This window comes from Streptomyces lydicamycinicus (genome assembly GCF_000829715.2).
Lineage (GTDB): Bacteria > Actinomycetota > Actinomycetes > Streptomycetales > Streptomycetaceae > Streptomyces > Streptomyces lydicamycinicus.
In genome coordinates, this window is record NZ_BBNO01000005.1 from 426,378 (window position 1) to 541,720 (window position 115,343).

Annotated in this window: 96 protein-coding genes, 2 tRNA genes and 1 riboswitch (1 of these 99 only partly in view); of the genes, 49 read left to right on the forward strand and 49 right to left on the reverse strand. The window is 71.5% G+C overall.

The features are described from left to right. Positions 1-99 precede the first annotated feature (99 nt). The 4 genes from TU31_RS19600 (at position 100) to TU31_RS19605 (ending at position 2,097) form a co-directional block, all read left to right on the forward strand. Positions 100-315, forward strand: a complete 216-nt coding sequence (locus tag TU31_RS19600; RefSeq protein WP_042156311.1) for a hypothetical protein — start codon at positions 100-102, stop codon at positions 313-315. Positions 316-431: 116 nt separating this feature from the next. Continuing rightward, the gene (locus TU31_RS38695; protein WP_158894551.1) at positions 432-665 is read left to right on the forward strand and encodes a hypothetical protein; all 234 of its coding nucleotides are present in this window, start codon (positions 432-434) and stop codon (positions 663-665) included. A gap of 96 nt (positions 666-761) precedes the next feature. Further along, on the forward strand, positions 762-911 hold the full coding sequence (locus TU31_RS38700; protein WP_158894554.1) for a hypothetical protein: 150 nt from the start codon (positions 762-764) through the stop codon (positions 909-911). 58 nt (positions 912-969) lie between these two features. Next, entirely contained in the window at positions 970-2,097 is a 1,128-nt protein-coding gene (locus TU31_RS19605) for a methyltransferase domain-containing protein (RefSeq protein ID WP_042156313.1), read from the forward strand. Positions 2,098-2,384: 287 nt separating this feature from the next. On the opposite strand, the gene TU31_RS38705 is transcribed toward TU31_RS19605, so the two are convergent. After that, on the reverse strand, positions 2,385-2,582 hold the full coding sequence (locus TU31_RS38705; RefSeq protein ID WP_158894557.1) for a hypothetical protein: 198 nt from the start codon (positions 2,580-2,582) through the stop codon (positions 2,385-2,387). Positions 2,583-3,278: 696 nt separating this feature from the next. Between TU31_RS38705 and TU31_RS19610 the strand changes: the two genes are divergently transcribed. From TU31_RS19610 to TU31_RS19625, 4 genes are read left to right on the forward strand one after another with little or no spacing between them, the layout of a single operon-like run. Continuing rightward, positions 3,279-7,688: a non-ribosomal peptide synthetase gene (locus tag TU31_RS19610; RefSeq protein WP_042156314.1), complete on the forward strand. Its 4,410-nt coding sequence runs from the start codon at positions 3,279-3,281 to the stop codon at positions 7,686-7,688. Between the two features lie 20 nt (positions 7,689-7,708). After that, entirely contained in the window at positions 7,709-7,975 is a 267-nt protein-coding gene (locus TU31_RS19615) for an acyl carrier protein (protein WP_042156316.1), read from the forward strand. A gap of 7 nt (positions 7,976-7,982) precedes the next feature. Then, complete coding sequence (locus TU31_RS19620; protein ID WP_042156318.1) at positions 7,983-8,753, forward strand: thioesterase II family protein; 771 nt, start codon at positions 7,983-7,985, stop codon at positions 8,751-8,753. Continuing rightward, entirely contained in the window at positions 8,747-9,364 is a 618-nt protein-coding gene (locus TU31_RS19625) for a LysE family translocator (RefSeq protein WP_107070720.1), read from the forward strand. The genes TU31_RS19620 and TU31_RS19625 overlap by 7 nt, the downstream gene beginning before the upstream one ends. A 79-nt stretch (positions 9,365-9,443) precedes the next feature. Here the strand turns inward: TU31_RS19625 and TU31_RS19630 are convergent, their stop codons facing one another. From TU31_RS19630 to TU31_RS19640, 3 genes are read right to left on the reverse strand one after another with little or no spacing between them, the layout of a single operon-like run. Further along, a complete protein-coding gene (locus TU31_RS19630) occupies positions 9,444-9,644 on the reverse strand; it encodes a hypothetical protein (protein ID WP_042156320.1) in 201 nt (66 codons plus the stop codon). 3 nt (positions 9,645-9,647) lie between these two features. Next, on the reverse strand, positions 9,648-10,394 hold the full coding sequence (locus TU31_RS19635) for an alpha/beta hydrolase (RefSeq protein ID WP_052718991.1): 747 nt from the start codon (positions 10,392-10,394) through the stop codon (positions 9,648-9,650). A 31-nt stretch (positions 10,395-10,425) separates the two neighbouring features. Next, on the reverse strand, positions 10,426-10,791 hold the full coding sequence (locus TU31_RS19640) for a hypothetical protein (protein WP_042156322.1): 366 nt from the start codon (positions 10,789-10,791) through the stop codon (positions 10,426-10,428). Positions 10,792-10,978: 187 nt separating this feature from the next. Between TU31_RS19640 and TU31_RS19645 the strand changes: the two genes are divergently transcribed. Further along, on the forward strand, positions 10,979-12,778 hold the full coding sequence (locus TU31_RS19645) for an ABC-F family ATP-binding cassette domain-containing protein (RefSeq protein WP_042156324.1): 1,800 nt from the start codon (positions 10,979-10,981) through the stop codon (positions 12,776-12,778). A gap of 261 nt (positions 12,779-13,039) precedes the next feature. Here the strand turns inward: TU31_RS19645 and TU31_RS40625 are convergent, their stop codons facing one another. Next, positions 13,040-13,360 carry a contact-dependent growth inhibition system immunity protein gene (locus tag TU31_RS40625; protein ID WP_158894560.1) on the reverse strand — a complete coding sequence of 107 codons (321 nt, stop codon included), beginning with the start codon at positions 13,358-13,360 and terminating at the stop codon, positions 13,040-13,042. A 235-nt stretch (positions 13,361-13,595) separates the two neighbouring features. Next, positions 13,596-14,147: a hypothetical protein gene (locus TU31_RS19650; RefSeq protein WP_158894563.1), complete on the reverse strand. Its 552-nt coding sequence runs from the start codon at positions 14,145-14,147 to the stop codon at positions 13,596-13,598. On the opposite strand from TU31_RS19650, the gene TU31_RS38715 reads away from it, so the two are divergent. Continuing rightward, entirely contained in the window at positions 14,146-14,295 is a 150-nt protein-coding gene (locus TU31_RS38715) for a hypothetical protein (RefSeq protein ID WP_158894566.1), read from the forward strand. The two genes, TU31_RS19650 and TU31_RS38715, sit on opposite strands and share 2 nt — an antisense overlap. 326 nt (positions 14,296-14,621) lie before the next feature. Here TU31_RS38715 and TU31_RS38720 read toward each other — a convergent pair whose 3' ends face one another. Together TU31_RS38720 and TU31_RS19655 are read right to left on the reverse strand one after the other, a co-directional pair. Then, on the reverse strand, positions 14,622-15,158 hold the full coding sequence (locus TU31_RS38720; protein WP_158894569.1) for a hypothetical protein: 537 nt from the start codon (positions 15,156-15,158) through the stop codon (positions 14,622-14,624). A gap of 79 nt (positions 15,159-15,237) precedes the next feature. Then, positions 15,238-15,567, reverse strand: a complete 330-nt coding sequence (locus TU31_RS19655; protein WP_306304260.1) for an SseB family protein — start codon at positions 15,565-15,567, stop codon at positions 15,238-15,240. A 642-nt stretch (positions 15,568-16,209) separates the two neighbouring features. On the opposite strand from TU31_RS19655, the gene TU31_RS19660 reads away from it, so the two are divergent. Then, positions 16,210-16,983 (forward strand): response regulator transcription factor, encoded by a 774-nt coding sequence (locus TU31_RS19660; protein WP_245698607.1) that lies wholly within the window; start codon positions 16,210-16,212, stop codon positions 16,981-16,983. Between the two features lie 213 nt (positions 16,984-17,196). Here the strand turns inward: TU31_RS19660 and TU31_RS19665 are convergent, their stop codons facing one another. After that, the gene (locus TU31_RS19665; RefSeq protein WP_042156329.1) at positions 17,197-17,514 is read right to left on the reverse strand and encodes a hypothetical protein; all 318 of its coding nucleotides are present in this window, start codon (positions 17,512-17,514) and stop codon (positions 17,197-17,199) included. Positions 17,515-17,544: 30 nt separating this feature from the next. Continuing rightward, entirely contained in the window at positions 17,545-19,215 is a 1,671-nt protein-coding gene (locus tag TU31_RS19670) for a sodium:solute symporter family protein (protein WP_042156331.1), read from the reverse strand. 233 nt (positions 19,216-19,448) lie between these two features. On the opposite strand from TU31_RS19670, the gene galT reads away from it, so the two are divergent. The 4 genes from galT (at position 19,449) to TU31_RS19690 (ending at position 23,748) form a co-directional block, all read left to right on the forward strand. Then, entirely contained in the window at positions 19,449-20,543 is a 1,095-nt protein-coding gene (gene galT / locus TU31_RS19675; RefSeq protein WP_042156333.1) for a galactose-1-phosphate uridylyltransferase, read from the forward strand. Then, positions 20,540-21,514, forward strand: coding sequence for a UDP-glucose 4-epimerase GalE (galE, locus tag TU31_RS19680; protein ID WP_042156335.1), 975 nt, complete (start codon positions 20,540-20,542; stop codon positions 21,512-21,514). Before galT ends, galE begins: the two co-directional genes overlap by 4 nt. Beyond that, complete coding sequence (gene galK / locus TU31_RS19685; protein WP_042156337.1) at positions 21,514-22,710, forward strand: galactokinase; 1,197 nt, start codon at positions 21,514-21,516, stop codon at positions 22,708-22,710. Before galE ends, galK begins: the two co-directional genes overlap by 1 nt. Positions 22,711-22,950: 240 nt before the next feature. Further along, positions 22,951-23,748 carry a LuxR C-terminal-related transcriptional regulator gene (locus tag TU31_RS19690; protein WP_219819207.1) on the forward strand — a complete coding sequence of 266 codons (798 nt, stop codon included), beginning with the start codon at positions 22,951-22,953 and terminating at the stop codon, positions 23,746-23,748. A 98-nt stretch (positions 23,749-23,846) separates the two neighbouring features. On the opposite strand, the gene pdxR is transcribed toward TU31_RS19690, so the two are convergent. Then, positions 23,847-25,301, reverse strand: a complete 1,455-nt coding sequence (gene pdxR, locus TU31_RS19695; protein ID WP_042156342.1) for a MocR-like pyridoxine biosynthesis transcription factor PdxR — start codon at positions 25,299-25,301, stop codon at positions 23,847-23,849. Between the two features lie 46 nt (positions 25,302-25,347). Here pdxR and TU31_RS19700 point away from each other — a divergent pair, with 46 nt between their 5' ends. After that, positions 25,348-26,535 carry an MFS transporter gene (locus tag TU31_RS19700; RefSeq protein ID WP_042156343.1) on the forward strand — a complete coding sequence of 396 codons (1,188 nt, stop codon included), beginning with the start codon at positions 25,348-25,350 and terminating at the stop codon, positions 26,533-26,535. Positions 26,536-26,652: 117 nt separating this feature from the next. Here TU31_RS19700 and TU31_RS19705 read toward each other — a convergent pair whose 3' ends face one another. The 3 genes from TU31_RS19705 to TU31_RS19715 form a co-directional block, all read right to left on the reverse strand. Then, complete coding sequence (locus tag TU31_RS19705; protein ID WP_042156345.1) at positions 26,653-28,650, reverse strand: beta-galactosidase; 1,998 nt, start codon at positions 28,648-28,650, stop codon at positions 26,653-26,655. Between the two features lie 70 nt (positions 28,651-28,720). Beyond that, positions 28,721-29,515 (reverse strand): SDR family NAD(P)-dependent oxidoreductase, encoded by a 795-nt coding sequence (locus tag TU31_RS19710; RefSeq protein ID WP_042156347.1) that lies wholly within the window; start codon positions 29,513-29,515, stop codon positions 28,721-28,723. A 183-nt stretch (positions 29,516-29,698) separates the two neighbouring features. Next, positions 29,699-30,196 (reverse strand): MarR family winged helix-turn-helix transcriptional regulator, encoded by a 498-nt coding sequence (locus TU31_RS19715; RefSeq protein WP_042156349.1) that lies wholly within the window; start codon positions 30,194-30,196, stop codon positions 29,699-29,701. A gap of 165 nt (positions 30,197-30,361) precedes the next feature. Here TU31_RS19715 and TU31_RS19720 point away from each other — a divergent pair, with 165 nt between their 5' ends. Next, a complete protein-coding gene (locus TU31_RS19720) occupies positions 30,362-31,186 on the forward strand; it encodes a trans-aconitate 2-methyltransferase (RefSeq protein WP_042156351.1) in 825 nt (274 codons plus the stop codon). 160 nt (positions 31,187-31,346) lie between these two features. On the opposite strand, the gene TU31_RS19725 is transcribed toward TU31_RS19720, so the two are convergent. Further along, positions 31,347-32,030: a TetR/AcrR family transcriptional regulator gene (locus TU31_RS19725; protein WP_042156353.1), complete on the reverse strand. Its 684-nt coding sequence runs from the start codon at positions 32,028-32,030 to the stop codon at positions 31,347-31,349. Between the two features lie 21 nt (positions 32,031-32,051). Next, on the reverse strand, positions 32,052-33,047 hold the full coding sequence (locus tag TU31_RS19730) for an acyl-CoA desaturase (RefSeq protein ID WP_042156355.1): 996 nt from the start codon (positions 33,045-33,047) through the stop codon (positions 32,052-32,054). A 305-nt stretch (positions 33,048-33,352) separates the two neighbouring features. Here TU31_RS19730 and ppc point away from each other — a divergent pair, with 305 nt between their 5' ends. After that, positions 33,353-36,115 carry a phosphoenolpyruvate carboxylase gene (gene ppc / locus TU31_RS19735; protein ID WP_370682746.1) on the forward strand — a complete coding sequence of 921 codons (2,763 nt, stop codon included), beginning with the start codon at positions 33,353-33,355 and terminating at the stop codon, positions 36,113-36,115. Positions 36,116-36,223: 108 nt separating this feature from the next. On the opposite strand, the gene TU31_RS19740 is transcribed toward ppc, so the two are convergent. The 6 genes from TU31_RS19740 to TU31_RS19765 all read right to left on the reverse strand — a co-directional run bounded on the left by TU31_RS19740 (position 36,224) and on the right by TU31_RS19765 (position 41,067). Beyond that, positions 36,224-36,745 (reverse strand): hypothetical protein, encoded by a 522-nt coding sequence (locus TU31_RS19740; protein ID WP_042156358.1) that lies wholly within the window; start codon positions 36,743-36,745, stop codon positions 36,224-36,226. An 80-nt stretch (positions 36,746-36,825) separates the two neighbouring features. Continuing rightward, on the reverse strand, positions 36,826-37,413 hold the full coding sequence (pth, locus tag TU31_RS19745; protein WP_042156360.1) for an aminoacyl-tRNA hydrolase: 588 nt from the start codon (positions 37,411-37,413) through the stop codon (positions 36,826-36,828). A 142-nt stretch (positions 37,414-37,555) separates the two neighbouring features. Then, the gene (locus TU31_RS19750; RefSeq protein ID WP_042156363.1) at positions 37,556-38,152 is read right to left on the reverse strand and encodes a 50S ribosomal protein L25/general stress protein Ctc; all 597 of its coding nucleotides are present in this window, start codon (positions 38,150-38,152) and stop codon (positions 37,556-37,558) included. Between the two features lie 206 nt (positions 38,153-38,358). Beyond that, positions 38,359-39,333 carry a ribose-phosphate diphosphokinase gene (locus TU31_RS19755; RefSeq protein WP_042156365.1) on the reverse strand — a complete coding sequence of 325 codons (975 nt, stop codon included), beginning with the start codon at positions 39,331-39,333 and terminating at the stop codon, positions 38,359-38,361. A 72-nt stretch (positions 39,334-39,405) separates the two neighbouring features. Beyond that, on the reverse strand, positions 39,406-40,863 hold the full coding sequence (glmU, locus tag TU31_RS19760; protein ID WP_078885870.1) for a bifunctional UDP-N-acetylglucosamine diphosphorylase/glucosamine-1-phosphate N-acetyltransferase GlmU: 1,458 nt from the start codon (positions 40,861-40,863) through the stop codon (positions 39,406-39,408). 132 nt (positions 40,864-40,995) lie between these two features. Then, a tRNA-Gln gene (locus tag TU31_RS19765) sits at positions 40,996-41,067 on the reverse strand. 211 nt (positions 41,068-41,278) lie between these two features. Here TU31_RS19765 and TU31_RS19770 point away from each other — a divergent pair. Next, a complete protein-coding gene (locus TU31_RS19770) occupies positions 41,279-42,739 on the forward strand; it encodes a sensor histidine kinase (RefSeq protein WP_181018634.1) in 1,461 nt (486 codons plus the stop codon). Positions 42,740-42,764: 25 nt separating this feature from the next. Here TU31_RS19770 and TU31_RS19775 read toward each other — a convergent pair whose 3' ends face one another. Both TU31_RS19775 and TU31_RS19780 read right to left on the reverse strand, forming a co-directional pair. After that, on the reverse strand, positions 42,765-43,328 hold the full coding sequence (locus TU31_RS19775) for an SUKH-3 domain-containing protein (RefSeq protein ID WP_042156371.1): 564 nt from the start codon (positions 43,326-43,328) through the stop codon (positions 42,765-42,767). Between the two features lie 8 nt (positions 43,329-43,336). Next, positions 43,337-43,849 (reverse strand): YwqJ-related putative deaminase, encoded by a 513-nt coding sequence (locus TU31_RS19780; RefSeq protein ID WP_042156373.1) that lies wholly within the window; start codon positions 43,847-43,849, stop codon positions 43,337-43,339. A 321-nt stretch (positions 43,850-44,170) separates the two neighbouring features. On the opposite strand from TU31_RS19780, the gene TU31_RS19785 reads away from it, so the two are divergent. The 4 genes from TU31_RS19785 to TU31_RS19800 all read left to right on the forward strand — a co-directional run bounded on the left by TU31_RS19785 (position 44,171) and on the right by TU31_RS19800 (position 50,310). After that, positions 44,171-45,178, forward strand: coding sequence for an SMI1/KNR4 family protein (locus TU31_RS19785; protein WP_042156374.1), 1,008 nt, complete (start codon positions 44,171-44,173; stop codon positions 45,176-45,178). 5 nt (positions 45,179-45,183) lie between these two features. Beyond that, on the forward strand, positions 45,184-47,961 hold the full coding sequence (locus TU31_RS19790; RefSeq protein ID WP_042156377.1) for an SUKH-4 family immunity protein: 2,778 nt from the start codon (positions 45,184-45,186) through the stop codon (positions 47,959-47,961). Positions 47,962-48,207: 246 nt separating this feature from the next. Further along, positions 48,208-49,143, forward strand: a complete 936-nt coding sequence (locus TU31_RS19795) for an LCP family protein (protein ID WP_042156379.1) — start codon at positions 48,208-48,210, stop codon at positions 49,141-49,143. A 162-nt stretch (positions 49,144-49,305) separates the two neighbouring features. Next, positions 49,306-50,310 (forward strand): coiled-coil domain-containing protein, encoded by a 1,005-nt coding sequence (locus TU31_RS19800; RefSeq protein WP_042156381.1) that lies wholly within the window; start codon positions 49,306-49,308, stop codon positions 50,308-50,310. A gap of 38 nt (positions 50,311-50,348) precedes the next feature. On the opposite strand, the gene TU31_RS19805 is transcribed toward TU31_RS19800, so the two are convergent. Then, entirely contained in the window at positions 50,349-51,986 is a 1,638-nt protein-coding gene (locus TU31_RS19805) for an MFS transporter (RefSeq protein ID WP_042156383.1), read from the reverse strand. A gap of 208 nt (positions 51,987-52,194) precedes the next feature. On the opposite strand from TU31_RS19805, the gene mfd reads away from it, so the two are divergent. Next, on the forward strand, positions 52,195-55,770 hold the full coding sequence (gene mfd / locus TU31_RS19810) for a transcription-repair coupling factor (protein ID WP_042156385.1): 3,576 nt from the start codon (positions 52,195-52,197) through the stop codon (positions 55,768-55,770). 482 nt (positions 55,771-56,252) lie between these two features. On the opposite strand, the gene TU31_RS19815 is transcribed toward mfd, so the two are convergent. Then, positions 56,253-57,791 (reverse strand): DUF2079 domain-containing protein, encoded by a 1,539-nt coding sequence (locus TU31_RS19815; protein ID WP_042156386.1) that lies wholly within the window; start codon positions 57,789-57,791, stop codon positions 56,253-56,255. 207 nt (positions 57,792-57,998) lie between these two features. Then, positions 57,999-58,790, reverse strand: a complete 792-nt coding sequence (locus tag TU31_RS19820; RefSeq protein WP_042156388.1) for a DUF4190 domain-containing protein — start codon at positions 58,788-58,790, stop codon at positions 57,999-58,001. Between the two features lie 238 nt (positions 58,791-59,028). On the opposite strand from TU31_RS19820, the gene TU31_RS19825 reads away from it, so the two are divergent. The 4 genes from TU31_RS19825 (at position 59,029) to TU31_RS19840 (ending at position 64,676) form a co-directional block, all read left to right on the forward strand. Further along, the gene (locus TU31_RS19825) at positions 59,029-61,263 is read left to right on the forward strand and encodes an N-6 DNA methylase (RefSeq protein WP_042156692.1); all 2,235 of its coding nucleotides are present in this window, start codon (positions 59,029-59,031) and stop codon (positions 61,261-61,263) included. A 555-nt stretch (positions 61,264-61,818) separates the two neighbouring features. After that, on the forward strand, positions 61,819-62,511 hold the full coding sequence (locus TU31_RS40285; protein ID WP_042156390.1) for a hypothetical protein: 693 nt from the start codon (positions 61,819-61,821) through the stop codon (positions 62,509-62,511). Further along, positions 62,508-64,286: a serine/threonine-protein kinase gene (locus TU31_RS19835; protein WP_042156391.1), complete on the forward strand. Its 1,779-nt coding sequence runs from the start codon at positions 62,508-62,510 to the stop codon at positions 64,284-64,286. The genes TU31_RS40285 and TU31_RS19835 overlap by 4 nt, the downstream gene beginning before the upstream one ends. A 105-nt stretch (positions 64,287-64,391) precedes the next feature. Continuing rightward, positions 64,392-64,676, forward strand: coding sequence for a hypothetical protein (locus TU31_RS19840; RefSeq protein ID WP_158894572.1), 285 nt, complete (start codon positions 64,392-64,394; stop codon positions 64,674-64,676). A 50-nt stretch (positions 64,677-64,726) separates the two neighbouring features. Here the strand turns inward: TU31_RS19840 and TU31_RS19845 are convergent, their stop codons facing one another. Further along, complete coding sequence (locus tag TU31_RS19845) at positions 64,727-65,272, reverse strand: GNAT family N-acetyltransferase (protein WP_042156395.1); 546 nt, start codon at positions 65,270-65,272, stop codon at positions 64,727-64,729. Next, positions 65,269-66,534, reverse strand: coding sequence for an NsdA family TPR-like regulatory protein (locus tag TU31_RS19850; RefSeq protein ID WP_063770808.1), 1,266 nt, complete (start codon positions 66,532-66,534; stop codon positions 65,269-65,271). The genes TU31_RS19845 and TU31_RS19850 overlap by 4 nt, the downstream gene beginning before the upstream one ends. 255 nt (positions 66,535-66,789) lie before the next feature. Here TU31_RS19850 and TU31_RS19855 point away from each other — a divergent pair, with 255 nt between their 5' ends. From TU31_RS19855 to TU31_RS19870, 3 genes are all read left to right on the forward strand, one after another. Then, positions 66,790-67,038, forward strand: a complete 249-nt coding sequence (locus TU31_RS19855) for a hypothetical protein (protein WP_042156398.1) — start codon at positions 66,790-66,792, stop codon at positions 67,036-67,038. Positions 67,039-67,363: 325 nt separating this feature from the next. Next, the gene (locus TU31_RS19865) at positions 67,364-68,002 is read left to right on the forward strand and encodes a SurA N-terminal domain-containing protein (protein ID WP_042156402.1); all 639 of its coding nucleotides are present in this window, start codon (positions 67,364-67,366) and stop codon (positions 68,000-68,002) included. Between the two features lie 126 nt (positions 68,003-68,128). Further along, complete coding sequence (locus TU31_RS19870; RefSeq protein ID WP_042156404.1) at positions 68,129-69,148, forward strand: nucleoside triphosphate pyrophosphohydrolase; 1,020 nt, start codon at positions 68,129-68,131, stop codon at positions 69,146-69,148. 10 nt (positions 69,149-69,158) lie between these two features. Here the strand turns inward: TU31_RS19870 and TU31_RS19875 are convergent, their stop codons facing one another. Next, on the reverse strand, positions 69,159-70,457 hold the full coding sequence (locus TU31_RS19875; protein ID WP_063770809.1) for an MFS transporter: 1,299 nt from the start codon (positions 70,455-70,457) through the stop codon (positions 69,159-69,161). 140 nt (positions 70,458-70,597) lie between these two features. Here TU31_RS19875 and TU31_RS19880 point away from each other — a divergent pair, with 140 nt between their 5' ends. The 10 genes from TU31_RS19880 to TU31_RS19925 all read left to right on the forward strand — a co-directional run bounded on the left by TU31_RS19880 (position 70,598) and on the right by TU31_RS19925 (position 82,520). After that, the gene (locus TU31_RS19880; protein ID WP_042156406.1) at positions 70,598-71,473 is read left to right on the forward strand and encodes a LysR family transcriptional regulator; all 876 of its coding nucleotides are present in this window, start codon (positions 70,598-70,600) and stop codon (positions 71,471-71,473) included. Positions 71,474-71,594: 121 nt separating this feature from the next. Beyond that, entirely contained in the window at positions 71,595-72,914 is a 1,320-nt protein-coding gene (locus TU31_RS19885) for a cytochrome P450 family protein (RefSeq protein WP_042156408.1), read from the forward strand. A 255-nt stretch (positions 72,915-73,169) separates the two neighbouring features. After that, entirely contained in the window at positions 73,170-74,234 is a 1,065-nt protein-coding gene (locus TU31_RS19890; protein WP_042156696.1) for a transglycosylase family protein, read from the forward strand. A 251-nt stretch (positions 74,235-74,485) separates the two neighbouring features. After that, a riboswitch (cyclic di-AMP (ydaO/yuaA leader) is annotated at positions 74,486-74,656 on the forward strand. A gap of 7 nt (positions 74,657-74,663) precedes the next feature. Further along, on the forward strand, positions 74,664-75,317 hold the full coding sequence (locus tag TU31_RS19895) for a transglycosylase family protein (protein ID WP_042156409.1): 654 nt from the start codon (positions 74,664-74,666) through the stop codon (positions 75,315-75,317). A 302-nt stretch (positions 75,318-75,619) separates the two neighbouring features. Then, a complete protein-coding gene (eno, locus tag TU31_RS19900) occupies positions 75,620-76,942 on the forward strand; it encodes a phosphopyruvate hydratase (RefSeq protein ID WP_042156412.1) in 1,323 nt (440 codons plus the stop codon). A gap of 156 nt (positions 76,943-77,098) precedes the next feature. Then, positions 77,099-77,551 (forward strand): FtsB family cell division protein, encoded by a 453-nt coding sequence (locus tag TU31_RS19905; RefSeq protein WP_042156415.1) that lies wholly within the window; start codon positions 77,099-77,101, stop codon positions 77,549-77,551. A gap of 104 nt (positions 77,552-77,655) precedes the next feature. Beyond that, entirely contained in the window at positions 77,656-78,216 is a 561-nt protein-coding gene (locus TU31_RS19910; RefSeq protein ID WP_042156418.1) for a DUF501 domain-containing protein, read from the forward strand. Continuing rightward, on the forward strand, positions 78,213-79,157 hold the full coding sequence (locus TU31_RS19915; protein WP_042156421.1) for a Ppx/GppA phosphatase family protein: 945 nt from the start codon (positions 78,213-78,215) through the stop codon (positions 79,155-79,157). Before TU31_RS19910 ends, TU31_RS19915 begins: the two co-directional genes overlap by 4 nt. Positions 79,158-79,621: 464 nt before the next feature. After that, positions 79,622-81,013, forward strand: coding sequence for an NAD(P)/FAD-dependent oxidoreductase (locus TU31_RS19920; protein ID WP_042156423.1), 1,392 nt, complete (start codon positions 79,622-79,624; stop codon positions 81,011-81,013). A 199-nt stretch (positions 81,014-81,212) separates the two neighbouring features. Next, the gene (locus TU31_RS19925; protein ID WP_042156424.1) at positions 81,213-82,520 is read left to right on the forward strand and encodes an SAM-dependent methyltransferase; all 1,308 of its coding nucleotides are present in this window, start codon (positions 81,213-81,215) and stop codon (positions 82,518-82,520) included. A gap of 47 nt (positions 82,521-82,567) precedes the next feature. Here TU31_RS19925 and TU31_RS19930 read toward each other — a convergent pair whose 3' ends face one another. After that, complete coding sequence (locus TU31_RS19930; protein ID WP_042156425.1) at positions 82,568-85,084, reverse strand: ABC transporter permease; 2,517 nt, start codon at positions 85,082-85,084, stop codon at positions 82,568-82,570. 48 nt (positions 85,085-85,132) lie between these two features. Further along, positions 85,133-85,915 (reverse strand): ABC transporter ATP-binding protein, encoded by a 783-nt coding sequence (locus tag TU31_RS19935; RefSeq protein WP_042156427.1) that lies wholly within the window; start codon positions 85,913-85,915, stop codon positions 85,133-85,135. A gap of 475 nt (positions 85,916-86,390) precedes the next feature. Between TU31_RS19935 and TU31_RS19940 the strand changes: the two genes are divergently transcribed. Continuing rightward, positions 86,391-86,471: transfer RNA gene (locus TU31_RS19940), tRNA-Leu, on the forward strand. Positions 86,472-86,562: 91 nt separating this feature from the next. On the opposite strand, the gene TU31_RS19945 is transcribed toward TU31_RS19940, so the two are convergent. Together TU31_RS19945 and TU31_RS19950 are read right to left on the reverse strand one after the other, a co-directional pair. Further along, entirely contained in the window at positions 86,563-87,732 is a 1,170-nt protein-coding gene (locus tag TU31_RS19945; protein ID WP_042156429.1) for a glycosyltransferase, read from the reverse strand. Beyond that, on the reverse strand, positions 87,732-90,578 hold the full coding sequence (locus tag TU31_RS19950) for a bifunctional glycosyltransferase/CDP-glycerol:glycerophosphate glycerophosphotransferase (RefSeq protein WP_042156431.1): 2,847 nt from the start codon (positions 90,576-90,578) through the stop codon (positions 87,732-87,734). Before TU31_RS19950 ends, TU31_RS19945 begins: the two co-directional genes overlap by 1 nt. A 653-nt stretch (positions 90,579-91,231) precedes the next feature. Here TU31_RS19950 and TU31_RS19955 point away from each other — a divergent pair. Further along, the gene (locus TU31_RS19955) at positions 91,232-92,110 is read left to right on the forward strand and encodes a Bax inhibitor-1/YccA family protein (RefSeq protein WP_042156434.1); all 879 of its coding nucleotides are present in this window, start codon (positions 91,232-91,234) and stop codon (positions 92,108-92,110) included. 142 nt (positions 92,111-92,252) lie between these two features. Here the strand turns inward: TU31_RS19955 and TU31_RS19960 are convergent, their stop codons facing one another. Next, entirely contained in the window at positions 92,253-92,480 is a 228-nt protein-coding gene (locus tag TU31_RS19960; protein WP_042156435.1) for a DUF4287 domain-containing protein, read from the reverse strand. Between the two features lie 98 nt (positions 92,481-92,578). On the opposite strand from TU31_RS19960, the gene TU31_RS19965 reads away from it, so the two are divergent. Beyond that, positions 92,579-92,938 (forward strand): hypothetical protein, encoded by a 360-nt coding sequence (locus TU31_RS19965; protein ID WP_042156437.1) that lies wholly within the window; start codon positions 92,579-92,581, stop codon positions 92,936-92,938. A 29-nt stretch (positions 92,939-92,967) separates the two neighbouring features. Here TU31_RS19965 and TU31_RS19970 read toward each other — a convergent pair whose 3' ends face one another. From TU31_RS19970 to TU31_RS19980, 3 genes are all read right to left on the reverse strand, one after another. After that, on the reverse strand, positions 92,968-93,930 hold the full coding sequence (locus TU31_RS19970) for a hypothetical protein (protein ID WP_042156439.1): 963 nt from the start codon (positions 93,928-93,930) through the stop codon (positions 92,968-92,970). Positions 93,931-94,651: 721 nt separating this feature from the next. Next, positions 94,652-95,872, reverse strand: a complete 1,221-nt coding sequence (locus TU31_RS19975) for an acetyl-CoA C-acetyltransferase (RefSeq protein WP_042156441.1) — start codon at positions 95,870-95,872, stop codon at positions 94,652-94,654. A gap of 205 nt (positions 95,873-96,077) precedes the next feature. Continuing rightward, entirely contained in the window at positions 96,078-97,091 is a 1,014-nt protein-coding gene (locus TU31_RS19980) for an SGNH/GDSL hydrolase family protein (RefSeq protein WP_078885872.1), read from the reverse strand. Positions 97,092-97,286: 195 nt separating this feature from the next. Between TU31_RS19980 and TU31_RS19985 the strand changes: the two genes are divergently transcribed. Beyond that, on the forward strand, positions 97,287-98,675 hold the full coding sequence (locus TU31_RS19985) for a cystathionine beta-synthase (RefSeq protein WP_042156698.1): 1,389 nt from the start codon (positions 97,287-97,289) through the stop codon (positions 98,673-98,675). 383 nt (positions 98,676-99,058) lie between these two features. Here the strand turns inward: TU31_RS19985 and TU31_RS19990 are convergent, their stop codons facing one another. The 4 genes from TU31_RS19990 to TU31_RS20005 all read right to left on the reverse strand — a co-directional run bounded on the left by TU31_RS19990 (position 99,059) and on the right by TU31_RS20005 (position 102,515). Further along, positions 99,059-99,469, reverse strand: coding sequence for a hypothetical protein (locus TU31_RS19990; protein ID WP_042156444.1), 411 nt, complete (start codon positions 99,467-99,469; stop codon positions 99,059-99,061). Between the two features lie 41 nt (positions 99,470-99,510). Then, entirely contained in the window at positions 99,511-100,923 is a 1,413-nt protein-coding gene (locus TU31_RS19995) for a purine-cytosine permease family protein (RefSeq protein WP_042156446.1), read from the reverse strand. 123 nt (positions 100,924-101,046) lie between these two features. Further along, on the reverse strand, positions 101,047-101,601 hold the full coding sequence (locus TU31_RS20000) for a cysteine dioxygenase (RefSeq protein WP_042156448.1): 555 nt from the start codon (positions 101,599-101,601) through the stop codon (positions 101,047-101,049). Continuing rightward, positions 101,598-102,515, reverse strand: a complete 918-nt coding sequence (locus TU31_RS20005; RefSeq protein WP_042156450.1) for an amidohydrolase family protein — start codon at positions 102,513-102,515, stop codon at positions 101,598-101,600. Before TU31_RS20005 ends, TU31_RS20000 begins: the two co-directional genes overlap by 4 nt. Before the next feature lie 239 nt (positions 102,516-102,754). Between TU31_RS20005 and TU31_RS20010 the strand changes: the two genes are divergently transcribed. Both TU31_RS20010 and TU31_RS20015 read left to right on the forward strand, forming a co-directional pair. After that, positions 102,755-103,798, forward strand: coding sequence for a LacI family DNA-binding transcriptional regulator (locus TU31_RS20010; protein WP_042156451.1), 1,044 nt, complete (start codon positions 102,755-102,757; stop codon positions 103,796-103,798). Between the two features lie 255 nt (positions 103,799-104,053). Further along, positions 104,054-105,094, forward strand: a complete 1,041-nt coding sequence (locus tag TU31_RS20015) for a sigma-70 family RNA polymerase sigma factor (RefSeq protein WP_078885873.1) — start codon at positions 104,054-104,056, stop codon at positions 105,092-105,094. Here TU31_RS20015 and TU31_RS20020 read toward each other — a convergent pair. The 4 genes from TU31_RS20020 to TU31_RS20035 are packed head-to-tail and all read right to left on the reverse strand — an operon-like array spanning position 105,072 to position 108,595. After that, positions 105,072-105,998 (reverse strand): ABC transporter substrate-binding protein, encoded by a 927-nt coding sequence (locus TU31_RS20020; RefSeq protein WP_042156453.1) that lies wholly within the window; start codon positions 105,996-105,998, stop codon positions 105,072-105,074. The genes TU31_RS20015 and TU31_RS20020 overlap by 23 nt on opposite strands. Positions 105,999-106,045: 47 nt before the next feature. Beyond that, positions 106,046-106,717, reverse strand: coding sequence for an ABC transporter permease (locus TU31_RS20025; protein WP_042156455.1), 672 nt, complete (start codon positions 106,715-106,717; stop codon positions 106,046-106,048). Positions 106,718-106,724: 7 nt separating this feature from the next. Further along, the gene (locus tag TU31_RS20030; protein WP_042156458.1) at positions 106,725-107,402 is read right to left on the reverse strand and encodes an ABC transporter permease; all 678 of its coding nucleotides are present in this window, start codon (positions 107,400-107,402) and stop codon (positions 106,725-106,727) included. Beyond that, positions 107,399-108,595, reverse strand: coding sequence for an ABC transporter ATP-binding protein (locus TU31_RS20035; RefSeq protein WP_042156460.1), 1,197 nt, complete (start codon positions 108,593-108,595; stop codon positions 107,399-107,401). Before TU31_RS20035 ends, TU31_RS20030 begins: the two co-directional genes overlap by 4 nt. Before the next feature lie 185 nt (positions 108,596-108,780). Between TU31_RS20035 and TU31_RS20040 the strand changes: the two genes are divergently transcribed. Together TU31_RS20040 and TU31_RS20045 are read left to right on the forward strand one after the other, a co-directional pair. After that, complete coding sequence (locus tag TU31_RS20040) at positions 108,781-110,253, forward strand: aromatic amino acid ammonia-lyase (RefSeq protein WP_042156462.1); 1,473 nt, start codon at positions 108,781-108,783, stop codon at positions 110,251-110,253. 160 nt (positions 110,254-110,413) lie between these two features. Continuing rightward, positions 110,414-111,559, forward strand: a complete 1,146-nt coding sequence (locus tag TU31_RS20045) for a MurR/RpiR family transcriptional regulator (protein ID WP_042156464.1) — start codon at positions 110,414-110,416, stop codon at positions 111,557-111,559. Between the two features lie 174 nt (positions 111,560-111,733). Here the strand turns inward: TU31_RS20045 and TU31_RS20050 are convergent, their stop codons facing one another. The 3 genes from TU31_RS20050 to TU31_RS20060 all read right to left on the reverse strand — a co-directional run. Beyond that, entirely contained in the window at positions 111,734-113,068 is a 1,335-nt protein-coding gene (locus tag TU31_RS20050; protein WP_042156466.1) for a type III PLP-dependent enzyme domain-containing protein, read from the reverse strand. 303 nt (positions 113,069-113,371) lie between these two features. Continuing rightward, the gene (locus TU31_RS20055; RefSeq protein ID WP_245698611.1) at positions 113,372-114,364 is read right to left on the reverse strand and encodes an ABC transporter permease; all 993 of its coding nucleotides are present in this window, start codon (positions 114,362-114,364) and stop codon (positions 113,372-113,374) included. Between the two features lie 11 nt (positions 114,365-114,375). Beyond that, positions 114,376-115,343, reverse strand: the 3' portion of a protein-coding gene (locus TU31_RS20060; RefSeq protein ID WP_078885874.1) for an ABC transporter ATP-binding protein. It continues 22 nt past the right edge of the window; the window shows 968 of its 990 coding nt (coding positions 23-990); its start codon lies off the right edge, out of view; it ends in the stop codon at positions 114,376-114,378.

Genomic DNA, 115,343 nt, shown 5'->3' on the forward strand with positions numbered 1-115,343 from the left:
TCCCCGGACCGCCGCCGGGAGCCCAACCCCCTTTCACGCTACGCCGCGTAACGTCACTCTGTAAGCGGTTCGTTGCTATGCGTACAGAAAGGCTGGCCCATGCCCCTCGACCGCTCCCTCCCCGACGACGTACACCAAAGTGCCGAAGAGCTGCGCACCGCGCTGAAGGACCACGGCATCACGCTCCCGTCGCTCGGCGTCGACCTGCCCGGCTTTGCGGGCGTCTACGGCGTCTCGCTGGTCGCGCTCGGTAACTGCAACGCGGCCACCGCCCGCCGCCTCGCCGAGGTCCTGCGTAAAGCGGCCACCCGTTGAACGGAGTGCACCGCCTCGTCCGAACGGCCCTCGGAAGGCTGCTGAGTTGGTTACTCCCAGGCCGTGGCGACCACCGGGCGTCCCGTAGTGCCGGGGCCCTCTCGCCCACGGCCTGGTTGCCGAAGGCTCCGGCACGGCGCCGCCTCGTACGCGTCCGGCGGCTGCCGCCCGAACTGCTGTCGTTGTGCGGTGAGGACGGCCTTCATCTCGTCCGGCCGTATGTCCGGGCCAGCGGCCGTCCGTCGGAGGAGGCGCGGCATCCCGGCGATCAGGAGGCCCGGCGCCGGGAGTTGGGGGAGGCCGTACGCCGGCTCAACACCTGGTCGTCCGGTGGGGGCGGCCGCCGCTGACCGACACGCACAAAGGCACCGCTCACAAAGGCGCCATCCACGAGGGCACCACTCCCGAAGGCACCACTCACAAAGACATCAGGAGGAAGAGAAGGGATGCACATGCTTCTTCAGAACGACGGCAACGACGGCAACGGCGGCAACGTTGGCGGCGACAAGCTGCCCGGCCGGCCCTACCCCGGTCCGCACCCGGCGCCGACGCCGGACGGTGGTCCCGGTGTCCCGAACCCGCCCAAGGCCGTCTGACCGTGGCCGGCGCGACAGGTAACGAGCGCCCCGTCTCGACGGGCTGGGGCATGCCCTCATGGCGGCGGGCGTCCTCTCCCCGGACTGGGTCTCCGCCTATACGGCCGTACCCCGGTCCGCCGTGCTGCCCGACCTCATCTGGCCGTTCGACATGGCGGCCGGGCGCAGCGTTCCGGTGTCCCGGACGGAGAGCCCGGACGCGTGGCAGGAGTACGCGGACGCGGACGTTCCCGTCGTCACCCAATGGGACGAAGGGCAGCACCCCGGCACCGAACCGGGCGAGGTGCCGACCAGCTCCGCGTCGATGCCCTCGGTCGTCTTCCGGATGCTCCAGGACATGGACCTCCACCCCGGACACAAGGTCCTGGAGATCGGCACCGCGACGCTGTGGAACGCACTCCTCATGGCGCACCGTGCCGGGCCGGGGAACGTCACCACCATGGAGGTCGACGGGGCGCTGGCCGCCGCCGCCCGCGCCACGGCCGCGCGGTTCGGGAACTCCGTCCGCGTCGTCCACGGCGACGGGAGCGGGGGCCACCGGGAAGGGGCGCCGTACGACCGCATCATGGCGACGTGTGGCGTCCGGTCCGTTCCGTTCGCGTGGGTGGAGCAGTGCCGCCCCGGCGGGCTCATCGTGGCCCCGTGGGGGACGCACTACAGCCACGGCGACGCGGTGGCCCGCCTGGTGGTCGCACCGGACGGGAAGAGCGCCGCCGGACGCTTCACCGGGCCCGTGGAGTTCATGAAGCTCCGCGCCCAGCGCCCGGCCGCCGTGGAGCACGCCGCGTATGTGACGGGGAGCGTCGCGGATGGCGAGGAGTCGTCCACGGCGCTCACCGAGGCGGAGTTCGCCGGGGAGCGGTTCGGCCCCGAGCGGTTCGCCCTGGGCCTGCGCGTGCCCCGGTGCCTGCACGTTGTGGCGGACAAACGCGACGGCGCGCGCCCGGTGTGGTTCTACGGGCTGAGCGACGCGTCCTGGGCATGCGTGCCGTTCCGGGACCGGGACACCGCCCGCGTCTGGCAGTCCGGCCCCCGCAGGCTCTGGGACGAGGTGGAGGCCGCCTTCCACTGGTGGGCGGGCCGGGGGAGGCCCGGCCACACCCGGTTCGGTCTGACCGTGACGGCCGAGGGCGAACGGGTGTGGCTGGACGACCCGGCCGACTCCTGGGCGCTGACGGGCCCATGACGGCCTCATGACGGTCAGGACGGCCCATGACGGGAACTCAGGAGCGCTCTCGTATGGGCCCAAGAGCAACTGTGGTGGGACCGCAGGACGGGCATGGGTTCCCCTCGCATCGAGAGTTCCGGCCGGAAACAAGCGCTGAACCGATGCGCAGGAATCTCCGGGCAGACTTGCCGCCCAGGCAAAACCGGACTCCGAGTACGTACCCGCCACCCCAGTGCATGGTGTCCATGTTGTTTTGACAGAGGTTTTCGAGCCGTCCTGGGGCGCGTTCCCCACGGGCTACTCCTTCACTTGGCGCCGGCACGGAGAACGAGCGGAACGACACGACTATCGGCCTTGCGGTCACCAAGGGGCAGCAGCAGCCGGTTGCCGTTTTCTATGACATGCCACGGGGGGATGCGCGAAACGTCACCTGCCGCGTATTCGCTCACCGGGCTGCACGAGTTGCTCTTCCCCGTGAAGGGATCCTGGGTCGCCAACTTCACCCTGTTTTCCTCGACCGTGCAGGACATAACCGGTGCTGCGGTGGGATGTCGGGAAGTCGGTTGCGGCGACAATGCAGACGCCACCGTCGTGCGACTGCGCAAGCGTCAGCGATGTGAGTGTGGACAGGGATACCGACATTACCGGGACGTTTCCACCAAGACCCTGTCGATGGGGCTTCTTGTCCTGGGGTATGGCCCTTGCTGCTCCCGGCTTTGAGCTGGGGCAGCAGGGGCCCGTGGCCGGTCATCGTGCTCGACGGGCACGTGGTCGCCGCCGTGGCGCCGGGCGACCGCACCTCGCTAGGAATCGGTCACCCCTTCCCGTGGTTCCCGTCCCATTCGGGTGTCCCTTTGTGGGCCCCGGGAAGCGCCAGGCCTGCTCATACGCCCAGTTCACACGTATTGCCGGGGCGCCTGCGCGGCACCCGTTCCGGCAAGGGTGCGGAGCAACCGTGCGTAATGATCAAGCCAAAGGTTTTCGGCTTCTTCGGAGCGCAGTCCCTCCCAGGTACGCTCTGTTTGCAATGGCAAGATATCGGCCCAATGTTGATTGGTTAATTATATCCGGACTGCCGTCACGCACGCGCTTAACTCGGTGATTTGTGCATCACCTTTTGCTCCGAAGTCTGCCCGCAGCAAAACCGGTTCCAGGCGCATACGCAGCCGTCGGCAACCGTGTAACCAAGAGGGAGATCTATGAATACCGCCCCTTCGGACGCGAATGTCCCCGAAGAGAGGTTTCAAGAGTTTCCGCTGACCGAGATCCAGTACGCCTACTGGGTCGGCCGGGGCCCCAACTTCGTTCTGGGCAACGTGGCTCCGCACGCCTACTTCGAACTGGAAGGGCGCCGACTGGACCTCGACCGGCTCTCCAGCGCCTGGTGCCGGCTCATAGCGCGCCACGACATGCTGCGGGCCGTCGTGGCGGAAGACGGTCACCAACGCGTCCTGGAACGAGTCCCCGACTTCCGGATTCGATGTACCGATGTGCGCTCGCTGCCCGCGGACGAAGCGGAGCGCACCCTCGACGGCATCCGGGAAGAGATGTCACATCACGTCTACACCGCGGCGGACTGGCCGCTGTTCGACATCCGGCTCACCCGTCTCGCCGATTACGACCGCATCCACATCAGCCTCGACCTGCTGATGGTCGACCTTGCCAGCATCACTCTGCTCTTCAGTGAGTGGAGTGCGCTGTACGTGGATCCCGACCACCACCTCGAACCGGTGGACGTGACCTTCCGCGACTACGCGCTGGCGCTGGAACGGGGAAGCCAGGCACCCCGCCACCAGAAGGCACTGGAGTACTGGACCGGCCGGGCACGGACACTGGCCCCTCCGCCGGACCTCCCGCTCGCCAAGTCCCCGGTGAGTGTGCACAAGCCCCGCTTCTCGCACCGTGAGTTCCATCTCCCCGAAGAGGAGTGGCGGCGCCTCCAGGAACGCTGCGAGGACCGCGGCCTGACACCGACCGCGGTGCTGGCCACGGTCTTCTCCGAAGTGCTGGCGGCCTGGAGCGGGACCCGGCGCTTCACCCTCAACCTCACGTTGTTCAACCGGCTGCCCCTGCTGCTGACCGAGAACGACGCCGGTCACCGCAGCCTGCATCCCCATCTGCGGCGGGTCGTCGGCGATTTCACCTCCATCTGTCTGCTGGAGATGGACGCCAGCGGTGGCAGACCCCTCGAAGAGCGCGTCAACACCACCCAGCTTCAGCTCCAGCGCGATCTGCGCCACCGCCACGTCAGCGCCCTGCAGACCTTGCGCGAGCGCCGCCGGCTCGGACTGCAGGACGGGTTCGAGACGATGCCCGTGGTGTTCACCAGCGGGCTGGGCACCGCCGCCGACGTCTCGCAGGCCATGGACAGCTTCGGTGACATCTCCTACCGGATCAGCCAGACGCCGCAGGTATGGCTCGACCACCAAGTGGTCGACATCACCGGGTCGCTCAACCTGACGTGGGACTGCGTGGAGGAACTCTTCCCCGCAGGGCTCCTGGACGACATGTTCGCCACGTACTGCGGCATGGTCGAGCAGTTGGCCTCCGACGACTCGCTGTGGGAAAAGGAGCTGCGCGTCACTCTGCCGTCCCGGCAGCTGACCGGCCGCGAGCAGGCCAACGACACCGCCGGCCAGGCCCCCGCCGGACTGCTCCACGAACCGCTGCTCGACATGGCCGCCCGCCACCCGGACCGCCCCGCCGTACTCAGCGGCGCCGGCACCCTGACCTACGGCGAACTGGCCGGACAGGCACACGCCATCGCCGGGCGCCTCACCGAGCAGGCCGGCGACTCCGGCCTGCAAGACCGGCTGGTGGGCATCACCCTGCACAAAGGGCCCGCCCAGGTCGCCGCCGCCTATGGCGCGATGATGGCCGGCGGCGCCTACCTCCCCGTCAGCGCCACACTCCCGCTGCAGCGCCGCGCACGCATCCTGGAGGACGGCAAGGCCCTGGCGGTCATCACGGACAAGGCCCTGGAGAGCGGACTGGAGTGGCCGCAGGGCGTGCCGCGCATCTCCGCCGACCAGGATCAGGGCGGGTCCCAGGCCCGCGGCTCCTTACGGCACCCGTCGGGGCCGGCCCGGCCGGAAGACCTGGCGTACGTCATCTACACCTCCGGGTCGACCGGGGCGCCCAAGGGCGTGATGATCGAGCACCACGCCGCGCTCAACACCGTCATCGACATCAACGAGCGCTTCGGCGTCGGCCCCGGGGACTTCGTCTTCGGCCTGGCCGACCTCAGTTTCGATCTGTCCGTCTACGACCTGTTCGGCACCTTCGCTGCGGGCGCCACGCTGGTGCTGCCCGACCAGGACCTGCGGTCGGATCCCGCGCACTGGGCGAAGGTCATGGCCACCTATGGCACGACCGTCTGGAACTCGGTACCCGCTCAGATGCAGATGCTGGTCGAGCACCTCGAAATGGGGGGTGACATCCCCGAGGGGCTGCGGCTGGTGATGCTGAGCGGCGACTGGGTCCCGGTCGATCTGCCGGACCGCATCCGCGCGTTGTGGCCCGACGCCGAGGTCATCAGCCTGGGCGGCGCCACCGAGGCGTCGATCTGGTCGATCCACCACCGGATCGGCGACACCGAACCGGGCGCCAAGAGCGTGCCGTACGGGGTACCGCTGCGCAACCAGACCTTCCACGTCCTGGACGCCCACCTCGACCCGTGCCCGGTGTGGACGGCGGGTGAGCTGCACATCGGGGGCGTGGGCCTGGCCCGCGGGTACTGGGCGGACGAGGAGCGGACGGCAGCGAGTTTCATCCGGCACCCGCTCACCGGCGAACGGCTCTACCGGACCGGCGACTTCGGCCGCTATCTGCCGGACGGCACGATCGAGTTCCTGGGGCGCCAGGACGGCCAGGTCAAGATCAACGGGCACCGGGTCGAGCTGGGCGAGATCGAAACGACCCTCGCCCGCCACCCCGGCGTCGACAGCGCCGTGGTCGTGAAGGCGTCCGACGACGGTGGTGCGTCCCGGCTGCTCGGGTATGTCGTGCCGTCGGATGACGACAGCTCGCTGTTCGTGACCGAGCACGCGGACCAGGAGGTCAGCCAGGGCCAGTGGCAGGCGCTGCGCGACACCGTCGGGACGCCTGCCCCCGGGCCGGGCCCCGAGGAGCTGCGGACCGCCTGGGACGTGCTCAACGACGTCCACGCCGTCGCGTCCGCGGCCGCCTTCCGCTCCTTCGGGCTGCCGCACTCTCCCGGTGAGCCGTTCGACCCGGCGGCACTGCGCGGGGCCGGTATCGCGCCGCGCTACGAGCGCTGGCTCGCGCGCGCGGTCGGTTCCCTGGAGCAGGCCGGCTTTCTGCGGCGGGGCCCGGGCGGACACGAGGTGGCGCGGGAGCTGCCCACCGCTGTCCCCCCGGAGCTGGCGCAGCGGGCACGGACCGTGCTCAAGGACGTCCTGGAGATCCCCGAGGACGTCAGCGACTGGATGCTCTCCCTCGCCGGTGACCTGGCCGGCGTACTGACCCAGAGCATCCACTCCGCCGAGCTGTACGCCTCCGACCGGACCCCGGGCATCTACGAGAAGCTGTTCGGCCCGACCTACGCGACCGCGACCGAGGCCGTACGGAACATGGTGGCGGCCTGGCCCGCCGACCGGCCGCTGAATGTGCTGGAGGTCGGGTCCGGTTACGGTTCGCTGACGCAGCATCTGCTGCCGCTGCTGCCGCCCGACCGCACCGAGTACGTCTTCACGGACATCTCGCGCTACTTCACCGACCGGGCGCAGTGCGCCTTCGAGGACTTCCCGTTCGTGCGGTACGAGCTGTTCGACCTCGACCAGCCGGCCGAGACCCAGGGCTTCGAGAACCAGTCCGCCGACCTGGTCATCGCCGCGAGCGTGCTGCACGACATGCGCCACATCCGGCGCACGCTGAACAGTCTGCGCTCCGTGATGGCGCCGGGAGGCGTGCTCCTGCTGGTCGAGCAGACCACCTTCCATCCGTGGTTCGACCTGGTCATGGGCCTTCAGCAGGGCTTCGACAACTTCGAGGACACGGATCTGCGTACCGGGCACTGTCTGCTGGACCGCGGTCAGTGGCAGCGGGAGCTGGCGGCCGCCGGGTTCGCCGACACGGAGGTGATCACCACCTCCGGCGGTCCGGGCTCGGTCGGTTTCGACGTGATCGTCGCCCAGGGCCCCGGCACACGACGCCGGTTCGCCCCGGAGGAGCTGCGCTCCTTCGCCGCCGAGCATTTGGCCAAGTACATGGTGCCGGCGCAGCTTCTCGCACTGAGCGAGCTTCCGCTCAGCAGCACCGGGAAGGTGGACCGCAAGGCCCTGGTGAAGGCGGGAGCGCGCAGTTCGATGCGCAACCGCCCGGCCAAACCACCGCGTACCGACCGGCAGTTCAAGCTGGTCGAGATCTGGCGGGAGGTCTTGGGGCTGAAGAGTGTCGACATGGCCGACGACTTCCTGGAAGCGGGCGGCGACTCGCTGCTCGCGGCGCGCCTGGCGGCCAACCTGCAGTTGGCGTTCGATGTCACCGTGCCGGTCGGAACGATTCTGCAGCACACGACGGTGGAGGCACTCGATACGTATCTGGAGCAACTGCTCGGCCCGTCCGAGCTGATGCCGGAGGAGAAGTGATGACCGCCGCAGGAGAAGTGATGACCGAGAACCCCCCGTTGACCCACGAGCGGATCGTGCGCTGGTTCCTCGACTTCCTGGCGGAGATCCTCGACACCTCCCCTGAGGCGATCGACCCGAAGGCCCCGCTGGACCAGCTGGGCGCCGACTCGGCGACCGTCCTGGTGATCTGCGCCAGACTCCGTGAGGACCTGGGCGCCCGGGTGCGCCCCAAGGACGTCCTCCAGCACTTCACGGCCGAGGGTGTGGCCCGCTATCTGGCCGGACCCGTCCCGGCGAAGGGGTGAGGCGATCATGCACACAGTCGCGATGCCCCGCTGGCTGGTGAGCGGGGCACCGCGGCCGGCCGCCCCCAAGCTCTACTGCTTCCCGCACGGGGGCGGCTCGGCCGCGGAGTACCTCCGGTGGGCCCGGGGCCTGCCGGGAGCCGAATTCCACGCCGTACAGCTGCCGGGCCGTGGATCGCGCCTCAGCGAACCGGTGTTCACCTCGATGGACACCCTCGTCGACGGCGTGCTGGCCAATGTGCCGCTCGGCCGTGCGCCCTACGCCTTCTTCGGGCACAGCCTCGGTTCGCTCATCGCGTACGAGGTGACCCGGGCGCTGCGCAGGGAGGACCGTCCGCTGCCCGAGCGGCTCGTGGTCTCCGGCTATCCGGCGCCCCATTTGCCGCGCGCCTCACAGGAATTGCACACGCTGCCGGACGCCGAGCTGATCGAGGAGGTGTCACGGATCCACGGCGGCATCCCGGAGGAGGTGCTGGCCTCTGTGGAGCTGCGGGAGCTGGCGGCCGTCGCGCTGCGCGCGGACTACCAGGTCCTGGAGACCTACTCCTGGCGTGCCGGGGAGCCGCTGTCGCTGCCGATCACGGTGCTCGGCGGCAGCGCGGACCATGTGACCGCCGAACAGCTCCAGGCGTGGCAGGAGCTCACGACGGGCGAGGTCACCGTGCAGCAGTTCCCCGGCGGCCATTTCTATCTGCTTGAGCAGCCCGCCGCCGTCCTGCGGTCGCTCGCGGGTGCGCTCCGGACGGTCCGTACGAAGGAGAGGAGCGCACCGTGCTGACCTTCGCCGCCGCGTCGCTGGTCCTGGTCATGATCCCCGGCCCGGACCAGGCCCTGATCACCCGCAACGCCCTCGCCGGCGGCAGGGCGGCCGGGCTGCTCACGATGGTGGGCGGAGCGCTCGGGCTGAGCGTTCATGTGGCAGCGGCGGTGCTGGGCATCTCCACCCTGCTGGTCGCCTCGGCGACGGCGTTCACCGTCCTGAAGGTCGTGGGCGCCGGGTATCTGGTGTGGATGGGCATCGCGACGTTCCTGAGCGCGCGGCGCACCATGGCCCAGAAGGCGGAGGACGGTGGCCAGGAGGCCGCGAAGCTGGACACGAAGTATCTGCGGCACGGCTTCCTGTCCAACTCGCTCAACCCCAAGGTCGCCCTGTTCTTCGTGACCTTCCTGCCGCAGTTCCTGCCTGCCGGTCACAACGTGTTCCCCAGAGCGCTGTTGCTGTCGTTGGCGTTCGCGGTGATCTACCTGCTGTGGTTCAGCCTGTACGTGATCACGGTCGACCAGTTCGGCAAGGTGCTGCGGCGTCCGCGGGTGAGAGCCCGGATCGAGCAGGTGACCGGAATCCTGCTCATCGGCTTCGCGGCGCGGCTCGCCTTCCAGTCGCCGTGAACCGGCAGGGCCGGGTGCCCGGCGTGCGGTGACGCCGCAGTGGTGATCGCCGCCGGGCACAGGAGGGGTCTCCCGGAGCTCAGCTCCGGGAGACCCCTCCGCCGTTTCCCGCCGGCCGGCCGCGGTCGGGAGCCGTCAGCGGGCCGTCCGACGCCGGCGCACGGGCGTCGCCCAGGCGGCGGGCAGGTGCGCACACGAAGGACGCGGCCTGCGCACCGTCGGCGAGATCAGCGACATCGGTCGACAGGTACACCACATGGTCGGCCTGCCGGGCCACCACCCGCTACGCCCCGGCCGCCGCCAGCACCCCGCCCACCAGCCGTCCCGCCCGTACCGCGTGTTCGGCCGTCGTCGGGACGCAGCGGTCCGCCGCGGGGTCGTACGCGGTCATGATGACGCCCGCGTGGTCGGTCTGCGGCTCCTGGAGGGTCACCGCACGGCCCGCGGTCCGCAGTGTCGCGGCGAGGTCGCGGGAGTAGTGGGCGTCCACGACGGTGTCGCGGGTGCCGTGCAGCAGATGGACCGGTACGCCGGGGTCGTGGCCCGCGGCGAGATCGTCCAGCGGCGCGGTCCCGGTGGTGCGCGCCGGCAGGTCGTAGCGGCCCGCCACGGCCACCACCGCCCGCGGCCGCCACTCCGCCACGGCATCGGGCCGCAGGGCGACCCCGAGCGCGGCCCCGGCCCCCGCCGACCACCCGGCCAGTACGTACGACGCCCCGTCGCCGCCCAGACCGTCCGCCTCCTTGCGGCCGAAGGCCAGCGACTCCAGCAGCTGCGACCGGCCGCCGTCCGCGGCGTCCGAGCGCCAGTCGGGGACGAGCACCAGCACCCCGAGGGCGGCCGTCGTCCGCGCCAGCGGCTCCAGGACGTCGCGCTCGTCGGGGCCGATGCCGTGCCACAGCAGCACGGTCGGCAGCGCGCCGGACGCCCCGGCCGGACGGTGGACATCCAGCTGCTTGCCGCCCGGGCCGTAGACCAGCCCGCGTACCGTCTCCACTGTCCTGTCCGTCATGCCCATGTCCGGTGCCATGACGGCACGTTACAACGGCGAGCCGGGGGCCTCAGCTGCCCGCGAGGCCCAGCGCCACCACCCAGGACACGACCAGCAGAAACGGCGCCGCCACGAGGCAGCCCCAGCCTGCCGCGCTCCTGTTGGCCATGCCCACCACCGCCAGGAGGGCGGCCACGAAGGCGGCGCCGACCGGCAGGCCGCCGACGATCTGCTGGGCGCTCGCGGAGCAGATCGTGCGGGCGTCCTCCTCGGAGCAGCTGTCGCTCGCCATCACCAGCAGCGGCGCGAACAGCCCGGTCACCCCGGCGAACGCCAGCACCAGCAGGCCGGCGAAGATCCGGCCCACGGCGGAACCCGTCACCGACGGTGCCTCGTCGCGCACGGGAGGGACGCTCTGCGCCCGGTCGTTGATCATGCGGCCACGCTAGGTCCGGTCGCCGACCCTGCCATCAGTACGGATACTCATCTCCCGCTACTCATCTCCCCGCACTTATCCACAGGTATTTATCTCCCGGCGGCCCTCCTCCGCATGCCGACTAGGCTGGGTAGGTCGATCGATCTGACGTGCAGGTCGGAAGCGCAGGTCTGAGTGCAGGAGTGAGATGGCCGTCAACCTCGTCAATCTGGAAGCCGTCGGCAAGGTGTACGGGACCCGTGCCCTGCTCGACGGTGTCTCGCTCGGCGTCAACGAGGGGGACCGGATCGGCGTCGTCGGGCGCAACGGGGACGGCAAGACCACCCTGATCCGGATCCTCGCCAAGCTGGAGGGTGCGGACGACGGACGGGTCACCCACAACGGCGGCCTGCGCCTCGGCGTCCTCACCCAGCACGACTCCCTTGACCCGGCCGCCACCATCCGGCACGAGGTCATCGGCGACCTCGCCGACCACGAGTGGGCCGGCAACGCCAAGATTCGCGACGTGCTCACCGGCCTCTTCGGCGATCTGCACCTGCCGGGCTTCACCCAGGGCCTGGACACGGTCATCGGCCCGCTCTCCGGTGGCGAGCGCCGCCGTATCGCGCTGGCCAAGCTGCTGATCGCCGAGCAGGACCTGATCGTCCTCGACGAGCCCACCAACCACCTCGACGTGGAGGGCATCTCCTGGCTGGCCCGCCACCTCCGCGCCCGCCGCTCCGCCCTCGTGGTCGTCACCCACGACCGCTGGTTCCTCGACCAGGTCTGTACGCGCATGTGGGACGTCCAGCGCGGTGACGTCCACGAGTACGAGGGCGGCTACAGCGACTACGTCTTCGCACGGGCCGAACGGGAGCGGATCGCCGCCACCGAAGAGGCCAAGCGGCAGAACCTGATGCGCAAGGAGCTGGCGTGGCTGCGGCGCGGCGCCCCGGCCCGTACGAGCAAGCCCCGCTTCCGCATCGAGGCCGCCAACGAGCTGATCGCCGACGTCCCGCCGCCCCGCGACAACGCCGAGCTGATGAAGTTCGCCAGCTCGCGGCTCGGCAAGACCGTCTTCGAGCTGGAAGACGTCAGCGTCCAGGCCGGGCCGAAGATCCTCCTCAAGCATCTGACCTGGCAGCTGGGGCCCGGCGACCGGATCGGCCTGGTGGGCGTCAACGGCGCCGGCAAGACCTCGCTGCTGCGGGCTCTGGCCGAGGCCGCCCGCACCCAGGGCGAGACGCAGCCGGTGGCCGGCCGGATCGTGGTCGGCAAGACCGTCAAGCTGGCGTACCTCTCCCAGGAGGTCGGCGAACTCCCCCCGACGCTGCGGGTGCTGGAGGCCGTCCAGCAGGTGCGCGAGCGGGTCGACCTGGGCAAGGGCCGGGAGATGACCGCCGGCCAGCTCTGCGAGAAGTTCGGCTTCACCAAGGAGAAGCAGTGGACCCCGGTCGGCGACCTCTCCGGCGGTGAACGCCGCCGCCTCCAGATCCTGCGCCTCCTGATGGACGAGCCCAACGTCCTCTTCCTCGACGAGCCCACCAACGACCTCGACATCGAGACCCTGACCCAGCTAGAGGACCTCCTCGACGGCTGGCCCGGTTCCCTCATCGTCATCAGCCACGACCGCTACTTCATCGAGCGCACCACCGACCGCGTCCACGCCCTCCTCGGCGACGCCACGCTTCGGATGCTCCCCCGCGGCCTCGACGAGTACCTGGAACGCCGCCAACAGGTCATCGACGCCGCCACCCCGGCCCCCGCACAGCAGACCGCGGCCCCCAAGAAGGCCGCCGCGGTCAACCGCGCCGCCCAGAAGGAACTCCAGAAGATCGAACGCCAGCTGGACAAAATCGGCGACAAGGAGACCAAGCTCCACGCCCAGATCGCCGAGAACGCGACCGACTTCGAGAAGGTCGCCGGCCTCGACGCCCAGCTCCGCGAACTGAGCGCGGAGAAGGAGGAGTTGGAGATGCGGTGGTTGGAGTTGGCGGAGGAGGCGTAGGGGGCGTACGGCGCGGCTGCCCACAGAGGCGCGCCGCTGGAGCGACGTCGGCCACCGGGCAACGGCCTTCCGACTGCGCGGTGACCGGCGGTGCCTCAGAGCACCCGGCTTCCGGGACCTCCCCAGCTTTTTCCTGCACCTCACCACGAATTGAGCCCGTCTTGCCGGCAAGGCATGAAGGCTGCCCGAGCACTGCTGGTTCCGGGCCGGGTGTGCGGAGGCGCTTGCAGGAGGCTTGGCCGGCTGGCGGGACTTCCTGAGTCAGTCGCCCCTCGGAAGCGCAGCTCGGAATCGCTTGATGTCTCGCTGCATATCAGGCGAGAGGTCGGTGAGGACGCTCAAGATCCCATCGACCTCATGCGCGAGCTCGGGGAACGTTGCCCAGTCCTCTGCCTTGCGGGTGAGTACGGCGGACAGCAAGTCGTCGTCGTACCATCCCCCGGCAGCTTGATGTGGTGCTGTGTCCCGCAGGAATGCAATAGCAAGGGGCAGGCTCCAGGGCAGGCCGACATTCTGCCCAATGAGGCGCGCCAATTCTTCTGGTGTGAGGTCTCCGACGGGTCGCCGACGGAGGGCGTGCATGCCCTGACATGGCCGGTGGAGTCATCGGGGGGATCCGGCCAGGTATGGCCTTCGAGCTCCTCGACAGAAGATCGACGGCTAAAGGGGCGCTTTTTCATCGCGTCTCGCAAAGGTTAAATGGGGGCATTTTGTGGCGCCATGAGTGCCGTCACTAGGTCATCGAGGGAGGGCGCGGGCTCGCGCACGGACCCGGGCAAATGGGCCCGCGCACGGGTGCGGACGCGAGCGCGGGCGGTCACCCCAACGGTTTCCTGACCTCACCGCGGATCTTGTCCACCTTGTCCGCGAATTTCTGAAGGTCGACGGACTGCGGATCCTTCGCCAGCTCCGAGGCGTCGGTCTCCGCGACATTCCCGCTCGTACTCGAATCCGCCCAGACACAGAACGGCAGCGTGACCTTCTGCCCCATCTCCGTCCGCACATCCACACCACAGGTCAGCGAATCCCCACCCCCACGGGGCCTGAACTCCTTGTCCGCGACGGCGACTTCCGTCTTACCGTCACGCGTCATGCCGCGGATGGTGTGCTCGATGGTCGTATCGGGATCATCAATGACGCCGTAGAGCCCCAGCATCACCAGCGACTTGGTCCCCGACGAGTACTGCCCGCCCACTGCCTTGATGTTGTGCTCATTGGCCCCGTCAGACGGCACCGCACTGCCGGCCTGCTGGGATATGTCCTTGGCGAGCTTGTACTCCCCACCCGCCAGCGTCTGCGGAACCGTGATCCGATACCTCGGTCCACCGTCGGACCCACCCGACGAACTCCCTCCACCACGGATCCCCATGGCCGACACCACCGTCCCGACCACCACCATTCCGGCCACGGCGCCAAGGATTCCCCAGGCCTTCCCGGCCTTCCGCTTCGGCGGTATGGGCGGCATCCCCGGCCCGCCGCCGTACCCGAACTGGGGCGCTTGCTGCGGGATTCCGTAGGGGCCGGGCTGGCCGTAGGGCACCGGCCCGATCGGCTGCGGTGGCTGGCCGTACGGCCCCGGCCCACCGGGAGCCGCACCCCCCGGATACCCACCCGGTACCCCGGCCTGCGGCATCCCCTGCGGTGCACCATAACCCGGCACCTGCCCGAAACCACCCTGCGACTGTTGCGGTGTAGTCATCTACTTCTTACTTTCTTGAGGTGTGAATGGGAACGCTCGTAAGTCCAGTTGCATCCCGCGTTCGAGTGGGTGTATCACAAGTTGCCTCAAAAAAGGCCATCGGGTTGCGGAGCGGTGTCGCCAACGGACTTGTTTCCAGTGTCTTCAGAGTCTCGTGTAATCGCGCAGCCGGGAGATGATGAGCGCCAAGTCGTGGTTGGCTCGCTCGCAGAATTCCGGATCTGACAAGGTAATTCGCACGGCTTCTTTTCGAAACGTGAGGCTATCAGTGGCGCACTCATGCAGAACACGCGACGGCGCAAGAAGCCAGTTTCTGGAAGAGTGATCAAGGGTCCACTCTTCCTGAGTGCTGGTGTCGCTCACCAGCGTTGCGATGAGCTGTGCCATTTCTGCGTCGCTGCCACCCCGGAAGCGCCAAGCGACATGCGGGGATTGTATATACCCTTCCACAGGGTTGCGCCCGGATGATGTTCTGATCCACTCGACTGACCCATAGAGCGACAGTGTCGTAAAAATTTGCTGACCAGTTGGAATCATGTCAGTTGGCATTTTCATGTCGACGCATTGCCGGGGAGGTCCGTCCTGCCCGCCACGACCTGAGGCGATTTTCAAGCCTGGATTAAGGTGCCTTATGTCAGCGGTAATTCCGAGCTTCTTGGGGAATTCGTTGGCGTCCTGCATCAACCGCCTTGATTCCCTTGGTGAGCCGCTCAAAAGCCTCGGGTTCAAGTAGGTAACCTTTTCCGTCGAGCAGGCTCATTTATTCTTCCCCCTTGTGTGCTACGTCCGAAATTTCGCCCGTTGATATGTCCACTGCTGCGCTGTCCGGAACGATTCCGGCCACCGGCGGGAAGAGCGCACCCTGCTCGCTGCCCGCGTCCAGGGCCACCCCCACAGGGCCCTCGCAGGCAGGAATCAGCACGTCAAGGACCCGGGCGCCGGATGCGGTCACATACCGCCACTCCGTCCCGGGCTCGCTGCCGCGGGAGAGGGCGAAGCGGGACAGGGTGTCTTCGTCGGTGAACGCGTACAGCCAGCGGATACCGTCCAACTCCGCCGACATGAGGGTGTCGTTGACCGTTGGGATCAAGACATGTGTGCGGCGGAATTCCCCTTCCCCCACCAAAGCGGCTGGATCTGGCCGCCCTGCATGAACTACTGCTACCTCGTCGGCCAATGACATGACGGGCCGGACGCCTCCCCCGATGCTCTGTTCAGCTACCGAACCCACTTTCGCATACGGCACTGACAACGCTGTGGCGACACTCGCAGTGAAAACCGACTGGCGGTTCTTTTTGAATTCAACGAAGTTGGTGGCGTGCGTAGTTCGGTTCGGCCCAGGGGAGGGGTGTTTCTATATGTGCCCGTCTTTGCGTGCCGCCGAAACAGCGAGGTATACGTGACGTCGTTCAACTCTCAGGTTGAGCAGTCCCGTTATCCCGAAGGCGCATCGGGGGCCGGCAGGCCGAGCCTGCGGCGGCGTCCGCGCACCCCTCAACGGCGCGCCCTGAAGGCGCACTTCCCCTGGATACGGCTATGCCGCAGTCTCCTACTCCCGGCCCCACCCCACCGAAAGCACGCCAATCGGCCCCGAATGGCCGGGATTCCAGCATTCCGGGGGGCTTCTTCCGGGTAGGGGGCGCGCTCTTGCAGCCGAGCGTGTAGCTTCCCGGGGACAAGCGGCCCGGTCGGGGGCTGCGCCGGGGCCCGCCGGAGCGGGGGAGGTTGCTCGATGGGCGTGCGGCTCATGGTGGTCGACGATCATCGTCTGCTCGCGGAGGCGCTCGCCTCGGCGCTGAAACTGCGCGGGCACCGGGTGCTGGCGGCGGCCGCGCCGAGTGCGGGGGCCGCGGACTTGGTGGTGAGCCGGGCGCCCGAGGTGTGCCTGTTGGGGACCGCCGCGCCGGCCCGGCCGGGTGCCTTCGACCCGGTCGTACGGATCAAGAAGGAGCGGCCGCAGGTCGCGGTGGTGGTGCTGGGGCCGGTGCCCAGCCCGCGGGGGATCGCTGCTGCCTTTGCCGCCGGGGCCTCCGGTTACGTCCGTAACGACGAGCGGATCGAGGGTGTGGAGCGCGCCATGATGAAGGCGCGGGCGGGGGAGTCGGCGGTGTCGCCGCAGTTGTTGCAGCAGGCCTTCGAGGAGTTGCTGCACCCCGCGGCGCAGCCGGACGACGAGGGGGCGCGGCTGCTGGAGCTGCTCACCCCGCGGGAGGTCGAGGTGCTGATGCGGGTCGCGGACGGCGAGGACACCCGGCTGATCGCGGCGGGGATGGATATCGCGCCCAGTACGGCGCGGACGCATGTGCAGCGGGTGTTGATGAAGCTGGAGGTGGGCTCCCGGCTGGAGGCCGCCGCGCTGGCGGCGCGTACGGGGCTGCTGGACCGGGCGGGCGGGCAGACCGCGCGCGCCACGGCGGTGGGACCGGACGCACCGGCGGCACCGGACGCACCGGCGGGACCGGACGCCTCGGCGGGACCCGACGCCCCGGTACCGCCGCCGGGGTAGCGCCTCTCAGCCCCGCGAGGGGCCGCCGCCCGGTAGCGGCCCTCAGCCGTTCGCGTCCTTCTCAGGCCCGCCGCCCGGTAGCGGCCCTCAGCCGTTCGCGTCCCTCTCAGGCCCGCCACCCGGTAACGCCCCTCAGCCCTTCACGTCCGTCTCGGCCCGCCACCGGGGTAGCGTCCCTCAGCCCCGCGAAGGCCCGCCACCCGGTAGCGCCCCTCAGCCCCCCGCCTCCCTCTCCGGCCCGCCGTCCCCCTCGTCCGCCAGCTCCCCCGCCGTCGGCGGAACCGCCGGCCGCAGCGTCTGCCAGATGAGGAAGAACAGGCCGAGGGCGAGCATGCCCAGGCCCGTCCAGAGGTTGATGTTGATGTCCTGGGCCTTTTTCAGGTCCGCGTCGGTCGCCATCAGGCCGGCGATGGTGACGATCACGCCGTAGACGGTGAACAGGCCGCCGATGATGCGCCGTACGTCGAAGAGCCGCGCGGCGGTCGCCGATTCGCGTTCCAGTTCTTCGACCTCGTGCTGGTAGTCACTCATGGATGCGTCAACTCCGCTGGTTCAGGCAGGTCAGAGGGAGAACGGGAGGTAGCAGAGGGCGGCGAGGACGACGGCGCCCCAGCCCAGCAGGGCGGGCCTGCGGTACCAGGCGTCGTCGCCCTCGGCGGGCAGCTCCGCCATGCCGGGGGACCTCGTGCCGTAGACCAGTCCGGCCAGCGACTCGGCGGACTTGGGCTCGGTGAACAGGGTGACCACGAACATCACGAGCGCGCCGACGACGAAGGCGACGATGGAGGAGACGAAGTTGGCGCCCTGGTCGGAGGGGATCGCGATGATGCCCTGCTTGTAGAGCCAGAAGTAGTTGACCATCGCGGCCGCGGTGCCGGAGAGCAGGCCCCAGAAGCCGGCCGCGGCGCTGGTCCGCTTCCAGAACATGCCGATGATGAAGACGACGAACAGCGGCACGTTGAAGAAGGAGAACAGCGTCTGGAGGTAGTTCATGATGTTGCTGAAGGACGAGGCGATGAAGGCCGTGCCCATGCCGATCAGCACACCGACCGCGGTGACCACCCGGCCCGTCTTCAGGTAGTGCGCGTCATCGCGGCCCTTCTTCAGGTACGCCGCCCATATGTCGTTGGTGAAGACCGTGTTGAACGACGAGACGTTGGCGGCCATGCCGGCCATGAAGGCGGCGAGCAGGCCGGTGACGGCGATGCCCAGGACGCCGTTGGGGAGCAGGTCCCGCATCAGCACCGGGATCGCGTCGTTGTACTGGAGCCCGTCCTTGGACTTGCCCAGCGTCGGCTCCATGACCAGCGCGATCAGGCCGGGGACGACCACCACCAGCGGGATGAAGATCTTGGGGAAGGCGGCGATCAGCGGGGTCCGCTTGGCGGCGGAGAGGTTCTTCGCGGACAGCGCGCGCTGCACCTCGGCGAAGTTGGTGGTCCAGTAGCCGAAGCTCATCACGAAGCCGAGGCCGAGCACGATGGTCAGCCAGTTCGCGCCGAGCGGGTTGGCCTCGCCGATGCCGGTGCCCTTCCAGGCGGTGAGGAAGGCGTCCCCGTGTGAAGAGGAGAGTGAGTCGGTCAGGCCGTCCCAGCCGCCGACGCGCTTGAGGCCGACGACGGTCAGCGGGATCAGCGCGGCCAGGATGACGAAGAACTGGAGTACCTCGTTGTAGATCGCCGAGGACAGGCCGCCGATGGTGATGTACGCGAGGACGAAGAAGCCGGCGACGACGATCGCGACCCACTGCGGCCAGCCGAGCAGCGCCTGGAGCACGATCGCCATGGCGTAGAGGTTCACGCCCGCGATCAGTACGGAGGAGACGGCGAAGATGACCGATGAGAGCAGGTGCGAGGAGGGGCCGAAGCGGTGCAGCAGGAACTCCGGCACCGAGCGGACCTTCGAGCCGTAGTAGAACGGCATCATCACCAGGCCGAGGAAGACCATCGCCGGGATGGCGCCGATCCAGTACCAGTGGACGGTGTAGGCCCCGTACTGCGCGCCGTTGGCGGCCATACCGAGGATCTCGGTGGCGCCGAGGTTGGCGGCGACGAACGCGAGACCGGTGACCCAGGCGGGCAGTGACCGCCCGGAGAGGAAGAAGTCCAGGCTCGTCTTCACGCTGCGTTTCGCCGCGAATCCGATGCCGAGGACGACGACGAAGTAGAGGGCCAGGATCGTGTAATCGAGCCCGTTGGTGGGGAGCCGTAGCCCCTCGGCCAAGGTGATCATGGTGGGAACTCGCTTCTCTGCGCGATCGGAATCCACAGAAAGCTACGCCCGGGCCTTCAGAAACTGAATACTTTTGTTTGGTTGAGTTGTTGATTCGTGATTGAGCTTGTCGTTATGTCGCGAATGTCTCCCGGGGATCCGTGCTGTGCCCGGTGCTGCGCCTGACATTGACGCCGCTGTTTAGTTGTGCTTCATTGTGTTTGTTTGTGTTTGGTCGCCGCGTGAGGAGCTCCGTGAAGAAGACGACGACCCGGCTGGCGGACGGCCGGGAGCTCATCTACTACGACCTGCGCGACGACGCGGTCCGCGGCGAGCGCGACCCCCGCCCCCTCGACCCCGTCGCCACCGCCGCCGAGATCCGCCACGACCGGCTCCTCGGCGACTCGGTCGCCATCGCCTCCCACCGCCAGGCCCGCACCTACCACCCGCCGGCCGACGAGTGCCCGCTGTGCCCCTCCCGGGACGGCCGGCTCTCCGAGATCCCCGCACCCGACTACGACGTCGCCGTCTTCGAGAACCGCTTCCCCTCCCTCGCCGGTGACAGCGGCCGCTGCGAGGTCGTCTGCTTCACCCCCGACCACGACGCCTCCTTCGCCGACCTCACCGAGGAGCAGGCCGCCCTGGTCCTGGAGGCCTGGACCGACCGCACCGCGGAGCTCTCCCAACTCCCGGGCGTGGAACAGGTCTTCTGCTTCGAGAACCGCGGCGCGGAGATCGGCGTCACCCTCGGCCACCCGCACGGCCAGATCTACGCGTACCCCTTCGTCACCCCGCGCACCGCGCGCATGCTCACCTCGGTCGCCGCCCACCGCGAGGCCACCGGCGGCAACCTCTTCGACGAGACGGTCGCCGACGAGCTGGCCGACGGCCGCCGGATCGTCCTGGAGGGCGAGCACTGGGTGGTCTTCGTCCCGTACGCCGCCCACTGGCCCTACGAGGTGCACCTCTATCCCAAGCGCCGGGTCCCCGACCTGCTCGCCCTCGACGACGCCGCGCGCACAGAATTCCCACAGATCTACCTGGAAGTCTTGCGGCGCTTCGACCGGATCTTCGCCGGGCGGGGTGGTGGGAGCGGGGCCGTGCCCGGCGGCGGGAGCGGGGAGCGGGCGGACACCGCCCGCACGCCGTACATCGCCGCCTGGCACCAGGCGCCGCTGCGCGCCGAGCACCGCGGTGATTTCGCGCTTCACCTCGAGCTTTTCACCATCCGCCGTACTTCCGGCAAGCTGAAGTTTCTCGCGGGTTCCGAATCCGGCATGAACGTGTTCATCAATGACGTGCCGCCGGAGGCCGCGGCCGACCGACTGCGAGAGGTAGCGAGCGAGTGAGCAAGAAGTACCTGGTCACCGGTGGTGCGGGATACGTCGGCAGCGTCGTCGCAGCACATCTGCTCCAGGCCGGTCACGAGGTGACCGTGCTGGACGACCTGTCCACCGGCCACCGCGAGGGCATCCCCGCCGGTGCGCATTTCATCGAGGGCCGCATCCAGGACGCGGCGAAGTGGCTCGACCCCTCCTACGACGCGGTGCTGCACTTCGCCGCCTTCTCCCAGGTGGGCGAGTCCGTCGTGCACCCCGAGAAGTACTGGCGCAACAACGTCGGCGGCACCATGGACCTGCTCGCCGCGATGCGCGACGCCGGCATCCGCACCCTCGTCTTCTCCTCCACCGCCGCCACCTACGGCGAGCCGAGGTCCACCCCGATCACCGAGTCCGCCGAGACCGCGCCCACCAGCCCGTACGGCGCCAGCAAGCTCGCCGTCGACCACATGATCAGCGGTGAGGCCGCCGCCCACGGTCTGGCCGCCGTCTCGCTGCGCTACTTCAATGTCGCCGGCGCCTACGGCAGCTGCGGTGAGCGCCACGACCCCGAGTCGCATCTGATCCCGCTGGTCCTCCAGGTCGCCCAGGGCAAGCGCGAGGCGATCTCCGTCTTCGGCGAGGACTACCCCACCCCCGACGGCACCTGCGTCCGCGACTACATCCACGTCGCCGACCTCGCCGAGGCCCACCTCCTCGCCCTCGACGCCGCCACCGCCGGTGAGCACCTGATCTGCAACCTCGGCAACGGCAACGGCTTCTCCGTCCGCGAGGTCATCGAGACCGTCCGCAAGGTCACCGGGCACCCCATCCCGGAGGTGGTCGCCCCGCGCCGCGGCGGCGACCCCGCCGTGCTGGTGGCCTCCGCGCAGACCGCCGTCGACCGTCTCGGCTGGCGGCCCGCCCGCGCCGACCTCGCTGGCATCGTCGCCGACGCCTGGGAGTTCGCGCAGCACCTCGACCGGACCAAGGAGTCCTGATGACCGCACACGGAGCCGCCGTCCCGGCCACCGAGCGCCCGCACCGCGCTCAGCACACCGCCGCGCAGTTCGCCGCGGTGTACGACGCCGCCCCCACGGGCACCTGGGCGGCGCCCGGCCGGGTCAACCTGATCGGTGAACACACCGATTACAACGACGGTTTCGTGATGCCGCTCGCCCTCCCGCACACCACGCTCGCCGCCGCCTCGGCCCGCACCGACGGGGTGCTGCGGCTGCACTCCGGCGGCGCCGACGGCGGCATCGTCGAACTGCGCCTGGACGAGCTGCGCCCGGCACCCCAGGGAGGCTGGGCGGCCTACCCGGCGGGCGTCGTCTGGGCGATGCGGGAAGCAGGACTGCCCGTCGGCGGCGCGGATCTGCACTACGACAGCACGGTGCCCACCGGAGCCGGACTCTCCTCCTCCGCCGCCCTGGAGGTCGTCACCGCGCTCGCCCTCAACGACCTGTACGGGCTCGGCCAGGAGCCGCAGCGGCTGGCGCAGCTCGCCCAGCGGGCCGAGAACGCCTTCGTCGGGGTGCCCTGCGGAATCATGGACCAGACCGCCGCGGCCTGCTGCACCGAGGGCCACGCCCTGTTCCTGGACACCCGCGACCTCACCCGGCGCCAGGTCCCGTTCGACCTGGCGGGGGAGGGGCTGCGGCTCCTCGTGGTCGACACCCGCGTGAAGCACGAGCTGGGGGACGGCGCATACGCCGAGCGGCGCGCCGGCTGCGAGCGTGGTGCGCGGGCGCTCGGGGTGCGTGCCCTGCGCGAGGTGCCCTACGCGCATCTGTCCGAGGCACTGGCCGGGCTGGCCGGCGAACCCGCCGTCCAGGCCCTCGTCCGGCACATCGTCACCGAGAACCACCGCGTCGAAGAGGTCATCGCCTGCCTCGACGCGGGTCGCACCCGCGCCATCGGCCCCCTGCTGACGGCCGGTCACGCCTCGCTCCGCGACGACTTCAAGATCTCCTGCCGGGAGCTCGATCTCGCCGTCGACACCGCGCTGACGGCGGGCGCCCTCGGGGCCCGGATGACCGGCGGCGGCTTCGGCGGCTCGGCCATCGTGCTCGTCGAGGAGGCGGCTGCCACGGCCGTCGGCACGGCGGTCGGCGAGGCGTTCGCGGCGGCCGGCCATGCCGCCCCGCGGATCTTCGAGGCCGTCGCCAGTGCGGGGGCGCACCGCGTCGCGTAGGGCGCGCCGGACGGCGTGAAGCCACCGGACAGGCACCGAATGGCCCGGCCGGCGGAGCAGTTTCGCCAATCACCTTCCCTCGTCGCACCCCGTCCGTACGCTGGGAACCTGCACCGGTGGGGGCCGGTGCCGATCAGGGGGCGAGACCGTTCGGGTACGGCGCCCGGGGTGGGGTAGTCATGTCGGCACGGCGGCGGCCGTGCGGTTGCGGCGATCTTCAATCCGGGCGTCGTGCCCGCTATGGTCCGTTCACCGAGACAGGGGGTCTCTGTGCAACGCATCCGGGTTCTGGTGGTCGACGACCACCGCATCTTCGCCGAATCCCTGGCGGCCGCGCTCGCCGCGGAACAGGACGTGGACGTGGCAGCCGCGGGCAGCGCCCCCGCTGCCCTGCGCAATCTGGACCGCGCGGCCACCGACGGCCGCCGCTTCGACGTGCTGCTCGCCGACGCCGACCTCGCCGCGCCACTGCTGGCGGTGCCCGCCCAGGGAGCGGCCCGCGACGCGGTGCCGCGCGCCGTGCCGCGGGACGGCATCGCGCTGGTCTCCGGCCTGCGCACCAGCCATCCGTATCTGCGCACCGTCGTCCTCGCCGACCGCGACGACCCGCGCCGCGCGGCCGCCGCCCTACAGGCCGGTGCCTCCGGCTGGGTCGCCAAGGACTGCTCGCTGTCCCGGCTGCTCGCCGTCATCCGCGGGGTGCTGCGCGACGAGACGCATCTGCCGCCCGCGCTGCTGACCGGTGTCCTGCGGGAGTTGACGGCCGCCCGCAAGCACCGCTCCGAGAGCGAACGGCTGGTGGAGTCGCTGACTCCGCGCGAGCGTGAGGTGCTCCGCTGCATGGTGGCCGGCCTGGGCCGCAAGGCGGTCGCCGAGCGGCTGTTCCTCTCCCCGCACACGGTCCGTACCCATATGCAGAATGTGCTCGGCAAGCTCGGGGTGCACTCCACCCTCGCGGCGGTGGCCCTGGCCCGCCGGGCCGGGGTCGGCCCGGTCGAGCTGGAGGCGGCGGCCGCCGCGTCGGTGCCGGTGCCGTGAGGGGGCGGGGCCCGTGTACGGGCCGGCCGCCCCGGGGGTGACCTCGCGCACCCCGGTCGACGCGCTCGGGGCAGCGGTCCTCGCGCCCGACGACGAGGTCATGGCGGCCCGGGACGGGAGCGCGGACCCGGCCGGGCCGGGCCGGGCCGCTCGCCTCTGAGCAGGTCGCCGACCGCCGCGATACCTGCGGTGAGGGCGCGTTCGCCGACATTGCCGAACCCCAGGACCAGCTGTGTCTCCTGTGCCGCCGGCGCGGTGCGGCAGGCGCGCATGCCGTAGAGGCCGACGGAGCGGGCGCGGGCGGCGGCGATGACGGTCTGCTCGTCGGTCGATCCGCCGAGGTGCACGACGGCGTGGAAGCCGGCCGCCAGGCCGGTCACCCGGGCCTCGGGGGCGTGCGCGGCGAGCGCTGCCACCAGGGCGGTGCGCCGGGCCGCGTAGGCCGTCCGCATCCGGCGCAGATGCCGGTCGAAGCGCCCGGACTCGATCATCCTCGCCAGGGCGAGCTGGTCGAGCGTGGGCGACCCGCGGTCGTTCAACTGCTTGTGCATGGTGATGTGTTCGGCGAGGGCGGGCGGACAGAGCATCCAGCCGAGGCGCAGCGCGGGCGCGAGGGACTTGCTGACGGTCCCCATGGAGATCACGCGGTCGGGGGCGAGCCCTTGCAGGGCACCCACCGGCTCCCGGTCGTAGCGGAATTCGGCGTCGTAGTCGTCCTCGATGATCACGGCGTCCCGATGCCTGGCCCACTCGATCAGTGCGAGCCGCCGCTCCGGTGACATGACGACACCGGTGGGCCACTGGTGCGCGGGGGTCACCACGACCGCACGGGCGCCGGTGGCGGCGAGGGCCCGTACGTCGATGCCGTGCGCGTCGACCGGCACGGGGACCGCCGACAGGCCGGCCCAGGACATGGTCGAGGAGAGCCTGGCCGGTGAGCCGGGATCCTCGTACGCCGCCGTGTGGACACCGGTCCGGGCCAGGGCCCGCAGGGCCAGACCGAGGCCCTGCGCGTAGCCGGAGCAGATGACGATCCGTTCGGGATCCGCCGCGGCGGCCCGTACGCGCCGCAGATATCCGGCGAGGACCTCGCGCAACGCCGCGCTGCCGCGCGGGTCGCCGTAGTCGAGTGCCGCGGTCGGCAGGGTGCGTGCCGCATCGCGGGTGGCCCACATCCAGTCGGACAGCGGGAAGGCGCTCAGATCCGGGACGCCCCATCGGAAGTCGGCCAGCAGCTGTGGCGGCGCCGCGGGGGGTGGCGTGGGCGCGGCCGGTACGCCTGCGCCCGCCGCCACTTGAGTGGCGGCGCCCGGGCGGGCCACGAGGTAGCCCTCGGCCTGGAGCTGGGCGTAGCAGTCCTGCACCAGGCCTCGTGACAGCCCGAGTGTCCGGGCGAGTGCACGGGTGGACGGCAGCCGTTCGCCGACCCGCAGCCGCTGGGTACGGATCGCGTCCCGTATCTGGCGTTCCAGCTGTGACCGCAGTGGCCCGCCGCCGTCCCGGTCGATGTCCAACAACAGGTCGGGGGACAGACCGGACCACTCAAGAGGCATGGAATTGGAGCTTACTGGTGATCCGCTCGGACCCTAGCTTCGAGGCATGACGAAGACGACCAACTCCCCGTCGCGGGACGCCGGTTCGCGCCCAGCGCTCGTGACGCGGCCGCTACTGCTGCGGTTCGTGTCGATCATCGGTGCCTCGACGAGCTTCTTCCTCCTGTTGTCGGTCGTGCCGCTCTACGCCGAGACGTCCGGTGGGGGCGGTAGCGCGGCGGGCCCGGCCACGGGCGCCCTGATGGTGGCCACGGTCGTGGGTGAGCCGGCCACTCCCCGGTTGGTGGCCCGCTTCGGCTACCGCCTGGTGCTGGCGACGGGGCTGGTCCTGCTGGGGGCGCCCGCACTGGTGTTGACCGCCTCCGCGGACATGGTGTGGATCGTGGCGGTCTGTCTGGTGCGCGGTCTGGGCTTCGCCTTCACGGTCGTCGCGGGTGGCGCGTTGACGGCGTCGCTGATCCCGCCGGAGCGCCGGGGTGAGGGGCTGGCGCTGGTCGGCATCGTGTCCGGGGTGCCGTCGCTGGTGGCGCTGCCACTGGGGGTGTGGCTGGTCGGGCACGTGGGGTACGCACCGGTCTGCCTCGCCGGTGGCCTGGCCGCGCTGGCCGCGATCGTCTCGGTGCCGGGCCTGCCCGACCGGGAGCCGGCCTCGAAACGGTCGGTCACCATGCTGTCCGGGCTCCGCACCGCGGCGCTGCTGCGGCCCGCTGCCGTCTTCGCGGCCACCGCGCTCGCCGCCGGCATCCTCGTCACCTTTCTCCCTCTGGCCGTGCCGTCGGTCTCGCTGGGACTCGTCTCCGTGGCGCTGTTCGCGCAGTCCGCGGCAGCGACCGTGGCCCGCTGGGTCGCGGGCCGGCACAGCGACCGGCGCGGGCCGGCCGGACTCGTGCTGCCCGGCCTGGCCGCGGCGGCCGCGGGAACGCTGCTCACCGCGATGACCCACCGCCCCGTCGCTGTCATGGCCGGCGCGGCGCTGTTCGGGATCGGCTTCGGGGTCATCCAGAACGCCACCCTGACCCTCATGTACACGCGGGTTTCTGCCGCCGGCTACGGCACGGTCAGCGCCCTGTGGAACGTCGCCTACGACGCGGGTATGGGCGTCGGCGCCCTCGGGTTCGGCGTGCTCGCCGACGGGGTCGGCTACCCCGTGGCCTTCGCCCTCACCGCCGCGCTGATGCTCACCGCCGTCGCCCCGGCCCGGCGCGACCGTCGGCATGGCGAACGCCTCGGGTGACGGGACGGATCACACGCCAACCGGGTCCGCCTGACGCGTGATCACCACCGCACCCGTCCCGGCCAGGACACACCCCTAGGGGTGGCTCCGAGCCAGGCGGGACTTCGCGGACGCCCCCTAGGGCTCCGTCAGCACGGCCACCCCCCGTGCCCCCAGCGTGATCCGGTCGGTGGCGCCGGCCCCGGCCGTCCCGCGCGCCGCGAGCGCGTCCCGCATCGGCGACGGCAGTCCGACATCGACGGCCTCCGCCCCGTGGTTGAGCAGGAAGAGATAGCGTCCGCCGACGCCCTCGCGGACGGTGGCCTGGACGCCTGGCGGCAGGCCCGGCAGTACGGGGCCCACCCCGGCCGCCGCGCGGACATCGTCCAGCAGCGCCCGCATCAGCGCCGGATCGGGCCGGGTGGCGACGTACCAGACCGTGCCGCGCCCGTAGGAGTGCCGGGTCAGCGCGGGCCGGCCGGACAGCTCCCCGTCCGTGAAGTGGGCGAGCGCCTCGGCCCCTTCGAGGTCGAGGGCCTCCGACCACAGGTCCGCCCGCCCCGTGTACTCCCCGTCGCCGACCGCCACCGAACGGCCCGCGTCCAGCGGCCAGAACTCCGCCACCCGCAGTCCCAGCAGCGCCCGCAGCGGCGCCGGGTAGCCGCCGGGGTGCACCCGGTCGTGCTCGTCGACGATGCCGGAGAAGAACGACACCAGCAGCTGCCCGCCGTCGCGTACGTAGGCGGCCAGCCGCTCGGCGTCCGGGGTGGTCAGCAGATACAGGTTGGGGGCCACGACCAGCCGGTAGCCGGACAGGTCGCGCCGCGGCGGCAGCACATCGCAGGCCACTCCCGCCTCGAACAGCGGCCGGTAGTGGTCCAGCGCGATCCGGGAGTGGTCCAGCGCGGTCGACGGCTTGGAGTCCAGCTCCAGGGCCCACCAGCTGTGCCAGTCCGCCAGCAGCGCCACCTCGGCCCGCGACCGGGTCCCCTCGATCCCCGGCAGCGACGCCAACTCCCGGCCCAGTTCCGTCACTTCGCGGAAGATGCGGGTGTCGGTCCCGCCGTGCGGCAGCATCGCCGAGTGGAACTTCTCCGCGCCGCCCAGCGACTGCCGCCACTGGAAGAACAGCACCGCGTCCGCGCCCTGGGCGACGGCCTGCCAGCTCCACAGCCGCATCGCGCCGGGCGGCTTGGGGCCGTTGCGGGGCCGCCAGTTGACCGCGCCCGGCGCCTGTTCCAGGAGCATCCACGGCTGCCCGGAGCGCGCCGAGCGCATCAGGTCGAAGACATAGCCGGCCCGGAGGTGGTCGTCGGGCACATAGGGGTCCTGGTAGAAGTCCAGTGCCATCGCGTCCATATGGGCCGACCAGGCGAAGGCATCGACCGGCTTGTGCTGCGGCATCAGATTGGTGGTGGCCGGAATTGCTGGGGTGACGCGTTCCAGCACCTGCTTTTCGGCCAGATAGCAGGCGCGCAGCGCCTCGTCACCGAAGCGCAGATAGTCCAGCTGCTGTGCGGGGTTGGGGAAGGTGGGCGCGGTGCGGGGCGGCAGCACCTCGTCGAAGTCGCCGTACGCCTGCGACCAGAAGGCCGTCGACCAGGCGGCGTTGAGCGCGTCGACGGTCCCGTACCGCACGCGCAGCCAGCGCCGGAAGTCCTCGGCCGACACCTCGCAGTAGCAGTGGCGGGTGTGGCAGCCGTACTCGTTGCCGATGTGCCACATGGTGAGCGCGGGGTGGTCGGCGTAGCGGGTGGCGAGCTGTTCGACGAGGCGTACGGCGTGGGTGCGGTAGACGGGGCTGGAGGGGCAGTAGTGCTGCCGGCCGCCGGGCCAGCGGCGCCGGCCGTCGGCGTCCTCGGGCAGGATCTCGGGGTGCGCGCGCGAGAGCCACGGTGGTGGTGAGGCGGTCATGGTCGCCAGACAGACGGCGATGCCGGCACCCGCCAGGCCGTCCATGACGCGGTCGAACCAGCCGAAGTCCCAGGCCCCGGGCCGGGGTTCGACCTTGGCCCAGGAGAAGATGCCGACGGTGACCATGGTGACATGGGCCGCCTTCATCAGCTTCAGATCCTCGGCCCACACCTCCTCGGGCCACTGCTCGGGGTTGTAGTCGCCGCCGAAATGGATGCCCATGGATGCCCCTACGGATCGATGGATTCCCTACGGACCGAAGCCCGCGCCGTCAGCAGGCACGGCGCACGCCTCACGAGGAGTTCTTGAACACGCTCCAGCCGCCGTCGACGACGAGGCTCGCGCCGGTGACGAAGGACGCCTCGGGGGAGAGCAGAAAGGCGATGACCGCGGCGACCTCCTCGGGCCGCCCCAGCCGCCGCGCCGCCGTCTCCGCGGCGCTGGCCTGCCGCTCCTCCTCGCCGATACCGTCCCAGGCCGCGGTCAGCACGGGACCCGGCAGCACGCTGTTCACCCGCACCTCCGGCCCGTATTCGACGGCCAGTTGACGGCCCAGACCGGTCAGTCCCGCCTTCGCCGCGGCGTAGGCGGGCCGCCCCGGCAGCCCGGCCAGGGCATGCACGGACGAGGTCAGCACCACCGCACCGCCGCGCGCCCGCAGATCCGGCAGGGCGGCGCGTACGCCGAGGAACGAACCGGTGAGATTGACCGCCAGCTGCCGGTCCCAGTCGGCGAGCGAGGTGTGCCCGGCGGCCGCCACATGCGCCAGGAAGGCGTTGCTGACCAGCCCGTCCACCGGTCCGTAGCGCCGCCGCGCCGCCTCGACGGCGCGCCGCCAGTCGTCCTCGCCCGCCACATCGCAGTGCTCGTACGAGGCGTGGCCGCCGGCCGCCCGGATGCGCCGCGCGGTGCGTTCACCGCGCGCGTCGTCGATGTCCAGCAGCAGCACCCCGGCGCCCTCGGCCGCCAGCCGGTCGGCGGTGGCCGCCCCGATCCCGGCGGCGGCCCCGGTCACCAGGACCGTACGGCCCTCGAACCGCCTGCCGTACGGGCCGTTCGGCGGATGCGATGCGCGCTGCTGGCTCATGGCGCGATCCAAGCCCACGGGGCGAGCGACGGGCAAGGGCACAGAGGGGGAGAGGGGCGCACGAGGATTCAGGGGGCGCACGCCACTTTCTTTCGCGCCGCCAAATACGGTGCGCCAACCGGTCGTACGCCGGGGCGGGAAGCCTCTCCGGCCGCGCCCGGGGCGGGCCGCGCCGCTGTGGCCCTAGCCGGGAGTGTTGTCGAAGGGACCGGTCAACTTCCGCAGCAGACAGGCCAGTTCGCCACGCTGCTGCCGGGAGAGCTCGGCGAGAATCGCGCGCTCCTGGATCAGCAGTCCGGCCAGCGACCGGTCGGCCTTGTCGCGGCCCTCTGCGGTCAGCCTGACCAGCACGCCGCGCCGGTCGCTGGGGTCGGGCAGCCGCTCGACGAGGTTCTTCTTGGCCAGCCGGTCGATGCGGTTGGTCATCGTCCCCGAGGTGACCAGCGTCTGTGTCAGCAGCGCCCCGGGGGAGAGCTGGTAGGGCGCCCCGGCGCGCCGCAGCGCGGTGAGCACATCGAACTCCCAGGGCTCCAGGCCCACCTCGGAAAAGGCGATACGGCGGGCCCGGTCAAGGTGTCTGGCCAGCCGGGAGACGCGGCTGAGGACCTCAAGCGGCTCCACGTCGAGGTCCGGGCGCTCGCGGCGCCATGCTGCGACCAGTCGGTCGACCTCGTCCTCCATGACGATCAGTGTAGAGGGTCTGTCGACATGAAGTCTCTTGACGTCGAGATATATTTCGCTGGACTATGGGGCATCGTCGGCGGGGGCTCGGTTTCCAGCCGAGACGGCCCGAACCAGACCGTGCCGGCCTTGTGTCATCCCTGCATCGGCAAAGGGGTTTCGAACATGCACGACGCACCAACCTGGGATCCGCAGCAATACCTCCGCCACTCCGGGCACCGTACCCGTCCGTTCCACGACCTGCTCAACCGGATACCCGACCTGCCCCGGCAGGACCGCACCGCCCGCATCGCCGACCTCGGCTGCGGCCCCGGCAACGTCACCGCCCAGCTCACCACCCGCTGGCCCGACGCGCACATCACCGGCTACGACAACTCCCCGGAGATGCTCAAAGAGGCCGAGACCCACGCCGGCCCCACCCCGGGCGGCGGCCACCTCGACTTCGCCCCCGCCGACGCCGCCGACTGGACGCCCGAGGAGACCTACGACCTGATCGTCTCCAACGCGGCCCTCCAATGGGTCCCCAACCACCCGGACTCCTTCGCCCGCTGGATCGAGGCCCTCGCCCCCGGCGGCACCTTCGCCTTCCAGGTCCCCGGCAACTTCACCTCACCGAGCCACGCCCTCCTCGGCGAACTGTGTGACGCCCCCCAGTGGCGCGAGCGGCTCACCACCCACGGCCGCCGCTTCGTCCATGTCCTCGAACCGGCTGACTATCTGGAGCGCCTCGCCGACCTCGGCTGCGCCACCGACGTCTGGGAAACCACCTACGTCCAGCTCCTGGAGGGCGACGATCCGGTCCTCGACTGGGTCAAGGGCACCGCCCTGCGCCCCGTCCTCACCGCCCTGGAGCACGACCCGGCCGCCCGCGAAGCCTTCCTCGCCGAATACCGCGACGCCCTCCGCAAGGCCTACCCCACCGGCCGCCACGGCACGGTCTTCCCGTTCCGCCGCATCTTCGCCGTCGCCCGGAAGCCGGCCGCCGACTGACGCCCGCTGCCCACGGCCACCCCGCGACGCTCGCCCTCCGAGGTGACCCACGCCGTGCTCACCGGCCTCGACCCCATCCAGCGCGCCGCCCATGAGGGGGGCACCTCCCGCTCAAGCGCATTCGTGAGTGGGGACGCCGGTCCGAGGCCGGTACGGGCCCTCAGTTCTTCCGATGCCCTATCAACCGCGGCTTCGCCTCCAGGTTGCCCAGGCCGTGCCAGGCCAGGTTGACGAGGTGGGCCGCCACCTCGGCCTTCTTCGGTTTGCGGGTGTCGACCCACCACTGGCCGGTGAGGGCGACCATGCCGACCAGGGCCTGGGCATAGAGGGGGGCGAGTTTCGGGTCGAAGCCGCGGGCCTTGAATTCCAGGCCCAGGATGTCCTCGACCTGGGTGGCGATATCGCTGATGAGAGAGGCGAAGGTGCCCGTCGACTGGGCGACGGGGGAATCGCGGACCAGGATGCGGAAACCGTCGGTGAAGGTCTCGATGTAGTCGAGCAGCGCGAAGGCCGCCTGTTCGAGGAGTTCGCGGGGATGGCCGGCGGTCAGTGCGCCCGTCACCATGTCCAGCAGCTGCCGCATCTCGCGGTCCACCACCACCGCGTACAGGCCCTCCTTGCCGCCGAAGTGCTCGTAGACCACCGGCTTGGACACCCCGGCCTTCGCCGCGATCTCCTCCACCGAGGTGCCCTCGTAGCCCCGCTCGGCAAAGAGCGTGCGACCGATGTCCAGCAGCTGCTCCCGGCGCTCCGCACCGGTCATCCGGACCCTGCGGGCCCGCCGCGTGCCCGCGGAGGAAGACTTGCCCTTGTTGCCGCTGGTACTGCTGTCGTCGATCGCCACCCGTCAATCATGCCTTCCCCGCTACCGCCGGGCGGCACCCCCGGCGGCCTTCTCCGCGCGTCGGGCATCGAGACGGGACGCGTCCGGCCACCGGACGTCATACGCCCAGCCCGCCTTCTCGAACCAGCGGATCAAGCGGGCGCTGGAGTCCAGCTGCCCCTTCATCACCCCGTGCCGGGCGCTGGTCGGGTCCGCGTGGTGCAGGTTGTGCCAGGACTCGCCGCACGACAGGACGGCCAGCCACCAGACGTTCCCGGAGCGGTCGCGGGACTTGAAGGGGCGCTTGCCGACCGCGTGACAGATGGAGTTGATCGACCAGGTGACGTGGTGCAGCAGGGCCACCCGGACCAGGGAACCCCAGAAGAACGCACTCAGCGCACCCTGCCAGGACCAGGTCACCAGGCCGCCCACCAGCGGCGGGATCAGCAGCGACACCGTCGTCCACAGTACGAACTGGCGGGAGATCGTCCGGATCGCCGGGTCCTTGATCAGGTCCGGTGCGTACTTCTGCTGCGGCGTCTGCTCCTCGTCGAACATCCAGCCGATGTGCGCCCACCACAGGCCCTTCATCAGGGCGGGGACCGTCTCGCCGAAGCGCCACGGCGAATGCGGGTCGCCCTCGGCGTCGGAGAACTTGTGGTGCTTGCGGTGGTCGGCCACCCAGCGCACCAGCGGCCCCTCCACGGCCAGCGACCCCATGATCGCGAGCGCGATCCGCAGCGGCCGCTTCGCCTTGAACGAACCATGCGTGAAGTAGCGGTGGAAGCCGATCGTGATGCCGTGGCAGCCGATGTAGTACATCGCCACCATCAGCGCCAGGTCGAGCCAGCTCACCCCCCAGCCCCAGGCCAGTGGCACCGCGGCCACCAGGGCCACGAACGGGACGGTGATGAACAGCAGGAGCGTGATCTGTTCGACCGACCTGCGCTGCTCACCGCCGAGCGTCGCGGACGGTGCCGCGACGGCGGAATCGGCGGGAATCGGGGGATCTTCTACGGCTTCAGGACCAGCGGTCATGGTGTCCCTCGTCGGGGGCTCGGGGGCACGGCTACGGCTACGGAACCGTAACCTACGGTCTCGTAAGTATGGCAGTGCCGCCGCCACGGGCAAGGCCGTGACAGGCGCCACACCCGCCCGGCTGTGACGCAGTGCCCACCCTGCGGACGGTGTGATCTGCCGAGGCTGGGACAGACCTATCCTGGGGACGTCGGACAGCGCGGTCCGCAACCCGCCCGCATCAGAACCTGCCCAACCCGTCGCCCGTACCGGCCCCACCCATGGGTCACGTGCGACGTCCCTGATCGCCGCAAGGAGCCGCACCAGTGAGCAGTGCCGACAACACTCCAGCCGAGATCGTGTCCATCGAAGGCCCCGAAGCCGGCCCGAGCGACAACGTCGCCTTGCGTGCCGACATCCGCCGCCTCGGTGATCTCCTCGGCGAGACCCTCGTCCGACAGGAGGGTCAGGAACTGCTCGATCTGGTCGAGCGGGTACGCGCCCTGACCCGTTCCGACGGCGAAGCCGCTGCCGGGCTCCTGGGCGACACCGACCTGGCCACCGCCGCCAAGCTGGTGCGCGCCTTCTCCACGTACTTCCACCTCGCGAACGTCACCGAGCAGGTCCACCGCGGCCGCGAGCTGGGCGCCCGGCGCGCCGCCGAGGGCAGCATCCTCGCCCGCACCGCCGACATGCTGAAGGACGCCGACCCCGAGCACCTGCGCGCGACCGCCGGCAACCTCGGCGTACGCCCCGTCTTCACCGCGCACCCCACCGAGGCCGCCCGGCGCTCCGTCCTCACCAAGCTCCGCAAGGTCGCCGAGCTGCTGGACAGCCCCGAGGGCGAGCGCCGCCGCGCCGACCTCCGCCTCGCCGAGAACATCGACCTCATCTGGCAGACGGACGAGCTGCGGGTCGCCCGCCCCGAGCCCACCGACGAGGCCCGGAACGCCATCTACTACCTCGACGAGCTGGGCCGCGGCGCGGTCGGCGACGTCCTTGAGGACCTCGCCGCCGAGCTGGAGCGGGCCGGCACCGAGCTGCCCGCCGGCACCCGCCCGCTCACCTTCGGCACCTGGATCGGCGGCGACCGCGACGGCAACCCCAACGTCACCCCCCAGGTCACCTGGGACGTCCTGCTGCTCCAGCACGAGCACGGGATCACCGACGCCCTGGAGCACGTCGACGAGCTGCGCGGCGCGCTGTCCAACTCCATCCGCAACTGCGGCGCCACCGATGAGCTGCTGGCCTCCCTCCAGCGCGACCTCGACCTCCTCCCGGAGATCAGCCCGCGCTACAAGCGGCTGAACAGCGAGGAGCCCTACCGCCTCAAGGCGACCTGCATCCGGCAGAAGCTCCTCAACACCCGCGAGCGCCTGGCCGGCGACACCCCGCACGTCCCCGGCCGGGACTACCTCGGCACCACCGAGCTCCTCGACGACCTCGCGCTCATCCAGAGCTCGCTGCGCGAACACCGCGGCGGCCTGGTCGCCGACGGCCGTCTGGAGCGCACCCTGCGCACCATCGCCGCCTTCGGCCTCCAGCTCGCCACCATGGACATCCGCGAGCACGCCGACGCGCACCACCACGCCCTCGGGCAGCTCTTCGACCGCCTCGGCGAGGAGTCCTGGCGTTACGTGGACATGCCGCGCGACTACCGCCGCAAGCTCCTCGCCAAGGAGCTGCGCTCGCGCCGTCCGCTGGCTCCCACCCCGGCGCCCCTCGACGAGGCCGGCGCCAAGACGCTCGGCGTCTTCCGCACCATCCTCAAGGCCAAGGAGACCTTCGGCCCCGAGGTCATCGAGTCCTACATCATCTCGATGTGCCAGGGCTCCGACGACGTCTTCGCCGCCACCGTCCTCGCCCGCGAGGCCGGCCTGATCGATCTGCACGCCGGCTGGGCCAAGGTCGGCATCGTGCCGCTGCTGGAGACCACCGACGAGCTCAAGATCGCCGACCAGCTGCTCGACGAGATGCTCGCCGACCCCTCCTACCGGCGCCTGGTCGCCCTGCGCGGCGACGTCCAGGAGGTCATGCTCGGCTACTCCGACTCCTCCAAGTTCGGCGGCATCACCACCTCCCAGTGGGAGATCCACCGCGCCCAGCGCCTGCTGCGCGACGTCGCCCACCGGCACGGCGTACGGCTGCGCCTCTTCCACGGCCGCGGCGGCACCGTCGGCCGCGGCGGCGGCCCCTCGCACGACGCGATCCTCGCCCAGCCCTACGGCACCCTCGAAGGCGAGATCAAGGTCACCGAGCAGGGCGAGGTCATCTCCGACAAGTACCTGGTGCCCTCGCTGGCGCGGGAAAACCTGGAGCTGACGGTCGCCGCCACCCTCCAGGCCTCCGCCCTGCACACCGCCCCCCGGCAGTCCGACGAGGCGCTGGCCCGCTGGGACGCGGCCATGGAGACGGTCTCCGACGCGGCCCACGGCGCCTACCGCCGCCTCGTCGAGGACCCGGACCTGCCCGCGTACTTCTTCGCCTCCACCCCCGTCGACCAGCTCGCCGAGCTCCACCTGGGATCGCGCCCCTCCCGCCGCCCCGACTCCGGCGCCGGCCTCGACGGACTCCGCGCCATCCCGTGGGTCTTCGGCTGGACCCAGTCCCGCCAGATCGTCCCCGGCTGGTTCGGCGTCGGCACCGGCCTCAAGGCCGCCCGCGAAGCCGGACTCGACAGCGTGCTGGACGAGATGCACGAGTACTGGCACTTCTTCCGCAACTTCCTGTCCAACGTCACCATGACGCTGGCCAAGACCGACCTGCGGATCGCCCAGCACTACGTCGACACCCTGGTCCCCGACAAGCTCAAGCACGTCTTCGACGTCATCAAGGCCGAGCACGAGCTCACCGTCGCCGAGGTCCTGCGCGTCACCGGCGAAAAGGAACTCCTCGACTCCAACCCGGTCCTCAAGCAGACCTTCCACATCCGCGACGCCTACCTGGACCCGATCTCCTACCTCCAGGTCTCGCTGCTGGACCGCCAGCGCAGCGCCGCCGAACGCGGTGAGGAGGCCGACCCGGTCCTCGCCCGCGCCCTGCTGCTGACCGTCAACGGCGTCGCCGCCGGACTGCGCAACACCGGCTGACCCGGCCCCGGCACCACACACGGCGGCGGCCCGCCCTCCCACCGAGGAGGACGGGCCGCCGCCGTATCGGTCCCGGGAAGCCCTGGGGGCCTCAATCCCGGGGAAGCCCTAGAGCGCCGTGAACGCGGCGCCCAGCAACACCGCGCCCAGCAACCCCATCACCCACGCCGTACGCCGCAGCCGCATCCCCCCGGCCACCACCAGCGCCGCCAGCAGCAACGACCCCGCGAACGGCACCCACGCATGCAGAATCCCGGCCGCCCCGGTCCGCACCGCGTGCGTCGTCCCCGGCTTGACCGTCACCTCGACCTGCGTGCCCTTGTCCGCGGCCCCCTCCGCGATCGACACCTTCGCCAGCTTCCGCGTCTGACCCGACGACGGCACATACGGGCCCGTGCACCGCTCACCCGCACACGCCGACACCTTCATCACACCGCGCCCCTGCGCCTTGACGAGCATCGCGTACTGCGCCGTCTGCCACGACGTCCACACCCCCGCCACCAGCAGGAGCAACGCCAGCAGACCCATCAACCCCACCCGGACGACAAGCAGCGCCCCAACGGCGCCCTCACCGATCCGCCGGGTACGACTACGTCTGACCGAACGGGTGCGCGTGCTGCTTCTGGGCATGGCCGCGATCCTTGGCCATGCACCAGCACCCGGTCAACCTCCGACAACGGTTCGTCAGAGCCTGACCACACCTGTCCCATTCAGGAGTTGTACGTGGTCTGCGCCCGCTCCAGACCGTCGACGATCAGCGTCTCCACCGCATCCGCCGCACGGTCCACGAAATAGTCCAACTCACGCCGCTCCGCCGCGGAAAAGTCCTTCAGCACAAAATCCGCCACCTGCATACGGCCCGGCGGACGCCCGATCCCGAAACGCACCCGGTGATACTCCGACCCCAGCGACTTTGTGATCGACTTCAGACCGTTGTGACCGTTGTCACCGCCGCCCAGCTTCAGTCGCAGCGCACCGTAATCAATATCCAACTCATCGTGAATCGCCACGATATTGGCCACCGGCACCTTGTAGAAATCCCGCAGCGCGGTCGTCGGCCCACCCGACAGATTCATGAACGACAACGGCTTCGCCACCACCACACGACGGCTCGACGGACCGGGCGCACCACAACGCCCCTCCACCACCTGCGCCCGTGACTTGTGTGCCTTGAAACGGCCCCCCATCCGCTCCGCCAGCAAATCCGCCACCATGAACCCCACATTGTGGCGATTACGCGCATACTCCGGGCCCGGATTACCCAGCCCCACCACCAGCCACGGATCAGCGTCCGCCATCTCAGCCACTCCCACATCCGCCGGCCACACCCGCCGGCCCCGACCGCAACTGCCCATGAAACAGCCCAACCGCCACCCCGCACCCAAAGGCGCGCGGCAGCGGCTGGACAAAGCTGAGAGAACCGTCTCAGCGAAAAACGACTCAGGCCTCGGCGCCCTCGGCGCCCTCACCCTCGGCGGCCTCCTCGGCCGGCGCCTCCGCCTGCGCCGCGACGACCTGGAGCACCACGGCGTCGTCCTCCACGCCCAGCGACACACCGGCCGGCAGCGCGATGTCCTTGGCGTGCACCGAGTGACCGGCGTCCAGACCCGCGATGGAGACGGTGACCGACTCCGGGATGTGGGTGGCCTCGGCCTCGACCGGCAGGGTGTTCAGCACGTACTCGAGGAGGTTGCCGCCCGGGGCCAGCTCGCCCTCGGTGTGGATCGGCAGCTCGACGTTGACCTTCTCGCCCTTCTTCACGGCCAGGAAGTCGACGTGCACCAGGAACTGGCGGATCGCCTCACGCTGCACGGCCTTGGGGATGACCAGCTCGCTCTTGCCGTCGAACTCCAGACGGATCAGCGCGTTCGGCGTCTTCAGCGCCATCATCAGCGCGTGGTTGTTGATCGCCACGTGCTGCGGCTCCGCGCCGTGACCGTAAATGACCGCGGGAACCAGGTCCGCACGGCGCGCACGACGGGCGGCACCCTTACCGAAGTCGGTACGGACCTGGGCGTCGAGCTTGACCTCAGCCATGACTGCACTCCTCGTATCTCAGAAACATCTGGTGGGCGTTACCCGGCCCACGACAGACCTGCTACGAAGAGCGCGTCGATAACGGACAGCCACCACAAAAGGGCGGCCTCCCTCGCCGAGCAACTCGATGAGTCTACCCGGCCGGAAGGCCGCCCCAAAGTCGATCAGACCCGGACTACCTCACAGGCCCGCCCGGCGTCCCTGCCTCACTGCTCCTCGAAGAGGCTCGTCACCGAACCGTCCTCGAACACCTCACGGATCGCCCGGGCAATGGTCGGCGCCATCGACAGCACCGTGATCTTGTCCAGTTCCAGCTCCGAAGGCGTCGGCAGCGTATTCGTGAAGACGAACTCGCTCACCTTCGAATTCTTCAGCCGGTCCGCCGCCGGACCCGACAGCACACCGTGCGTCGCCGTCACGATCACATCCGAGGCGCCATTCGCGAACAGCGCATCCGCCGCCGCGCAGATCGTGCCACCGGTGTCGATCATGTCGTCGACCAGGACACACACCCGGTCCTTCACGTCACCGACGACCTCATGCACCGTGACCTGGTTCGCCACGTCCTTGTCACGCCGCTTGTGCACGATCGCCAGCGGCGCGCCCAGACGGTCACACCAGCGGTCCGCCACCCGCACCCGGCCCGCGTCCGGCGACACGACGGTCAGCTTCGAGCGGTCCACCTTCGCGCCCACGTAGTCCGCGAGGACCGGCAGCGCGAAAAGGTGATCCACCGGGCCGTCGAAGAAGCCCATGATCTGGTCGGTGTGCAGATCCACCGTCACCACACGGTCCGCACCCGCCGTCTTCATCAGATCGGCGATCAGCCGCGCCGAAATCGGCTCACGGCCACGGTGCTTCTTGTCCTGACGCGCATAACCGTAGAACGGCACGACCACGGTGATGCTCCGGGCCGAGGCCCGCTTCAGTGCATCAATCATGATCAGCTGTTCCATGATCCACTTATTGATCGGAGCCGTGTGGCTCTGAATCAAAAAGCAGTCCGCGCCACGCGCCGACTCCTGATAGCGGACATAGATCTCGCCATTGGCGAAGTCGAATGCCTTCGTCGGGACCAGGCCCACACCCAGCTGGTGCGCGACCTCCTCGGCAAGCTCGGGGTGGGCGCGGCCGGAGAAGAGCATCAGCTTCTTCTCGCCGGTCGTCTTGATCCCGGTCACAGCAAATCTCCTCGAATCACAGTTTGCGTGCGTTCATCACGGTACGCCCCGCACGGCGCACCCCTTGCACGATCACCGCTCGCCCTCGGACTCCTGGCGAGCAGCCGAAGCCGCCTGCGCGGCGGCGCTTCCAGGCCGCTTCCGCGCGACCCAACCCTCGATATTCCGCTGCTGGCCACGCGCGACCGCCAGCGAACCCGGGGGCACATCTTTGGTGATAACAGAGCCGGCCGCCGTATAAGCGCCGTCCCCGACCGTGACAGGAGCCACAAACATGTTGTCCGACCCCGTCCTGCAATGTGAACCGACCGTGGTGTGGTGCTTCGCCTCACCGTCGTAGTTCACAAAGACACTCGCCGCACCGATATTGGTGAACTCGCCAATCGTCGCATCTCCCACATACGAAAGATGCGGCACCTTCGTGCCCTCACCGATCGACGCGTTCTTCATCTCCACGTACGCACCGGCCTTCGACTTCGGACCAAGATCCGTCCCCGGACGCAGATAGGCGTAAGGCCCGACATTCGCCCCGTCGCCAATACGCGCACCCTCGGCCACCGTGAACGACGCCACCGCGCCCGCACCCACCGACGTATCCGTCAACCGGGAATGCGGGCCCACCTCGGCACCCGACGCGATATGCGTGGCACCCAGCAGCTGCGTCCCCGGATGGACCGTCGCATCAGGCTCGAACGTCACCGACACATCCACCCACGTCGACGCCGGATCCACCACCGTCACACCGGCCAGCATCGCCTGCTCCAGCAGCCGGTCGTTCAGCAGCCGCCGCGCCTGCGCCAGCTGCACCCGGTTGTTGATCCCCAGGATCTCCCGGTGGTCAGCGGCCACCGCCGCACCGACCCGGTGCCCGGCCTCCCGCACGATCCCCAGCACATCGGTCAGGTACTCCTCGCCCTGACTGTTGTCCGTACGCACCTTGCCGAGCGCATCGACCAGCAGTCGCCCGTCGAAGGCGAACACCCCGGAATTGATCTCCCGGATCGCCCGCTGCGCCACGCTCGCGTCCTTGTGCTCGACGATCGCGGTCACCGCGCCGGAGCTCTCCTCGCGCACGATGCGCCCATAACCCGTGGCGTCCGGCACCTCGGCCGACAGCACCGTGACGGCGTTGCCGTCCGCGGCGTGCGTGTCACCGAGCAGCCGCAGCGTCTCACCGGTCAGCAGCGGAGTGTCACCACAGACGACGATCACCGTGCCGTCGACGGCCACGCCGCTCTGGCTCAGCTCCTCCAGAGCCGTGCGCACCGCGTGACCGGTGCCGTTCTGCTCGTGCTGCACCGCGGTGCGCACATCGGGGTCGACCTCGGAGAGATGTGCCTGCACCTGCTCACGGGCGTGGCCGACGACCACGACGAGATGCTCGGGGTCCAGCTCACGGGAGGCGGCGACGACATGGCCGACGAGGGAGCGGCCACTGACGGTGTGCAGGACCTTCGGTGTGGCCGACTTCATGCGGGTGCCCTCACCCGCTGCGAGAACGACGACGGCTGCCGGGCGGTTGGCGCTCACGGGGATGCCCTTCGGCTTCTTGGCTACTTCGGGTGGTGGTCATCCGAAGGATACCGGTGCGTATAGCAGCCGAAACGCGGGCGGGTCCTGACGTGGTGGTCAGGACCCGGAAATTCGCCCGTTGTGCATGTGCTCCCCTGCCAGGACTCGAACCCGGACATAAGGCACCAAAAGCCTCAGTGCTGCCAATTACACCACAGGGGATAGTAGAGCGACTCAAACTGGACATCTCGTCGGTCTGGCCGCTTGGCACCCAACACTATGCCGTACCACCAGCCTTCGATGCGACGGTATAGCTCTGCACGTTGTCGCCCCCGGATCAGCAGCCCGGCTCGATCGCGATGCCGGTAACGGCCTGGCTGTGGCCGATAACGGGCCGGGGGAATCGCGGACGGGCGCCCGTAGGCTGGTCGGTATGACCGCGACGGGGGCAAGTGAAGGTGTGGGCGCGCGGGGTGCGCCGGTGAGCGGGCCGTGGTGGTGGGCCCGGCGGCGGAGTGCCGTGCTGGATGTGGTGCTGGCGGCGGCTTCCGCGGTGGAGTGTGCGTTCGAGGGCGCACGGTTCGCCTCGGGGGCGCAGCTGCCCGAGCTGGTCGGGGTGCTGCTCGGCCTGCTGGCGGGTCCGGTGCTGTTGGTGCGCCGGCGCTGGCCGGTGGTGGTGGTGCTGGTCTCGATAGCGGTGATCCCGGCGGAGATGGGCGGGCTGCTGAGCACGGTGGGGCTGTACACGCTCGCCGCGTCGGATGTGCCGCGCCGGATCACGGGGTTGCTGGCGGGGATGACCGTGGCGGGGACGTTGGTGACGACGTTCCTCAGCCTGCGGCAGGACGTGCTGGCGCAGGAGGACTTCCAGCCGCCGATGTGGCTGCTGCCGGCGATGTCGCTGGCGCTGGGGCTGGTGCTGACGGCGCCGCCGGTGCTGTGGGGGCTGTATGTCGGGGCCCGGCGGCGGCTCGTGGAGAGCCTGCGGGAGCGGGCGGACGGCCTGGAGCGCGAGCTGTCGCTGCTGGCGGACCGGGCCGAGGAGCGGGCGGAGTGGGCCCGTAACGAGGAGCGGACGCGGATCGCGCGGGAGATGCACGATGTGGTCGCGCACCGGGTGAGCCTGATGGTGGTGCATGCGGCGGCGTTGCAGGCGGTGGCGCTGAAGGACCCGGAGAAGGCGTCGAAGAACGCGGGCCTGGTCGGCGACATGGGGCGGCAGGCGCTGACGGAGCTGCGGGAGATGCTGGGGGTGCTGCGGACGGCCGACGGGGCGGCGGTGCGGGGCGCCGCGGCGTCGGGTGCGCCCGAGCGGCTGGCGGCGGTGGCTTCCCGGGCGGGCGCGCAGGCGACGGTGCAGACGCGGTCGCCGGAGGCGTCCGTGGTCGCGGAGTCCGCGGGGGACGGGGGCCCTGAGCGCGGGGCGCCGGTGGCCGCGCCGGCGGCCGCGGAGGCGGATTCCGAGGGGCCGTATCTGGCGGAGCTCGGGGATCTGGTGGGCCAGTCCCGGGCGGCCGGGATGGTCGTCGAGCTGACGGTGGACGGGGCGGCCGAGGGGGAGCTGGCGGCTGCCGCCGGGCAGCGGTATGCGCCGCCGGTGGAGCGGACCGTCTACCGGGTGGTGCAGGAGGCGCTCACGAATGTGCACAAGCATGCGCCGGGGGCGCGGGCACGGGTGCGGCTGGCGCACCGGGAGGGGGAGCTCGCGGTGCAGGTGGAGAACGGCCCCTGCGAGGGCGGCGCGGCCGATGCGGGGCTGCCGAGCGGCGGCAATGGCCTGGTGGGGATGCGGGAGCGGGTGACGGCGCTGGGCGGTGTGTTCGTCTCGGGCCCGACGGAGGCCGGTGGCTTCCGGGTGTCGGCGGTGCTGCCGGCGGCCTCCGCGGTGAGCTGACGCGCGTACGCCCGGCCGCGGCCGCTCAGTCGCCGGTGTGGCCCGCGACGCCCAGCCGTACGGGCCGTGACCCCAGCACCAGGACCCCCAGCGCACTGTCGATGTCCGGTCCCAGGTACCAGTCGCCGGTGTGGTCGAGGCTGTAGACGCGGCCTTCGGCGTCGATGGCGAGGGTGGCCTGGCCGTAGGTGGCGCCGTCGTGGGTGGTGAGTTCTTCGCGGCCCAGGGGGGCCACGTCGGTCTCCAGGGCACGGCCGAGGTCGCCGAGGGTGCGGGCGAGGTGGAGGCCGTGCAGCGGGTCGACGGCGAAGGGGGTGGGGGCGATGTGCCGGCCGGGGCCGGGCCCGGCGATGTGCAGTCCGCCGAATTCGGCCCAGGCCTCGACGGCGGCGGGGAAGACGGTGTGGCGGTGGCCCGCGGGGGAGGTGTGGGCGCGGAGGGTGTCGGCCCAGTGTTCCGCCTGCTTTATGTCCCAGCGGCCGGGGTGCCAGCCGGCTTCGTGGAGGGCGACGTCGACGGCCGCCGGGAAGCGGGTCGAGTCGGTCCGGTCGTGGGCGGGGGTGCGGGGGCCGGGGGTGGTGGGCGGCATGGTGGCGGTCAGCTTCCTGTGGGCGTGGTGCCGCTGATGGGCATGACGCCGAAGTGGGCGAGGAGGGCGTCGCAGGAGCGGCAGGGCGGGGCGTAGCTGCCGTGCTGGGGGTCGCCGTCCTCGCGGATGTGGCGTGCGGTGAGTTTGGAGTGTTTGAGGGAGCGGCGGGCTTCGCCGTTGGTGAGAGGTTTGCGGGAGGCGCGTTTGCCGCGGTTGCCTTCGACGGCGGTGAGGTGCCGGGAGAGCAGGACGGCTTCGGGGCAGCGTCCGGTGAAACGTTCGCGTTGTGCGGTGGCGAGGGTGTCGAGGAAGTCCTGGACGAGGGGGTGCAGGGCGGGGGGCTGTTCGGCCTTGCCGGCGGTACAGGTGAGGGTTTGTCCGCGTACTGACAGGGCGGCGCCGATGGTGGGGAGGATGCCGTCGCGGCGGTGGTGGAGGGCGGGTGCGCCGTCGGCGGTGCCGCTCCAGCCGATGCGGGGGTCGCCGGCGGCTGAGTTGTGGTGGCGTGCAGTGGTGCTCATGGTGGTGCTTTCCCTCCCCGAATCCCCGTGTAGCTGGGGGTCCCCCCGGCCCTAGGTGGGGGAGGGTCAGCCTGCCAAATGTGCTGGGTGTTGCGGTAGTCGGGCGGGCTGTCGATGATCTCACGGCGGGCTGACGGGGCGTCGGTCGTGGGGTAACGGGGCTGGTGGGCGGGGTGGTGCGCGGGGGGCTCGGGGGTGGTGGGGCGGTGGGTGACGTCGGTGTGTCGCGGGGCTGACGGACAGGGACGGGGGAGGGGGGAGGGCGTAGCGGTACGGCTTAGGCTGTGCTCCAAAGCCAGCTTCAGCCAGGGGGCAAGCGCGATGACGACAGGTCGGCAAGGGCTGGGGGCACTCCCCGGCCCCCGGGCGGCGGGACATGCCGCGCCACCGAATTCGGCCTATGCCGGGCAGGTCGTGCATTTTCCGGATCCGGTCCGTGCCGCACGGTACCCCGCCGGTGTGCGGATGGACGAACGGGGTTTCCCGGAGTTCTCACCGTATGCGCGCGCGGCCGCGGAGATCGCCGAGCCGCCGGAGGGTTTCGGCGTCGATGAACTGCGGCTGACGGACTATGTCTCGGCGAACGCGGCCCTGCACGCGCAGGGGCACGAGCTGTGGATAGATGTGCCGGCCGTGGCGACGCCGCACGGCTGGACCTGGCATCACGTGGCCGGTACCCGGCGGATGGAGCTGATCCCGGTCGAGGTGAAGGCGCTGCTGCGGCATCACGGCGGGCTGGCGACGGCCGCCGTGGCGCACGACAAGCGCGGTACCCGCCCGTTGCAGGAGACGCGGCCGGCGCACTTCGGGCTGCCGCACCGTGATCTGTCCGTGGGCGAGGAGCAGTTGGCGCAGGCCGAGGAGGCGCTGGGCTACCGGCTGCCGGGCGCCTACCGGTCGTTTCTGAAGGCGGCGGGCGGGTGTGCGCCCGTGGGAGCGGCGCTGGACGCGGAGTTGGGGCTGCTGGTCGACCAGCCGTTCTTCACGGTGCGCGATGACGCGGCGGTCAACGACCTGCTCTATGTGAACAAGTGCCTGCGGGACCACTTCACCAAGGATTACCTGGGCGTGGCGTTCGTGCAGGGCGGTGTGGTCGCGGTAAAGGTGCGCGGCGAGGCGCTCGGCTCGGTGTGGTTCTGCCCGTACGACGATGCGCGGGACCAGGACGGGTGGACGGTGCAGGAGCGGGTCGAGCGGCTGTTGTTGCCGTGCGGCGCGGATTTCGATGACTTTCTCCAGCGGCTGGCGGGCAATCCGCCGGAGCTGGAGACGGTGGCGGATCTGATGGTCGACGGCGGTTTCGCGTACGCGGTCGCGGTGGGGGGTTGAGCGCGGTGGTGACGTTCGCGCAGGCGCAGGAGCGCGCCGAGCGGTGGGTGAACGGCGACGTGCCGGCGGCGCTCCACCGTGAGGTACGGGTGCGGGAGTTCGATCTGGGCTTCGTGGCCTGGGCAGAGGACCGGGAGGGCGGTCCGGCGACGGATGGCGGCCGGGCCCGGCTGGTGATCGCGCGGGACAGCGGGGAGACGACGCTGTGGCCGGGGCTGCCGGTGGGTGAGGTGATCCGGCGTTACGAGGAGGAGTACGGCGCCGCTGTGGACGGCGGCGCGGCCGAGGCGCCGCCGCAGCGGATCGACCTGGAGGCCACCTCGTTCCTGCTGACGCCGCCGGAGTGGTTGCAGGAGGCGGCGGACGCGCGGGGAGTTCCGGAGCAGCGGACCGCGGGCGGTGAGCAGACCCCGGCGGCCCCGCCGTCCGTTCCCGCTCCCGCGCCCGGGCCCGCGGCGTCGGCGTCGGACGCCTGGGCCGAGGTGAGCGTCAACGGCACGGACGGCGCGGCCGCGCAGAGCGGTGCGCAGACGGCGGAGACGGGCCCGGGGGCCGGTGCCGCCGGGGTGCCGACGCCGTGGGCCGACGCGGACACCACCTCCGGCGCGGGGGGCGAGGACCGTTCGGTGGGGCTGCCCGCGACGGTGTTCGCACCGCCGCTGGCCGGTTTCGACGAGGAGGACGACGCCCCGTCGGCGCCGCGGGCCCGGCCGGACGCCAAGACCGAACTTCTGCACGGCGGCAGTCAGTTGCCGCGTACGCAGGTCTCGCCCGCGCTGGATCTGCCGGAGGACGGGGCCCGGGCCGGCAGCGGTCCGCTGCCTCCGCCGATGCCGCCCGCGCCGCCGGCCGCCGGTCCGCTGCCGGATCTGCCGCCGCCGTCGGGCGCGCCGGTCACCGATGTGCCGCCCCCGCCGGGTGCCGGTACGCCCGCCGCGGCCGGGCCGGGTGTGCCGCCGCCTGCCGCGCCGCCCGCGCCGCCCGCGGGCGGTGGGGTGCATGCCGCGGCGACGATGCTGGCCGACGGCTCGTCGCTGCCCGGTAACGCCGCCGCGGGTCCGCCCCCGCCGCCCGCCGCGCCCGGTTCGCCCGGTGCGGGCCGGGACGGTGCGCCGCAGCCCGCCGACGGAGGCGACGCCGGGCTGCGCCCGTCCGGCGGCCCCGCGGCGTCCGGCCCCGGTGCGCCGGGAGTCCCGGCCGGTGGTTATGTGCCGACGCAGTTGGTCTCGCAGCTGGACGCGGCGGACGTGGATCTCAGCGCGGTGGACGGGCCGGGCGGGGCGGACGCGTCCGCCGGGTCCGACGGGTCCGGCTCCGGTGGCGCCGGTTCCCCCGCGGCCGGCGGTTCCGGGTCCGGTGGGGTGCATGCCGCGGCGACGATGCTCGCCGACGGCGCGTCCCTCCAGGCGTCCCTCGGGGGTGCGGGCGGTGCCGCTGGTGGCCCCGGGGTGCCGCCGCCGCCCGCGCCGCCCGGTGTGCCGGGCGTGCCCAAGCCTCCCGGCCCGCCCGGTAAGCCCGGGGTGCCCGCGGACGGCCGGAGCTCCGGCGGCCAGGGCGGTCCGCCCCCGCCGCCCCCGCCGCCCGCCGCGGGCGGTACCGGCGGCGGCGTGCATGCGGCGGCCACGATGCTGGCCGGCGGCGCGGCGCTGCCCGACGGCGGTCCCGGCGGGCCGGGTGTCCCCCCGTCGGCCGGGCCCACGCCCCCGCCCGCGGCGCCGCCCGGTCCTCCGCAGGGGCCGCCCGGCGCGCCGGGCCCCGGCGGCGGTGGGTACGGCTATCCGCAGGCGCCGAGCGGTCAGCCGACGGTCGGTCCGGGCTATATGGCCGTGCTGAGCTATCGCGCGCCGGACGGGTCCGAGCAGAAGATCGTGCGCCGTTCCGCGCCCGGTACACCGCACCCGGAGTGGCAGCTGCTGCATGAGCTGCGCGCGATGAACGTCCCGCCGCAGCAGGTGCTGGAGCTGCACACCGAGCTGGAGTGCTGTGACCTGCCGGGTGGCTACTGCGCCCGGATGATCCGGGACAACTGGCCGCAGGTGCGGATCAGCCACACCGCCGCGTACGGCCGTGACCATGCCTCGCGCCAGCAGGGCGTACGGCATCTCGTCGAGCATCAGGGCGAGTTGCACCAGGTCGCGGACGGCCCGGCGCGGCCGGCGCCGGTGCGGGTGCCGTTGCCGCATCCCTCGCAGGTGCCACCGGTGCCGCCGGTGCCCCCGCAGGTGATCGGACAGGAGCTGGAGCAGGCGTTCGGCCCGCAGGCCCTGTTCCGCTTCGACCAGCGGGCGGTCTCCCGGCAGGGGGTACCCGACGTGGTGGCGCAGATGCTGGTGTGGGCCGGGCTGCCGGTCGACTTCGGGCCGTTCTTCTGGGCGCAGGCGCAGCCGCACCGCCCGGTGCCGACGCTGGCGGAGCTGGCGGCGGAGCGGATGGTGCAGCCGGCCGCGGATGCCGGTTCGTATCTGGTGATGGGCAATGACTTCGGCCGTCAGCTGTGTGTGCAGTACGGGACCGCGCACATCGTGGCGGTGCCCATGGAGGCCGGGCCGGGCGGGCAGCCGGCGACACCGCAGTTCGTGAACTCGGGGCTGCCGGAGTTCGTGCGCTGTCTGGCGATGCTGGGGCGGATGTGGCGGCTGCGGTACGGGCTGACGCCCGAGCAGGCGGGCCGTTGGACCGTCGACTTCCAGGCACAGCTGGTCGCCCTGGACCCGCCCGCGCTGGGGTCGCCGGAGACCTGGTGGTCGGTCCTGCTGGAGCAGATGTGGGACGGGCTGTTGTAGCGCTGCGTCACCGGTCCGGCGGCGGGTGCCGGCGCCGGTCCGGGGCCGGGCGCTCGACCTGCGGGATGGGCCGGGCGCCCTGACCATGCGTATATGGGCCGTCCGATACCCCCGCTGTCGCAGGCGTCGTCGACGACGCTGTACCGGGCAGGGCGCCCGCGGTGGTGGCACCGCGGGCCGACGGGCCGGCCGCCGCGCAGGCCGGGGCCGCGCCGCCGCCGGCGGGCGTGGCTCACCTGGACCCTGGTGACACTGCTGGTGCTGGTCGCCCTGGTGGTCGCGGGCGGGGCCTGGCTGTACGTCTCGGCGGGGCGGCAGCTCCAGCACGTCGATGCGCTGGGCGAGTACGCCGGGCGTCCGGCCGCGGGCAAGGGCACGAACTGGCTGCTGGTCGGCACGGACAGCCGTACCGCGCTGACCCCCGAGCAGCGCGATGAGCTGCACGTCGGCAACAACGAGGTGCAGAACACCGACACGATCATGGTGCTGCACTCCGGTGAGCACGGCCCCACGCTGGTCAGCCTGCCGCGCGACAGCTACGTCCCGATACCCGGCCATGGCAGCCGGAAGATCAACGAGGCATATGCGGACGGCGGCCCGCAGCTGCTCACCCGAACGGTGGAGCAGGCGACCGGACTGCGGATCGACCGCTACGCCGAGGTGAACTTCCTCGGGTTCGTCCAGGTCGTGGACGCGCTGGACGGGGTGCGGCTGTGTCTGGACGCCCCGCTGAAGGACGAGAAGTCGGGCGCGGACTTCCCGGCCGGCTGCCGGCGGATGAACGGCGCCGAGGCGCTGGCGTTCGTACGGGCCCGGTATGCCGACCCGGAGGGTGACCTCGGACGGGTGAAGCGTCAGCGGCAGTTGCTCGGTGCGGTGGCGGAGGAGATGGCCGCCCCGTCGGTGCTCCTCGACCCGGACCGGTTCCAGCGTGTCCTGGACACCTCGCTGGCGGCGCTGGTCGTGGACGACGGCGCGGACATGGCGCGGGTGCTGGATATGGGCTGGTCGATGAAGCAGATCGCCGGGGGCGGCGGTACGGCGACGACGGTTCCGGTGAACCGGCCCGGGGTGATGGTCAGTGGTGTCGGGTCGGTGCTGGCGTGGAACGAGAGCGGTGCGCGGGAGTTGTTCGGGGCGCTGCGCCACGACGACCGGATTCCGACTTCTGGCACCAAATAACGCATCCTGGTGGGGTGGATGGGGTGAAGTGTCGCGAGGGTGCGATCTCGCACCGATCCCAAGGGAAGTGCGCATAACGGCACAGTCCTGCACACAATCATGCGAAAGAGCGCGGAAGGCCGCGGATCGCACGACGGCCGCGCGGCGGAGAGGGGCTTGAGGATGAGTGCATCGGTTTCGCCTCACGGGTTCGAGACCGTACGAGGGCGTGGCTACCGGCCGGAGGACGTGGACCGGCGCGTCGAGGGGCTCTCGGTCGACCGGGACTCCTGCTGGGAGCGCGCCGCGCGGCTCACGGTCCTGTCCAACGAGATGGCGGCCGAACTCACCGAACTGCAAGAGCGGGTGGCGCAGTTGCCGCCGCAGACGTATGCCTCGCTCGGCAGCGACGCCCGGCTGATCCTGACGACCGCGGAGTCCGAGGCGGCGCGGCTGCGGGCCGGGGCACAGCAGGCGGACGAGGAGATCCGGGAAGCGGCCGCGGTGTATGCGGACGAGGTCCGGGAGGCGGCCGGCAAGGCGGCGGACGCGCGGCGCGACGAGGCGGAGACCCGGGCCCGGCGTACGGGGGAGGCGGCGCGGGGGGAGGCCGCGGAGCTGGTGACCGTGGCGACCGAGGAGGCCGGGAAGCTCCGGGAGGAGGCGGCCGCGGAGCTGGCGGAGGTGCACCGGCGGACCGCGCAGCTGCTGCGCGACCAGGAGAAGCGGCAGGCCGACGAGTGGGATGCGGCCGGGCGGGAGATCGCGGAGCGGGAGGCGGAGACCGACCGGCTCGTCGCGGAGCTGGACGCCCGCGGTAAGGCCGCCCGCGCCGACAGCGAGCGGCTCTACGCGGAGGCCGAGGAGGCCGCCCGGCACCGTCAGGAGGACGCCGAGGACCGCGGTGCCGGTCTGCTGGCCCAGGCCGAGGCCGAGGTGGAGCGCATCGAGCGCACCACGGCACGGATCCTGCGGGAGCACGACGCGCAGCGCGAAGAGGTCCGCACCCATATGACCCATGTGCGCAACAGCCTGGCCGCGCTCACCGGGAAGGCACCGGCACCGGACGAGGACGACGGGACGCCGGGCGGCGGGCGGGAAGCCGATGCCGCGGAGGCCGTCGGCCCGGACGCGGAGGACACCCTGGAGACGCAACTGCCCCGCGCGGGCGGCGGCGCGGGCGCCTGACGGACGGCCACGCCACCGCCCGGACGCCGGTCTTCCGGTCAGGTCCCGTCCTGCCTGCCCGTGCCCTCACCCGTGCCCGTGCCGTCGCCCGTTCCGCTGCCCTCGCCCGTGCCGCCCGAGTCCGTGTGCACCGGGAAGTGCCGCGGTGCCAGCAGCAGGGCGAGCAGCGCGAGCCCGGCGGCTGCCGCGGCGCCGAGGTAGACGTGGTCGACCGTGGTGTCGACGGCGCGGCGGAGGTAGTCGGTGGCCTGTGCGGTGAGGCCGTCGGGGTGTTCCAGCGCGCGGGAGACCGCGTCGAGGTCGTCGGGCAGGCCGGGGCGGATACCCGAAGGGGCGTGCGCGAGGCGGTCGTTGAGGGTGGCGTTGGCGAGGGCGCCGAAGAGCGCGGCGCCGAGCGACTGGCCGACCTGGCGGCAGAAGAGTATGGAGGCGGTGGCGGTGCCGCGCTCCCGGTAGCCGACGGAGGACTGCACGCCGATGATCAGCGGGAGCTGGAAGAGGCCGAGGGCCGCCCCGAGCGCCAGCATGATCAGCGCGGGCTGCCAGGCGGCGCCGGGGTAGGGCAGCACGGGGAAGGCGAGCAGGACCAGGCCGGCCGCGCCGATGCCGAGCATCGCGCAGCGGCGGATGCCGAGCCGGTTGTAGACATGGCTGCTGAGGGCGGCCGAGACCGGCCAGCTCAGCACCATCACCGACAGCACGAAGCCGGCCGCGGTCGGGCTCAGGCCCAGCACCGACTGGGCGTAGGTGGGCAGGAACACCGTCGGGGCGACCATCAGCAGGCCCAGGGCGCCCAGCGCGAGGTTGACGGCGGAGATGGTGCGGCGGCGCCACACCCAGCCGGGAATGATCGGCTCCGCGGCCCGGCGTTCGATGAGGACGGTGACCGTCGCGCACCCCGCGCTGCCGGCGAACAGCAGCAGTGACGGGGTGGAGAGCCAGGCCCAGGCCACTCCGCCCTGCACCAGGGCGGTCAGCAGCAGCCCACCGCAGGCGAAGATCGCCAGCGCGCCGGGCCAGTCCACCCGCGGGCGGGCACCGGGACCCGGCCGGCTCCGCTGCGCCTCGGTGAAGTGCCGCCCGACCAGCCAGAGGGCGACCGCGCCCACCGGCAGATTGACCAGGAAGATCCAGCGCCAGTCCGCGTAGGCGGCGAGCAGTCCGCCCAGGGCGGGCCCGGCGACCGCCGAAGTGGCCCAGACGCTGGAGAGCCGGGCCTGGATCCTGGGGCGCTCCTTCATCGGGTAGAGGTCGGCGGCAATGGTCTGGACGGTGCCCTGGAGAGCACCGCCGCCCAGGCCCTGCACGACCCGGAAGGCGATCAGCGAGGCCATGTCCCAGGCGCCGGCGCAGGCCAGCGAGCCGACGAGGAAGAGCACGATGCCGGTGATCAGGATGGGCTTGCGGCCGAAGGTGTCGGAGAGCTTGCCGTAGACCGGCAGGGTGACGGTGACGGCCAGCAGATAGCCGGAGAACAGCCAGGAGAAGACGGCGAAGCCGCCGAGGTCGCCGACGATCTGCGGGACGGCGGTGGCGAGGACCGTCGAGTCGAGCGCGGCCAGCGCCATACCGAGCATCAGGGCGGCGACGACGGGGCGGGGCGGCGGGCCCGTGGGCGGCGGGGCCGGCGCCCGCAGCGTGCCACTGTCTCCGGTACGTCGCGTGCTTCCGCTCACCGTGCCCCCTCCTGAGGTCCTTGTAGGGTGCACCCTTCCATGGGAGCGGGGGGTACGGAACCGCGAAGCCAGGTGGCACGGGGGCGCGAGGGCGCCGTCCCCGGCTTCCGGCCCGGGCTGTCGGTGGGCGGGCGTACGCTTGGCAACCCCGGCCCGTGAGACGTGTCGGGCTGCTGCGTTGTTCGCCTCGCTGGGACGGAACCTTCTCATGAGCCTGACTGGTCTGCTCGACGTCGTCGCAAAGGACCCAGCGCTCGCCGAAGCGGTGCAGGCCGCGACCGACGGGCACCGCCACCAGGTGGATCTGGTGGGGCCGCCGGCCGCCCGCCCCTTCGCGATCGCCGCGCTCGCCCGGCAGGCCGGCCGCCCGGTGCTCGCGGTGACCGCCACCGGCCGGGAGGCCGAGGACCTCGCCGCCGCACTGCGCAGCCTGATGCCGGCCGGCGAGGACAACTCCGTCGTGGAGTTCCCGTCCTGGGAGACGCTGCCGCACGAGCGGCTCTCTCCGCGCTCGGACACCGTCGGCCGCCGCCTCGCGGTACTGCGCCGGCTCGCCCACCCGCGCGACGACGACCCCACGGCCGGCCCCGTCTCCGTCGTCGTCGCCCCCATCCGCTCGGTGCTCCAGCCGCAGGTCAAGGGCCTCGGTGACCTGGAGCCGGTCAGTCTGCGCACGGGGGAGACCGCCGACCTCGAAGAGATCGTCGACGGTCTGGCGGCGGCCGCGTACGCACGGGTGGAGCTGGTCGAGAAGCGCGGCGAGTTCGCGGTCCGCGGCGGCATCCTGGACGTCTTCCCGCCGACCGAGGAGCACCCGCTCCGGGTCGAGTTCTGGGGCGACGACGTCGAGGAGATCCGCTACTTCAAGGTCGCCGACCAGCGGTCCCTGGAGGTCGCCGAACACGGGCTGTGGGCGCCGCCGTGCCGGGAGCTGCTGCTGACCGACCAGGTACGGGAGCGGGCCGCGGCGCTCGCCGAGCAGCATCCCGAGCTGGGCGAGCTGCTCGGCAAGATCGCCGAGGGGATCGCCGTCGAGGGCATGGAGTCACTGGCTCCGGTCCTGGTGGACGACATGGAGCTGCTGCTGGACGTGCTGCCCAAGGGCTCGATGGCCGTGGTGTGCGACCCGGAGCGGGTGCGGACCCGGGCCGCCGATCTGGTGGCCACGAGCCAGGAGTTCCTCCAGGCGTCCTGGGCGGCGGCCGCGATGAACGGCGCGGGCGGCGGACAGCCGGCCGACGGCGGAGCGGCCCCGATCGATGTCGGCGCGGCCTCCCTGTGGGGCATCGCCGACGTCCGGGACCGGGCGCGTGAACTGGGGATGCTGTGGTGGTCGGTCAGCCCGTTCGCGGCCGATGAGGACCTGGCGGCCGACGGCGACACCCTCAAGCTGGGCATGCACGCCCCCGACACCTACCGCGGCGACACCCAGCGGGCGCTGGCCGACACCAAGCAGTGGCTCGCGGACGGCTGGCGCACGGTCTTCCTCACCGAGGCGCACGGCCCGGCCGCCCGCACGGTCGAGGTCCTCGGCGGCGAGGGCATCCCCGCCCGCCTGGACGCCGAGCTGGCCGACATCGCCGCGTCCGTCGTCCATGTCTCCTGCGGCTCCCTCGACAACGGCTTCATCGACCCCTCGCTCCGGCTCGCCGTCCTCACCGAGACCGACCTCTCCGGCCAGAAGGCGGCCGGCAAGGACGGTGCCCGGATGCCGGCCCGCCGCCGCAAGACCATCGACCCGCTCACCCTGGAAGCCGGCGACTTCATCGTCCACGAGCAGCACGGGGTGGGCCGCTACATCGAGATGGTGCAGCGCACGGTGCAGGGCGCCACCCGTGAGTACCTCCTCGTCGAGTACGCCCCGGCCAAGCGCGGCCAGCCCGGCGACCGCCTCTACATCCCCACCGACCAGCTGGAGCAGGTCACCAAGTACGTCGGTGGCGAGGCTCCGACGCTGCACCGCCTGGGCGGCGCCGACTGGACCAAGACCAAGGCGCGTGCCAAGAAGGCCGTCAAGGAGATCGCCGCCGACCTGATCAAGCTCTACTCCGCGCGGATGGCGGCGCCCGGCCACACCTTCGGCCCGGACACCCCCTGGCAGCGCGAGCTGGAGGACGCCTTCCCGTACGCGGAGACGCCCGACCAGCTCACCACCATCGCCGAGGTCAAGGAGGACATGGAGAAGTCGGTCCCCATGGACCGCCTCATCTGCGGCGATGTCGGCTACGGCAAGACCGAGATCGCGGTCCGCGCCGCCTTCAAGGCCGTCCAGGACGGCAAGCAGGTCGCCGTCCTGGTGCCGACCACCCTCCTCGTGCAGCAGCACTTCGGCACCTTCACCGAGCGCTACGGCCAGTTCCCGGTCAACGTCCGGGCGCTGTCCCGCTTCCAGACCGACACCGAGGCCAAGGCCGTCCTCGAAGGGCTGCGGGAGGGCTCCGTCGACCTCGTCATCGGCACCCACCGGCTGTTCTCCTCCGAGACCAAGTTCAAGGACCTGGGCCTGGTCATCGTCGACGAGGAGCAGCGGTTCGGCGTCGAGCACAAGGAGCAGCTGAAGAAGCTCCGCGCCAACGTCGACGTCCTCACCATGTCCGCCACCCCCATCCCCCGCACCCTGGAGATGGCGGTCACCGGCATCCGGGAGATGTCGACGATCACCACCCCGCCCGAGGAGCGCCACCCGGTCCTCACCTTCGTCGGCCCCTACGAGCAGAAGCAGATCGGCGCGGCCATCCGGCGTGAACTGCTGCGTGAGGGCCAGGTCTTCTACATCCACAACCGGGTCGAGTCCATCGACAAGGCCGCCGCCCGGCTCCGCGAGATCGTCCCCGAGGCCCGCATCCAGACCGCCCACGGCCAGATGGGCGAGTCCCAACTGGAGCAGGTCGTCGTCGACTTCTGGGAGAAGAAGTTCGATGTGCTGGTCTCGACGACGATCGTCGAATCCGGCATCGACATCTCCAACGCCAACACCCTGATCGTCGAGCGCGGCGACAACTTCGGCCTCTCCCAGCTCCACCAGCTGCGCGGCCGGGTGGGCCGCGGCCGGGAACGCGGCTACGCCTACTTCCTCTACCCGCCGGAGAAGCCGCTCACCGAGACCGCCCACGAACGGCTGGCGACCATCGCCCAGCACACCGAGATGGGCGCCGGTATGTACGTCGCCATGAAGGACCTGGAGATCCGCGGCGCGGGCAATCTGCTCGGCGGCGAGCAGTCCGGCCATATCGCCGGCGTCGGCTTCGACCTCTACGTCCGTATGGTCGGCGAGGCGGTCGCCGACTACCGGGCCTCCCTCGAAGGCGGCGTGGAGGAGGAGCCGCCCCTGGAGGTCAAGATCGAACTCCCGGTGGACGCGCATGTCCCGCACGACTACGCGCCCGGCGAGCGGCTGCGCCTCCAGGCCTACCGCGCCATCGCCTCCGCCTCCTCCGAGGAGGACATCGCGGCCGTCCGCGAGGAACTCACCGACCGCTACGGCAAGCTGCCCGAGCCCGTCGAGAACCTGCTGCTGGTCGCCGGCCTGAGGATGCTGGCCCGCGCATGCGGGGTCTCCGACATCACCCTCCAGGGCACCAACGTCCGTTTCGGCCCCGTGGAGTTGCGCGAGTCCCAGGAACTGCGGCTCAAGCGGCTCCACCCCCGTACGGTCCTCAAGCCGGCCACCCAGCAAATCCTTGTACCGCGGCCGACGACGGGGAAGATCGGCGGCAAGCCGGTGGTTGGGCGCGAGCTGCTCGCGTGGACAGGGGAGTTCCTCTCCACCATTTTGGGCTCGTAGCCCCGCTTCCCACGTTGTCGGGTGGCCCGCCGTGCCTGTTTTCGCCTGTCGGCGGGAGGGGTGTGTGGGGGTGGGGCCCCTGGTTTGTGGTGGGTGCCGGGTGCGGGGCCTCCGGGGTGGGTGTTCGGACTGCTTCGCTTTACGTCCGAACACCCACCCCTCCGGCCCCGCCCCCTCCCGCCGTTGAAGGACCCCACCCCGGTGGGGGTGAAGAATGCAAAAGACCAGTAGCTCGGCCGCGCCACGGTGCGGCCGCACTACTGGTCTTTGACATTTCCCCCACCGGACGGGGGTCGCCATCCGGGCGGGAGGGGGCGGGCCGGAGGGGGTGGGTTTCCGGACGTAAAGCGAAGCAGTCCGGAAACCCACCCCCGGAGGACCGAACCCGGCATCACCACCAACAACCGCGGCCCCCGCCCAAACACCCCCACCCCCCCGCCGGAGGCGGCGCGGCGCCGCAGACGACAACGTGGGCCGAAAAACTACTTCGCAGAGGTGCGGCGAAAGACCAGGAGATCCGCAGTGTCGCCGAGCACCACATACGTGGAGTGGGGATGGCGGGCCGTGGTTTCCGCCAGTACCTGCCGCGGGGTGCGGTCCTGGCGTAGCTGGACGGCGACATAGTCGGGCGACAGCCCACCCGTGTCGCCGATCCAGAAGACCTGGGTGCGGTGGGTGAGGCGGCTCAGCGGCCGGATGTCGGACTCCACGGTCGCGCCGTCGGGTATGCGCTCCAGCAGCTTCTCGTCGGCGGTGACGTTCGGCGGGGTGCGATAGGTGGCGGCCTCGGTGAGCCGGGACAGCGGCAGATTGGCGGTCAGGGCGAGGGCCGCGGCCAGGACGGCGGCCGGCAGATGGTGGGCGTACGAGCGGAGCCAGGGGCGGGCCGATACCCGTATGCGCGGCAGGGCGTCGATCAGTGCGAGGAAGACGACCGGCATCAGGACGGCGTTGTAGTGCCAGTCGGTGCCCCAGTAGTGCGGCTCGTGGGAGAGGAAGCGCCAGCCGAGGGTGGGCAGTGCGACCAGGAGGAGGGGGGAGCGCAGCGCGAGCAGGCCGGTGGTGGGGAGCAGGACCCACAGGGTGGTGCGGAGGGCGTCGTCGAGGGGGATGGTGGCGCCGCCGCCGTCGGCGCCGAACTTGGTCCAGTAGTCGTATGAGCCGGAGCCGTTGAAGCCGGGTATCAGCAGGCCGAGGGTGACGGCGGTGGCGGTGATGCCGAAGGCGACCAGGCCGATGGCCAGGGGGCTGGCCCGGCGGGTGCGTATCAGGGCGAGCGCGCCGATGGTGGCCGCGGTCACCCCGAGGTCTTCCTTGACCAGCACCAGGGGCGCGGCCCAGCAGACCGCCGTGGTCCACCGTCCGCGCAACACCGCTTCCAGCGCGAACGCGATCAGCGGCAGGGCGAAGGCGATCTCGTGGAAGTCGAAGTCGACGGCCTTCTGTATGCCCCAGGACATGCCGTAGGCGATGCCGAGGGCCAGGCCCGGGACGCGGCCCAGGTGGCGGGCGGCGGCGCGGGTGACCGGCAGCACGGACAGCGCGAACAGCGCGGCCTGCGCGGTCAGCAGGGTCACGGGGGAGGGGAACACCCGGTAGAGGGGGGCGAGCACGATCAGCACGGGGCTGAAGTGGTCGCCGAGGATGTTCGTGCCGGGGCCCTTGAGGTCGACTATCGGCGCCTGGAAGTGCGCGTAGCCCCGTACGGCCTGTTCGAAGATGCCCAGGTCCCAGGAGGAGATGGACATGGTGCGGAACCGGCAGAGGGAGACCAGCGCGAACGCGATGAAGAAGAACCCGGCGGTCCAGTAGGGGTCCAGGTGAGGGGCGCGGAGGGGCGCGGTCCGGGTCCGCAGCCGGTCGGCGGTGTGCCGCAGCCGGCCGGGCCGGGCCGGTGGTGCGTCGGTGGTCGTGGTCGCGGCGGCGGCCGGCCCGGCGGTCCGGGGCGGCGGCACCGTGCCGCGGTCCTCTCCCAGAATCCGTCCGGGGGCGCCCCCAGCCGTTGCTGCGGCCGTGTCCATGCGGATCCTCACTCTCCCCGTGCCCGAAAAGATACTCGAACTGGCTGACCGGTCCGCCCGGTGGCCGCTGCGCTGCGACGGCCGGTCCGGCAGTGGGTCAGACGGGGTCCCGGGTCGGTGCGTTCCCGGGGAGGGACGGCCGCCGGCCCGGCACCGCGGGGTCGCGGTGCCGGGCCGGGGTCCGGAGCGGGGAGGGGAGCCGGTGGCTCAGAGGGCCAGCTTCCAGCTCACGGCGTCGAGCAGGAGGTCCGGCGTGACCTCGACATCGAGCTGCTTGGCGGTCGGCGGCGCGTCGAACACCATCTCCACGCTGGCGGATTCGCCGGGGCTGATCGCGTTGCCGAAGTCGTGGTGCAGGATGCCGTGCTTGTCGTCGTCGACCTCCTCGGCCTCCTTGCCGTTGACCCGGGCCTTGGTCTGGACGAGGGGCTTGTCGAACGTCTTGCTGCCGGTGTTCTTGATCGTGACGGTGAGCTTGTAGGCCTTGTTGCCCTGGGTGTGGCCGCTGACGACGGTGCTCGGGTCGACGGTGTAGGGGGCCGCCTTGGAGACGGACACCTGGACGCCGTTGTTGTACTTCGCCGTCTCGCCCGGGCCGAGGTCCTTGGCGCTCTGGCCGGAGCCGTTCTTCGGCTGGCCGGAGCTCTGCTCCACCTGCTTGTGCACCTCGTCGACCGCCTTGTTGACGGCCAGCACGGTGACGATGACGCCGACGACCGCCAGGACGATCGCGAGGGCGCCCAGGATCGTGCCCGTCACCGCCACGCCCTTGTTCGTGGCCTGGCCCTTCTTGGCGCGGCTGAGGCCCACCAGGCCGAAGATCAGGGCGAGGACGCCGAGCGGTCCGGCGAGCCAGAACAGGATCATCGGGATGCCGCTGAGCGCGCCGATGATGCCGAGGATCAGGGCGGCGACACCGAGCCCGTTGCGGGCCGCCTGGGGGGCCGGAGCGCCGGTGGGCCCCTGTGGTGCGGGCTGGTAGTGCATCTGCTGAGACATGCGAAGGGGCCCCTTCCGGGCGCTCGAATCAAGTGCTGCCGAAGCGATGGGTCAATAAGAGCAGAGGCTGTGAACCGAGTCAACATGAATGGATGAAGGTGAGTAGTTCACGCTGTGAAGGGGCAGGTGTATCGCTGCTGGGTATGCTTGCCGACACAGCGGTCGGGGGCCACGGATGGGAGTCAGCCAGGTGCCGGACAACGCATCGCCGGACAACGCGACGGGCAGCACGGCCGGGGTGACCGTCGGCAGCGCCGAGGTCACCGCCGCCGGTATCGCCAGGCTCGCCGGGGTCGGCCGGGCCGCCGTCAGTAACTGGCGGCGCCGGCACGCGGACTTCCCCAAGCCGGTCGGCGGCACCGAGACCAGCCCCGCCTTCGCCCTCCGCGAGATCGAGCAATGGCTGCGCGACCAGGGCAAACTCGCCGAGGTCCCGCTCCGTGAACGGGTCTGGCAGCAGCTCGTCGGGCACCCGGCCGGCACCGCGACCGCACTGCGCCAGGCAGGCGCCGTCCTGCTGCTCGTCCATGAACGGCCCGCGGTCTGGCAGCAGCTGCGCACCGCCGCCGACGACGCCGAACTGACCGGTGTACTCCCCGCGATGCTCGACGCCGTCCTCGCCGCCCGGCTCGGCCCGGAGCACCCCGTACGCGGACTGACCCGTAAGGCACTCGCTCCGTCCGCCGCGCTGGTGCGGGCCGCCGGTGACCTCGCGGCCGCGGACGGCGCCCCCCAGGCGTACACCTTCCTGCTCGGCCGTCACCTGGACGCCAACCCCCGGCAGTACACCCTCACCCCACCGGGACCGGCCGCGCTGATGGCCGAACTGGCCGCCTCGGGCGGACCGTTGGGCAGCGTTCTCGACCCGGCCTGCGGCGCCGGCGCACTGCTGACCGCCGCCCAGGAGCGCGCCGGGCAGCAGACCGCTGACGGGAGCAACGGTGCGGGCGCCACCGCACCGCAGGCCACCGCACCGCAGGCCGGCGCCCCCGACGCCCCCGTCACCCTGCACGGCCAGGAAGCCGATCCCGACCTCGCCGCGCTCACCGCGCTCCGCCTCGCCCTGAGCGCCCCCGGCGCCCCCGTCCGGGTCCGCGCCGCGGACACCCTGCGCGCCGATGCCTTCCCGGAGCTCGCCGCCGACGCCGTCCTGGTGCACCCGCCGTTCAACGAGCGCAACTGGGGCCATGACGAACTCGCCTACGACCCCCGGTGGGAGTACGGCTTCCCGGCCCGTACCGAATCCGAACTGGCCTGGGTGCAGCACGCGCTGGCCCGGCTCCGGCCGGGCGGCACCGCCGTCCTCCTCATGCCGCCCGCCGCCGCCTCCCGCCGCTCCGGCCGCCGGATCCGCGCCGACCTGCTGCGCCGCGGCGCACTGCGTGCCGTCATCGCGCTGCCCGCCGGCGCCGCCCCGCCCAACGGCGTCCCGCTGCACCTGTGGGTGCTGCGCAAGCCCGGCGGCGGCCAGCCGCCCGCCCCCCACCTCCTCGTCGTCGACACCGCCGACCTCGCCACCGGCACCCCCGCCGGCCGTGACCGGCCCGACTGGCAGAGCGTCCACGCCACCGCCGTCGAGGCCTGGCAGACCTTCGACCGCGAGGGCGGCATCGAGGAACAGCCCGGCGTCCGCCGGTCGCTGGCCGCCATCGACCTCCTCGACGACGATGTCGATCTCGCCCCCGCCCGGCACCTCCCGCCGCCCGCGGCAGCCGGCGGCCCCGCCGAACTCGCCCGGGTCCGCGAGCGGCTGACCGCCACCCTCGCCCGTACGACGGAGCTCACCCCGCGGCCCGCGGCCGGTGACACCGTCCCGGACCCGGCCGGCACCGCCCGCCGGCCGCTGACCACCGTCGGCGAACTCGCCCGCTCCGGCGCCCTGGTGCTGCGCGCGGGCGGTGCCGGCACCGCGGCGACGAGCACGGGCACCACCCTGCTCATGGGCGCCACCCCGCCCGAGGGCGGCCGGGAGGCCGGGGAGGCGCCCGCGGTGCTCACCGACCATGACGTGCTCGGCGGCGGCGCCCCGTCCGGCGCCCTCCCCGAAGCGCCCGCCTCCGGGCCCGCGGAGGAGGCGGTGCTGCTCCGCGAGGGCGATGTCGTCGTCCCGGTCCTCGGCGGCGGCGCCGTCGCCCGGGTCGTCGACGCGGCCACCGCCGGCGCCGCCCTCGGCCGCAACCTCACCCTGCTGCGGCCCGATCCGGCCGCCCTCGACCCCTGGTTCCTCGCCGGCTTCCTACGGGGCACCGCCAACACCCGGCAGGCCAGCAGCTACGCCTCCACCGCCACCCGGCTCGACGTCCGCCGGCTGCACCTGCCCCGGCTGCCACTCGCCGAGCAGCGCCGCTACGGGCAGCGCTTCCGCGAACTGGCCGACTTCGAAGGCGCGTTGCGACTGGCGTCCCGGCTCGGCGAGCAGCTGGTCCAGGGGCTGCACGACGGGTTGACGGAGGGGTCGGTGGCGCCGGACTGACGGGCGGCGGGGGCGGACTGACGGCGGGGCTTGGTGGCGCCGGGCTGGGGAGGGGCTTGGTGGCGCCGGACTGACGAGGGGCGCCTAAGTGCCGGGCTGACGGAGGGGGTCGGTGGTGCCGGGCTGACTCGGCGGGCGCCGGGCGCCGGGTGCCGGGTGCCGGGTGCCGGGCGGACAGGCTGGAGGAGGGTCGTCGGCCGGGGCGGAAGGGGCCGTTGGACGGGGCCGGAGGAGCTGCTGCCGGACGGGGCCGGGGGAGTCGCTGTCGGCGGGCCGAGGCGGGCAGTCGCACGGGCCCACCGGAGGGGCAGCGCACGGGCCGCGGAGGCCCACCGGACGGAGCCCCCGGCCGAGCCGGGAAGGGGCAGCCGCGCGGGCCGGTCCCGGACCCGCAGATCCGATCGTCCAATCCGTACAACCTCGCACGCGCGGTCGGCGTCGTATATACGCTCGCAAGCAGGTATGCGCAGCCGGGCCCGCCCGCGCGAGGGGGTGGCGCCGCGGGCCCGCACGACGCCGCCCCGCCCGCCACGAAACGATCCGTCAGGAGCAGCAATGCACGGCCCCGTCCCGGCCCCTCCGCCGTACCGTTCCCCGGCACCGGGCACGGTCGTTCTGCTGCGGGTGCTCTTCGTGGCCGTCGCGGTGCTCAGCCTGGGCTTTCTGGCCTGGGCCACGCTGCTGCGGGCCGCGCTCGTCCAGCGCAGGCCGCTGGGATGGTGGCTGTTCGGCGCCGATGTGGCCCTGCTCGCCGCCACCATCATGTGGTCCGGGGGCTATCCCGAAACGGACTGGCACACGGACGTCGCGGTCGCCGTGATCCTGCTCCAGATGGCCGCCGCGGTGGCCTACTACCTCGTGGTCGACCTGCGCGCGGCACGGCCGGCCGGCCAGCCGTACGGGCAGCCGCCGCCGGGCTTCGGGGCCGCCTACGGCGCCGGCCCGGCGGGCTATCCGGCCGCCGGGGCGCCGCCGCACCCGTACGGTCCGGCGCCGGTCCCGCACCACGCCCCGGAGCCCCAGCCGTACGGCGCACCGGGCGGCGCCACCCCCGTCAACCCGTACGCCCTGACCGAGACCCGGCTGCCCCAGCCAGGGGGACCGGCCGCACCGCCCCACCCCGCACCGCCGCCCACTGGCCCGTATGCCCCGCCTCCGGACCGGCTCCAGCCGCCGCAGCGCATCGACCGGGTGCGGGCCGAGCTCGATGAGCTCAGCGACTACCTCCGGAAGGAGGAGGGCCGGTGAACGGCCGGGTCATCGGCGGGCGTTACGAGCTCTCCGCGCTGCTCGGCCAGGGCGGGATGGGCCAGGTCTGGATCGGCTACGACCGCCGCCTGGACCGCCGGGTGGGCGTCAAACTGCTGCGCCCCGACCGGGTCGCGGGCACCCCGGACGGCGAGGAGATGCGCCGCCGCTTCGTCCGCGAATGCCGGGTCACCGCACAGGTCGACCACCCCGGGCTGGTCACCGTCCATGACGCGGGCAGCGACGACGAGGACCTCTACCTGGTCATGCAGTACGTCGAGGGCGCCGACCTCTCCGACCACCTCGCCGAGCACGACCCCTACCCCTGGCCCTGGGCGGTCTCCGTCGCGGCCCAGCTCTGCGCCGTACTGGCCTCCGTCCACGCCGTCCCGATCGTCCACCGCGACCTCAAGCCCCGCAATGTCATGATCCGGCCGGACGGCTCCGTGGTCATCCTCGACCTGGGCATCGCCTCCGCCCTGGACACCGACACCACCCGCCTCACCCACACCGGTTCCCCCATCGGCAGCCCTGCCTACATGGCGCCCGAACAGGCGATGGGCGGCGCGGTCGGCCCGCACACCGACCTCTACGCCCTCGGGGTCCTGCTCCACGAACTCCTCAGCGGTGAGGTCCCGTTCGCCGGCTCCACGGCCCTCGGCGTCCTTCACCGCCACCTCCACGAGGAGCCCGTCCCGGTACGCACGCTGCGCCCCGATGTCCCCGAGGCCCTCGAAGCCCTCGTCCTCCGCCTCCTCCGCAAGGACCCCCAGGCCCGCCCCACCGACGCCCAAGAGGTCTACCAGGCCCTGGCCCCCCTCCTCCCCACAGCCACCACCGGCCCCCACGCGACCCAACCCCCGCCCGCACTCGCCCCCATGGACCCCACCCGCCCCTTCCGCCAGCCCCACGCCCCCTGGCCGACCCGCTCCGCCGGCTCCCCGGCCGCCGCCCCGACACCGACCGCCCTCTCCACCCCACAAGTACCGGTGTCCCCGCCTCCCACCGGGCCGGGCCTCGTACCTCGCCAAGGCAGCTCCTCCCGCCCGGCCGCAACCCCGCCCCCGGCCCCGGACCCCCGCACCTCCGCCATCCACGCCGCCCCGGCCACCTCCCGCCCCGGCGCCTGGACCTCCGCAGCCGTCCCCCACACCCCGGCCCCCTCCACCGCTCCCCCTGCTCCCGCCCCCGCCTACGCACCTGCCGCCACCTCCGGACCGGACGTCGCCGCCGCCGTAGACGAGGTCAAGAGCCTGCTCGACCAGGGCCGGATCACCCGCGCCGTGGACATCCTCGGCGGCATCCTGCCGGCCGCCGCCGAACGCCACGGCGCCCACTCCCCGGTCGTCCGCTCCCTGCGCAAGCAGTACGCCGCCACCCTCATGGACGACGGCCAGTACCGCCGTGCCCTGCCCGAACTCCGCCTGCTGGCCGAGGAGTTCGGCCAGGAATCCGGCGCCGGCGCCACCCGCCAGGCCCTCCAGTTCCACTACGAGGCCGCCCAGTGCCTGGAACAACTCGGCGAGGTCGCCCAGGCCCTGGAGGAGTACCGCGCCCTCCTCCCCTACTTCGAGCACTACGCCGACGACCCCGTACGCCCCCTGGAAATCCGCCGCTCCATAGGCCACCTGCTCCTGGCCCAGGGCGAACGCGGCGCCGCCCACGAAACCCTCACCCGCCTCCTCCACGACGCCGAACGCCTCCACGGCCCCCACCACCCCTTCCCGGAGGAACTGCGACGGACGTTGTATTGGCTGGGGAGGGTGCAGGGGTGAAGAGGGGCACCACCCACCCGCCCCGGCCCACCGGACACGAGCGTCAGCAGGCCATTAAGCGGCTTGCCACAATGCGGTGGCCTGACATCGAAAGGACGCATGCCGGTGAGTGTTGACCAGTCAGAGGCGGTCAAGCGGTCCAAGCTCGGACGGTTCGCCCTCGTCCCCTCCGGGCTGGCGGTGTTCGGCACCATCGCCTGCGCGACCGGGCGCGACGGCTGGCGAAATCCAGGCGTCATCGCCCTCGTCCTCACCTTCGCCCTGTCCGCCGCCATAGCGATCTTGGCGTGGCGCAAGGGGCGCCTACGGCTTGCCGTCCTGGCGTTGGCAGTGATGTGCGCCCCGAAGCTCGTCGAGTTGGCCCTTCGCCCGTGGTGGCCGCCCTTCTGAGCCACGGGCGTTATGCCGGCGTGGCGGGGCCGGGCAGTTGGGTCGGTCAGCTACTTTGCGCCGTCACGCACCGGGCGGGCCATGCATGCCAGTACCGGTGACTCCGGCGACGGCTGCACCTCTCCGATGACTGTGTACCCCCATCCCTCGTAGAGCTGCTGAACCTTCCCGTCCCCTGCGGCCGGGTTCACCATGAGGGTCGCGTACGGTTCGCTCCGGTCGGCCAGCAGATCATCGTGGATGCGACGGGCAACTCCCTTTCCCCTCCACGGCGTTGTCACCCCGATCTCCTTCACCGCAACCGCGGGAGCGGCTGTGTAGAGCGCGGAAACGGGTGTGGTCATCCGCGCCCACCATCGGTCATCGGGCTCGATGGTGTTGGCGTAGGCGTAGCCGACGGCGGCATCGCCCACGTAGGCGATGACGCCCTGCCAGCCGGGTTCAGCGGCATGGCGGTCGAGACGCTCGGCGAACACGTCCGCGCGGTAGTTCGGGAGGTGCAGCAGCTCTGCCCGTACATCCGTGTACAGGTCGATGAGCTTCTGCCGGGCGCGCGGCAAGGCTGTGTAGTGCTGAAGCTTGACGGGTGCGGTCATGCCAGAGCCTCTCGCTCGTACTGCGTCCATGTGTGGGTGTGTGGGCTTTGCGGCGCCCACTCGCGCAGATGGGTACCGAATGCCCGGAGCATCCCGGAAATACGGGGATGGCGAACGGCTGCGTGAGGGATGCTCGTCGCCGTGGAAACGGCGGGTTCGAGATCTCCTTGTCCGAGCTGAGCGCGGGCAAGTCGTGCCGTGGTGATGGCGCGAGACCGGTGCATGTGGGTGCGAAGCGCTGCCAGGCTGCGATGGGCGTGCGCTTCCGCCGTGCCCCATTCGCCGAGGGCGAGGTGCGCGGCGAGGGCGAGACTGTCCAACTCGGACTGGCCGTAGAACGCTTCGAGCCATACCGGCCGAGCCACAGCGCTCTCCGCCCGGTCAAGCGCTTCCTGCGCATGGCCGAGTGACCGGCGTACCGCTGACCGGTCGCCAGTGGTGCCGTGGATGGCAGCATGCCGGGCGTGCCCCAGGGAGCCAAAGAGCGGATCACGCCGGGCAAGGGAGAGGTTTCGCGCCACGTCGTTGGCCGCGAGTGCGTCCGACGGGCGGCCCAGGTGCCGGTACAGAGTTCCGGCGTGCGACCAGATCCGGAACAGGATCGCCTGGTCGCCGGACATTCCCGCCAGGCGGGAGGCCCTGTCGTGGTGCCGCTGTGCCGCATCGAAGCGGCGCCCGTCGATCGCTGCCCACATGGCGCTGGACGTGAAGGCCGCGGCCACGGCATAGAGATGACTGCGCACCCGCTGACCGGCAGACCCACTGTCCTGAAGATCCATGGCCTCGGCGGCCAGTTCGAGCGCGCGGGTCTCGATGCCGCGCATGCCGCCGTGCTGATGGTCCCCGGCCACAACAGCGGCGAACTTCCGCTGAAGCCGGGCGACGTCAGACATGCCGATGCGGTGGGGTGCGGCGGCGGTGGGGAGGGGTGCGACGGCGGAAGCCGCGGTGGCGGTGAGGAAGCTGCGGCGATTCACGGGGTCCTCCTGCGATGGTGCCGGGGCGGGTGCGGCGCGGCCTCGGGGCACGAACCCTAAAGCGGTGGCCGGTAGACCGGTGACCTTCTCCAGGGCGGCCCGGGTGGCGGACTTCGGCCAGCGGACCCGCCCCGCCTTCCAGTCCCGTACCGATGACCCGTCCAGCCCTCCGGTCCGTCCGGTGAGGTCACCGACGGCCCGATTGACCGTGTCGGCCAGTGAGTTGGAGCTGTAGCCGTGCTCAGCCATCCACGCTGTGAGCGCTTGATTCCGCGTGGTGTCCATGTCCGCACGGTAGGGCCCGGAGCACCCGGCAGTCAGGCCAATAGGCGGTCAAATCGCCCTAGGCGTGCGACGAGGGGCCTGCTGGAACGCACTAACCGTGACCCCTTGCCGTCGCGTTAGCTGAGCGAAGCTGCCCGCAGCTCTCAGGTGCTTACGGAATTCCGTCGGCTTTCGGACGCTGTGGTGGCTTCGCGGTCCGGCGTCACCTCGCTTCGCGGACCGTCTCGCCTCAGGACTCTCGGGAAGGACTCTCCGATGAAGACGACGTCGCAGCACCGGGCGCTCGGCCTGGGCCACTGGTCGCACCCTCTGCTCGGCCAACGCGTGATCGACCATGCCCACGGTGACCGAGTCGGCGTCCTCCGCGCTCTCGCCCCCGACGTGCAGGGCGGCAGTCTTGATCCGGTCCTCAAGGTCCCGGACACACCGCCCGTGGCATGGCTTTCGCCGGAGGGCGGCGGAGTGGAGTGGACGACCGCCCTGGACACGATCGAGGCCGCGTAGTGAGCCTCGGACAGCGCCCGGAAGTGGGCGATGAGGTCGAGTACGGCCTGGGGCGCCGGGCGGTCGTGACCGACATCCGGAAGGGCGTCATCTACTTACGGGGACGAGGAAGCCGGGAGTGGCCGGCGGAGGAACCGGCGGCACTGACCGTTTCGCGGACCCGGGCGGAACGGATCGCGGCAGACGACGCGTGGTGAGAGCACAGCGGAGCAGAAACCGACTCCGGCACAGATCGTTGGCCGAAGCAGTGGCCTGGGCCACGCCGACTCCATAGCATCGATCAATCAAGGTCGAGACTCCGTCGCACGATCTGCCGGGAGGCCATGTGTTCCGCCGAAGGACAGCGCTCTCCGTATCCGCCACCGCCGCTCTGCTGGCCGCGGCCCCGTTGCTGGCCGCGTGCGGCAATGACGCCCATCCCGGTGCCGCGGCCATCGTGGACGGGAAGCGGATCACCGTCTCGCAGCTCCAGGCGAAGGTGAAGGACGTGCGTGCCGCGCAGGCCAAGTCCCCGCAGGGCGGGCAGCTCATCATGAGCACCGGGCGGCTGAGCCTGGCCACGCTCAACGGCATGATCTTCGACGAGGTGCTGGCGCGCGGTGCGCGGGACGCCGGGGTCACGGTCAGCCGCGGTGACATCCAGAAGTGGCGGGGCCGGGCCGAGAAGCAGGCCGGCAGTGCCGAGCGGCTGAAGGCGATGTGGCTTCAGCAGGGTGTGGCCCCGGACGAGATCGACGCCATGGTCCGCAATCAGCTGCTGCTCGACGGTGTCGCCGAGCATCTGCACGCGGACCGGCGCGCGCCGCAGGGGCAGCAGAAGCTCGCCCGCGCGCTGGCCAAGACCTCCCGTTCCATGGGGATCGACGTCAATCCGCGGTTCGGCAAGTGGGACGACCAGCAGGTCATCCTCGGCGAGACCAAGGATCCGTGGATCACCCGGGAGCCCGCGAAGCAGCAGGCCTGACCGGCGCACGGGTGGACGGCCGGCGGCCGGGGCCGGGGCCCGCCCGCCGTCGGCCCCGTCAGCTTCGTCAGCCCCGCCCACCCACCGCCACCGATCGGTGTCAGTGCCGTGCGTTACGTTCGAGGCGTGAACGCTGACGCCTCCGCCTCCGCCGCCGGTACCGGCGCCGACGCCCGTCCCGAGGGTGCCGGTACCGGACGCCTGGTTCTGCTCACCACCAGCCACCGGGTCGCCCCCGGGCTCCTGTCCTGGCCCGCATGGCAGATATTGCGGGCGGCCGACCGTGTGGTGAGCGCCGATCCGGATCATCCGCAGCTGCCTTATCTGCGGGAGGCCGGTATCGAGGTGGAGACCGCCGCGCCCGCCGCCCGCGAACTGGTCGACTACTGCGTGCCGGAGGCCCGTACGGCCGTCGTGCTGACCTCGGCGGTCGGTGAGAGTGCGCTGACCGACGGGCTGGCACGGCTGGCCGGTTCCGGCCGGGAGACCATGCCGGATCTGGAGCTGCTGCCCGGCTCCTACGACCTGCCCGGTGCCCGGCTGCTCGATCTCGTCCAGGTCATGGACCAGATCCGCGCCGAGTGCCCCTGGAGCAGCGTCCGTACGCACCGCGATCTTGCCAAGTACGGCATCGAGGAGGCGTATGAGCTGGTCGAGGCCATCGAGGAGGGCGACCGCGCGGAGCTGAGGGAGGAGCTCGGGGATGTGCTCCTCCAGGTCGTCTTCCATGCCCGGATCGCGCAGGACGATCCGGACGAGCCGTTCTCCATCGACGATGTGGCGGGCACGCTCGTGGAGAAGCTGCTGCACCGCCACCCCCATGTCTTCGGGGACGAGGACGCGGCCACCCCGGAGGACGTCAAGGCGCACTGGCTGCGGAAGAAGGCGGAGGAGAAGCAGCGGGAGTCGGTGACCGAGGGGATTCCGCTGGCCCAGCCGGGGCTGGCGCTCGCGGCGAAGCTGGCGTCGCGGGTGCGGACGGCGGGCATCGAGGTCGCGCCGCCGGCCGGGGAGGGCATCGGCTACGACCTGCTGGCGCTCGCCGTACGGGCCGAGGCGGAGGGCGTCGACCCGGAGGCCGCCCTGCGCGCGGCGGCGCGGGCCTACCGCGATGCGGTGGTGGCCGCCGAGGGCAGTGCCGAGTAAGCGCTGACAATCAACGGGTGGACGTGAGCGACGGCGCCGGTACGTCGGCTGCGGTGGCCCGCCCCTTCCGGCCCCCGCCGGCAGCCCGGCGTCGCATGCGCTCCAGCACCCACAGCGCCACGACCACGGCGGCCAGCACCGCGCCCAGCACGCACACCCCGTACCAGCCCGCGGCGCCCCAGACCACCGAGGTCAGTGCGGAGCCGACCGCGCCGCCCACGAAGTAGCTGGTCATGTAGGCGGAGTTGAGGCGGTTCCGGGACTCGGGGCGCACCGCGTAGACCAGGTGCTGGTTGCTGATGTGGACCGCCTGCGCGGACAGGTCCAGGATGATCACCCCGGCGAGCAGCGCGGCCAGGGACCAGGCGCCGCCCGCTCCGCCGAGGGCCAGCAGGCCCCACGAACCCAGCAGCAGGAACGCCGCCGCGCCGGTGACCCGGTGCGCCAGGCCGCGGTCCGCCAGCCGTCCGGCCACCGAGGCGGACAGCGAGCCGGCCGCGCCGACCAGCCCCAGCAGCCCGATGGCCGACTCCTGCCAGCCGTAGGAGGGCCCGGACATCAGGAACGCCAGCGCCGTCCACAGCACGCTGAAGCCCGCGAAGGTCAGGGCGCCCAGCGCGCCCCGCCACCGCAGCACCGGCTCCTGGCGGAACAGCGCCAGCGTGGAGCGCAGCAGCGCCGGATAGCGCAGCCCGACGGTGGTGCGCAGGGCCGGCAGCCGGAGCCGCAGCAGCACGGCCATCAGCAGCATCAGCGCCGCGTTGACCCAGTACACGGTGCGCCAGCCGCCCAGTTCGGCGAGCAGCCCGGCGGCCGTACGGGCCAGCAGGATGCCGAGCAGCAGTCCGGTCATGACGGTGCCCACGGTCCGGCCGCGCTCGGCGGGCGCCGCGAGGGTCGCCGCGTACGGCACCACGACCTGGGCGGCGACCGAGGCCAGACCGGTCAGGGCGGTGCCGGTGAGCAGGAGGGCGGCGTTGGGGGCGCTCGCCGTGACGGTGAGGAAGACCGCGGTCGCCGCGGTCAGGGTGACGGCCAGCCGGCGCCGCTCCAGCAGATCGCCGAGCGGGACGAGCAGCAGCAGCCCGAGTCCGTAGCCGACCTGGGCGACGGTGACGACCAGTGCGGCGGTGGACGCGGACAGGTGCAGATCGCGGCCGATGACGTCCAGCAGCGGCTGGGCGAAGTAGTTGCCGGCGACGGAGAGCCCGGTGGCGACCGACATCAGCAGCAGGGTGCCGCGGCCCAGGCCCGGTCGCGTCGCGGGGGAGTCCCCGGCGTCCGGCTCCGGTATGTGCTCGGTCTCCATGACCTGACCTCCTCGGTGCGCCCACCGCCACCGCGGCGGCGGGCACGGTCCAGCCTGGGGCCGGGGGATCCATGAGTCCAACACATTGTTGTCATCGCATTGATCGTGGATGCAGATCAATGGCTTTAGAGTCGGTGGTCATGGAGCTTCAGCAGATGCGGTATGTGGTCGCGGTCGCCGAGACCGGTGGGTTCACCCGGGCCGCCGAGCGCTGTCATGTGGTGCAGTCCGCGCTCAGCCATCAGATCGCCCGGCTGGAGAAGGAGCTCGGGGCCCGGCTCTTCGACCGGACCAGCCGCAGTGTCCGGCTGACCGCCGCCGGGGAGGCCTTCGTTCCGGTCGCCCGGCAGGCGCTGGAGGCGGCCGAACGGGCCCGCGCCGAGGTGGCGGCGGCGACCGGGGAGGTGCGCGGCCGGCTCGCGGTCGGCGCGATCACCACCGTCGCGGCCGTGGATCTCGCCCGTGAGCTGGGGGCCTTCCGTACGCGGTGCCCGCAGGTGCGGATCAGTCTCCAGACCGACATGAGCGATGAGCTCATCGAACAGGTGCGGCAGGGCGTGCTGGACGTCGCCTTCGTCGGGCTGGTGCCCGCGGCCCGCACCGTCGGCGTACGGGAGAAGGAGCTGGCGCGCGGCGAGCTGGTCGCCGTCGTGCCGCCGGGGCATCCGCTGGCGGGGCGGGAGTGGACCACGCTGTCGCGGATGGCGCGGGAGACCTTCGTCGACTTCACGGCGGGGTCGGCGGCCCGCCGGCAGCGCGATGACGCGTTCCGTGCGGCGGGGCTGACCTCGGAGGTGGCGTTCGAGGTGACCACGGTCGAGTTCCTGGCGAAGCTGGTGCGGGCGGGCCTGGGCGTCGGCATGGTCCCGGAGGCCATCGCCTCCGAGCTGGCCGGGCTGCACATCGTGCGGGTGCGCCCGGCGCCCGAGCGGACCGAGCGGGTGGTGTGGAGCGGCCTCGGCCCGTCGCCGGCGGCGGTGGCCTTTCTGACCGGGCTGGGGGTGGAGGTGGCGTAGGGCCCGTCTTCGAAGCCCCGCCTGCCTCGCGGCGCACGACGGGACTGCGACGACAGGCCCTGGCCGGGCCCCGCCCGGTACGCGGGCGCGCCGTTGTGCGCCCAGCGGTTACGGTCGGAAGGTGCACGACAAGCCCCACACCACCGCCGCCGACGCCCCCGCGGGCTGCCCCGCCGCCGGGCCCGCCCCCGCGCTGTTCACCTGGGAGTTCGCCTCCGACCCGTACCCCGCGTACGCCTGGCTGCGCGAGCATGCGCCGGTGCACCGGACCGAGCTGCCCAGCGGTGTCGAGGCGTGGCTGGTCACGCGGTACACGGAGGCGCGGCAGGCGCTCGCCGACGCCCGGCTGTCCAAGAACCCGGTCCATCACAGCGAGGCCGCGCACGGCAAGGGCAAGGTCGGCATCCCGGGGGAGCGCAGCGCCAACCTGATGACGCATCTGCTCAACATCGACCCCCCGGACCACACCCGGCTGCGCCGGCTGGTCTCGAAGGCGTTCACCCCGCGCCGGGTCGCCGCCTTCGCCCCGCGGGTCCAGGAGCTGACCGACCGGCTCATCGACGCCATGATCGCCAAACCGGGCGGCGCCGGGGAGGCCGACCTGATCCATGAGTTCGCCTTCCCGCTGCCCATCTACGCGATCTGCGATCTGCTGGGGGTGCCGCGCGAGGACCAGGACGACTTCCGGGACTGGGCGGGCATGATGATCCGGCACGGCGGAGGGCCGCGCGGCGGCGTCGCCCGCTCCGTGAAGAAGATGCGCGGCTATCTCGCCGAGCTGATCCACCGCAAGCGCGCGTCGCTGGGCGACACCGCCGAGGCGGACGAGGATCTGATCTCCGCCCTGATCAGGGCCTCCGACCACGGGGAGCATCTGACCGAGAACGAGGCCGCAGCGATGGCCTTCATCCTGCTCTTCGCGGGCTTCGAGACCACCGTCAACCTCATCGGCAACGGCATCTACGCGCTGCTGCGCCACCCCGCCCAGCGGGAGCTGCTCCAGAAGTCGATCGCGGCGGGCGACACCGAGCTGCTCGCCACCGGCATCGAGGAACTGCTCCGCTACGACGGCCCCGTGGAGCTGGCGACCTGGCGGTTCGCGACCGAGGAGCTGACGCTCGGCGGGCAGCGGATCGCCGAGGGGGACCCGGTCCTGGTGGTGCTGGCCGCCGCCGACCGCGATCCGGCACGCTTCGACGAGCCGGATGTGCTCGATCTGACCCGGCGTGACAACCAGCATCTGGGATACGGGCACGGCATCCACTACTGCCTGGGCGCGCCGCTCGCCCGGCTCGAAGGACAGACCGCGCTGGCGACCCTGCTGACCCGGCTCCCGGACATCCGGCTTGCGGTGGAACCGGATGATTTGCGCTGGCGCGGCGGACTCATCATGCGCGGACTGCGTTCACTTCCGGTGGAGTTCACTCCGGATCGGCCCTGACCAGCGACAAGACAAAATGTGACGCAGAGTCAACCGCGTGACCATTACGTGATCCGCACTACACCGACTTGTGACTACCCGAGACCCCGGCTACCTTTCGACCCGACGATCGACTGGCTTCACTCGATCGGTCGAAGCGGTGATGTGGGGGACCGGTGTAACGGTGCCGCTCGCGTGCGTCGGCCGGCCGGAGGCTCCGTCGAGCAGCTCGAAGAGCTCGTCGAACAACTCAACCGCCGCGCGAAAGGCATCCGCATGCGTTCCGGGAACGGCCGACATCGTCGCCCCCGTCAGGCACCGGCCATCTTTGTCACGGCGGGAGTGACCGGCGCCGGCTTCGCCCTCCCCCTCCTCGGGGCGAGCGGCGCACACGCCGCCGACACCGCGACCTGGGACAAGGTCGCCCAGTGCGAGAGCGCCGGCGTGTGGAGCGCCGCCTCGGGCAACGGCTACTACGGCGGCCTCCAGCTGACCCAGGAGATGTGGGACAACTACGGCGGCTCGGCCTACGCCTCGCGGCCCGACTACGCCAGTCGCTCCCAGCAGATCGCCGTGGCCGAGTCGATCCTCGACGACCGCGGGCCGGACGCCTGGCCGAGCTGCGCCGTGAACGCGGGGCTGACCGGCGACGGCAAGGCCCCGGATGTCGACCCGGGCAGCACCAGCACCCCCGCACCCGACCCGTCGGACTCCCAGGGCTCCCTCGACCCCTGGGACACCTCCGGTTCGTCCCGGTCGCACGACGACGGGGACTCCGCCGGGCAGGACGACGCGCCGCGCGACGAGCACGGCGACGCGGACAGGCGGCCGTCCGACGCGACGCCCTCGCCCGACCCCTCGGACTCCGGCGAGCCCGGCGACGCGTCCACGAGCCCGGAGCCGTCCGACCCGGCGACGCCCGGCGACCGGGACGACGACCCGTCGCGGTCCGCCGACCCGTCCGAGGACGACCCGTCCGGCAGCCCCTCCACGGACCCGTCCGAGGACGGCAGCCGTACGGACAGCACCGGCACGCCGCACAAGGTGCCCACCAAGGGCAAGCACCGCGGCGAGGCGGGCGACGAGGGCGCCAAGGGCAGCGACGACGGCAGGTCCGGCGGCCGGCACGCCTCGCGGGGCGACGACGCGCACCGTACGGGCCCGGCGGCCGACGGCGACTACACGGTGCGCCCGGGTGACAGCCTGTCAGCCATCGCCGTGGCTCACCGGCTGCCCGGGGGATGGAGCGCGCTGTACGACCGCAACGAGGGCGTCATCGGGTCCGACGCGGACCTGATCCAGCCCGGCCAGCAGCTCGATCTCGGGCGGAACGCGGGGTAGTTCGGCACCCTTCGCCCTCTTTTGGGAAAGTGAGACAAGGGTCTCGTTGACTCCGGTGGGGTCCGGTCTGCGCAACACCGGCATACCGGGCCTCACCTGCGGATATGTAACCAACCCGTGATCAAAAACGGTCAACTTGGTTCAGATGGTGGGGTTTGAACCCCAAGGGCATTACTGCTTAACGTCAGGATCGCTCGCCAAAGCGGGCCCTTCGATCACACGCCGAATCCTGCCGGTGGTCGAAGGCACTTGACGCGCAAGCGCCGAAGGCAGGAGCGGGGGACCCAGGATTTGTGCCGGCCCCGCCCGTGAAAACGGGTCAACCGGCTTGGGGTGAAGCCACGTGCGTCCTGCGCACACGGCCGGGCGACTCATCAGTCCGAACCCGACAGCTCACCTCGCAGGCGTCGGTGAGGAAACGAACGAACCATGCTGATCTTCAAGGGCAAGCACCGTCGTCCCTCCAAGGCCGTCCGCGTCGCCACCCTCGCCGGTGTCGCCGGTGCCGCCGTGGCCGTGCCGCTGATGGGCGCCACCTCCGCCTCCGCCGCCTCCGTCGCCACCTGGGACAAGGTCGCCCAGTGCGAGTCCGGCGGCAACTGGTCGATCAACACCGGTAACGGCTACTACGGTGGCCTCCAGTTCTCCAACTCCAGCTGGGCCGCCGCCGGTGGCACCCAGTACGCGCCGCGCGCCGACCTGGCCAGCAAGGCCCAGCAGATCGCCGCCGCCGAGAAGCTCCTCGCCATCCAGGGCCCGGGCGCCTGGTCCTGCGCCGGTGCGGGCAACCTGACCGCCGGTGGTCCGTCCCCCGACGTCGACACCTCCACGCAGACCAAGTCCGCGCCGAAGCAGGAGTCGGCCGAGCCGGAGGCCAAGAAGGCCCCGTCCGAGGACCGTGCCTCGCGGTCCGCCGAGCGCAAGTCCACCGGTCACGGCAACTACACCGTCAAGGCGGGCGACACCCTCGCCAAGATCGCCAAGGCCCACGGCACCGACTGGAAGTCCGTCTACAAGGCCAACAAGTCGGTCATCGGCGGCAACCCGAACCTGATCATCCCGGGTCAGCAGCTCAACGTCTGAGCCGGAGCTCACCGGGGCTCCTGAGGGCCCGAGCGGCGGGCCCCTCTTTCCTCCGTGAGACCGCCCCGTCACGGCGCGCCCTTCCCCCCAGCGCGCCGTGGCGGGGCTTCTCGTGTCCCGGACCGCTCCCAAGCCCCCCGGCCGCCGGCAGGCCGCTGACCGGCACTGTTCCGCCACGTTTCCCCTTCGGCGAACAATGTGCCAAACGTCCCGCGAACTGGGCCTTTGGGCAGGTTTTCGGGGGTGTTCCGTCCCACGGAGCGGGCCAAGGGCAGGCGGACGAGCCCGGGGCCGTTAGGCTCATGCGCAGAACGCCAGACACCCACGAAGGAGACAACGTGCCGTCGATCGACGTCGTCGTAGCCCGCGAAATTCTCGACTCGCGAGGTAATCCCACGGTCGAGGTCGAGGTCGGCCTCGACGACGGCAGCACCGGCCGTGCCGCCGTCCCGTCCGGCGCCTCCACCGGCGCCTTCGAGGCCATCGAGCTCCGCGACGGCGACCCGAACCGCTACCTCGGCAAGGGCGTCGAGAAGGCCGTCCTGGCCGTCATCGAGCAGATCGGCCCGGAGCTCGTCGGCTACGACGCGACCGAGCAGCGGCTGATCGACCAGGCGATGTTCGACCTGGACGCCACCGACAACAAGGGCTCGCTCGGCGCCAACGCCATCCTCGGCGTCTCCCTCGCCGTCGCGCACGCCGCCTCCGAGGCCAGCGACCTCCCGCTGTTCCGCTACCTCGGCGGCCCGAACGCGCACGTGCTGCCCGTCCCGATGATGAACATCCTGAACGGCGGCTCGCACGCCGACTCCAACGTGGACATCCAGGAGTTCATGATCGCCCCGATCGGCGCGGAGTCCTTCTCCGAGGCGCTGCGCTGGGGCGCCGAGGTCTACCACACCCTCAAGAAGGTCCTGAAGGAGCGCGGCCTGTCCACCGGTCTCGGTGACGAGGGTGGCTTCGCCCCGAACCTGGGCTCCAACCGTGAGGCCCTCGACCTCATCCTGGAGGCCATCAAGCAGGCCGGTTACGCCCCCGGCCAGGACATCGCGCTCGCGCTGGACGTCGCCGCCTCCGAGTTCTACAAGGACGGCAAGTACCAGTTCGAGGGCAAGGACCGCTCGGCCGCCGAGATGACCGAGTACTACGAGGAGCTGGTGGCGGCCTACCCGCTGGTCTCCATCGAGGACCCGCTGTTCGAGGACGACTGGGCCGGCTGGAAGGTCATCACCGACAAGCTCGGCGCCAAGGTCCAGCTCGTCGGCGACGACCTGTTCGTCACCAACCCCGAGCGCCTCGCCCGCGGCATCGAGGAGGGCTCCGCCAACGCGCTGCTGGTGAAGGTCAACCAGATCGGCTCGCTGACCGAGACCCTGGACGCCGTCGAGCTGGCCCAGCGCAACGGCTTCAAGTGCATGATGTCGCACCGCTCCGGTGAGACCGAGGACGTCACCATCGCCGACCTCGCCGTCGCCACCAACTGCGGCCAGATCAAGACCGGCGCCCCGGCCCGCTCCGAGCGCGTCGCCAAGTACAACCAGCTGCTGCGCATCGAGGAGATCCTCGACGACGCCGCGGTCTACGCCGGCCGCTCCGCCTTCCCGCGCTTCCGCCACGGCAGCTGACGAAGACGGCCCGCTGCCAGCCGGACAGGGCAGCAGGGGCTGAACGGGCGAGGCAATCGCCCCGCGCCCCGTACGTCCCCGGCGACGGTCCCGTACCGTTGCCGGGGACGTACCTGCTTGAAGCAGTCAGGCGTCCGTCAGTGAAGGGGAGACGACGTGCCCGCGGACCGGTTCTCGACCGCGACCCGACTCAAGGCGCTCGGCGAGCAGGCCGCCGCCCGCGTCTACCGCGCCCGCCCGCCCCGCCGCAACCGCCTCACCGGCCGTGCCGCCCTGCTGGCGCTGGTGATGTGCTCCCTGGTCGTCGCGCTCGCGTATCCCATAAGGCAGTACGTCTCCCAGCGCTCCGACATCGCCGAACAGCGCCGCAAGGCCCAGGACGCCGGTGCGGCGCTGGACCGGCTGCGGGAGCAGAAGGCCCGCTGGCAGGACCCCGCGTTCGTACGCCAGCAGGCCCGCCGGCATCTGCACTACGTCATGCCGGGCGAGGCCGGATACATCGTCCCGGACGGCTCCGGCACCGGTCCCGCACCCAAGGGGGCGCGGGCGGCGCAGCGTCCCTGGTACGAGAATCTGTGGGACGCCGTCGACGCCGCCGACAAGCGGTGACGCCGGCCCGTACCGCCGGCGGGCGGCAGCCCGTACTGTCGACAGCGGACGGCCCGCCGCGCCGCACCGCCCCCTCCACACCACTCACCTCACCGAAAGCGCACATGGACACCCCCCCGCCCCAGACCGAGCCCACCGAGCCCACCGCCGCGGACATCGCCGCCTTCAAGGAGCAGCTCGGCCGCCCGCCCCGCGGGCTGCGCGCCATCGCGCACCGCTGCCCCTGCGGCCAGCCGGATGTCGTCGAGACGGCGCCGCGCCTGGAGGACGGCACGCCCTTCCCCACGCTCTACTACCTCACCTGCCCGCGCGCGGCCTCCGCGATCGGCACGCTGGAGGCCAACGGCGTGATGAAGGAGATGTCCGAACGGCTGGCGACCGACCCGGAGCTCGCCGCCGCCTACCGGGCGGCCCACGAGGACTACATCCGGCGGCGGGACGCCATCGAGGTGCTGGCGGGCTTCCCGAGCGCGGGCGGCATGCCCGACCGGGTCAAGTGCCTGCATGTCCTCGTCGGCCATTCGCTGGCGGCCGGGCCGGGCGTCAACCCGCTCGGTGACGAGGCCCTCGCGATGCTGCCGGAGTGGTGGAAGAAGGGGCCGTGCGTGACCCCGTGCCAGGACACCACCGGAGACCGGGACGCCCCCGAAGGAGACGCCACGTGAAGCGGGTCGCCGCCATCGACTGCGGTACGAACTCCATCCGGCTGCTGGTCGCGGACGCCGACCCGGCAACGGGTGAGCTGAAGGACCTCGACCGCCGGATGCAGATCGTCCGGCTGGGCCAGGGCGTGGACCGCACCGGGCGGCTGGCGCCCGAGGCGCTGGAGCGCACCTTCGCGGCCTGCCGGGAGTACGCCGCGGTGATCAAGGGCCTGGGCGCCGAACAGGTCCGCTTCGTGGCGACCTCCGCCTCCCGGGACGCGGAGAACCGCGACGACTTCGTCCGCGGGGTGGTGGACATCCTGGGGGTGGAGCCCGAGGTGATCACCGGTGACCAGGAGGCCGAGTTCTCCTTCAACGGCGCCACCAAGGAGCTGACCGGCCGCGCCGACTTGGCACGGCCGTTCCTGGTGGTCGACATCGGCGGCGGCTCGACCGAGTTCGTGCTCGGTGACGCGTCCGTCCGCGCCGCCCGCTCGGTCGACGTCGGCTGCGTCCGGATGACCGAGCGGCATCTGGTGCACGAGGGCCAGATCAGCGACCCGCCCACCGAGGGCCAGATCGCCGCGATAAAGGCCGATGTCGCCACGGCGCTGGACCGGGCCGAGGAGACCGTCCCGCTGCGCGAGGCCGCCACCCTGGTGGGGCTGGCCGGCTCGGTGACCACGGTCGCCGCGATCGCGCTGGGCCTCGACCGGTACGAGTCCGAGGCCATTCACCACTCCCGGATCTCCCTGGCGAAGGTCCGCGAGATCACCGACCGGCTGCTGTCCTCCACCCATGCCGAGCGCGCGGCCATCCCCGTCATGCATCCGGGCCGGGTCGACGTGATCGCCGCGGGTGCGCTGGTGCTGCTGTCGATCATGGAGCGGACCGGCGCGGCGGAGGTCGTCGTCAGCGAGCACGACATCCTCGACGGCATCGCCTGGAGCCTCGCCGGCTGAGGTGAGCACGGGGCGGCAGAGGTCCGGCAACGGCCTCTGCCGCCCGGCTTTTTGAGCGGGCCGGCGGCCTGTCTGAGCGGCTTTCAGGGGGCTTTCGGCGGGCCTCGCGGAGGGGCCGGCGAAGAAAGTTCGTGAAATCCTTCACATGAAAAAGCCTGTCGTTGGACGAACAATCTCAGCGTTCGGCCCTCATTCGAAGGTCCTAGGTCTTCTCGACCCGGCGAATGCGCGGTTCCGTACGCCGCGCCGAGGCGCCCGCGGAGGCGGTGGTTCAGCCGCCCGACGGGCCGTGACGCCGGAACAACGCCTGATCAACAGGGGTCTCCAACGCCTTGCGTCCTACAGTGGTTCCGCTTTGGACTATGGCGTCGGTCACGAAGCCGGCGGAGTGTAGCAGATGCCCCTTCGGTGCTTGTGAAGGGGCTCACGAGCGACCCCCCATGTGGGGGTGGATACTCGATTGCATGAGCACCACGGAGCGTCCCAGGATCCTCGTTGTAGGCGGTGGGTACGTAGGCCTGTACGCGGCACGCCGCATCCTCAAGCAGATGCGGTACGGCGAGGCGACCGTCACGGTCGTCGACCCGCGCTCGTACATGACGTACCAGCCCTTCCTCCCCGAAGCTGCTGCCGGCAGCATCTCCCCCCGCCACGTCGTGGTGCCGCTACGACGCGTGCTCCCCAAGGCGGAGGTCCTCACCGGCCGGGTCACCACCATCGACCAGGACCGCAAGGTCGCCACGATCGCCCCGCTGGTCGGCGAGGCGTACGAGCTGCCCTTCGACTACCTGGTCATCGCGATGGGCGCGGTCTCCCGCACCTTCCCGATCCCCGGCCTGGCCGAGAACGGCATCGGCATGAAGGGCGTGGAAGAGGCCATCGGCCTGCGCAACCACGTGCTGGAGCAGCTGGACAAGGCCGACTCCACGACCGACGAGGAGGTCCGCCGCAAGGCGCTGACCTTCGTCTTCGTCGGCGGTGGCTTCGCGGGTGCGGAGACCATCGGTGAGGTCGAGGACATGGCCCGCGACGCCGCGAAGTACTACAACAACGTGAAGCGCGAGGACATGCGCTTCCTGCTGGTCGACGTCGCCGACAAGATCCTCCCCGAGGTCGGCCCCAAGCTCGGTGCGTACGGCAAGGAGCACCTGGAGAGCCGCGGTGTCGAGGTCTACCTCAAGACCGGCATGGACTCCTGCGTCGACGGCCACGTGAAGCTCAACAACGGTCTGGAGGTCGACTCCAACACCATCGTGTGGACCGCGGGCGTCAAGCCGAACCCGGCGCTGGCCCGCTTCGGTCTGCCGCTCGGCCCGCGCGGCCACGTCGACACCGACACCACCCTCCAGGTGCAGGGCACCGACTACATCTGGGCCGCGGGCGACAACGCCCAGGTCCCGGACCTGGTCGGGCGCAAGAACGGCAACGAGAACGCCTGGTGCCCGCCGAACGCGCAGCACGCGCTGCGGCAGGCCAAGATCCTCGGCGACAACGTGATCTCCGGTATGCGGGGCTTCCCGCAGAAGGAGTACAGCCACGCCAACAAGGGTGCGGTCGCCGGTCTGGGCCTGCACAAGGGCGTCGCGATGATCGTCATGGGCAAGATGAAGATCAAGCTCAAGGGCCGTCTCGCCTGGTACATGCACCGCGCGTACCACGGCATGGCGATGCCGACGTTCAACCGCAAGATCCGGGTCTTCGCCGACTGGACGCTGGCCATGTTCCTCAAGCGCGAGGTCGTCTCGCTCGGCGCCATGGAGAACCCCCGCGAGGAGTTCTACGAGGCCGCCAAGCCGGCGCCGGCCCCGCCGACCGCCGCCGAGGCCGGGGACAAGACCAAGGCCAAGGCCTCCTGAATTCCCGGTCGGCTACTCCGACCAGCCCGAAGGGCGTCCGCCATCCGTGGGGCGGGCGCCCTTTGGCGTGTCCACTCTGGCGCAAAGCGGGCGGTGTGCGGTTCTCTTACGTGTGAACGGGACTAACTGGGCGCCCCATTGGCGTTTACGTGGTGGGTGAATCTTCTTCGCCCGACTCGTCAACACGGAGGTGTGCGACATGGCCGATGCCGCTGGACGGCTCACCAAGCTCGCCGAGGAGGTACTGGGCGCACCGCTCCCGGTACGCATCCGCGCCTGGGACCGCAGCGAGTCCGGCCCGCCGGGGGCACCGACCCTCGTGATCCGCCATCGCCGGGCGCTGCGCCGGCTGCTGTTCAAGCCGGGCGAACTCGGCCTGGCCCGCGCCTGGGTGGCCGGCGACCTCGACATCGAAGGCGACCTCTACGAAGCGCTCGACCGGCTCGCCGGGCTCATCTGGGAGCGCAGCGACGCCCCCGGACCGTCGCGGGCCGCCCTCGTACGCGCCCTGGCCCGCCCGGAGATCCGCGCCGCCGCCCGGGAACTGCTCCTCCTGGCCGGCGCCCCGGTCCCGCCGGCCCCGCCCGCGGAAGAGCTCCGACGCCGCCGCGGACCGCTGCACACCCTGCGGCGCGACAAGGAAGCCATCAGCCACCACTACGACGTCGGCAACGACTTCTACGCGCTGGTCCTCGGCCCGTCCATGGTCTACTCCTGTGCCTACTGGGAGAGCCCCCAGGCCACTCTGGAGGACGCCCAGCGCGACAAGCTCGACCTGATCTGCCGCAAGCTCGGCCTCCGGGAGGGCCAGCGGCTGCTGGACGTGGGCTGCGGCTGGGGCTCGATGGTGCTGCACGCCGCCCGCGAGTACGGCGTCCGGGCGGTCGGCATCACCCTCTCCGAGGAGCAGGCCGGCTTCGCCCGTAAGCGGATCGCCGAGGCCGGGCTCGCCGACCTGATCGAGATCCGGGTGCAGGACTACCGCGAGATCCACGACGAGCCGTTCGACGCGATCTCCTCGGTCGGGATGGCCGAGCACGTCGGCCGCACCCAGTACGCGGAGTACGCCGCGGCCCTGTACTCCCTGCTCAAGCCCGGTGGACGGCTGCTCAACCACCAGATCGCCCGGCGGCCGGTCGTGGACGAGGAGGCGTACCACGTCGATGAGTTCATCGACCGGTATGTGTTCCCGGACGGTGAGCTGGCCCCGGTCGGCCGGACCGTCGGACAGCTGGAGGAGGCCGGGTTCGAGGTCCGGGACGTGGAGGCGATCCGGGAGCACTACGCGCTGACGCTGCGAAGCTGGGTCGAGAACCTGGAGCGGCACTGGGACGAGGCGGCGCGGCTCACCTCCGTCGGCCGGGCCCGGGTCTGGCGGCTCTACATGGCCGCGTCGGCGCTGTCCTTCGAGCGCAACCGCATAGGAGTCAACCAGGTGCTGGCGGTCCGGACCCCGGAGCCCGGGGACGCGGGGATGCCGCTGCGGGCGCGGGACTGGACCGGCTGACACGGCGGTGCGCCGGACCCGTCCGGGCCCGGCGCACCCACCGCGTGCTACTCCGCCTTGATGGCGGTCAGCATGTTCAGCCGCGCCGCCCGGCGGGCCGGCCACAGGGCCGCCATTACGCCGATCAGCGCCGCCGCCGCGAAGAAGAGGCCGAGCCGCCCCCAGGGCAGCACCAGCGCGTACGTCGGCATGTCACTGCTGATCATCGGACCGGCCGCCCAGCCGAAGAAGACGCCCAGTCCGATGCCGAGCACCCCGCCGAAGAGCGAGATCACCAGGGACTCCAGGCGCACCATCCGCTTGATGCCGGGGCGGTCCAGTCCGATGGCGCGCAGCATGCCGATCTCCTGCGAGCGTTCGAAGACCGACATCGCCAGGGTGTTGATGACGCCGAGCACCGCGACGATCACGGCCATGGCGAGCAGTGCGTACAGCATGTTCAGCATCAGGGTGACCGTGCCGGCGATCGCTTCGGTGACCTCCTGCTTGTCGGCGACGGAGAGCGCCGGGTTCTTGCCGAGCGCCGCGACCAGGGCGTCCTTGGTGGCGTCGGTGGCGCCGTCCTTGGTCTTCACCAGCACCCGCGAATCGTCGGCCGTCTTCTCATGCGGGGCCAGCGTGGCGTTGTCCAGGATGACGCCCATGATGAGGTCGTTGCCCTCGTAGACACCCGAGACGGTGAGCGTGCTCTTCTTGCCGTCCGCGAAGGTCACCGGGAAGCGGGAGCCGGGGTGCAGCCCCTTCTCCTCGGCGGTGTCGCTGTCCACGACCACCTGGTTGCCCTGGATCGTGCCCAGTGAGCCCTGGGTGAAGTTGAGCCGGGCGACCTTGTCGAAGTCCTTGCCGGTGACGCCGGTCAGGATCATGTGGTCCGTGAAGGACCGGCGCAGCGGGCTGACGGCGGTGACCTCGTCCAGGGTGCGGAGCTTCTTCGCCACGTCGGGGGAGAGCGGTGCCGGGCCGGCCATGGAGACCACGTAGTCGGACTTGAGCGAGGCGACGGCCTGCTTCTCGACGGAGGTCTGCACACTGGTCGCGACCACCGTCAGACCGGTGATCAGGGTCAGTCCGACCATCAGCGCGGAGGCGGTGGCTGCCGTACGGCGCGGATTGCGGACCGAGTTCTGCCGGGCGAGGGTGCCGGCGACCCCGAAGATCCGCAGGACGGGCGCGGCCAGTGCGATCAGCGGGCGGGACAGCAGCGGCGTCAGGATGAACACGCCGATCATCAGCAGCGTCGCACCGCCTGCCAGTACCAGGTTGACGCTCTTGCCGGCGGATGCGCTGGTGCCGTAGAGCACCACGGCGACGCCGGCGCCGGCGAAGAGCGCACCGATGGTGTTGCGCAGCACCAGCGATTTGGTGGTGGCGGTGGCGTGCACGCTGTTCATCGCGGCGATCGGCGGGATCTTCGCGGCGCGCCGGCCCGGCAGCCAGGCGGCCAGGACGGTGATGAGGGTGCCGACGAGCAGCGAGGTCAGCACGGCCGACAGGGGCACCACCAGGGGGCCGTCGGGAACGTTGCCGCTCATGCTGCCCATCAGGGCGCGCAGCCCGGCGCCGACGCCGACACCGGCGGCCAGGCCGACGACGGAGGCGATCCCGCCGACGACGAATGCCTCGGTCAGCACCGAGCGGGTGACCTGGCGGCGGCTGGCGCCGACCGCGCGCAGCAGCGCCAGTTCCCGGGTGCGCTGGGCGACCAGCATGGTGAAGGTGTTGGCGATGAGGAAGATGCCGACGAAGAGCGCGATACCGGCGAAGATCAGCAGTGCGGTCTGCATCGTGCTGTTCCGCTTGGCGTTCATCTTGCCGATGTCGTCGGCGAGTTGCTTGCCGGTGGTGGCCTCGACGCTGCCCTTGGGCAGCGCGGACTCGACCGCGGACTTCAGGGCGGTCTGGGAGGTGCCCGGATCGGCCTTGATCCGGATCTCCTGGAACCCGCCGGGGGTGCCCAGCAGCTTCTGGGCGGTCGGGGTGTCGAACAGGGCGAGGCTGCCGCCGGCCGCGACCTCACTGTCGTCGGTGGTGAAGATGCCGGTCAGCTTCTGCTTGTGGACCGGTCCGTTGGCGGACAGCCGTACGGTGTCGCCGACTTTGTAGCCGGCCTCGTCCGCGGTGCGGGCGTCCAGTGCGAACTCGTGCGGGCCGTGCGGGGCCGCGCCGTCGCGCATCGGGTAGCGGGCGTCCTTGCCGTCGGCGCCGGGGAAGTAGTTGCCGCCGTTGCTGGAGGTGGGGTTGCCGATCAGCGCGCCGTTCTTGTCGGCGATGCCGGTGAAGCCGGAGATGAGGCCGGTGGCGGAGGCCGCGCCGGGTACCCGGGCGGACTTGTCGAGCAGCTTCTGGTCGATGACGGGCGCCCCGGAGCCGCTGCCGGACGGCGCGTGGAGCGCCACGTCGACGTCACGGAGGTCCTCGCTGGACTGGGCCTGGGATGCCTGGGAGACGGTCTCGGTGAAGACCAGGGTGCCGGCGACGAAGGCCACGCCGAGCATCACGGCGAGCACGGTCATCAGCAGCCGGGCCTTGTGCGCAAGCACATTGCGCAAGGCGGTTTTGAACATGAGGGGTCCTGGGGGAGAGGTCAGGTCGTACGGGGCGGCTGCTGTTGATCAGCTCGTGCGGGCCTTGGCGTCGAAGCCCTTCATCCGCTCCAGCACGGTGTCGGAGGTCGGGCGGGCCATGTCGTCGACGATCCGGCCGTCGGCGAGGAAGACCACGCGGTCCGCGTAGGAGGCGGCGACCGGGTCGTGGGTCACCATCACCACGGTCTGGCCCAGTTCGCGTACGGAGTTGCGCAGAAAGCCGAGGACCTCGGCGCCGGAGCGCGAGTCGAGGTTGCCGGTGGGCTCGTCGGCGAAGATGATCTCGGGCCGGGAGGCGAGCGCGCGGGCGACCGCGACGCGCTGCTGCTGGCCGCCGGAGAGCTGGCTGGGGCGGTGCTTGAGGCGGTCGCTGAGGCCGACGGTCGCCACGACGCGGTCCAGCCAGGCGCGGTCAGGCTTACGGCCCGCGATGTCCATGGGCAGGGTGATGTTCTCCAGGGCGGTCAGGGTCGGCAGCAGGTTGAACGCCTGGAAGACGAAGCCGATCTTGTCGCGCCGGAGCTGGGTGAGCTTCTTGTCCTTGAGCCCGGTCAGTTCGGTGTCGCCGATCCGGGCGGAGCCGCCGGAGATCGAGTCCAGCCCGGCCATGCAGTGCATCAGCGTCGACTTGCCGGACCCCGAGGGGCCCATGATCGCGGTGAACTCGGCCGGTCGGAAGTCGACGGAGACCGCGTCCAGGGCGACCACCTGGGTCTCGCCCTGTCCGTAGACCTTGGTGAGGTCCGTGGCGCGGGCGGCCGCCGTGGTGGAGCCGGGGGCGGTGGCGACGCCGGAGTGGTGGGTGGTCACGGGAGGGTGCTCCTGTCGTACGAGGGGCCATCAGGTCCGCGGCGGCCCCGGGGACTCGGGTGGCGGACGGAATGCGGACGTTCTCCATCGTGGGCCCGGGGGCGGGGCGGGGGCGTCAACCCCTGTGGTCGCTTTCGACCACCCCCGGGGCGTATGAGGGGTTCGCTCGTCATCCCTGTGGAGGAGGCGACTCCAGATGCTGTTGCCTTGCTCACGGCCGCCGGAGGAGCGGCCGGGCGGGGGTGACGGTCACGCCGGCGAGGCATCGAGTTTCCGTCAATTCGGGCATGAAAATGCGCCGGGGGGCTTCCCATCGAAGGTGGGCTTCAGGCATGTGCCGAAGGCCTGTACCGGTCGCTGATGCTCACTCAGTTGCCAATAAAATAAGACAACCTCGGGAAGAGCGGCCGATCTGTGTCGTGCACTGCGGGCTACGCTCGTGCTGCCCTCTTTGAGGTGGCATGGGGGATCCCAGGCCCGGATGGTGGAATGCAGACACGGCGAGCTTAAACCTCGCTGGCCTACGGCCGTGCCGGTTCAAGTCCGGCTCCGGGCACTCCGCGCGCAGCGGAGCTTAACTGAATTTTCAACGAGAAGGGGCCGCCGGGGAAAGCCGGCGGCCCCTTCTCGCATTGTGAGTTGTCGGCTCAGCGCTCCACGAGCGCGAACAAGCTCTCCCAGCGGCCCACAATCTCCTCCGTGGAGAACCGCTGGATGTTCTCCCGGGCGGCTTCGCCCATCGTGTCCCGGAGCTCCTTGTCGGACATCAGGGCGTCGAGGTGCCGGGCGAATTCGGTGATATTGCCCGGCGGGGCGAGGAAACCGTCCACGCCGTCCGTGATGATCTCGTGGACACCGGGCGCCACATCGAACGCCACACACGGCACGGCCGTCGCCATCGCCTCCATGGGCGCCAGCGGGAAGCCCTCGCCCCGCGAACTGAGCGCGAAGACCGCACTCTCCCGCAGCGCACCGGGCACATCGCCGGTCCGCCCCATCCACTCGACGGTGGCGGCGATCCCCAGCTCCGCGGCCTGCTTGCGCAGCGCCTCCTCTTCCTCCCCGGAGCCGTAGACCCGCAGCGTCCAGTCGGGGTGCTGCGGGGAGACCTTGGCCCAGGCCTCCAACAGCAGGTCCACGCCCTTCTCTTCGTGCAGCCGGCCGATGCTGACCACGCACTTGCCGGAGCGGTCCGAGGGCACCTCGGGGAAGAAGGGCAGCGGGTTCGGCATGAAGCCGACGTTGTCCATCCGCTGCCGGATCCAGCGGTCCGCGTCCTCCCGGGTGAGCGTCAGCATTCGGTCGACGTCCTGGTAAAACCGCTTGACCCGGGCGAAGCGGGAGGACTTGCGGCAGGTGTCGAAGGACTCATGGCTCATCCCGAACACCGTCAGCCCGGCGGTATCGGCCAGCGCGACCCATTCCATGGCCCACACCTGAGTGACGATCACCACCCCGCCGGGCTTCGCCGCCCGGAACAGCGCGCTCAACTTGGCCGCCTGCTCCCGCATTCCGGCTTCCCGGGACGCCCGGCGGCGCTGCTCGACGAGGTTGAGCTTGTCCTTGAGGCCGCGTACCGGGGTCACCGTCGGCGGGTGCTCGGCGTACAGCGTGGTGGTCCGGAACGGCACGTCGGGGGCCAGCTCCTGGACCCGGCCCTCGGGGGGCGGCACCACGCCGACGATGTGCACCCGGTGGCCCCGCTCGCTGAACAGCCGCGCCATCTGGTGCGACCAACTGGTGATGCCACCCAGCTCGTTGACGCTGTTGGACACGAAGAAGATGTCCCGCGGCTCGGATGCGTTCGACTTGGTCATCAACGGCTCCACTGCGCAAAAAACTGATCGACGATGCTCCGGGAGGCGTCGCCCCGGTCGTATTCACCGAACTTGGCGACGAATTCCCTGCGGCTCTTCGCGTATTCCAGCGCCTGCGACTCGAACGACTTGATCGCCTCGTGGAAATCGTCCTCGGTGCGGACCACCGGGCCCGGTGCGTGCTCCAGCAGATCGAAGTAGGTGCCGCGGCCCTCGTGCACATACTCGTCGTAGTCGTAGGTGAAGAACACCAGGGGACGGTCGAGCAGCGCATAGTCGAACATCACTGACGAATAGTCGGTGATCAGACCGTCGGCCAGCTCCAGCAGGGGCGTCACATCATGGCGCGCCGATACGTCGATGACCCGGCCCTGCACGGTCGGTGGCAGCACCACATGATTGAGGTAGTGCGAACGCACCAGGAGGACATAGCGGTCGCCGAACTGATCGGCGAAACGCTCCACGTCGAAGGGCAATTCGAAGCGCCCGTGCCGGCCGCCCGCCTTGCGGAACGTCGGCGCGTAAAGGAGTACGGTCCGGTCCTCGGGAATGCCCAACTCCGCTGCCAGCGGCCCGCGTTCACGCACCCCCCGCTCGGCCTCCCGCTGCCGGGCGTGCACCAGTGCGTCATTGCGCGGGTATCCCACCCGCAGCAGCGTCTTCTCCTGGAGCCGGAAAGCCTTGGCCAGGGTGCGTACATCGTGCTCGGAGCGAACCAGGAAACGGTCGAAGCGGTCCAGCGAACGCTGCTGCTCCTCCTGCTGCCGGCGGGTCTGCGCCTTCAGCGCCGGCTGGTCGAAGCCCATGTTCTTCAGCGCCGAGCCGTGCCAGGTCTGGATGTAGGTGGTCTCCGGGCGCTTGGTGAGCTTGAGCGGATAGCTCTGGTTGTCCACCCAGAACTCGGCCTGCGCCAGCGCCTTGAGATAGGGCAGCGACCAGCGCCGTACGAGCGTGACGCCCTTGGGGAAGTCCTTCGGGGACCCGGCGTACGACCAGATCGCCTCGAACTCCAGGCCCTGCCGGCGCATCTCCTCGTAGAGGGCGCGCGGGCTGTCGCTGTACTGCTTGCCGAGGTGGCTCTCGAAGACCACCGTGCGCTTCTTGATCGGCAGCCGGCAGAACACCTCGTGGTAGGCGCGGAGCTTGTTGTCGCCGGAGGTGACCTTCTGGCGCAGCGCCTTCGCCTTGCGGTAGCCGGTCTTGGCCAGCGTCCCCGGCTTGCCGCGCACCCCGCGGTTGATCAGCTCCTGGACGCGCTCGGCGTTGCGGCCCTCGCTGACCAGGCGGAACGCCAGATGTCCCTTGGCCGAGACATGCGGTTCGAGGTGGTCGGCGACCATCCGCGTCAGCCGCGGCCGCACCGGCAGCGGCTCGGACAGCCCGGTGTCGGCGACGGTGAGCCGGGTCGTGGTGCGTACCCCGTCCACGTCCAGGCGCAGCCGTACGTCCCAGATGGTGTCGACGATGCCGAGCGGGCGCAGCTTCGCGGTGAGGTCCGCGGCGGCCTCCCAGTGGACGGTGTCGCCCTCGTGGCGCAGCTCCCGCACCGGGAAGTGGAAGGACTGGAGGCTGCGCCGCCGGGCGCTGAACTCCAGCCGGCCCTTGAGGCGGGCGCCGGGCGGGATGACGCCGAGCGGATTGGTGATCCGGCCGGCCAGCGAGACCGACTTCCCGGACGCGCTGAAGCGGGTGAGCTGGTTGCGCAGGAAGAGCTGGTTGACCGGCTTCTCGTGGTAGCCGATGTCGGTCACGTCCAGGATCTCGCGCCCGAACGCATCGTCGAAGTGGCCGCCGCACCAGTAGATCCGGCCGTCGTGCTCGCTGAGCGGAGAGGAGAGCTTGTCGCGGTTGATGAGGGTGTCGACCGCCGGGATCAGGTTGTCCCAGTCACCCTGCTGGAGCAGGTAGGCGCAGATGGCCTGTATCGGCTGGACGCGCTCGTACGCCTCGGGGGCGATGCTCGCGAGGTATTCCCGGGAGAGCTCGGAGAATTCCTGGCGATAGGCATCGTCGCGGAACGGCAGATCCCGCAGATGCAGCACCAGATCGTGCTTGAGGAATTTTACGTCCTTGGCGAGCTTCAGCTCGTCCAGTCCGCGTTCCGCCAGCAATGCGTCGATGCGCCGGTGGATCTCCAGCCGGTGCGTGTAGTTGGTCATTTCGTGACGCCGGTTCGTCACCGACTTCACGGCGGCCCGTTCGTATACGTGCCAGAAATAGACCTGATTGGGAATCAATGTGATGCGGCGCGCCGCCAGATATGCATCGGCGATAAACATCAGGTCCTCGTAGAACATCCCCTTGGGGAATCGGAGATTGTTCTCGACAAGGAAGTCCCGGCGATAGCACTTGTTGGTGGAAAGGGTGTCCCAGACGAACAGGTCCGGCAATTCCGTGACGGATTCCAGAGTGCGGGTCGTGGAGTACAGCCAGGCGTACCACTCGTCGCGCTTCTGATTGCGGGTGTCCTTGTGCAGCCGGACGCACAGACCGGAAACAATATCCGAGCCGGATTCCTCGGCGGCCTCCAGCATATTGCGGCACGCATTGATTTCCAGGACGTCATCGCTGTCCAGGAACATGACGTAGCGGCCCTCGGTGTGCTCGATGCCGACGTTCCGCGGCTCGCCTCCGGCACCACTGTTCTCCGGCAGCTGGAAGGCTCTGACCCGTCCGGGGTGATCGGCCGCGAGCCGCTGCGCCACTTCGAAAGAACGGTCGGTGCTGCAATCGTCGACGATCACCACCTCGACGTCCCGGAGCGTTTGGTCCAGCACGGACTGAACCGCGGTCGGCAACCGGTCGGCGTCGTTGTAGACGATGACGACTACTGAGACGTCAGGCACAGGCACCTCAACCCTCTTTCGCTGCTGTTTCCCGCCAGAATAGCCCTATCTGTACCCTCGGATTACAACCGATCGCGCCCATAGCGCTACGGACAGTGAGGCGCGGGTGCATCGAGAAGGGGCACTCCGGGGTCGGATCTTGACCATGCGTCAGCCCTGCGGAACCACCCACCAGGGCAAGCTCCGGCCGGCAGGGAAGACGGCCCCTCCCGCGAATCGGTTGCCTGCCGGGTCCGGTGGCGTCCGTTGCGATCAGACATTTATCGGATTCCGTTCGGCGGCAGCGGGAAGAAGCCCCGGGCGGAGCAGAAGGAAAATCCCAGTTCGAGACCGTCGGCAGCGGACGACGGCAACGGACGGCGACAAGAGGACGACAAGAAGACGACAAGAAGGTGGCAAGGCGGTGGCCGGAGATCGAATACCGGGAATGCCCGGGACCGGGAGGGGTGACGGTGTGACAGCGGTCCGTCGCGGCGACGCGGCGCGGCCCGCATCCTGCTCCGGGCACGTCTGTGGTCTCCCGCACGTCCTCCTCATGGCGGATGTGCCGTCCCGGGTTCGGGGAAAGATCCTGCTCAAGAACTAGCGACGCGCCTTTGCCAAGCCATTACGCTTGCCGTCAAGGCCGCGCAGGGCGGCCATGGAGGAGTGAGATGAGGAGCAGCAACCCGGTCTTCTCGCGACGGGGGTTCAGCCGCGACACCGGCTACGCGGGCTTCAACGCACCGCCGCAGGCCGGGGCCGCCGCGAACCCGTACGCCGGAGCGAACCCCTACGCGCAGGGCGGTAACCCCTACGCGGACCCGACCAACCCGTACGCCCAGGGGCAGCCCGCCACCCAGGCGCCGCCGCAGTACACGCCGCAGACCCGCCCGATGACGATGGACGATGTCGTCGCGCGGACGGGCATGACGCTCGGCACGGTCATCGCGGGCGCCACCGTCGGCTGGATCTTCCTGACCGGGAGCCTCGGCTTCGCGATCGGGGCCGGTCTGGTCGCGATGGTGCTGGCGCTGGTGCAGTCCTTCAAGCGGAAGCCGTCGCCCGCGCTGATCCTGGGCTACGCGGCGCTGGAGGGCCTCTTCCTCGGTGCGCTGAGCGGCTACATCAACGGCCTGCCGAATATGAACGGCGCCCCCATGCAGGCGGTGCTGGGCACGATGGCGGTGTTCGTCGCCATGCTGGTCGCCTACAAGACGCGGATCGTGCGGGTCACCGCCCGCTTCACCCGCTTCGTGCTGATCGCGGCGATGGGCTTCGTCCTGCTGTCGCTGGTCAACGTGCTGTTCATGGCGTTCGGCGGCGGTGAGGGCCTCGGCTTCCGCAGCGGCGGCCTGGGCATCGTCTTCGGCATCGTCGGCGTCGTCCTCGGCGCGCTCTTCCTGGCGCTGGACTTCAAGCAGGTCGAGGACGGCATCGCCTACGGCGCTCCGCGCGAGGAGTCCTGGCTGGCGGCGTTCGGCCTGACGCTGACCCTGGTGTGGATCTACATGGAGATGCTGCGGCTGATCTCGATCCTCCGGGGCGACTGACGCCCCACGACGCCGGCGCCCCGTGCGCCGGCGCAACCGTCGAAGGGCCCGTGGGCGAACTGCCCGCGGGCCCTTCGACGTGCGGAGTGCCGGATGAGGTGAATGTCCTGAGCCGGACCGGCACGGAGCCCGGCAGTGTGGATCAGAACTTGCGCGCGGCGCGCCTGAGATCGTATTCGTGGACGATTGCCTTGGCGTGGCCGTAGGCGAGGTTGTGCTCGCCGCGGAGCCAGCTGACCTTCTCATCGAAGCGGAAGAGGGCGGGGCCCTCGTCAACGGTACGGAGCCAGTCGGAGATTTCCCGGCCGGTGCAGTGCGGGATACGGGAGAGCATGTTCCGGTGGGTCTCTTCGGAGAAGAGCTGAGACATCGGCGCCTCCGGACGCGGTCGATGCTGGTTCTTCAGGCCACCGTGCCTGAGCGTTCGGGCGTTGGCAACCACCCGGGAGTGGCGCATAGGCTCACGACGTGCTTGACGTGACCCCTTTGCAGACCGCCGTGGACGCCCTCGCCGACCGCCTCCGATCGCTTCCCCAGAGCAGGCTCGACCGGGGTGCCGCGGCCGAAGCGCTCGCACTGGCCCGGCAGTTGGCGACCCGGGCGCAGCTGATCGAGCGGCCGGGGGAGCCGCCGTACGAGCTGCCGGACGCCGGGATGTTCGCGGCGGGCGACCAACTGGCGGTGGCCGGGCACGATCTTGTCGAGGCGCTGCGGGCCGCGGCCGCGCACACGGCCGACGGGACGGCGAACTCTGACGCGAAAGTGGCCCCCGCCGACGAACTGGCGGAGGCCCTGCGATGCGTGCGGGCGGTGGCGGACCGCTACTAGACCTCGTCGGCCGGGCCCGCCGTGCCGGGTCAGAGCGAGGCGATGACGCGGTCCGCGAGGATGTAGACGCTCTCCTCGCGGGTCTCGCCCCAGGAGAAGGTCAGCGCGTACGCGCCGGAGATACCGGAGCCGCCCAGCAGTACGGGGGTGCGCCCCGCGTGCAGTGCGTCGGCCACGCGCTCCGCGGTCTCGCGCTGCCCGGGGGTCAGACAGAGCGTGGTGCCGTCGGCGAAGACATAGACGTCCAGGGTGCCCAGCGGGCCGGGGCGGACGTCCGCGAGCGGGGTGGCGTCCTGCGCCAGTTCCTCCAGGCGCGCCACCGTGCGCTCATGATCACTGATCACCGGGGACGGGGAGAAGTCCGGGTGCGAGGGGTGGCGCCGGCGCGCGGCGGCCAGCTCGGCGGACTCGGTCTCCTCGACCGGCTCCAACTCCGGCGCGTCCAGGGCTTCCAGCGCCTCCATGGACTCCAGGTGATCCATCGCCTCCAGGGCGTCCGGGCCCAGCAGCGGCTCCAGACCGGCCAGATCCGCCTGGCGGGGCAGGAACGGCTGGATGTCGAACCGGTCGGACTCCGGGCGCTCGGACGGCTCGCGCTGATCGCGGGGGTCCAGCAGTCCCTCGTCGCCCAGGCCGACGAGTCCGCCGAGCAGGGACGGGGCGTCGGCGGCGTCCCGGGCCTCCTGCGCGGCCCAGAAGGCGCGGGCCTCGGCCAGTTCGCGCTCCCGCTCCTCGGCCAGCGCGTCCGCGACGGCGGCACGTATGTCCGCGAGCGGGGTCTCGGCGGCCGGGACGGTGCGGGCGGCCGGGATGGCCGCGGTGGCCGGATGCGCCGCCGCGGCGCCGGCCGCGGTGTCCTGACGGACGGCGAGGAGTTCGGCGCGCAGCTCGGCGATCTGGTGGCGCAGGGCGCGGGCGGTGTGCAGGGCGGCGGCGCCCAGTGCCACGGCGGTGGCCGCGGCCACCAGCACGACGAGGGTGTTGACGCTCATGCCGAAACCTCGCTTCGCTCGGCCTCGCATTCGCGAGGCGCGCCCCCTTCGTTGGTTCGCTCGCAGGGCTCGCTCACGCCGAAACCTCGCTTCGCTCGGCCTCGCATTCGCGAGGCGCGCCCCCGTAAATGGTTCGCTCGCCGGACTCGCTCACGCCGAAACCTCTCTCCGTTCGGTCCCGCATGGGCGAGACGCGCACCTCTTGACCCGCTCGGGGGCGCTCGCTCATGCTGCGTCCTCCCCACTTCGCTCGGCGGCCCTGTTCCCAGGGGCCGCGCACCGGTACTCGGACTTCCCCCGGCCGTCGGGCCGGGCGACCCCCTTGATGCGCTCGCTCGGGATCACGCCTGGTAGCGGCTCGGTCACCGGCGTACTCCCGTTAGCAGATTGTTCTCCGACTTCCTACATCAGCCTGCCGGTGGTCGGCGACCGCACCTTGTGCCCTATGTCCCGAAATGGAGGGGAGTCAGGGCGCCGTATGGGTCAGCGCACCCCTGCTGACCTGCAAGAACACTGCTCCCCCAGGGCGTTGGTCACAATCCTGGGGGAGATTGGGTCGCGATCTCGTTAACGAGTGGCCCAGATCACGCCGTGTCGCCGCCCGTGTTCATGCGAGCGCGAAGGGTGTGCGCGGGGCGGAAGTTGGTCCGTTTTCCCGCGCACACCCCGTGGAGCGATGGCGCCGCCGCTCGGATCGGCCCGCTCGTGCCCGTGGCCGCGCTCAGCTCAGCCGCTCGATGACCATCGCCATGCCCTGGCCGCCGCCCACGCACATCGTCTCCAGGCCGAACTGCTTGTCGTGCCACTGAAGGGAGTTGATCAGGGTGGTGGTGATGCGGGCGCCGGTCATGCCGAAGGGGTGGCCGACGGCGATCGCGCCGCCGTTGACGTTCAGCCGGTCCAGGTCGATGCCCAAGTCGCGGTAGGACGGGATGACCTGGGCGGCGAACGCCTCGTTGATCTCGACCAGGTCGATGTCGGAGACCGAGAGGCCGGCGCGGCGCAGCGCCTGCTTGCTGGCCTCGACCGGGCCGTAGCCCATGATCTCGGGGGAGAGGCCGGAGACGCCGGTGGAGACGATCCGGGCCAGCGGGGTCAGGCCCAGCTCGCGCGCCTTGGTGTCGGACATGATCACCAGCGCCGCGGCGCCGTCGTTCAGCGGGCAGCAGTTGCCGGCGGTCACCAGGCCGTCGGGGCGGAAGACCGGCTTGAGGCCGGAGACGCCCTCGACGGTCACGCCGGCGCGGGGGCCGTCGTCCTTGGAGACGACCGTGCCGTCGGGAAGCGTCACCGGGGTGATCTCCCGCTCCCAGAACCCGTCGTTGATCGCCTTCTCGGCGAGGTTCTGGGACCGGACGCCGAACTCGTCCATGTCCTGGCGGGTGATGCCCTTGAGGCGGGCGAGGTTCTCCGCGGTCTGGCCCATCGCGATGTACGCGTCCGGGATCAGACCGTCCTCGCGCGGGTCGTGCCAGTCGGCGCCCTCCTGCTCGGCGCGCGCCGCGGTACGGGCCTCGGCGTCGGCGAAGAGCGGGTTGTGGGTGTCCGGCAGGCCGTCGGAGCTGCCCTTGATGCTGCGCGAGACGGTCTCGACGCCGGCCGAGATGAAGGCATCGCCCTCACCGGCCTTGATGGCGTGCAGCGCCATACGGGTCGTCTGGAGGGAGGAGGAGCAGTAGCGGGTGATGGTGCACCCCGGGAGGTGGTCCATCCCCATCTGGACGGCCACGATGCGGCCGAGGTTGTGGCCCTGCTCGCCGCCGGGGAGACCGCAGCCGAGCATCAGGTCGTCGATGTCCCTGGGGTCCAGCTCGGGGACCTTGGCGAGCGCGGTCTCGATGATCTTCGCGGTCAGGTCGTCCGGCCGCAGATCCTTCAGCGAGCCCTTGAAGGCGCGGCCGATCGGGGAGCGGGCGGCTGAGACGATCACGGCTTCGGGCATCACACGGCTCCAGGTGCGCGGGAAAAGGGCGGACTGTGAGGGAAGTTACCTGCACGTACTGCTGAGGTCACGGGGTGCGTGCTGTGATGCGGGCCTCTTTTCTAAGCGGGCGCTTATGGAAACGGGGCGGGGCCGCCGGGTATTCCCGTACGGCCCCGCCCCGTTCCTCCGCGCCCCGCTCACCGCCGCTTTGGCGCCCGCTCCCTCACGGGGTGACGGACGACGGCCCGGTCCGCTCCGCCGTGGGCAGCTGACGGCGCCTGCGGTGCTTGAGCAGCGCCCAGGGGGCACGGGAGGCGGTGACCTCGGTGCCGCCCTCGGAAGCCGCCTCGGCGGCCGCCTGCTCGATCGGCAGCAGGCCCTCGCCCCGGGCGGGCTCGGGGCGCTCCTCCTCCGGCCACAGGCCGAGCGAGGCGCACAGCGTCGGCAGCACGGCCATCGCGGCGGTGGCATAGCCCTCGGCCGACGGGTGGTAGTTGTCCGGCCCGAACAGCTCCCGCGGCCGCGCCTCGAACTCGGGGCCGAGCAGATCGCCGAGGGAGACCGTACGGCCGCCGCTCTCGATCACCCCGATGGTCTGGGCGGCGGCCAGCTGCCGGGAGAGCCGCCGGGCCACCCAGCGCAGCGGCTGGTAGACCGGCTCGACGCTGCCCAGATCAGGGCAGGTGCCGACGACCACCTCGCAGCCCGCCGCGCGCAGTCGGCGCACCGCGTCGGCGAGATGGCGCACGGACTGTGCGGGCGGCATCCGGTGGGTGACGTCATTGGCGCCGATCATGATGACGCAGACGTCCGGGACCTCGGTGCCGACCGCCAGCATCAGCTCGACCTGGCGCTCCAGATCGTCGGACTGCGCGCCGGGCAGCGCCACATTGCGGAAGTCGACCGGCAGCTCGGAGAGCGCGGCCAGACCGGAGGCGAGCAGGGCGCCCGGTGTCTGGGAGGCGCGGTGCACCCCCTGGCCCGCGGCGGTGGAGTCGCCGAGGAAGCCCAGGCGCAGCGGCGGGCGGTCGGTGCGGTGGCTGAAGGCGGCGCCGTAGCGGCCGTCGGCGCACGGCGGGATGTCGCTGGAGCCGCCGACCGTCCGGCGGGCCAGCCGCACTTCGGTCAGCAGCACCCCGACGGCGGCGACGCCGAGCAGCCCGACCCCGCCGCCGCCGAACGCGGCAGCGGTGGCGATCCGCCGGGCCACTCTCGCCCTGGACATCGTCATCGGCATGGGCCGGGCACCTCCCCGTACAGTGCGGGCGCGCCGCGGCCCGGGGCCGGACGCGCTCTTGAAACGGCAAGAACTCCTACAACAGGGTGTTGCCCGTTCCTGCACGGAACGCAACGCGTCCTTCCTCTAACGGACCCGGGCAATAGGCTGGCCGCACCGGCGCAGGAGAGCGTGCCCCCGACCGCGGAGACCACCGTGCAGTTTTACGATTCGATGATTGAGCTCGTCGGCAACACCCCGCTCGTGCGGCTCAACAACGTCACCCGAGGAATCCAGGCCACCGTCCTGGCGAAGGTCGAGTACTTCAACCCCGGCGGGTCGGTCAAGGACCGGATCGCCGTGCGGATGATCGAGGCCGCCGAGCAGTCGGGTGAGCTGAAGCCCGGCGGCACCATCGTCGAGCCCACCTCCGGCAACACCGGTGTGGGCCTGGCGATCGTCGCCCAGCAGAAGGGCTACAAGTGCATCTTCGTCTGCCCGGACAAGGTGTCCACGGACAAGATCAATGTGCTGCGTGCCTACGGTGCGGAGGTGGTGGTCTGCCCGACCGCCGTGGACCCCGAGCACCCGGACTCGTACTACAACGTTTCGGACCGGCTGGTCCGTGAGACGCCGGGCGCCTGGAAGCCCGACCAGTACAGCAACCCGAACAATCCGCGCTCCCACTACGAGACCACCGGTCCCGAGCTGTGGGCGCAGACCGAGGGGCGGATCACCCACTTCGTGGCGGGTGTCGGCACCGGCGGCACGATCAGCGGCACCGGCCGCTATCTCAAGGACGCCAGCGAGGGCCGGGTCAAGGTCATCGGCGCCGACCCGGAGGGCTCGGTCTACAGCGGCGGCTCCGGGCGCCCGTATCTGATCGAGGGTGTCGGCGAGGACTTCTGGCCGACCGCCTACGACCGCACGGTCGCGGACGAGATCGTCGCGGTCTCGGACAAGGACGCCTTCCAGATGACCCGGCGGCTGGCCAAGGAGGAGGGCCTGCTGGTCGGCGGCTCCTGCGGGATGGCCGTGGTGGGCGCGCTGGAGGTCGCCGCGAAGCTCGGCCCGGACGACGTGGTCGTCGTGCTGCTGCCGGACAGCGGCCGCGGCTACCTTTCCAAGATCTTCAACGATGAGTGGATGGCCGACTACGGCTTCCTGGAGGAGGGCGGCGCCGCCGCCCGCGTCGGTGAGGTGCTCCAGCACAAGGAGGGCGCGCTGCCCTCGCTGGTGCACATGCACCCGGAGGAGACCGTCGGCGAGGCGATCGAGGTGCTGCGCGAGTACGGCGTCTCGCAGATGCCGATCGTGAAGCCGGGCGCCGGTCACCCCGATGTGATGGCCGCCGAGGTCGTCGGCTCGGTCGTCGAGCGCGAGCTGCTGGACGCGCTGTTCACCCAGCGCGCCTCGCTGAGCGATCCGCTGGAGAAGCACATGTGCCCGCCGCTGCCGCAGGTCGGCTCGGGTGAGCCGGTCGCCGATCTGATGGCGGTGCTGGAGACGGCGGACGCCGCGATCGTCCTCGTCGAGGGCAAGCCGAAGGGCGTGGTGAGCCGGCAGGACCTGCTGGCCTATCTGGCGCGCGAGGCCGGCAAGTAGCAGCGGGTCCCGGCGGCCGTCCCCCGCGGCGGGCGCCGGGACCCCCGGCCGTGGCTCATCGCACCGCCGGGCATCCCGGCCGCGGACGGTCCCGGGTACCCGTCACGGCGTCAAGTGGCCGTCAGGAAACGGGCCGCAGCCGCAAGGTGTACGTATGCGTCATGTGCTCGCAGCACGCGCTTAACACGCGTCGGGCACATTGAAGGGGTACGGCGATACGGACCTCCGGAGCGGCTCCCGGACCTCCACTCTCGCCGCCCGGACGCGACGGCCGGCCCTGACCCGGACGCGCGTCCTCTGCGGGGACCGCCGTCGTCCCGCCCCCGGCCCCGGCCGGGGTGCGGCGGTCCCCGCAACATCTCCCCGGCCCGCTCCCCGGAGCGTCAGTCCGCGCCGTCGCGACGGTCGGTGCGCGCCCGCGGCGCAGGCCACCGGACCACGCCGTGCACGGCGTTGACGCCGACGATGCCGGCCCAGGTCACCAGCAGGCCCGGCAGTCCGGTGTGCACCGCCGCGACCGTGGACAGCGGGATGGCCAGCACCAGCGAGAAGGCGGCGACCCCGAACCGTTCCCAGAACTCCCGGCCGTGGCCGGCGCTGCGGGGCGGCAGGGTGCCGCGCGCCACCTGGATCTGCTGCTCGGCGAGCTGCCGCCGCACCCGCCGGTCGACGTTCGCGTCCAGCTTCTCCAGGAAGGACTCCAGCAGCTCCGACTCGTACTCCGGGCCCAGCTCCTTGCGCGTCTGGAGGGTCGCGTCGAGTTCTTTCCGCAGATCGGGGTCGTGTGTCGCCATGCTGCCGAGATTACGGGCCGCCGGCGGGCGGCGCCCTGGGGTTAACCCCCCGATCCGGCGGGGGAGGGCTCCTCCTGGTGCGGGCCGGGCGCCACCGTGCGCGCGGTGTCGCGACGGGCGGCGAGCCAGTACAGAACGGCCGGTACGGCGAGTCCGACGAGCCAGGAGATGTCGGCGCCGCCGAGCGGTGCCACCAGCGGGCCGGTGTAGAAGTGCGTGGCCAGGAACGGGAGTTGGGCGAGCACCCCGAGGACATAGACCGTCAGGGCCCGTACGTTCCAGGCACCGTAGCGGCCGGCCGGGTCGCTGAGCGCCGGGATGTCGTAGCGCTCCTTGGAGATCAGGTAGTAGTCGACGAGGTTGATCGCCGACCAGGGCGTGAAGAACGTCAGCAGGAAGAGCAGGAAGTCCTTGAAGGACGTCAGGAAGGAGTCCTTGCCCAGGAGCGCGACGGCGGTGCCGGCCACCATGATCCCGGCGATGTACGCGGAGCGGCCGCGGGGCGACAGGGTGCGCTGTCCGCGGAAGCCGCTGACGCTGGTGACCAGCGACATGAAGCCGCCGTAGGTGTTGAGGACGTTGATGGTGAGCTTGCCGAGGGCGATGACGAAGTAGAGGAACGAGGCGATCAGTCCGGCGCCGCCCAGACCCACGATGTAGCCGACCTCGTGGCCCACGAACGCGGCCGGCGCCGCGGCGGCCGCCAGCGCGCCGAACGTCATCGACCACTGCGAGCCGAGCACCGAACCGGACAGCGTCCACCAGAACGTGGCGCGCGCCGAGGTGTGCCGCGGGAGGTAGCGCGAGTAGTCGGCGACGTACGGGCCGAACGCCAGCTGCCACGAGGCCGAGAGGGAGACGGCGAGAAGGAAGACCGGCAGCCCGAAGCGGTGGTCGGCGAGGAGCGCGCCGAGGTCGGCGCGCTCCACCAGCCGGATGCCGAGGTAGACGAAGGCCAGCGCGCAGACCAGGCCGGCGATCTTGCCGAGGGTGTGGATGAGGCGGTAGCCGACGGCCGCGGCGACGGCGGTGACCGCGGCGAAGAGCACGATCCCCGGGGTCTCGCCGAGGTGGGTCAGCTCGCCGACCGCCTGCCCGGCCAGCACGCTGCCGCTGGCGAAGAAGCCGATGTACATCACGATGACCAGCGCCAGCGGGACCACCGCCCCGCGCACCCCGAACTGCGCCCGGGAGGTGATCATCTGCGGCAGTCCCAGTCGGGGCCCCTGCGCCGAGTGCAGGGCCATCACCGCCCCGCCCAGGAGGTTGCCGAGCAGCAGCCCGATGAGCGACCAGAAGGCGTTCGCCCCGAAGACGACGGCCAGGGCGCCGGTGATGACGGCGGTGATCTGGAGGTTGGCGCCCAGCCAGAGGGTGAACTGGCTGACCGCGCTGCCGTGCCGTTCGTCGTCGGGGACGACGTCGATGGAGCGCTGTTCGACCACACCTGCCATGAATCCGCCTCGGGTCGCCGCCTGTATGGATTCATGCAGGATCGATGCCGATGAATGGAAGGTCAATAGGCGGGATCGAATGCCGCGGTTAATTACTGGTAACGGCGGCTCCGGCCGGCCGGCTCAGGCCGCCGTCGCGTCCATCGGCCGCAGCTCATCGGCGTACGAGACCGACACCCGCCGCATCAGCCCGTCCTCGGTGATGTCGTACTGGCCCAGGCGCCACAGCGGGGGCGAGTAGGCGTGCACCGACACCGCGTCGTCGGTCGCGCCGGTGAGGCGGTGGATGTGGTCCGGCCCGAAACAGAACGAGGAGCCCGCGCCGACCGCGGTGGCCAGATGCTCGCCGCCGATCCGCGGGTTGGACTCGGTCAGGACGCCCTGGACGACATGCACCGCCCCCGAGGAGAGGTCGTGGTCGTGCCAGCCGGTGTCGTTCTGCCGGGTCCAGCACAGCAGCCAGACGTCCACGAACTCGTCGCGGTGCAGCGAGGCGTAGTGCCGCTCGGTGTCGGAGAAGGCCACCTCCTCGCGCCACAGCTCCGGGCGCGCGGCCAGCTCGTCGACCAGGGCCTGGAGCTCGCGTTTGTCGAGGTTGCGCTCGGGCAGTGCGGTGAACGGCTGCTCGCCGTCGGGGACCTCACGGGCGGTGTCGGCCTGGGAGGCGGTGTCCGTCATGGGCGGGCTCCTTTCGTCGGGCCCAGCAGGCGGGCCGGGTTGGCATGGCGCAGGGCGTGGACGGCGGCGTCCGCGCCCAGGTCGGGGAGGACGGGGGCGGCGTACGGGCGGTCGCTGCCGCTGACCACCACGTCGATGCCGACGGCCCGTACGAGGGCGTCCACCGCGCGGGTTCCGTAGGAGGAGGTCTCGTAGAAGGCGCGGCAGTCGACCCGGCCGCGGTCCCGGCCGCCGCCGCGGGCGACCAGCCGCTCCCCGTGCAGCGGCGCCAGGCCGGCCAGCGCGGCGAAGCAGACCCGCAGATCCGGGTGGCGCGGCCGGCCGAAGGCGCGGAAGGCGAACCAGGAGGCGTGCAGCTGCTGGACGTACGGGACCAGGGCGGGCCACCAGGCGGGCGCGGTGGGCTCGGCGGCCGGGGCCGCGCCGGGGTGCACGAACAGCGGTTTGTCCTGCTCGGCGACGACGTCCAGCAGCGGTGCGCAGCGGTCCCAGCCTGCGGCGTCGAGGAGCGCGGTGGCGGGGAGCTGGAGGCCCACGCAGCCGCGCGCCAGCTCGCGCCGCAGCGCCGCGGCGTCCGGCTCGGGTGCGGAGAGGCAGGCCGAGGCCCAGACGCCGAAGGGGGCGGGCAGGTCCAGCGCGCCGTCGTGGAACGCGCTGAGCAGCGGGGCGGCCTCCGTGGGCGGCAGATATTCGATGCCGAGCGGGCTGGAGAGCGAGACCAGGGCGAGGTCCAGGCCGTCGGTGCGGGCGAGCCGGGCGCGGGCCGCGATGTCGTGGTCGGCGGCATCGACGACGTACGGCGGCTCACCGGGCAGATGCAGTGTCCAGCCGTCGAGCCGGGGCGGCGCGGTGCGGGACCGCAGCAGGGCGAGGAACTCGGGCGGCCAGATGTGCTGGTGGACGTCGGTGGCCACGGGCCTCCCTCCGGGACGGCGCGGTCGGACGGACCGTCGGGCGGGCGGACGGCGCACGCGGGACGGCCCGCCGGTCCCACCCCTGAACCGTTTCACTTAACCGATTAACTTACGCGCTTAAGTGAAACGGTTAACAGATTCCGCTGTCAAGGCCGCGCCCGAGCCGCCGGCCCGTGCACCCCACCGGGAAGACCGCATCGGGGCCGGGTGCGGCGCCCTGCTTCGGTAGGCTTCCGGACATGGCCAGGCCCAATAAGCGCACCACCCTCCGTGAGGTGGCCGAGGCCACCGGACTCTCCACCGCCGCCGTCTCCTACGCGCTGCGCGGCAAGCATGTCTCCAAGGAGACCGAGGAGCGGGTGCGCAGGGCCGCCGCCGAGCTCGGCTACGAGGCCGACCCGATCGCCCGCGCGCTCGCCAGCGGCCGTACGAGCACCGTCGGGGTGCTCGCCGGCGACCTTCAGGACCTGTGGCAGCAGCAGCTGATGGCGGCCATAGGGCGCGAGCTGCTGGCCGGTGACCGCTATGCGCTGATCCTCGACGCGGGCGGCGACCCCGAGCGCGAGCTGGCCCTCGCCAAGCAGCTGCGCGACCAGCGGGTGGACGGTCTGCTGGTCTCGCCCGTCGATCCCTCCGCCGAGGGCTGGTCGAAGATCGCCGACGCGGTGCCGGTGGTCTCCATCGGTGACGCGCTGAGCCGGGCCCGTACGGCGGGCGAGGTCCTCTTCGACAACCGGGCGGGCATCGACGCCGTCCTCGACTACCTCCGCGGGCTGGGCCACCGCCGGGTCACCGTACTGACCCCCACCGGCCCCTCCACCCCCGACCGCCCCGCCGACGTCTATGTCCGCGAGGCCGCCGACCGTCTCGGTATCGAGGCCGAAGTCCTGCCCTGCCCCCAGGAGTTGGACGCGGCGACCGCGATGGCCCGCCGCGTGCTGGCCAACAGCCCGGACGGCCGCCGCCCGGCCGGTGCGTTCGCCCCGCCCACCGCCGTCTTCTGCTTCTCCGACTCCATCGCCTACGGCGTCTACGCGGCCGCCGCCGAGGCCTCCCTCACCGTCGGCCGCGACCTCTCCGTCGTCGGCTTCGACGACCACCCCGTCTCCCGGGTCCTCACCCCGCCGCTGACCACCGTCGACTGGGGCCTGGCCGAGATCGCCAAGGAGGCCGCCCGCCTCGCCGTCGCCGCCATCGAGGGCCGCCGCGTCCGCCGCAAGCGCATCCTGTGCGCTCCCCGCCTCTCGGAACGGGGGTCGGCGGCGGAGCCGGGGCGGGGGTGAGAGTGCGGGGCGGGCGCCCGTTCCGCGTCCTGCGGTGACCGGCCGGGCGGACCGCAGCGGCGACGGGCCGGGGTGACGCGTCCCGGCCCTTCTGTGCCCGCCTCCGCGCCCGTTCTCCGGCTGCACGGTGCCGGGCCGGGGCGCAGACTGGTGCCGGACGCTCCGGTACGGTCGGGGCGTGTGTACCGGTGGTCGGCCGACGGGCGGATGGGCGGGTCCTCGATGAAGCGGTCCTCGACGAGTGAAGCCGCGGCGGTGAGCGAAGCCGCGGCGGGCGACGGCGTCGCGGCGGCGGAGGGTGCCGGGCGGGGCGCGCCGCAGGGGGAGCCGGTGGACCGGCTGGAGGCGCACCGTACCGAACTGACCGGCTACTGCTACCGGATGCTGGGGTCGGCGTTCGAGGCCGAGGACGCCGTGCAGGAGACGATGGTGCGGGCCTGGCGGAGCTACGACCGGTTCGAGGGGCGGGCCTCGCTGCGGTCCTGGCTCTACCGGATCGCCACGAATGTCTGCCTGGACCTGCTCAAGGGCAGCCGGCGCCGGGCCCGGCCGATGGATCTCGCCTCCCCGTCGAGCGTGGACAGCCCGATCGGCACCGGGCTGCCCGAGGCGACGTGGATCGGGCCCGTCCCGGACCAGCGGGTGCTGGCGTCCGCCGGGGACCCGGCGGAGACCGCCGTCGCCCGGGAGTCGATCCGGCTCGCCTTCATCTCCGCGCTCCAGCGGCTGGCGCCCCGGCAGCGGGCGGTGCTGATCCTGCGGGAGGTGCTCAGCTGGTCGGCGAGCGAGGTCGCGGAGCTGCTGGGCAGCTCGGTCGCCTCGGTCAACAGCGCGCTGCAGCGGGCCCGTGCGACCCTCGCCGCGTCCGGGGACCACGCCGCCGACGCCGCGCCGCCGCCGTTGGACGACGCCCAGCAGGCGCTGCTGCGGCGCTATGTGGACGCCTTCGAGCGGTTCGACATGGACGCGCTCACCGCCGTGCTGCACGAGGACTCCACGCTGTCCATGCCGCCGTACGCCCTGTGGCTGCACGGCCGCGCCGACATCCTGAAGTGGCTGCGCGGGCCGGGCGAGGGCTGTGCGGGGTCGCATCTGGTGCCGGTCCGGGCGAACGGCCGGCCGGCGTTCGGGCAGTACCGCGCGGACGGTCTGCCCTGGGCGATCCAGGTGATCGAGACGGCGGGCGGCCGGGTCACCGCACTCCAGTCCTTCCTGGACACCGAGCGGCTGTTCCCGCTGTTCGGCCTTCCGCTGCGCTACGGCGGCGACGGGGTCAGCTCAGCTTCCGCTTCTTGAGCCACGCCTCGGCCACCCGGTCCGGGTCCTGCTTCTCCTTGTCGACGAGGCGGTTGAGCTCGGTGAGGTCGGCGGTGGTGAGCGTGTTGCCCAGACGGGCCAGCGCCTTGCGGACCTTCGAGTCGGCCTTACGGGCGGCGATCAGCGGGACGATGTGCTGGGCGGGGATGAGGTGCTTGGGGTCCTGGAGCAGCACCCAGCCGTTCTCCGCGGTGTCGACATCGGTGGTGAAGACATTGGCGATATCGATGTCGCCCTTCTTCAGAGCGCCCTTGACCAGCGGACCGGACGAGTCCAGCGCCTTGAACTCCTTGAATTCCACGCCGTACTGCTCCTTGAGACCGACGAGCCCGACGACCCGCTTCTTCATCTCGGCGGCGGCGCCGAAGACCAGCTTGCCGTTGACCTTGCGCAGATCGGCGAGCGTCCTCAGTCCGTAGTGGTCGGCGGTCTCCCGGGTGACGGCGAAGCTGTCGCGGTCCTCGGCGGCGGCGTACGGGAGGACTTCGAGGCCGTTCGGCAACACGGTGGCCAGCGCGTTCTGCATCGCGCCGGCCTCGGTCTCGGTGGCCTTCTTGTCGAGGTAGAGCAGCAGGCTGCCCTGGTATTCGGGGAGCAGATCGATATCGCCGGAGCGCAGTGCGGGGACCACGATCTCGCGGGAGCCGAGGTTGGGCTTGACGGTGGTCTTGACCCCGGCGGCGTTCAGCACGCCCGCGTAGAGGTAGCCGAGGATCTGGTTCTCGGTGAAGTTGGCGGTGCCGATGGTCAGTCCGCCGCTGCTGCTGCCGCTGTCGCCGCCGACGCCGTCCCCCTTGAGGGACGTGATGCCGGAGGAGCAGGCGGCCAGCAGCGGGGCCGAGGCGCCGGCGAGGAGCGTGGTCAGGACGGTACGACGGTTCATGGGCAGGACTCCTCGGGACGTACGGAGGGGGCGGGGGCGGCGGATGCTCAGCGGGCGGCGGCCGGGCGGCCGCGGAACAGCAGCCGCGTCAGGCCGCCCAGCGCCAGGTCGGCGACGACGGCGAGCACGGCCACCAGGACCGCACCCCCGAGGACCTGCACCAGGTCGCGCTGCGCCAGGCCGTCGAAGACATAGCGGCCCAGCCCGCCGAAGCTGACGTAGGCGGCGATGGTGGCGGTGGCGACGACCTGCACGGTCGCCAGCCGTACACCGGTCATGATCAGCGGGAGCGCGAGCGGGAGTTCGACCTGCCAGAGGACCTGGCGGCCGCGCAGCCCCACGCCCTTGGCGGCGTCCTTGACCTCGGGGTCGACGGCGGCCATGCCCGCGTAGGTATTGGTGATGATCACGGGCACGGCGAGCGCGACCAGCGACACATACACCGGCCAGACACTCAGCCCGCCCGCCAGGAACACCAGGGTGACCAGGCCGACGGTGGGCAGCGCCCGGCCGAAGGAGGAGAGGTTGACGGCGAGGAAGGCGCCGCGGCCGGTGTGCCCGATGAGCAGGCCGACCGGCAGCGCGATCACGGCCGCGGCGAGGGTGGCGAGGAGCGAGTACTCCAGGTGCTCCAGGACGCGGGTGGCGATGCCCTCGGGGCCGGACCACTGGGACGGGCTGGTCAGCCAGGCGGCGAGGTTCTTCAGGAGTTCGAGCATCGGCGCGTCACGCTGCCTTCCGCCACAGAGAGGTGCGCTGCCGGGAGGTGGTGCCGCGCCGCCAGGGGGTGCACAGCCACTGGACGGTCACCAGCAGCGCGTCGGCGACCAGGGCGAGCAGCAGGGTCAGGGCCACACCGGCGATGACCGGGGTGGGGTAGTTGCGCTGGAAGCCGTCGGTGAAGAGCTGACCGAGGCCGCCGTAGCCGATGTAACTGGCCACGCTGACCAGGGAGATCGACATGACGGTGGCGACCCGTACGCCCGCCATGATCACCGGGAGGGCGAGCGGCAGCTCGACGGTGAGCAGGGTGCGCAGCGGCCGGGTCCCCATCGCCCGGGATGCCTCGCGGGCCCTGGCCGGGACCGCGTCCAGACCCTCGACGGTGTTCCGCACCAGCACGACCAGGGTGTACGCGGTCAGACCGACGATCGCGGTGGTGCGGGTCAGACCGGTGACCGGCAGCAGCAGGACGAAGAAGGCCAGGGACGGGATGGTGTAGAGGATGTTGGACGCGCCGAGGATGAAGCCGCGCAGCGGCCGTACCCGGTGCGCGAGGACCGCCAGCGGCAGCGCGATCAGCAGTCCGAGGAGGACCGCGGGGACGGCGGTGGCGAGATGGTCCGCGGTGAGCTCGGCCATCTCGTCGGCGTGGTCGGGGAACCAGCCCCACTCGATGGTCATGCGGACGGCTCCGGGGCGGAGGCGGTCTTGCGGGGTGCGGCGTCCTCGGCGTCCTCGGTGTCCCCGGAGGTGCGCGGCGTTGCGGCCGCCGCCGCCCGGCCCGCCTCCGCGTGGCTGCGGCCGGCCCGTTCGTGGATGGCGTCGCGGGAGGTGAGGCCGGTCAGGACCCCGTCGGCGGTGACCCGGGCGACCGCGGCGGCGGGGGAGGAGACGGCCTCGTTGAGCGCGGAGAGGAGCGAGTCGCTGTCGCGCAGCGGCCGTACGGCCTCCAGGGGGGCCTCGCCGGCCGTGCCGGCGGCGGGCAGCGCGTCGGTGTCCAGCCAGCCCAGCGGTTCGCCGCGCGGGGAGGTCACCAGGCGCCAGCGGTCGCCGTCGCGGGATATCCCGCCGACCGGCTCGTCCGCGCGTATCGCCCCGCCGGGCGCGTACGGCACGTCCGCGAGGTCGGTGAGCGAGAGCAGCTTGAGACCGCGCTCGGCGCCCAGGAAGTCGGCGACGAAGGCATCGGCCGGACGGGCCAGCAGCTCGGCGGGTGCGGCGCACTGGACGAGCCGGCCGCCGGTGCGGAAGACCGCGATCCGGTCGCCCAGCCGGACCGCCTCGTCGATGTCGTGGGTGACGAAGACGACGGTCTTGCGCAGCTCCTCCTGGAGCCGCAGCAGCTCGTTCTGGAGCTGGGTGCGGACGACCGGGTCGACCGCGCCGAACGGCTCGTCCATCAAGAGGACGGGCGGGTCGGCGGCGAGCGCACGGGCCACGCCGACGCGCTGCTGCTGGCCGCCGGAGAGCTGGTGCGGATAGCGCTTGCCGGTGTCGGCGGGCAGGCCGACCAGCTCCAGCAGCTCGGCGGCGCGGGCGCGGGCCTTGCGCCTGCCCCAGCCCAGCAGCAGCGGAACGGTCGCGATGTTGTCCAGGATCGTACGGTGAGGGAAGAGACCGGACTGCTGGATGACGTAGCCGATGCCGCGGCGCAGCTCGGCGGCGTCCGCCTCCAGGATGTCGCGGCCGCCGACGCTGATCGTGCCGGATGTCGGTTCGACCATGCGGTTGACCATTCGCAGGGTGGTCGTCTTGCCGCATCCCGACGAGCCGACGAGGACGGTGACACCGCCCTCGGGCAGGTCCAGGGACAGCTCGTCCACGGCGGTGGTGCCATTCGGGTATCGCTTGCTGACTGCGTCGAACTTGATCATCCGCTGCCCCTTGCCCGGCCTGCATAGCATCATGCAGAGTCTTAGGCACGTGAATAGAAGTCAATAGGCGGGAGTGCATCGCCTGTTACCCCGCCTTTTACTTCGGCTCACCGTACGGAACGAGGTGTCGGACTTCCGTTCATAAAGCGCGTTAAAAGAGGGAGTTGAGCCCCTTGGTTTCCCACATGCTGGACAGCGTCCGACGCATCACGCTCGACGGCAGCACGCTGCGCACCACCGACATCGCCGCCCTCGCCGAGCGCACCGCACACCCCACGGCGCCCGACCCCAAGGCGCTCGCCCGCGCCGGAGAATCCTGGGAAACCGCCCGCCGCCTCGCCGCAACCGGCCGGGTCTACGGGCGCAGCACCGGCGTCGGCGCCAACCGCACCCAGGACGTCGGAGCCGCCGACGCCGACCACGGACTGCGGCTGCTGCGCAGCCACGCCGGTGCGATCGGCGACCCGCTGCCCGCCCGCGAGGTCCGGGCCATGCTCGCGGTACGCGCCAACCAGCTGCTGGCGGGCGGCGCGGGCCTGAACCCCGCCGTCATCACCGCGCTCCTCGACGCCCTGGACACCGGCGCCCACCCCGTCGTCAACGAACACGGCGCCGTCGGCACCGGCGACCTGGCCGCGCTCGCCCAGACCGGCCTCGCCCTGGCCGGCGAACACCCCTGGCAGTGCCCGCCCGGCGGCCGGGCCCCCGCCCCCATCGCCCTCGACAACAACGACGCCCTCGCCCTGATCAGCAGCAACGCCCTCACCCTCGGCCAGTCCGCGCTGGCCCTCGACGAACTGCGCCGGGTGCTGGCCGCCTCGCTCCCGATCGCCGCGCTCTCCCTCCTCGCGGTCGGCGGCTCCTACGAACCCTTCGCCGAGCCGGTCATGCTCGCCCGGCCGCACCCCGGCTCCACGGCCGCCGCCGCCCGGCTGCGCACCCTCTCCGGCATCCCGACCCGCCCCACCGCGCCCCTCGGCCGCATCCAGGACCCGTACGGCTTCCGCTGCCTGCCGCAGATCCACGGCCCGGCGCTGGACGCCGCCGACACTTTGGACGGGGTACTGACCGTCGAGGTGAACGCCGCCGCCGAGAACCCCCTGATCAGCATCGAGGACCAGGCCGCCTACCACCACGGCAACTTCTACGCCGCGCATGCCGCGCTCGCCCTGGACACCTTCCGGCTGGCCGTGCTCCAGACCGCCCGGCTGTCCACCGCCCGGCTCGCCGCGCTCTCCGAACCCGACCTCACCCGGTTGCGGCCGTTCCTGGGTGACGCGGCGCCCGCCAGCTCGGGCGTGATGATCCTCGAATACGCGGCCGGCGCGGCGCTCGGCGAGATGCGCGCGGTCTCCCACCCGGCCTCGCTCGGCCACGCCGTCCTGTCCCGCGGCGTCGAGGAACAGGCCAGTTTCGCCTCCCTCGGCGCCCGCCAGGCCCTGCGTGCCTGCACCTACTACCGCCAGATCCTCGCCTGCGAACTGGTCGCCGCCATCCGCGCCTTGCGCATGCGCTCCCTGGAACCCGACCCGGGCCTGCCCCTCGCCACCGCCTTCTCGCTCGCCGCGAAGGCCCTCGACCCACGGATGGAGGACCGTCCGCTGACTGATGATGTGGCGGTGGCGATCGGGTTGCTGGACGAGATGGCGGGGGTGTGAGGGAGGTGGGCGGTGGGGCCGTGCGGCGGCGGGCGCCGGTGACCGGGGCGGCCCCGTACGGCCGGATGGTGTGGCGTCCCCGGGACCGGAGCGGGCCAGGAATTCCGTACAGTCGGTCGACACAGGACAAGGCCCCCGACCGGGCCGGGAAGAAGAGGCGATGAGCGGGGACGGGGACAACGGCGGCGGCACCGGCGGCACCGGCGGCGTGACCGGCGACGGGTCGCGGGACCGGGCCGGTACGACGCAGGGCGCGCGGGCCGCCGCGGGCGCGGACACCGGGCGGGAGGCCGGTGCGGGCGCGGGCTCGGGCGCGGGCTTGGACTCGGGCGCCGGGAGGAAGGTGGGTGCGGACGCCGGACGCGATGCCGGTGCGGGCCCCGGACGGGACACCGAGGCGGAGACCGGTGCGGACGCCGGGCGGGACGCCGGTGCGGCCCCTGGCGTGAATGCCGGTGCGGATTCCGGTATGGACACCGGCACCGCCGCCCGGCTCCAGAAGCTCTTCGAGGGCCACCGGCTGACCCCCACCCAGCGCCGGATCGCCCACTGCATGGTGCGCCGGGCCGCCGACGCGCCCTTCCTCTCCAGCGTCGAACTGGCCGAACTGGCCGGTGTCAGCCAGCCGTCCGTCACCCGCTTCGCCGTCGCCCTCGGCTTCGACGGCTACCCGGCGCTCCGCCGCCATCTGCGCGAGGTCGCCCCCACGGACAAGCCCGACGACACCGGCTCCTACAACGAGTACCAGCAGGCCGTGCAGGCCGAGATCGACAACCTCCGCCATCTCGCCGCCGCCCTCGCCGACCCGTCTCCGGTGATCGAGGCCGGCCGTCTCTTCGCCGCCTCCCGTCCGCTCCCCGTCCTCGGCCTGCGCGCGGCCACCGCCCAGGCCGCCGGCTTCAGCTACTTCGCCCGCAAGGTCCACCCCGACGTCCGGCTGCTCGACGAGGGCGGCACCATGCTCACCGACCGCATCGACGCCGCCGTACGCGCCGGGGCGAGCGCCCTGCTCTGCTTCGCCCTGCCCCGCCACCCCCGTGAGGTCGTCGACGCGCTGGAGTACGCCCGCACGGCCGGTCTGACCGTCGTCACCGTCGCCGACAGCGCCTTCGCCCCCGTCGCCCACCACACCGACCTCCTCCTCCCGGCCCCCGTCGGCACCGGCCTGGCCTTCGACACGGCCTGCGCCCCCATGCTCCTGGGCCGCGTCCTCCTGGAGGCGATGTGCGACGCCCTGCCCGACGCCCAGGCCCGCCTGGAACAGTTCGACGCCAGGGCGGCGGCCCGGGGGTTGTTCGTGGAGTGAGGTGCGGGGATGGGGCGGACCTCACCCGTTCCGGTGGCGTCCCGTGGGAGGTGAGTGCTGTTCCTGCGCCAGGACGCTGCCGAGTGCGCTCCAGGCCCGGCCCTCGGTTCCCGGTCTCGGCTGCGGCCCTTGGCCGTGGCTCCCGGCCTTCCCCGCCACCGGCCGGCGGCTCGGTTACGGCCGGCCGAGGTCGCGGAGGGCCGCCGCGTGGGCCGAGCCGCTCTCCGCGGTGAGTTCCTCCAGGGTCTGCGGGGTGCGGATGGTCGCGAAGCGGATGGCGCCGTCGGAGTCCGGGGCGTAGCCGTAAATCCCGGGGCGCGGGAGGGAGTTGTAGGCGAAGTGGGTGGAGAAGTAGTACGCGCCGGTGTCCAGGAGCGCGGCATGGTCGCCGGCCTCCAGGAGCGGGAGCGGCCGGTTCTCGGCGACCAGGTCACCCGCGAAGCAGCACGGCCCCGCGATGTCCTGGCCGACCGGAGCGCCCGTCTTGGGGCGCCCTTCGGCGTCGTACCCGGCGACCCGGATCGGCCAGGCCTCGGGGACGAAGACCGTACGGGTGGCGACCTGGGCGCCGGCGTGGGTGACCGCGATCGGCCGGCCGCCGGCCGACTTCGCGTACTCGACGCGGGCGAGGACCGTGCCGTGCTTGGCCAGCAGTGAGCGGCCGAACTCGGTGACGAGGCCGTAGCGTCCGGACAGCAAACCGGGCACGGCCGCGTGGAGCAGCGCGGCGTACTCGCGGTAGGTCGGGGTCTGGGCGTCCGAGGAGAAGTTCACCGGCAGCCCGCCGCCGATGTCGAGGGTGTCGATCTGGTGCCGGCCGGCCTTCTCGTTGATCTCCTCGGCCAGCAGGAACAGGGCCCGTACGCCCGCGGCCATCAGCTCCAGCGCCATGCCCTGGGAGCCGACATGGGCGTGCAGCCGGGTCAGCCACGGGCGGGCGAGGAAGGCGTTGACGACCCACTCGCGGGCGCCCTCGTCGCGCAGCGCGACACCGAACTTGGAGGTGTCGGTGGCGGTGCTCATCGCACCGATGGTGCCGCCGCCGATCTGCGGATTGACCCGCAGGCCGATGGGCGCGGAGGTCGGTGCGGAGGCCATCAGCGCGTCGATCCGCGCCAGTTCCTCGGGGTTGTCGGCATTGACGGCGATCCCGAGGGCCAGCGCCTCACGCAGCTCGGCGAGGGTCTTGGCGGGCGAGTCCAGGACGGTCCGCGCGACCGGCACCCCGGCGGCGCGGGCCAGTGCCAGCTCACCGGGACTGGCCACCTCGCAGCCGAGCCCCTCCTGAGCGAGCAGCTTCAGTACGGGCACCAGCGAGGCGGCCTTCACCGCGAAGGCGTGCAGGACCGGGGTGCCCGGAGCGGTGAACTCCTCGAACGCCGCGCGGAGTTCACCCGCCGAACGCCGGATCCCGGCAATATCCAGCAGCCCGACCACGGGCTCCCCGGCTCCCACCAGCCCCCGCGCAACGGCTGCCTCTACGGCTCGGTCTCGGTCCGTGAACGTCATGACACAACTCCATCATTGGCTGGGGGTACGACGCCAACGCACACCGGGGCATGGTACGGGCGGGGGAGAAGGCACTGGTCAGGCCACCTCCGGGGCCCGGTCGTGGGCTGCTCCGACGCCGGCTCCGGGGTCGGAGCAGCCCCGGTGGCGGGGTTCGTCCCGGGGCGGCTCGGGCCTCCGCCGGCCACCCCCCCCGCTCTGCCGGCCAAGCCGCCGCTGGGACCGTCTGTCCCCTGTGCAGACGGTCCCCGCGCCGCCCAGGCCGCCCGGCCAGGCGCCGGCGCCCTTGCCCCCTCCCCGTTCTCAGACCCCTCGTCCCCCGCTCAGTGACGCCTTGCGGTGGCGTTCGGCGAGGCGGGAGCCGGATTCGCGGCGGGCGGCGCGGCGGAGGAGGGGGATGGCGAGGAGGAAGCCGAGGACGGCCCAGGCGGTGAGTATCAGGGCCACGGTCGGGAGTTCCCAGGAGCCGGCTGGTTCCGCGGCGCGGGCGGCGTCCGGCAGGAGGGCCGAGCGCAGGCCCTGCGCCATCCACTTGAGCGGGAAGACGGAGGCGATCTTCTGGACCATCTCGGGCAGCGAGCTGAGCGGGAACATCGCGCCGGAGGTGATCAGCAGCGCCATGACGGGCAGCATGATCAGGGCAAGCGCCTCCCGCGGGTTCGGGAGTACGGCGCCGATGGCCGCTCCCAGCGGCACGACGGCGAGCAGACCGAGCGCACTGACCCACAGCAGCGTCAGCCAGCCTCCCGGCCCGTGCGGCAGTGGCCCGTCCACCAGCAGCGCGGCCGTCCCCAGCAGCAGGACCAGCGTGCCGAACGCCATCGCTACCACCAGCAGCGACTTGGCGACGAGATAGGCCGGTATACCCCCAGGGGTGGCACGCAGCCGCAGCAGTGCGCCCTCCTCGCGCTCGGTCACCAGGATCTGCGGGAGGTTGACCAGCCCGATCTGGAGCAGCAGATAGGCGGCGAAGCCCGAGAGCGTCAGATGGGCCATCGGGATCTGGGTGCCGGGCACCTTGTCGCTGATGTAGCCGGCGAGCATCAGGGCCACGACGACATTGACCAGATGGCCGCTCAACTCCTTGGGGTTGCGCAGGAGATGGCGCAGCTCGATGCCGCCGCGCAGGACGCCGGCGCGCCAGTAGCGGCGGCGGGGGTGGGGGGCGGCGGCCTCCCGGGGCGCCGCCGCGGTCGTGCGGACCGGTGCCGTGGTGCCCGCCGGGGGTGTGGTCCGCGTGGTGTCGGCCCCCTCGGTCGTGTCCGTCGTCGCTGTCGTTTCCGTCCCGGCTGTCACGTCGGTCCCCCTCATGCGGCTCGCTTCTCCCCGTCCGAGGCCCCGGCCTCGCTCGCGTCCGTGGTCCCCGTGCCGGCGCCGTCCCCGGCGTCCCGGTGGACCATGTGCAGATAGGTGTCCTCCAGCGTCGGCCGCCTGACCTCCAGGTCGGCGACCGGTCCCCCCGTCTCCCGGTGGAGTTCCCAGACCAGCTGGGACGGGTCCTCGGTACGTTCGCGCCGGGCCGTACCGTCGGGTGCCGTCCAGCGGACCTCGGCCTGGGCGGCGGCCCTGCGGGCCAGTTCCGACGGGGTGCCGTAGGCCCGGATCCGGCCGTTGACCAGCATCGCTATCCGGTCGGCCAGTCGCTCGGCCTCGGCCAGATCGTGCGTGGTGAGCAGGATCGTGACGCCCTCGTCGCGGGCGAGCCGTTCGACCAGATCGTGGAAGTCGCGCCGGGCCTCGGGGTCGAAGCCGGTCGTCGGCTCGTCCAGGAAGAGGAGTTCGGGGCGGCCGACGATGGCGAGTGCGACGTCCAGACGGCGGCGCTGACCGCCGGAGAGCCGGTCGACCTGCTGGCGGGCCTGCTCGGTGAGGCCCACCAGGGCGAGGAGTTCGGCCGGGTCGCGCGGCCGCGGGTAGTACGTGGCGAAGTGCGTCAGCAGCTCGGCGACCTGCCAGCGGCGGTGGTCGCGCCAGGACTGGAGGACCAGGCCGATCCGCGCGCGCCAGGAGTCGTCGCCGCGCGCCGGGTCCGTGCCCAGGACGGCGACCTCGCCGGCGGAGCGCTGCCGGAAGCCCTCCAGGATCTCGACGGTGGTGGTCTTTCCGGCGCCGTTGGGGCCGAGCAGCGCGAAGATCTCGCCGCGATGGATGTCCAGATCGATGCCGTGCAGGACGTGTGCGCCGCCGTACGACATCCGCAAGTCGCGTACCCGGATGATGGGTTGGCCGGCGGGGGAGCCCGTGGGTGCCGGAGCCGTCATGGCCTGGCCTACGG

Coding starts and splice junctions, on each gene's coding strand:
- TU31_RS19600 (WP_042156311.1), top strand. CDS start 100: ATGCCCCTCGACCGCTCCCTCCCCGACGACGTACACCAAAGTGCCGAA.
- TU31_RS38700 (WP_158894554.1), top strand. CDS start 762: ATGCACATGCTTCTTCAGAACGACGGCAACGACGGCAACGGCGGCAAC.
- TU31_RS19605 (WP_042156313.1), top strand. CDS start 970: ATGGCGGCGGGCGTCCTCTCCCCGGACTGGGTCTCCGCCTATACGGCC.
- TU31_RS19610 (WP_042156314.1), top strand. CDS start 3,279: ATGAATACCGCCCCTTCGGACGCGAATGTCCCCGAAGAGAGGTTTCAA.
- TU31_RS19615 (WP_042156316.1), top strand. CDS start 7,709: ATGACCGAGAACCCCCCGTTGACCCACGAGCGGATCGTGCGCTGGTTC.
- TU31_RS19620 (WP_042156318.1), top strand. CDS start 7,983: ATGCACACAGTCGCGATGCCCCGCTGGCTGGTGAGCGGGGCACCGCGG.
- TU31_RS19635 (WP_052718991.1), bottom strand. CDS start 10,394: ATGGCACCGGACATGGGCATGACGGACAGGACAGTGGAGACGGTACGC.
- TU31_RS19640 (WP_042156322.1), bottom strand. CDS start 10,791: ATGATCAACGACCGGGCGCAGAGCGTCCCTCCCGTGCGCGACGAGGCA.
- TU31_RS19645 (WP_042156324.1), top strand. CDS start 10,979: ATGGCCGTCAACCTCGTCAATCTGGAAGCCGTCGGCAAGGTGTACGGG.
- TU31_RS40625 (WP_158894560.1), bottom strand. CDS start 13,360: ATGCACGCCCTCCGTCGGCGACCCGTCGGAGACCTCACACCAGAAGAA.
- TU31_RS38715 (WP_158894566.1), top strand. CDS start 14,146: ATGGCCGACACCACCGTCCCGACCACCACCATTCCGGCCACGGCGCCA.
- TU31_RS19650 (WP_158894563.1), bottom strand. CDS start 14,147: ATGGGGATCCGTGGTGGAGGGAGTTCGTCGGGTGGGTCCGACGGTGGA.
- TU31_RS38720 (WP_158894569.1), bottom strand. CDS start 15,158: ATGCAGGACGCCAACGAATTCCCCAAGAAGCTCGGAATTACCGCTGAC.
- TU31_RS19660 (WP_245698607.1), top strand. CDS start 16,210: ATGGGCGTGCGGCTCATGGTGGTCGACGATCATCGTCTGCTCGCGGAG.
- TU31_RS19665 (WP_042156329.1), bottom strand. CDS start 17,514: ATGAGTGACTACCAGCACGAGGTCGAAGAACTGGAACGCGAATCGGCG.
- TU31_RS19670 (WP_042156331.1), bottom strand. CDS start 19,215: ATGATCACCTTGGCCGAGGGGCTACGGCTCCCCACCAACGGGCTCGAT.
- galK (WP_042156337.1), top strand. CDS start 21,514: ATGACCGCACACGGAGCCGCCGTCCCGGCCACCGAGCGCCCGCACCGC.
- TU31_RS19690 (WP_219819207.1), top strand. CDS start 22,951: ATGGTCCGTTCACCGAGACAGGGGGTCTCTGTGCAACGCATCCGGGTT.
- pdxR (WP_042156342.1), bottom strand. CDS start 25,301: ATGCCTCTTGAGTGGTCCGGTCTGTCCCCCGACCTGTTGTTGGACATC.
- TU31_RS19700 (WP_042156343.1), top strand. CDS start 25,348: ATGACGAAGACGACCAACTCCCCGTCGCGGGACGCCGGTTCGCGCCCA.
- TU31_RS19705 (WP_042156345.1), bottom strand. CDS start 28,650: ATGGGCATCCATTTCGGCGGCGACTACAACCCCGAGCAGTGGCCCGAG.
- TU31_RS19710 (WP_042156347.1), bottom strand. CDS start 29,515: ATGAGCCAGCAGCGCGCATCGCATCCGCCGAACGGCCCGTACGGCAGG.
- TU31_RS19715 (WP_042156349.1), bottom strand. CDS start 30,196: ATGGAGGACGAGGTCGACCGACTGGTCGCAGCATGGCGCCGCGAGCGC.
- TU31_RS19720 (WP_042156351.1), top strand. CDS start 30,362: ATGCACGACGCACCAACCTGGGATCCGCAGCAATACCTCCGCCACTCC.
- TU31_RS19730 (WP_042156355.1), bottom strand. CDS start 33,047: ATGACCGCTGGTCCTGAAGCCGTAGAAGATCCCCCGATTCCCGCCGAT.
- TU31_RS19740 (WP_042156358.1), bottom strand. CDS start 36,745: ATGCCCAGAAGCAGCACGCGCACCCGTTCGGTCAGACGTAGTCGTACC.
- pth (WP_042156360.1), bottom strand. CDS start 37,413: ATGGCGGACGCTGATCCGTGGCTGGTGGTGGGGCTGGGTAATCCGGGC.
- TU31_RS19750 (WP_042156363.1), bottom strand. CDS start 38,152: ATGGCTGAGGTCAAGCTCGACGCCCAGGTCCGTACCGACTTCGGTAAG.
- TU31_RS19770 (WP_181018634.1), top strand. CDS start 41,279: ATGACCGCGACGGGGGCAAGTGAAGGTGTGGGCGCGCGGGGTGCGCCG.
- TU31_RS19775 (WP_042156371.1), bottom strand. CDS start 43,328: ATGCCGCCCACCACCCCCGGCCCCCGCACCCCCGCCCACGACCGGACC.
- TU31_RS19780 (WP_042156373.1), bottom strand. CDS start 43,849: ATGAGCACCACTGCACGCCACCACAACTCAGCCGCCGGCGACCCCCGC.
- TU31_RS19785 (WP_042156374.1), top strand. CDS start 44,171: ATGACGACAGGTCGGCAAGGGCTGGGGGCACTCCCCGGCCCCCGGGCG.
- TU31_RS19800 (WP_042156381.1), top strand. CDS start 49,306: ATGAGTGCATCGGTTTCGCCTCACGGGTTCGAGACCGTACGAGGGCGT.
- mfd (WP_042156385.1), top strand. CDS start 52,195: ATGAGCCTGACTGGTCTGCTCGACGTCGTCGCAAAGGACCCAGCGCTC.
- TU31_RS19815 (WP_042156386.1), bottom strand. CDS start 57,791: ATGGACACGGCCGCAGCAACGGCTGGGGGCGCCCCCGGACGGATTCTG.
- TU31_RS19820 (WP_042156388.1), bottom strand. CDS start 58,790: ATGTCTCAGCAGATGCACTACCAGCCCGCACCACAGGGGCCCACCGGC.
- TU31_RS40285 (WP_042156390.1), top strand. CDS start 61,819: ATGCACGGCCCCGTCCCGGCCCCTCCGCCGTACCGTTCCCCGGCACCG.
- TU31_RS19845 (WP_042156395.1), bottom strand. CDS start 65,272: ATGACCGCACCCGTCAAGCTTCAGCACTACACAGCCTTGCCGCGCGCC.
- TU31_RS19850 (WP_063770808.1), bottom strand. CDS start 66,534: ATGGACACCACGCGGAATCAAGCGCTCACAGCGTGGATGGCTGAGCAC.
- TU31_RS19855 (WP_042156398.1), top strand. CDS start 66,790: ATGAAGACGACGTCGCAGCACCGGGCGCTCGGCCTGGGCCACTGGTCG.
- TU31_RS19875 (WP_063770809.1), bottom strand. CDS start 70,457: ATGGAGACCGAGCACATACCGGAGCCGGACGCCGGGGACTCCCCCGCG.
- TU31_RS19880 (WP_042156406.1), top strand. CDS start 70,598: ATGGAGCTTCAGCAGATGCGGTATGTGGTCGCGGTCGCCGAGACCGGT.
- TU31_RS19890 (WP_042156696.1), top strand. CDS start 73,170: ATGCGTTCCGGGAACGGCCGACATCGTCGCCCCCGTCAGGCACCGGCC.
- TU31_RS19895 (WP_042156409.1), top strand. CDS start 74,664: ATGCTGATCTTCAAGGGCAAGCACCGTCGTCCCTCCAAGGCCGTCCGC.
- eno (WP_042156412.1), top strand. CDS start 75,620: ATGCGCAGAACGCCAGACACCCACGAAGGAGACAACGTGCCGTCGATC.
- TU31_RS19910 (WP_042156418.1), top strand. CDS start 77,656: ATGGACACCCCCCCGCCCCAGACCGAGCCCACCGAGCCCACCGCCGCG.
- TU31_RS19920 (WP_042156423.1), top strand. CDS start 79,622: ATGAGCACCACGGAGCGTCCCAGGATCCTCGTTGTAGGCGGTGGGTAC.
- TU31_RS19925 (WP_042156424.1), top strand. CDS start 81,213: ATGGCCGATGCCGCTGGACGGCTCACCAAGCTCGCCGAGGAGGTACTG.
- TU31_RS19930 (WP_042156425.1), bottom strand. CDS start 85,084: ATGTTCAAAACCGCCTTGCGCAATGTGCTTGCGCACAAGGCCCGGCTG.
- TU31_RS19945 (WP_042156429.1), bottom strand. CDS start 87,732: ATGACCAAGTCGAACGCATCCGAGCCGCGGGACATCTTCTTCGTGTCC.
- TU31_RS19955 (WP_042156434.1), top strand. CDS start 91,232: ATGAGGAGCAGCAACCCGGTCTTCTCGCGACGGGGGTTCAGCCGCGAC.
- TU31_RS19960 (WP_042156435.1), bottom strand. CDS start 92,480: ATGTCTCAGCTCTTCTCCGAAGAGACCCACCGGAACATGCTCTCCCGT.
- TU31_RS19970 (WP_042156439.1), bottom strand. CDS start 93,930: ATGAGCGTCAACACCCTCGTCGTGCTGGTGGCCGCGGCCACCGCCGTG.
- TU31_RS19975 (WP_042156441.1), bottom strand. CDS start 95,872: ATGCCCGAAGCCGTGATCGTCTCAGCCGCCCGCTCCCCGATCGGCCGC.
- TU31_RS19980 (WP_078885872.1), bottom strand. CDS start 97,091: ATGCCGATGACGATGTCCAGGGCGAGAGTGGCCCGGCGGATCGCCACC.
- TU31_RS19990 (WP_042156444.1), bottom strand. CDS start 99,469: ATGGCGACACACGACCCCGATCTGCGGAAAGAACTCGACGCGACCCTC.
- TU31_RS19995 (WP_042156446.1), bottom strand. CDS start 100,923: ATGGCAGGTGTGGTCGAACAGCGCTCCATCGACGTCGTCCCCGACGAC.
- TU31_RS20000 (WP_042156448.1), bottom strand. CDS start 101,601: ATGACGGACACCGCCTCCCAGGCCGACACCGCCCGTGAGGTCCCCGAC.
- TU31_RS20010 (WP_042156451.1), top strand. CDS start 102,755: ATGGCCAGGCCCAATAAGCGCACCACCCTCCGTGAGGTGGCCGAGGCC.
- TU31_RS20020 (WP_042156453.1), bottom strand. CDS start 105,998: ATGAACCGTCGTACCGTCCTGACCACGCTCCTCGCCGGCGCCTCGGCC.
- TU31_RS20025 (WP_042156455.1), bottom strand. CDS start 106,717: ATGCTCGAACTCCTGAAGAACCTCGCCGCCTGGCTGACCAGCCCGTCC.
- TU31_RS20030 (WP_042156458.1), bottom strand. CDS start 107,402: ATGACCATCGAGTGGGGCTGGTTCCCCGACCACGCCGACGAGATGGCC.
- TU31_RS20035 (WP_042156460.1), bottom strand. CDS start 108,595: ATGATCAAGTTCGACGCAGTCAGCAAGCGATACCCGAATGGCACCACC.
- TU31_RS20040 (WP_042156462.1), top strand. CDS start 108,781: ATGCTGGACAGCGTCCGACGCATCACGCTCGACGGCAGCACGCTGCGC.
- TU31_RS20045 (WP_042156464.1), top strand. CDS start 110,414: ATGAGCGGGGACGGGGACAACGGCGGCGGCACCGGCGGCACCGGCGGC.
- TU31_RS20050 (WP_042156466.1), bottom strand. CDS start 113,068: ATGACGTTCACGGACCGAGACCGAGCCGTAGAGGCAGCCGTTGCGCGG.